104 protein-coding genes, 2 tRNA genes and 8 pseudogenes are annotated in these 105,029 nt (G+C 35.5%); 31 read left to right on the top strand and 83 right to left on the bottom strand.

Annotation, left to right across the window (positions count from 1 at the left end):
• Window positions 1-172: 172 nt before the first annotated feature.
• The gene (locus BPOF4_RS21040; protein WP_012961306.1) at window positions 173-571 is read right to left on the bottom strand and encodes a YhfM domain-containing protein; all 399 of its coding nucleotides are present in this window, start codon (window positions 569-571) and stop codon (window positions 173-175) included.
• A gap of 89 nt (window positions 572-660) precedes the next feature.
• Here BPOF4_RS21040 and BPOF4_RS21035 point away from each other — a divergent pair, with 89 nt between their 5' ends.
• A complete protein-coding gene (locus BPOF4_RS21035) occupies window positions 661-1,164 on the top strand; it encodes a zinc metalloprotease (RefSeq protein WP_012961305.1) in 504 nt (167 codons plus the stop codon).
• A 16-nt stretch (window positions 1,165-1,180) separates the two neighbouring features.
• A complete protein-coding gene (locus BPOF4_RS21030; RefSeq protein ID WP_012961304.1) occupies window positions 1,181-1,801 on the top strand; it encodes a hypothetical protein in 621 nt (206 codons plus the stop codon).
• A 390-nt stretch (window positions 1,802-2,191) separates the two neighbouring features.
• Here the strand turns inward: BPOF4_RS21030 and BPOF4_RS21025 are convergent, their stop codons facing one another.
• The 8 genes and pseudogenes from BPOF4_RS21025 to BPOF4_RS21840 form a co-directional block, all read right to left on the bottom strand.
• Entirely contained in the window at window positions 2,192-2,479 is a 288-nt protein-coding gene (locus tag BPOF4_RS21025) for a helix-turn-helix domain-containing protein (protein ID WP_012961302.1), read from the bottom strand.
• Window positions 2,480-2,534: 55 nt separating this feature from the next.
• Window positions 2,535-2,801: pseudogene (locus BPOF4_RS23010) on the bottom strand (ATP-dependent DNA ligase); the annotation flags it as partial.
• 513 nt (window positions 2,802-3,314) lie between these two features.
• Window positions 3,315-3,555: pseudogene (locus tag BPOF4_RS21845) on the bottom strand (aldo/keto reductase); the annotation flags it as partial.
• A gap of 80 nt (window positions 3,556-3,635) precedes the next feature.
• Window positions 3,636-3,707 carry a hypothetical protein gene (locus tag BPOF4_RS22750; protein ID WP_238446535.1) on the bottom strand — a complete coding sequence of 24 codons (72 nt, stop codon included), beginning with the start codon at window positions 3,705-3,707 and terminating at the stop codon, window positions 3,636-3,638.
• 258 nt (window positions 3,708-3,965) lie between these two features.
• Window positions 3,966-5,075, bottom strand: a complete 1,110-nt coding sequence (locus BPOF4_RS21020; protein WP_012961301.1) for a tetratricopeptide repeat protein — start codon at window positions 5,073-5,075, stop codon at window positions 3,966-3,968.
• Window positions 5,076-5,086: 11 nt separating this feature from the next.
• The gene (locus tag BPOF4_RS22380; RefSeq protein WP_218959113.1) at window positions 5,087-5,716 is read right to left on the bottom strand and encodes a hypothetical protein; all 630 of its coding nucleotides are present in this window, start codon (window positions 5,714-5,716) and stop codon (window positions 5,087-5,089) included.
• A gap of 155 nt (window positions 5,717-5,871) precedes the next feature.
• Complete coding sequence (locus BPOF4_RS21010; RefSeq protein WP_148229629.1) at window positions 5,872-6,549, bottom strand: ABC transporter ATP-binding protein; 678 nt, start codon at window positions 6,547-6,549, stop codon at window positions 5,872-5,874.
• A gap of 61 nt (window positions 6,550-6,610) precedes the next feature.
• A pseudogene (locus tag BPOF4_RS21840) lies at window positions 6,611-6,772 on the bottom strand (peptidoglycan-binding domain-containing protein); the annotation flags it as partial.
• A gap of 87 nt (window positions 6,773-6,859) precedes the next feature.
• Here BPOF4_RS21840 and BPOF4_RS21005 point away from each other — a divergent pair.
• Window positions 6,860-7,849: pseudogene (locus BPOF4_RS21005) on the top strand (type I restriction endonuclease subunit R, EcoR124 family); the annotation flags it as partial.
• Window positions 7,850-8,222: 373 nt separating this feature from the next.
• Here the strand turns inward: BPOF4_RS21005 and BPOF4_RS21000 are convergent.
• Window positions 8,223-8,834: a recombinase family protein gene (locus BPOF4_RS21000; protein ID WP_012961295.1), complete on the bottom strand. Its 612-nt coding sequence runs from the start codon at window positions 8,832-8,834 to the stop codon at window positions 8,223-8,225.
• 618 nt (window positions 8,835-9,452) lie between these two features.
• A complete protein-coding gene (locus tag BPOF4_RS20995) occupies window positions 9,453-10,661 on the bottom strand; it encodes a DUF3238 domain-containing protein (RefSeq protein WP_041823255.1) in 1,209 nt (402 codons plus the stop codon).
• A gap of 844 nt (window positions 10,662-11,505) precedes the next feature.
• Between BPOF4_RS20995 and BPOF4_RS23005 the strand changes: the two are divergent.
• Window positions 11,506-11,774: pseudogene (locus tag BPOF4_RS23005) on the top strand (recombinase family protein).
• A gap of 74 nt (window positions 11,775-11,848) precedes the next feature.
• Here BPOF4_RS23005 and BPOF4_RS20985 read toward each other — a convergent pair.
• The 5 genes from BPOF4_RS20985 to BPOF4_RS20965 form a co-directional block, all read right to left on the bottom strand.
• Window positions 11,849-13,297 carry an ATP-dependent nuclease gene (locus BPOF4_RS20985; RefSeq protein WP_158305598.1) on the bottom strand — a complete coding sequence of 483 codons (1,449 nt, stop codon included), beginning with the start codon at window positions 13,295-13,297 and terminating at the stop codon, window positions 11,849-11,851.
• A 122-nt stretch (window positions 13,298-13,419) separates the two neighbouring features.
• Window positions 13,420-14,112 carry a M23 family metallopeptidase gene (locus BPOF4_RS20980; RefSeq protein ID WP_238446531.1) on the bottom strand — a complete coding sequence of 231 codons (693 nt, stop codon included), beginning with the start codon at window positions 14,110-14,112 and terminating at the stop codon, window positions 13,420-13,422.
• Between the two features lie 90 nt (window positions 14,113-14,202).
• Window positions 14,203-14,640 (bottom strand): hypothetical protein, encoded by a 438-nt coding sequence (locus BPOF4_RS20975; RefSeq protein ID WP_012961290.1) that lies wholly within the window; start codon window positions 14,638-14,640, stop codon window positions 14,203-14,205.
• Window positions 14,637-15,446 (bottom strand): SAR2788 family putative toxin, encoded by an 810-nt coding sequence (locus BPOF4_RS20970; protein WP_012961289.1) that lies wholly within the window; start codon window positions 15,444-15,446, stop codon window positions 14,637-14,639. The genes BPOF4_RS20975 and BPOF4_RS20970 overlap by 4 nt, the downstream gene beginning before the upstream one ends.
• A 10-nt stretch (window positions 15,447-15,456) precedes the next feature.
• Entirely contained in the window at window positions 15,457-16,383 is a 927-nt protein-coding gene (locus BPOF4_RS20965; protein WP_012961288.1) for a S8 family peptidase, read from the bottom strand.
• 409 nt (window positions 16,384-16,792) lie between these two features.
• On the opposite strand from BPOF4_RS20965, the gene BPOF4_RS20960 reads away from it, so the two are divergent.
• Both BPOF4_RS20960 and BPOF4_RS20955 read left to right on the top strand, forming a co-directional pair.
• On the top strand, window positions 16,793-17,200 hold the full coding sequence (locus tag BPOF4_RS20960; protein ID WP_012961287.1) for a hypothetical protein: 408 nt from the start codon (window positions 16,793-16,795) through the stop codon (window positions 17,198-17,200).
• 21 nt (window positions 17,201-17,221) lie between these two features.
• Window positions 17,222-17,995, top strand: coding sequence for a hypothetical protein (locus tag BPOF4_RS20955; protein ID WP_012961286.1), 774 nt, complete (start codon window positions 17,222-17,224; stop codon window positions 17,993-17,995).
• Window positions 17,996-18,165: 170 nt separating this feature from the next.
• Here the strand turns inward: BPOF4_RS20955 and BPOF4_RS21825 are convergent.
• From BPOF4_RS21825 to BPOF4_RS20890, 14 genes and pseudogenes are all read right to left on the bottom strand, one after another.
• A pseudogene (locus tag BPOF4_RS21825) lies at window positions 18,166-18,252 on the bottom strand (transition state regulator Abh); the annotation flags it as partial.
• Between the two features lie 108 nt (window positions 18,253-18,360).
• Window positions 18,361-18,633, bottom strand: coding sequence for an AbrB/MazE/SpoVT family DNA-binding domain-containing protein (locus tag BPOF4_RS20950; RefSeq protein ID WP_012961285.1), 273 nt, complete (start codon window positions 18,631-18,633; stop codon window positions 18,361-18,363).
• Between the two features lie 25 nt (window positions 18,634-18,658).
• Window positions 18,659-19,222, bottom strand: coding sequence for a MerR family transcriptional regulator (locus tag BPOF4_RS20945; protein WP_012961284.1), 564 nt, complete (start codon window positions 19,220-19,222; stop codon window positions 18,659-18,661).
• A gap of 9 nt (window positions 19,223-19,231) precedes the next feature.
• A complete protein-coding gene (locus tag BPOF4_RS20940; protein WP_012961283.1) occupies window positions 19,232-20,314 on the bottom strand; it encodes a lysozyme family protein in 1,083 nt (360 codons plus the stop codon).
• A 13-nt stretch (window positions 20,315-20,327) separates the two neighbouring features.
• A complete protein-coding gene (locus BPOF4_RS20935; RefSeq protein ID WP_012961282.1) occupies window positions 20,328-22,421 on the bottom strand; it encodes a CD3337/EF1877 family mobilome membrane protein in 2,094 nt (697 codons plus the stop codon).
• Between the two features lie 12 nt (window positions 22,422-22,433).
• On the bottom strand, window positions 22,434-22,796 hold the full coding sequence (locus tag BPOF4_RS20930; protein ID WP_012961281.1) for a hypothetical protein: 363 nt from the start codon (window positions 22,794-22,796) through the stop codon (window positions 22,434-22,436).
• Window positions 22,797-22,812: 16 nt separating this feature from the next.
• Window positions 22,813-25,269: an ATP-binding protein gene (locus BPOF4_RS20925; protein ID WP_012961280.1), complete on the bottom strand. Its 2,457-nt coding sequence runs from the start codon at window positions 25,267-25,269 to the stop codon at window positions 22,813-22,815.
• 3 nt (window positions 25,270-25,272) lie between these two features.
• Window positions 25,273-25,683 carry a conjugal transfer protein gene (locus BPOF4_RS20920; RefSeq protein ID WP_012961279.1) on the bottom strand — a complete coding sequence of 137 codons (411 nt, stop codon included), beginning with the start codon at window positions 25,681-25,683 and terminating at the stop codon, window positions 25,273-25,275.
• Window positions 25,684-25,718: 35 nt separating this feature from the next.
• Complete coding sequence (locus tag BPOF4_RS20915; protein ID WP_012961278.1) at window positions 25,719-25,940, bottom strand: hypothetical protein; 222 nt, start codon at window positions 25,938-25,940, stop codon at window positions 25,719-25,721.
• Between the two features lie 16 nt (window positions 25,941-25,956).
• Window positions 25,957-27,012, bottom strand: a complete 1,056-nt coding sequence (locus BPOF4_RS20910) for a conjugal transfer protein (protein WP_012961277.1) — start codon at window positions 27,010-27,012, stop codon at window positions 25,957-25,959.
• Entirely contained in the window at window positions 27,009-28,937 is a 1,929-nt protein-coding gene (locus BPOF4_RS20905; protein ID WP_012961276.1) for a type IV secretory system conjugative DNA transfer family protein, read from the bottom strand. The genes BPOF4_RS20910 and BPOF4_RS20905 overlap by 4 nt, the downstream gene beginning before the upstream one ends.
• A complete protein-coding gene (locus BPOF4_RS20900) occupies window positions 28,921-29,601 on the bottom strand; it encodes a hypothetical protein (protein ID WP_012961275.1) in 681 nt (226 codons plus the stop codon). The genes BPOF4_RS20905 and BPOF4_RS20900 overlap by 17 nt, the downstream gene beginning before the upstream one ends.
• Before the next feature lie 1,727 nt (window positions 29,602-31,328).
• Complete coding sequence (locus BPOF4_RS21445; RefSeq protein WP_012961274.1) at window positions 31,329-31,982, bottom strand: hypothetical protein; 654 nt, start codon at window positions 31,980-31,982, stop codon at window positions 31,329-31,331.
• A gap of 70 nt (window positions 31,983-32,052) precedes the next feature.
• Window positions 32,053-33,252, bottom strand: a complete 1,200-nt coding sequence (locus BPOF4_RS20890; RefSeq protein ID WP_012961273.1) for a ParM/StbA family protein — start codon at window positions 33,250-33,252, stop codon at window positions 32,053-32,055.
• Window positions 33,253-33,721: 469 nt separating this feature from the next.
• On the opposite strand from BPOF4_RS20890, the gene BPOF4_RS20885 reads away from it, so the two are divergent.
• The 8 genes and pseudogenes from BPOF4_RS20885 to BPOF4_RS23050 form a co-directional block, all read left to right on the top strand.
• On the top strand, window positions 33,722-34,612 hold the full coding sequence (locus BPOF4_RS20885) for a hypothetical protein (RefSeq protein ID WP_012961272.1): 891 nt from the start codon (window positions 33,722-33,724) through the stop codon (window positions 34,610-34,612).
• Between the two features lie 248 nt (window positions 34,613-34,860).
• Window positions 34,861-35,328 (top strand): hypothetical protein, encoded by a 468-nt coding sequence (locus tag BPOF4_RS20880; protein ID WP_012961271.1) that lies wholly within the window; start codon window positions 34,861-34,863, stop codon window positions 35,326-35,328.
• Between the two features lie 356 nt (window positions 35,329-35,684).
• Window positions 35,685-35,774, top strand: coding sequence for a putative holin-like toxin (locus tag BPOF4_RS23000; protein WP_412675632.1), 90 nt, complete (start codon window positions 35,685-35,687; stop codon window positions 35,772-35,774).
• Between the two features lie 220 nt (window positions 35,775-35,994).
• Window positions 35,995-36,798: a hypothetical protein gene (locus BPOF4_RS20875; RefSeq protein WP_012961270.1), complete on the top strand. Its 804-nt coding sequence runs from the start codon at window positions 35,995-35,997 to the stop codon at window positions 36,796-36,798.
• Between the two features lie 200 nt (window positions 36,799-36,998).
• Window positions 36,999-37,310 (top strand): hypothetical protein, encoded by a 312-nt coding sequence (locus tag BPOF4_RS20870; RefSeq protein ID WP_012961269.1) that lies wholly within the window; start codon window positions 36,999-37,001, stop codon window positions 37,308-37,310.
• Window positions 37,311-37,463: 153 nt separating this feature from the next.
• Window positions 37,464-37,853: a GyrI-like domain-containing protein gene (locus BPOF4_RS20865; RefSeq protein ID WP_327870548.1), complete on the top strand. Its 390-nt coding sequence runs from the start codon at window positions 37,464-37,466 to the stop codon at window positions 37,851-37,853.
• Between the two features lie 861 nt (window positions 37,854-38,714).
• Window positions 38,715-38,885 (top strand): hypothetical protein, encoded by a 171-nt coding sequence (locus BPOF4_RS22375; protein WP_012961266.1) that lies wholly within the window; start codon window positions 38,715-38,717, stop codon window positions 38,883-38,885.
• A gap of 212 nt (window positions 38,886-39,097) precedes the next feature.
• Window positions 39,098-39,258: pseudogene (locus BPOF4_RS23050) on the top strand (C39 family peptidase); the annotation flags it as partial.
• Window positions 39,259-39,346: 88 nt separating this feature from the next.
• Here BPOF4_RS23050 and BPOF4_RS20860 read toward each other — a convergent pair.
• From BPOF4_RS20860 to cadC, 3 genes are all read right to left on the bottom strand, one after another.
• On the bottom strand, window positions 39,347-40,015 hold the full coding sequence (locus BPOF4_RS20860) for a CadD family cadmium resistance transporter (protein WP_003322298.1): 669 nt from the start codon (window positions 40,013-40,015) through the stop codon (window positions 39,347-39,349).
• Between the two features lie 116 nt (window positions 40,016-40,131).
• Window positions 40,132-42,303, bottom strand: a complete 2,172-nt coding sequence (locus BPOF4_RS20855; RefSeq protein WP_012961265.1) for a heavy metal translocating P-type ATPase — start codon at window positions 42,301-42,303, stop codon at window positions 40,132-40,134.
• The gene (gene cadC, locus BPOF4_RS20850) at window positions 42,296-42,664 is read right to left on the bottom strand and encodes a Cd(II)-sensing metalloregulatory transcriptional repressor CadC (protein ID WP_003322301.1); all 369 of its coding nucleotides are present in this window, start codon (window positions 42,662-42,664) and stop codon (window positions 42,296-42,298) included. The genes BPOF4_RS20855 and cadC overlap by 8 nt, the downstream gene beginning before the upstream one ends.
• Window positions 42,665-42,934: 270 nt before the next feature.
• Here cadC and BPOF4_RS20845 point away from each other — a divergent pair, with 270 nt between their 5' ends.
• The 4 genes from BPOF4_RS20845 to BPOF4_RS20830 all read left to right on the top strand — a co-directional run bounded on the left by BPOF4_RS20845 (window position 42,935) and on the right by BPOF4_RS20830 (window position 47,973).
• On the top strand, window positions 42,935-43,489 hold the full coding sequence (locus BPOF4_RS20845) for a recombinase family protein (protein WP_003322302.1): 555 nt from the start codon (window positions 42,935-42,937) through the stop codon (window positions 43,487-43,489).
• A 30-nt stretch (window positions 43,490-43,519) separates the two neighbouring features.
• Window positions 43,520-46,477 (top strand): Tn3 family transposase, encoded by a 2,958-nt coding sequence (locus BPOF4_RS20840; RefSeq protein ID WP_012961264.1) that lies wholly within the window; start codon window positions 43,520-43,522, stop codon window positions 46,475-46,477.
• 82 nt (window positions 46,478-46,559) lie between these two features.
• Entirely contained in the window at window positions 46,560-46,976 is a 417-nt protein-coding gene (locus tag BPOF4_RS20835) for a hypothetical protein (RefSeq protein ID WP_012961263.1), read from the top strand.
• Window positions 46,977-47,040: 64 nt separating this feature from the next.
• Window positions 47,041-47,973: a hypothetical protein gene (locus tag BPOF4_RS20830; protein ID WP_012961262.1), complete on the top strand. Its 933-nt coding sequence runs from the start codon at window positions 47,041-47,043 to the stop codon at window positions 47,971-47,973.
• Window positions 47,974-48,140: 167 nt separating this feature from the next.
• Here BPOF4_RS20830 and BPOF4_RS22370 read toward each other — a convergent pair whose 3' ends face one another.
• Window positions 48,141-48,296, bottom strand: coding sequence for a hypothetical protein (locus BPOF4_RS22370; RefSeq protein WP_012961261.1), 156 nt, complete (start codon window positions 48,294-48,296; stop codon window positions 48,141-48,143).
• A 165-nt stretch (window positions 48,297-48,461) separates the two neighbouring features.
• Here BPOF4_RS22370 and BPOF4_RS20825 point away from each other — a divergent pair, with 165 nt between their 5' ends.
• On the top strand, window positions 48,462-49,421 hold the full coding sequence (locus tag BPOF4_RS20825) for a helix-turn-helix domain-containing protein (protein WP_012961260.1): 960 nt from the start codon (window positions 48,462-48,464) through the stop codon (window positions 49,419-49,421).
• A 382-nt stretch (window positions 49,422-49,803) separates the two neighbouring features.
• On the opposite strand, the gene xerS is transcribed toward BPOF4_RS20825, so the two are convergent.
• The 6 genes from xerS to BPOF4_RS21440 form a co-directional block, all read right to left on the bottom strand.
• Window positions 49,804-50,910, bottom strand: a complete 1,107-nt coding sequence (xerS, locus tag BPOF4_RS20820) for a tyrosine recombinase XerS (RefSeq protein WP_012961259.1) — start codon at window positions 50,908-50,910, stop codon at window positions 49,804-49,806.
• A 101-nt stretch (window positions 50,911-51,011) separates the two neighbouring features.
• Window positions 51,012-51,401, bottom strand: a complete 390-nt coding sequence (locus tag BPOF4_RS20815) for a hypothetical protein (protein WP_012961258.1) — start codon at window positions 51,399-51,401, stop codon at window positions 51,012-51,014.
• Window positions 51,402-51,413: 12 nt separating this feature from the next.
• Window positions 51,414-52,199, bottom strand: a complete 786-nt coding sequence (locus tag BPOF4_RS20810) for a HipA domain-containing protein (protein ID WP_012961257.1) — start codon at window positions 52,197-52,199, stop codon at window positions 51,414-51,416.
• Window positions 52,200-52,559: 360 nt separating this feature from the next.
• Window positions 52,560-53,528: a hypothetical protein gene (locus tag BPOF4_RS20805; protein WP_012961256.1), complete on the bottom strand. Its 969-nt coding sequence runs from the start codon at window positions 53,526-53,528 to the stop codon at window positions 52,560-52,562.
• A gap of 357 nt (window positions 53,529-53,885) precedes the next feature.
• A complete protein-coding gene (locus tag BPOF4_RS20800) occupies window positions 53,886-54,098 on the bottom strand; it encodes a hypothetical protein (RefSeq protein WP_041823254.1) in 213 nt (70 codons plus the stop codon).
• Between the two features lie 683 nt (window positions 54,099-54,781).
• Entirely contained in the window at window positions 54,782-55,978 is a 1,197-nt protein-coding gene (locus tag BPOF4_RS21440) for a replication initiation protein (RefSeq protein WP_012961253.1), read from the bottom strand.
• A 992-nt stretch (window positions 55,979-56,970) separates the two neighbouring features.
• Between BPOF4_RS21440 and BPOF4_RS20790 the strand changes: the two genes are divergently transcribed.
• Entirely contained in the window at window positions 56,971-57,258 is a 288-nt protein-coding gene (locus tag BPOF4_RS20790) for a hypothetical protein (RefSeq protein ID WP_012961252.1), read from the top strand.
• A gap of 197 nt (window positions 57,259-57,455) precedes the next feature.
• Here the strand turns inward: BPOF4_RS20790 and BPOF4_RS20785 are convergent, their stop codons facing one another.
• The 3 genes from BPOF4_RS20785 to BPOF4_RS20775 all read right to left on the bottom strand — a co-directional run bounded on the left by BPOF4_RS20785 (window position 57,456) and on the right by BPOF4_RS20775 (window position 59,114).
• On the bottom strand, window positions 57,456-57,845 hold the full coding sequence (locus BPOF4_RS20785) for a hypothetical protein (protein ID WP_148229627.1): 390 nt from the start codon (window positions 57,843-57,845) through the stop codon (window positions 57,456-57,458).
• Between the two features lie 141 nt (window positions 57,846-57,986).
• Window positions 57,987-58,316 (bottom strand): single-stranded DNA-binding protein, encoded by a 330-nt coding sequence (locus BPOF4_RS20780; RefSeq protein ID WP_012961250.1) that lies wholly within the window; start codon window positions 58,314-58,316, stop codon window positions 57,987-57,989.
• Window positions 58,317-59,114 (bottom strand): hypothetical protein, encoded by a 798-nt coding sequence (locus BPOF4_RS20775; RefSeq protein WP_012961249.1) that lies wholly within the window; start codon window positions 59,112-59,114, stop codon window positions 58,317-58,319.
• Window positions 59,115-59,882: 768 nt separating this feature from the next.
• Here BPOF4_RS20775 and BPOF4_RS20770 point away from each other — a divergent pair.
• Both BPOF4_RS20770 and BPOF4_RS22365 read left to right on the top strand, forming a co-directional pair.
• Window positions 59,883-60,161, top strand: coding sequence for a hypothetical protein (locus BPOF4_RS20770; protein ID WP_012961248.1), 279 nt, complete (start codon window positions 59,883-59,885; stop codon window positions 60,159-60,161).
• Window positions 60,162-60,266: 105 nt separating this feature from the next.
• Window positions 60,267-60,413 (top strand): hypothetical protein, encoded by a 147-nt coding sequence (locus tag BPOF4_RS22365; RefSeq protein WP_012961247.1) that lies wholly within the window; start codon window positions 60,267-60,269, stop codon window positions 60,411-60,413.
• A gap of 572 nt (window positions 60,414-60,985) precedes the next feature.
• Here BPOF4_RS22365 and BPOF4_RS20760 read toward each other — a convergent pair.
• From BPOF4_RS20760 to BPOF4_RS20750, 3 genes are all read right to left on the bottom strand, one after another.
• Window positions 60,986-61,057 (bottom strand) — tRNA-Arg (locus BPOF4_RS20760).
• 52 nt (window positions 61,058-61,109) lie between these two features.
• Window positions 61,110-61,167 (bottom strand) — tRNA-Glu (locus BPOF4_RS20755).
• A 443-nt stretch (window positions 61,168-61,610) separates the two neighbouring features.
• Window positions 61,611-61,994, bottom strand: coding sequence for a hypothetical protein (locus BPOF4_RS20750; RefSeq protein ID WP_012961245.1), 384 nt, complete (start codon window positions 61,992-61,994; stop codon window positions 61,611-61,613).
• 99 nt (window positions 61,995-62,093) lie between these two features.
• On the opposite strand from BPOF4_RS20750, the gene BPOF4_RS20745 reads away from it, so the two are divergent.
• Window positions 62,094-62,666, top strand: a complete 573-nt coding sequence (locus BPOF4_RS20745; protein ID WP_012961244.1) for a hypothetical protein — start codon at window positions 62,094-62,096, stop codon at window positions 62,664-62,666.
• A 141-nt stretch (window positions 62,667-62,807) separates the two neighbouring features.
• On the opposite strand, the gene BPOF4_RS21430 is transcribed toward BPOF4_RS20745, so the two are convergent.
• Window positions 62,808-63,020 (bottom strand): hypothetical protein, encoded by a 213-nt coding sequence (locus BPOF4_RS21430; protein ID WP_012961243.1) that lies wholly within the window; start codon window positions 63,018-63,020, stop codon window positions 62,808-62,810.
• 136 nt (window positions 63,021-63,156) lie between these two features.
• Window positions 63,157-63,357, bottom strand: a complete 201-nt coding sequence (locus tag BPOF4_RS22360; RefSeq protein WP_012961242.1) for a hypothetical protein — start codon at window positions 63,355-63,357, stop codon at window positions 63,157-63,159.
• A 48-nt stretch (window positions 63,358-63,405) separates the two neighbouring features.
• On the opposite strand from BPOF4_RS22360, the gene BPOF4_RS22875 reads away from it, so the two are divergent.
• Window positions 63,406-63,540 carry a hypothetical protein gene (locus BPOF4_RS22875; protein ID WP_012961241.1) on the top strand — a complete coding sequence of 45 codons (135 nt, stop codon included), beginning with the start codon at window positions 63,406-63,408 and terminating at the stop codon, window positions 63,538-63,540.
• A 13-nt stretch (window positions 63,541-63,553) separates the two neighbouring features.
• The gene (locus BPOF4_RS22870; RefSeq protein WP_012961240.1) at window positions 63,554-63,676 is read left to right on the top strand and encodes a hypothetical protein; all 123 of its coding nucleotides are present in this window, start codon (window positions 63,554-63,556) and stop codon (window positions 63,674-63,676) included.
• Between the two features lie 217 nt (window positions 63,677-63,893).
• Here the strand turns inward: BPOF4_RS22870 and BPOF4_RS20730 are convergent, their stop codons facing one another.
• The 5 genes from BPOF4_RS20730 to BPOF4_RS22355 form a co-directional block, all read right to left on the bottom strand.
• Complete coding sequence (locus BPOF4_RS20730) at window positions 63,894-64,277, bottom strand: hypothetical protein (protein ID WP_012961239.1); 384 nt, start codon at window positions 64,275-64,277, stop codon at window positions 63,894-63,896.
• 1,641 nt (window positions 64,278-65,918) lie between these two features.
• Entirely contained in the window at window positions 65,919-66,893 is a 975-nt protein-coding gene (locus BPOF4_RS20715) for a LacI family DNA-binding transcriptional regulator (protein ID WP_012961236.1), read from the bottom strand.
• Between the two features lie 883 nt (window positions 66,894-67,776).
• Window positions 67,777-68,298, bottom strand: coding sequence for a PH domain-containing protein (locus tag BPOF4_RS20710; protein ID WP_148229626.1), 522 nt, complete (start codon window positions 68,296-68,298; stop codon window positions 67,777-67,779).
• Window positions 68,299-68,396: 98 nt separating this feature from the next.
• Window positions 68,397-68,852 (bottom strand): hypothetical protein, encoded by a 456-nt coding sequence (locus BPOF4_RS20705; protein ID WP_012961232.1) that lies wholly within the window; start codon window positions 68,850-68,852, stop codon window positions 68,397-68,399.
• 509 nt (window positions 68,853-69,361) lie between these two features.
• Window positions 69,362-69,517: a hypothetical protein gene (locus tag BPOF4_RS22355; RefSeq protein ID WP_022629624.1), complete on the bottom strand. Its 156-nt coding sequence runs from the start codon at window positions 69,515-69,517 to the stop codon at window positions 69,362-69,364.
• A 439-nt stretch (window positions 69,518-69,956) separates the two neighbouring features.
• On the opposite strand from BPOF4_RS22355, the gene BPOF4_RS20700 reads away from it, so the two are divergent.
• A complete protein-coding gene (locus BPOF4_RS20700) occupies window positions 69,957-70,805 on the top strand; it encodes an STAS domain-containing protein (protein WP_012961230.1) in 849 nt (282 codons plus the stop codon).
• A 7-nt stretch (window positions 70,806-70,812) separates the two neighbouring features.
• Here the strand turns inward: BPOF4_RS20700 and BPOF4_RS20695 are convergent, their stop codons facing one another.
• The 7 genes from BPOF4_RS20695 to BPOF4_RS20665 form a co-directional block, all read right to left on the bottom strand.
• Window positions 70,813-71,082: a hypothetical protein gene (locus BPOF4_RS20695; RefSeq protein WP_012961229.1), complete on the bottom strand. Its 270-nt coding sequence runs from the start codon at window positions 71,080-71,082 to the stop codon at window positions 70,813-70,815.
• A gap of 570 nt (window positions 71,083-71,652) precedes the next feature.
• Window positions 71,653-72,393 (bottom strand): sporulation protein YunB, encoded by a 741-nt coding sequence (gene yunB / locus BPOF4_RS20690; protein WP_012961227.1) that lies wholly within the window; start codon window positions 72,391-72,393, stop codon window positions 71,653-71,655.
• 726 nt (window positions 72,394-73,119) lie between these two features.
• On the bottom strand, window positions 73,120-73,248 hold the full coding sequence (locus BPOF4_RS22865) for a hypothetical protein (protein ID WP_012961226.1): 129 nt from the start codon (window positions 73,246-73,248) through the stop codon (window positions 73,120-73,122).
• 347 nt (window positions 73,249-73,595) lie between these two features.
• Window positions 73,596-74,045 carry a CBS domain-containing protein gene (locus BPOF4_RS20685; protein WP_012961225.1) on the bottom strand — a complete coding sequence of 150 codons (450 nt, stop codon included), beginning with the start codon at window positions 74,043-74,045 and terminating at the stop codon, window positions 73,596-73,598.
• 345 nt (window positions 74,046-74,390) lie between these two features.
• A complete protein-coding gene (locus BPOF4_RS20675; protein ID WP_012961223.1) occupies window positions 74,391-76,010 on the bottom strand; it encodes a Na/Pi cotransporter family protein in 1,620 nt (539 codons plus the stop codon).
• Between the two features lie 294 nt (window positions 76,011-76,304).
• Window positions 76,305-77,261, bottom strand: coding sequence for a calcium/sodium antiporter (locus BPOF4_RS20670; protein ID WP_012961222.1), 957 nt, complete (start codon window positions 77,259-77,261; stop codon window positions 76,305-76,307).
• A 552-nt stretch (window positions 77,262-77,813) separates the two neighbouring features.
• A complete protein-coding gene (locus tag BPOF4_RS20665) occupies window positions 77,814-78,929 on the bottom strand; it encodes an IS4 family transposase (RefSeq protein ID WP_012957436.1) in 1,116 nt (371 codons plus the stop codon).
• A gap of 205 nt (window positions 78,930-79,134) precedes the next feature.
• Here BPOF4_RS20665 and ytvI point away from each other — a divergent pair, with 205 nt between their 5' ends.
• On the top strand, window positions 79,135-80,169 hold the full coding sequence (gene ytvI / locus BPOF4_RS20660; RefSeq protein ID WP_041823252.1) for a sporulation integral membrane protein YtvI: 1,035 nt from the start codon (window positions 79,135-79,137) through the stop codon (window positions 80,167-80,169).
• Window positions 80,170-80,239: 70 nt separating this feature from the next.
• Here the strand turns inward: ytvI and BPOF4_RS20655 are convergent, their stop codons facing one another.
• The 6 genes from BPOF4_RS20655 to BPOF4_RS20630 all read right to left on the bottom strand — a co-directional run bounded on the left by BPOF4_RS20655 (window position 80,240) and on the right by BPOF4_RS20630 (window position 86,124).
• Window positions 80,240-80,608, bottom strand: coding sequence for a ComEA family DNA-binding protein (locus BPOF4_RS20655; RefSeq protein ID WP_041823251.1), 369 nt, complete (start codon window positions 80,606-80,608; stop codon window positions 80,240-80,242).
• Between the two features lie 186 nt (window positions 80,609-80,794).
• A complete protein-coding gene (locus BPOF4_RS22745; RefSeq protein ID WP_012961219.1) occupies window positions 80,795-81,295 on the bottom strand; it encodes a phosphatase PAP2 family protein in 501 nt (166 codons plus the stop codon).
• A 309-nt stretch (window positions 81,296-81,604) separates the two neighbouring features.
• Entirely contained in the window at window positions 81,605-83,071 is a 1,467-nt protein-coding gene (locus tag BPOF4_RS20645) for a potassium/proton antiporter (protein ID WP_012961218.1), read from the bottom strand.
• 18 nt (window positions 83,072-83,089) lie between these two features.
• Window positions 83,090-83,653, bottom strand: coding sequence for a tyrosine-type recombinase/integrase (locus BPOF4_RS20640; RefSeq protein WP_012961217.1), 564 nt, complete (start codon window positions 83,651-83,653; stop codon window positions 83,090-83,092).
• A gap of 581 nt (window positions 83,654-84,234) precedes the next feature.
• Window positions 84,235-84,858, bottom strand: a complete 624-nt coding sequence (locus tag BPOF4_RS20635; protein ID WP_012961216.1) for a hypothetical protein — start codon at window positions 84,856-84,858, stop codon at window positions 84,235-84,237.
• Window positions 84,859-85,593: 735 nt separating this feature from the next.
• Entirely contained in the window at window positions 85,594-86,124 is a 531-nt protein-coding gene (locus BPOF4_RS20630) for a hypothetical protein (protein WP_012961213.1), read from the bottom strand.
• 348 nt (window positions 86,125-86,472) lie between these two features.
• On the opposite strand from BPOF4_RS20630, the pseudogene BPOF4_RS20625 reads away from it, so the two are divergent.
• A pseudogene (locus BPOF4_RS20625) lies at window positions 86,473-87,099 on the top strand (IS110 family transposase); the annotation flags it as partial.
• 184 nt (window positions 87,100-87,283) lie between these two features.
• On the opposite strand, the gene BPOF4_RS20620 reads toward BPOF4_RS20625, so the two are convergent.
• From BPOF4_RS20620 to BPOF4_RS20535, 17 genes are all read right to left on the bottom strand, one after another.
• Window positions 87,284-87,487 carry a YvrJ family protein gene (locus BPOF4_RS20620; RefSeq protein WP_012961211.1) on the bottom strand — a complete coding sequence of 68 codons (204 nt, stop codon included), beginning with the start codon at window positions 87,485-87,487 and terminating at the stop codon, window positions 87,284-87,286.
• 64 nt (window positions 87,488-87,551) lie between these two features.
• Window positions 87,552-87,758 (bottom strand): DUF2922 domain-containing protein, encoded by a 207-nt coding sequence (locus BPOF4_RS20615; protein ID WP_012961210.1) that lies wholly within the window; start codon window positions 87,756-87,758, stop codon window positions 87,552-87,554.
• Window positions 87,759-87,782: 24 nt separating this feature from the next.
• Window positions 87,783-87,995 (bottom strand): DUF1659 domain-containing protein, encoded by a 213-nt coding sequence (locus tag BPOF4_RS20610; protein WP_148229624.1) that lies wholly within the window; start codon window positions 87,993-87,995, stop codon window positions 87,783-87,785.
• A 237-nt stretch (window positions 87,996-88,232) separates the two neighbouring features.
• A complete protein-coding gene (locus tag BPOF4_RS20605; RefSeq protein WP_012961208.1) occupies window positions 88,233-89,219 on the bottom strand; it encodes a 2-hydroxyacid dehydrogenase in 987 nt (328 codons plus the stop codon).
• Window positions 89,216-89,893: an RraA family protein gene (locus BPOF4_RS20600; protein WP_012961207.1), complete on the bottom strand. Its 678-nt coding sequence runs from the start codon at window positions 89,891-89,893 to the stop codon at window positions 89,216-89,218. Before BPOF4_RS20600 ends, BPOF4_RS20605 begins: the two co-directional genes overlap by 4 nt.
• A gap of 71 nt (window positions 89,894-89,964) precedes the next feature.
• Window positions 89,965-91,422 (bottom strand): aldehyde dehydrogenase family protein, encoded by a 1,458-nt coding sequence (locus tag BPOF4_RS20595; protein ID WP_012961206.1) that lies wholly within the window; start codon window positions 91,420-91,422, stop codon window positions 89,965-89,967.
• A gap of 27 nt (window positions 91,423-91,449) precedes the next feature.
• Window positions 91,450-92,610 carry an iron-containing alcohol dehydrogenase gene (locus tag BPOF4_RS20590; RefSeq protein ID WP_012961205.1) on the bottom strand — a complete coding sequence of 387 codons (1,161 nt, stop codon included), beginning with the start codon at window positions 92,608-92,610 and terminating at the stop codon, window positions 91,450-91,452.
• A 21-nt stretch (window positions 92,611-92,631) separates the two neighbouring features.
• On the bottom strand, window positions 92,632-93,693 hold the full coding sequence (locus tag BPOF4_RS20585; protein WP_012961204.1) for an Ldh family oxidoreductase: 1,062 nt from the start codon (window positions 93,691-93,693) through the stop codon (window positions 92,632-92,634).
• A gap of 90 nt (window positions 93,694-93,783) precedes the next feature.
• Complete coding sequence (locus BPOF4_RS20580; RefSeq protein WP_012961203.1) at window positions 93,784-95,055, bottom strand: TRAP transporter large permease; 1,272 nt, start codon at window positions 95,053-95,055, stop codon at window positions 93,784-93,786.
• On the bottom strand, window positions 95,052-95,609 hold the full coding sequence (locus BPOF4_RS20575) for a TRAP transporter small permease (protein WP_012961202.1): 558 nt from the start codon (window positions 95,607-95,609) through the stop codon (window positions 95,052-95,054). Before BPOF4_RS20575 ends, BPOF4_RS20580 begins: the two co-directional genes overlap by 4 nt.
• 219 nt (window positions 95,610-95,828) lie before the next feature.
• Window positions 95,829-96,887: a TRAP transporter substrate-binding protein gene (locus BPOF4_RS20570; protein WP_012961201.1), complete on the bottom strand. Its 1,059-nt coding sequence runs from the start codon at window positions 96,885-96,887 to the stop codon at window positions 95,829-95,831.
• 194 nt (window positions 96,888-97,081) lie between these two features.
• A complete protein-coding gene (locus BPOF4_RS20565) occupies window positions 97,082-98,101 on the bottom strand; it encodes a LacI family DNA-binding transcriptional regulator (protein WP_012961200.1) in 1,020 nt (339 codons plus the stop codon).
• Window positions 98,102-98,294: 193 nt separating this feature from the next.
• Window positions 98,295-98,501 (bottom strand): hypothetical protein, encoded by a 207-nt coding sequence (locus tag BPOF4_RS20560; RefSeq protein WP_012961199.1) that lies wholly within the window; start codon window positions 98,499-98,501, stop codon window positions 98,295-98,297.
• 1,306 nt (window positions 98,502-99,807) lie between these two features.
• Window positions 99,808-100,137, bottom strand: a complete 330-nt coding sequence (locus BPOF4_RS20550; RefSeq protein WP_012961196.1) for a DUF3888 domain-containing protein — start codon at window positions 100,135-100,137, stop codon at window positions 99,808-99,810.
• Between the two features lie 294 nt (window positions 100,138-100,431).
• On the bottom strand, window positions 100,432-100,614 hold the full coding sequence (locus BPOF4_RS20545; RefSeq protein ID WP_012961194.1) for a hypothetical protein: 183 nt from the start codon (window positions 100,612-100,614) through the stop codon (window positions 100,432-100,434).
• Window positions 100,611-101,084 (bottom strand): hypothetical protein, encoded by a 474-nt coding sequence (locus BPOF4_RS20540; protein WP_012961193.1) that lies wholly within the window; start codon window positions 101,082-101,084, stop codon window positions 100,611-100,613. Before BPOF4_RS20540 ends, BPOF4_RS20545 begins: the two co-directional genes overlap by 4 nt.
• A 54-nt stretch (window positions 101,085-101,138) precedes the next feature.
• On the bottom strand, window positions 101,139-101,969 hold the full coding sequence (locus tag BPOF4_RS20535; protein WP_012961192.1) for an ArdC family protein: 831 nt from the start codon (window positions 101,967-101,969) through the stop codon (window positions 101,139-101,141).
• Window positions 101,970-102,289: 320 nt separating this feature from the next.
• Between BPOF4_RS20535 and istA the strand changes: the two genes are divergently transcribed.
• The 3 genes from istA to BPOF4_RS20520 are packed head-to-tail and all read left to right on the top strand — an operon-like array spanning window position 102,290 to window position 104,788.
• Window positions 102,290-103,852 (top strand): IS21 family transposase, encoded by a 1,563-nt coding sequence (istA, locus tag BPOF4_RS20530; protein WP_012958831.1) that lies wholly within the window; start codon window positions 102,290-102,292, stop codon window positions 103,850-103,852.
• The gene (istB, locus tag BPOF4_RS20525) at window positions 103,842-104,591 is read left to right on the top strand and encodes an IS21-like element helper ATPase IstB (RefSeq protein ID WP_012958830.1); all 750 of its coding nucleotides are present in this window, start codon (window positions 103,842-103,844) and stop codon (window positions 104,589-104,591) included. The genes istA and istB overlap by 11 nt, the downstream gene beginning before the upstream one ends.
• Window positions 104,588-104,788 carry a hypothetical protein gene (locus BPOF4_RS20520; protein WP_012958829.1) on the top strand — a complete coding sequence of 67 codons (201 nt, stop codon included), beginning with the start codon at window positions 104,588-104,590 and terminating at the stop codon, window positions 104,786-104,788. The genes istB and BPOF4_RS20520 overlap by 4 nt, the downstream gene beginning before the upstream one ends.
• Window positions 104,789-105,029 lie beyond the last annotated feature (241 nt).

Raw genomic sequence — 105,029 nt, 5'->3', positions numbered from 1 at the left:
TTGACTGGCTTTTTGCTTGCATCTTACCTTGTAGCAGGAAAGGGTAGGGTGTCCTGCCTGCTACAAGGTTAGATGTCAAAAGGGTTTACTATTCGGGGGGCAAACGGAAAAATACCCCAAAATAAAAAAGCAGCCGAATGGCTGCTATCCTTTGTTTCTTTATTTGAATTTACTAACTTTTCTTTAGTTCTCTTAGAGCTTCTAAGTACCTTTTCAGTGTTTCATGATTACTTTCAAAATACAGCTCCTCATTACCGTCTTCAACTATTAAAACTGTATTTGTGTCTGTAGGAAACCAAAGTTGAAAGACATCTGTGCTCTCTTTATAAATAAACTCAGCTTTATAATCTGGTTCTCGTATATCAAGTGTTCCAACATGCCCTTCTGCTGTTTCAAAAGCTTCTTTAATAGCTTTAATATCCTCGTCTTTAACAGATACAACGTTCTCTTCATTTTCCAAATCAATAATTCTGATTTCTGTAAGGTTATTACTAATAGATAACGATTCTTCATAACCACAAGCTACTAATAAAACAAAAGTTAAAAAGATAATAATGTTAATTTTTTTCATTTTTTTGAAAACTCCTCTAGTTAATTTTTGTTTATAGTATATAATTAAAAAGGAAAATATTACAATTTAATTATTTGGAGGGTTTAATTTTGAAAAGTTTTGTTTGTTCTTTGTTTTTGGTTACTAGCTTTCTTCTTTTGAATATTGATTCCGCAGGTGCAGAACTGAAGAACGCTGATGCATTTAGTTTTAAAGGAGACCCTAATCGTCCTTTTGAAAATGCAGCAACTGTTACGGCTCATAAAAATGCCTATGAGCATGCATTTGTTACTATTAATAAAATATCTGGTATTAACCTTAAACGAGGTGGAAGTGGCAGCCGTATTTATGCTCGCTCCACTAATAGTTCTTCCTCTTGGTATGGTCTTTGGCAAGGTAATGCTAATGGAGGGACAATTCAAATAAATAGTAGAACCACACAACGTGACAATTTCACCACTAGTAACTATCGAAAACTTGCTCTCCATGAATTAGGACATGGTATGGGGATGAAACACCAATTATCTCCAACTGTAAGTGTTATGAGACAAGGGAAGATGACTTACACGGATTATACAACTCTTGATAAAAATAATTTAAGATGGCGTTATTAAAAGGAGAGAACCAATTATGACAAAAACACTATCATTATTTGCGGTTTTAGGATTATCAGTGTTTATGGTAGGGTGTGCTCAAAATTCAACGGCATTAACCCCTGAGATAGAAATTCACAAAGATGCTGACCTCCATGCAGACTATTTTATTCCAGATGATTTATCAATCTTAGAGAATCGTAGTGATGCTATCCTAAAAGTTAAATCTATTGGAAATGTGCAAGTCGGTGTAATGAAAGATATTGAAGGTGATGTTCCTGAAACCACCAATGAGTTAAAAATACTTGAAGCTTATAAAGGACCTTTTAATTCAGGTGATAGCGTGACTGTAGCTGAAGCATTCTTTTTACAAGATGACCAGTATGTTCAAATTGAAGGTTATACTCCTTTGGTAGAAGAACGTGAATATATCCTCTTTATCGAAGAAGGACTTAAAGATGAGAGTGGTAATCTAGTTTATGGTATTTCAAGCTTAGATTTCGGAAAGTATAGCCAAGAAGGAGAAGTAGCAAGTGTAGACTTTACAACGTTCAATAACGTAAATGAACTATCAAAATATGATTTTATTAAGGAAGATCCCCATCATAATGATCTATATAACGAAATCAAAAAAGATGTGTTAAGAAAATATTATTAAGAGTAAACGCTTAATTCATATCTATAAATGTCATAGATATACCTACCCTATAGCTAAGGAGCTCCTATACTCCTTAGCTTTTTATATGGGAAAATCCAATTTGTCTTTGTTTTTAATTTTATCAAATCGTTTTTAAGAACTTTCAATCTTAATGTTCTTTGGTTTCACTCTTTACCATTCGACTCAGCTTTTTCTCGATAGATTTTAATTGTTTACTTTTCTTTAGAGAGGTACTTATAAACCAAGCTATTAGAAATAAGAGAGAGATTGGAAATAATATTGCTATGACTTGATAAATTAAAGATTCCACACTAGTTCCTCCTTCCTTCCGTATTTAATAATGAACCATATACAAATTTTACCACTACGAAGCTATGAAGAAATAGTAATCTACTCTTTTTTCTTTACCTCACGTTTTATCTTATAGATCGTATTACGAGAAACATCTGTCTCCCTATGTATATTCATTACAGAGTGTCCAATAGATAACATCTTGACGATTTTGTCATAAACCAATTTATCTGCCCCTTTCGCCTCTGCATGGTAACGAACTTTACGACCTGTATATTTCCCTTGTTCTTTTGCTATCTCAATCCCTTCACGCTGAGCTGTTCGAATACGGTTGCGTTCTTCTTCCACCATCCAACTTAGCAGGGTTAAGACTAAATTAGAAATCAACTCACCCAGTTAAAAGAACAGCACTCCATAGTTATTGCTCAAGGCTTTAAAGAAGTCATTGATAATTAATCATCTTTAAACAGGAAGTACTGTGCCTTCCAATCTTATAAACTGAGTGCTGTTTATTCCGGACAATTCCTTCTAATTCCTGACCTTTTATGAAGCTGTATAGTTCATTTCCCTCTCCGATAATGTTCTTAATTTGAGTAAACAAAGAGCTATCTAGCCCCACTATGCTTGTAAGCGGCTTCTTGCGTTGTATCTGAGGGATTTTGGTAGTGCTCTTATTGTTGAATGGTAAGACATCAAAAACAATATACTGTGCCTGCTGACCATGATTACTCCTTTAAAATCGTTGCATCATGGCTTCAGCTTCAAAATCCTGTTTACCTTGTTCATCGGTAACGATTAACTCCCCATCTAATTCTGTACCTGGTTCGATTTCTATTTGCTACATCTCTACGTATGAACATTAAAGAATTAGACAAAACTAGCACAAACGACATGGTCATACTGCTAGAATTAACTATCGGTCGTTAGATATACTCCACATGAGTCACTAGGCATTAGTGGCTCAGTTAAAAAGGACAATTGCACAATGCAATTGTCCACTAAAGCCCTTCTAGCCCTGATTAGTCGTCCTCTACATACTATTCTCTACCCCTATGACTTAACTATTGCCCTCTTTGGGAGGGGTATTTACATAATTAAAGGAACAGAAATCAATTTAAAATCAACCATCATAGTAAAATGTATAGAAGGAAACACTCATTTCTATACTCTATGAACTCGGAGTTCGTGTCGATGCTTCAAGCTAAATATCATTGGAATGATAAAATGCTTGTAGCTTATTTTGAATTAATCGCGGATGGTATTCTACTTGATTGACCATCGGCTTAATTTCAGCATCCTTTATTAAGTCTTCCAAATGATGAACTTGAAATTAGTTACCCCAACTGCTTTTACTTGGCCTTCTTTATAAAGAGTTTCTAACGCTCTCCAAGATCCTAATATTTCCCTTCACCCGGCCAATGAATCAAATATTAATCTAAATACTCTAAGCCTAATTTCTTTAACATTATTTAGTTCCTTAATTCTAGGGATTTAATTGGAGATAAAGTAGCTGGTTTTTGAAAAGGTTATTGTTGAATGTTTTTCACTCTGCAGGTTCTTTAGTTAAAACCCCTCTAGATAAACCTTGGTATTTCTCCTCTAACTGGTTGTGAATTAATTCTGCGAGTTTTAAATTTTCTTCATAATCTATTAATTGTTGTTGTCGTAGCTAACCTTGAAATTGAATCTCTATGGATATCAAATAGCATTTTTAAACTGTCTGTCATGAGCCTCTATTGCTCGTTCAGTATTAGGAGTATGGTAAATATACACTTGCGGATTATCGCTCTTCAAATAGAAAATGAATAAAAAAGAAGAGTTCATATTATAGAGCAGCTAATGCGAGAACATTTAAAAGTCATTCCTCGACCCCTTAGTTATTATCTTCAGTATCTAACCACACTCTAGCTCTGTTAATACTATAAATGTAATCATCATCATATCCACTGTTATAAATATCGAAATATTCTTTTTGTTTTTTAGCATTTCCTGTTTTCTCTGCAATCAACATTGCATAATGCGATAGTATTTGTTTTGGTTGGTTTTCCTCTTGTTCAAAAATTAACTCAATTGTTTCTAGATGGTCAACTTCGGGATTATCTTTATAATCTAACAAAAAATCAATAAAATCGGATACATTTGAGTTAGTTGGCGTAAGAGTTAATAGTTGTGATAAACCCTCGAAATTTGAAATTCTATAATATAAATCTCCTAGAAGGTAATAACCATAATTATAATTAGGGAAATTAGTTATCAGTTGGTTAAAAGTAGCTATAGCATCCGCTGGTTCCTCTGTAGCTATTTCTAAGATTCCTTTTCTCGCCAATTCATTTGGATTTGCTTCCTTTATATTATTAGAATAAGCACGATCAATAGCAGCGATTTGAGTTCTTTTAGAGAAAGAATCAAATTTACTAAGTAGTAGATAGGCCTCACTGTCTTTACCCTGATTTTTCAATTCAAGAAAATCCTCTTTTAACTGATTAATGAGGGTATAGAATTTAATTACTGTTTCTTCACCTTCAGTTAATACAGCTGCTTGAAAAGCAAGTTCTAAATGATTTATAAACTCAGTTTCTTCTCCAATAATGAAATATGCTTCTGCCACATTAGTTAAAGCAATAGGATTATAATTATTAAACTTTAAAAGTTCTCCTGATAAATCAATAGCTTCCTGATAGTTACCAAGCTCAATATTAGCTATTACCATTTGATTTAACGGTATTGTATCACCTGGATCCAATTCTCTAATTACCTCTAATAAATTTAGAGCTTCTGAATAGTTATGTTGTATTAAGTATCGAAATGCAAGTTCCTTTTTTGCATCAACATCTTCTGGGTTGGAATTAATATATTCCTCAACTGCGTTGTTGGAAGTACTAGTTATTATAGTTTCTTTTCCTCTTTCATTAGACAAAAATGCACCTGCAAACAACAGTCCAGCAATTCCAACAATCATAATATATTTAATAATTTTACTCATTTTTTTCCCCTTTATACAATTTTCTTAGTTTTAAACACTAGGTTACCTACAAGACAAAATAATAAAATAAAAGCAAGTGTTGAAAATGTTATTTGTAAATTAGTGAAGAAACTTCTTTGAAAATCAATAAAGCCCGTTGTAACAGTATTCCCATTAAAAAATGTATAATTTTCAAGAAAAGAGGGTACTTTAACAATTTTAAAAAGAATAATAACCGAGAAAGAGCATAAAATAACCTTTATTCTATTTTGAATAGCACAATTTATTAATAGAGTTATTGCTCCAATCGCAATAAAATGAATTATCAAAAAGACTTGTGTGACAGTTATTATTCCGATAAATTCATACCAATAATAAAAAGTACCATTGATACCACTATTGGAATAGATAACCCCAGAACCATGAATTAAGTATAAATATAATAATAAAAAGATATTAGCTGGTATAAATATAAGTGAGAAACTTGTTGTACTTATTATAAATTTCGCGAAAAAAATAGATTCTCTTGAATAAACACTAGTAACCAAAAAGTTTATAGTTCCTTTAGTATATTCAGAACTTAGAATAGCAGAATAGTAAAGAATAGCCAAAAAAGGAAATGTTAAATATGTATTAAAGTTCAAAATTTCATGATATAACATTAGGGGGATTTTGATCTATATTATAGTTGTGAGACATAATTACAGGAATAAAAAAACACATGAGGACAACTATGCTATATCTATAAAACATTTTGGTTTTTTTAAATTTTAGATATTCTATTTTAAGTAAGGTTTTCATAAGTTTACTCCTTCCTTTATAATAATTGTTCTAGATTTTCCAACTCGTTGTTTTGAAGTATCCCTTTAATATTGCCTTTTTCTAGAACTAAAACATTGTCACACACTGTGGTTATTTCAGTAAGTGTATGACTTGTTAATATTATAGTGCTGCCTCCACTAATTAATTGTTTTAAATATTCTCTAAGCTGAATAGTACTTCTCGGATCTAAAGAGTTATGTGGCTCATCTAATATTATTAATTCTTGCTGCCCAATGGTAGCTGCTATAATCCCTAACTTTTGTTTCATCCCTTGAGAATAAGTTTTTATTTTTTTATGTCTATGTGCTTCCATAGAAAATGGCCATTCTCTTTTAAGTATACTTTTTATATCATTGATTCCCTTATAAGTAAGATATATCACGACATATTCTTCCCCAGTTAAATCATTTTCAGGAGGAAGATGATCAATAAAATAACTTATCCTACGTTGAACACTTTTATCCTCTTGTAGTACTTTTTTTTCATCAAGTGTAACAGTTCCTTGAGTAGTAGGAGTTACTGTAGCAATAATCTTTAATAAAGTACTTTTTCCAGCGCCATTATTACCAATAATACCAAAAATACTATTTTTCTTTACTGAAAAATCTACCTGATTAAGTATTTGATTTTTTTTAATTATTTTACTAACTTTATTTATACTTAAATACATCATACACACCTCGCTAATAATTAAGAACGACTTAGAAGCCCTAAGTCGTTCTTAAAATCCCAAACTACTTATGGGCCATTTTTTTCCACGTAGCTGGTCCTACATATCCATCCTGAGTAAGTGTTGCAGCTCTCTGAAAATCGATAACAGCTCCTCTTGTTGTATTTCCCCATTTTCCATCAATGTTACTAGATGGGTTAAATGAAAGTGAAGATAAAACACGTTGCGCTAACTCTACATAATATGAGCTATTTACGCATGACGAATTGCATAAGTGGGTTGTTCTATCTTGGGGGTTGAATTGAGCGTAACTAACTTAACGTATGCTAACCTAATCCAAGCTTTTTCTCGAACCAATCGGACCTACCCCGGAAAGACCAAAGGGTTGATTGTAACATACAGAAAACCTTGGACAATGGAAAAGCATGTTAAGGATGCCACAAAGTTATATTCTGAAGAACAAGAGGAATCTACACTTGTTTATCCAACTTATGAGGAATCAAAAAAACGTTTCAAAAAGGCCCATAAATCTTTGAAAAAAGCTGTGCCTAACCCCGCTGATATTAACGAGCATTCATCTTTAGAGACTCGAATCGAATTTGTAAAAGTCTTTCAGGAATTAAACAATAGCTATCAAGCTTTAGTGACCTATGATGATTACAACGATGAAATAGAGAAATCAAAAGCACTTCAAGAGCAGGTCAAGGTATTGGAAGAATACATTGGAGTATACAATACGGTTAAAGGCTCATTAGTCGAAGAAGAACCGCAAGAAGGACCTGAACCGGATTTCTCGGATATTGAGTTTTATGGAGAAAATACAATCAAGATCTATGATATTGACTCCACTTATATTGACCAACTTTTGGGAACATACTCAGCCAATAATAAGAATATCCGCGAAGAAATTGAAAAAGCACTTCAAAAATTAAAGAAGTCAGAAATGGTTAAAGACGTGTACCGTTCCATTTTAAATGCTATGGATAAGAAAGAAATCGGTACAGAAGAAGATATTTTTGTAGTGAAACGACAATTCTTCAAAGAAGCCTACAACAAAGCCATTAAAGAATTTGCAAATACTTGGTTTGTAGAAGAAGGAGAGTTACATTCGTCTGCCATACAATACGTAATAGGAGCAGACCCTTTGCCAAATATCGGAGGTATTTATAACAGCAAGCAATTTGACAAATATAAAGCTCTTCACCCAGATGCCATCTCATTTAAGTATTTACCTGAGATGAAACGTCAGTGGAGAAAGACGTTAGATGAAGTCATTATACCTTTGGATAACGAGTTACGATAAGACACAGTTTTTATAAGTGAGCAATGAACCTATATCTTCAATAGGAATACACTTAAAGCTAAGGAGAATCTAGACGCTCCTTAGCTTTTTTAAGTTGGCAATACTAATGTTCTTTCGTTTTATTTTTTACGATGTGACTTAGCTTTTGTTCAATACGTTTTAATTGTTTACTCTTCCTTATGGATGTACTTATAATCCAGACCACTAAAAAAATGATAGAAATAGGAAATAGTATAGCTAAGAATTGATAAATAAACGCATCCATGTAAGTACCTCCTTCTTTATAACGATAAACCACAACCATCATTTGTAAATTTTATCATTTAAAGGATTTGATTTCCGTACCAACTGGACATTTACATTATATTTGTACTTATCCCTTCTCTAAAGTCCTTTTAATCTTATAAATTGTATTACGAGAAACCTCTGTTTTCCTATGTACCTCCATAACAGAATGACCAATTGATAACATCTTAACAATTTGGTCATAAACCAGTTTATCTGCTCCTTTCGCTCCTTCATGATAACGAACTTTACGTCCTGTATATTTCCCTTGTTCTTTTGCTATCTCAATTCCTTCACGCTGTGCTGTGCGAATACGGTTTCGTTCTTCTTCCACCATCCAACTTAGCAGCGTTAAAACTAAATTAGAAATTAACTCACCAACACCTGGTATCTGTCCTTCATTCCTCGTATCAAGAATGGGCATATTACGAACGACAATGTCCGCTCCTTCCTCGCGAATTTCTTCCCACTCTTTCTTAATTTCTTTGGCATTGCGCCCCAACCGAGAAAGATCATGAACCACCAACACATCTTTCTCTCGAATCTTCCGTTTCATCTTCTGGAAACCTTCACGATCAAAATCTTTTCCTGATTTCGTATCCTGATAGATGATTTCACAACCAAATTCCTCTAATTCTTTAATCTGTCGAGCCATGTTTTGACCCTCAGAACTTACTCTGGCATACCCTATATACGTCATTTCTTTTCCTCATTTCAAATATGAAGTTACTGAACAACCCAAAATGAACAATCAAACCTATTGTAGCATGCAACTTTTCTAATGTTCAACTAGGGTATACCCTTTTCGAACAATAATCCACGCCCCTAGAGGCGTGGCGTGTCATTTATGGTGGTTTTTTGCGCATATTTTATGTATTTGGCAATCCTTCAATGTATAAAACGGCAGTGGGGTATATTCATATTACTGTATAATCTTTCAGACCTTGAATGCTTGACATTGAGCCTCTACGGGCATAATTTTCCGTAAAGGAACAAGCCTTAGACTTTACGAGGCATACGAGCCTATCATACCCGCCTCTCCATGTAAAGCTGAGGGTATACATTAGTTTTTGCATAATTACGATTGCCGAAACCTACATTTTACGAATGCCACTAACAACTTGAAACTACGCAATTCATTATTTTAAATAAAAAAGAAAGTAAGCTGGTGCTCTCTTTTTTAACAAACAGAAGATAAGAAGGGTATTACATACACGTTCAAATACAAATAAACTAAGTTAAATAGAAAAAACGATAAAGCCCGTCAGGTTAAACAGGTTTATCGTTTTTTCTTTGCTCTGTTCTATAATGATATTAATTAACGACTAAAAGAAGTTTGTCTAGTAATATCTGTGATCGGTCGAGTACCCTGATTGTAAGTATATAACCTACTAAATCCTACAGAGTTATTATTTCTGTATATTCCGAAAGATGGGAATAAGGTGTGGCTTCCTCTTAAAGATGTTGAATTATTTCTGTATATATCTGCTCTTAGACTGTATTTAATACTTGTAGTAATTGCATATGGATTACCCACATCTCCATACATATTAAATGCTGCATGGTTGTTAGTACGAGAGATTGTATTGTACCCCATCCCACCTGTTGAGGCTATACGACTATCTTGGAGCGTGTATACTCCATTTGAGTAAGAGTATCTGTAAGTTCTCCCCACCGATCTACTTTGAGATAAAGTCGGTAAGCCTGACATACTCCATGTTACTAGTACATCGTGCTGTAATCGAGAAGTTCCAGAGTTTGCTGTAATACTTGTAGTTTTATCCGTTGAAAACCAGCGTGAGTCAACAGGAGATTTAACATACCCTTGATTTATACTCGGGCTCCCATTATTAGCTAATAGAATTGAACGGACTCTTAAACGAGAATTAGTAGAACCGCTTTGTGTGGTAACAGATAATAAAGAGCTCCTATGATCGATAGGTGTGTGAAATATAATGGTTTCTCCACCATCTCCACCCTCGACATCCAATTCTGTATCAATGTTTGCTTGTACTGAATAGCTATCAACACTCTCAGACTTTGGGATAAAATAACTATTTTCGTCAGTTGTTGCTACTTGATTCTCATTTATGCTCACATGAAAATCTATAGCGTCTTTATGTTCATACCAAAAAATTTTCATAGCATCTAATGATTGAATGTGAGATGTTGTAAAGCTATCATTATCAGGAACTAAGATGATACTAGCTGTTAGTTGGTCAGCTACAATATTATTTTTATACCCGTTTATTACAACTTCAAAAACAGGATACTCATCCAACTCGTCAAGACCATCTAATGATATCTCATTATCATTGAAATCTATTTTTTTATCATTAAGAACCAACTCTAGTTTATCAAAATTATCTTCATGATAAAAAATCTCAAATCTATCTTCTCCATAATTTAATTCCATCTTTTCTAAATTAAATTTCACTTCGTTTGTAGCTAATACACCATTTGTACTTACTAAGAAAAAGATTAAAACAAATAAACAAAACTTAGACAAACTCAACAACCTTCTCATTTAACAACCTCCACTTTTAATTTTTATAAAAAAAGAGTAACCATAAACCCAAATGCATAAATCAGCAAAGGTACAATTAAAATTACTCTTACTTTAATAACTTTGAGAGAGTCTCTTTTTAGAAGTTTTACAATTATAAAGTCTACCAAGCTTAGTAACGCTCCAAATAAAACAAATAACAGTACATTTAACTCAATAAGAAAAAGTAAATAAAGCAACAATAAAAATACTATGTATATAATCATCGAATACAAAAGGTATATCTTTTGGCTGTACTTCTGTTCTAATCTTTCTAAAATTCCACCTACGATAATAGAGCTAATTAAGATAATGGTGCTGAAAGAAAAGAATAATATATTGAAAATATTGTAAGAGAAAAGATATAAAACCCATATAATAATAGATCCCGCAAATAAAGATAGAAAAATACGATTAGTACTCAATTGTTATCATCTCCAAAAATATAATTAAATGCTATAACACTAAAACAACAAACCAATAATACCATAAAAATCCAATTTTATAATATAAGTGTACATATAATTCTCCGTTTATTAAATTAATGTTATAAGTTTTTCTCTATTTTAAAGTGATTACTTACTATAAACGATAGTTTTTGGAATGTTAAAAGCACCATTGAAAAAATGGTGTGTTATTTACGGTGGCTTTTTGCGCATATTTTAAGCGATACATTGAACAACAAGCTAATAAATAAATGGCTATCTCTCTTTTCCTAGGAAGATTGCCATTTTCATTGTGAAATTCAATACTTAAAACTACGCAATATATTATTTTAAATAACAATCTTCAGGTTAACCCAATGGACAAATAAGGGTGTGAGAGGATTTTTCAGAAGAAAATGTCGGGAACTCACGATATGCGACCGGAACTCACAAGAGCTTTGGATACATTCCGTTCCGGTAACTCATTCATGATCTACAAACTGGACCGATTGACACAATCGGAAAGCAGCTGTTTACGTTATCGGATCAGTTGAAGGAAATGGGCGTGAAGTTAATCAGTATCCAGGACCGGATCGATACAAATACTCCGGCCGGCAAATCCATGTGCGGGATGCTGGCGGTTCGGGACGAATTTGACTCCCAAGTATAATTGACATAAGAAAACCTCGTTTTCACAGGAAAGGAAACGAGGTTTTCTTAAGATGATATATGTCTATATGATTTTTAAGTGATCTCTGAGGAAGATGCTACTTCATCATATGCGATGTCTCCGTTGAAAATCAAACGCTCTATTATAGATTTCCATTCCGGATTAATGTCTTCCCAGTTATCTCCCCATGTATCATTAATGAATTGATACGCCTTAAACGGCTTATTATTGCTTGGGGCAGTGTAACCAAGAAGGTCCTCCATACATTCTCTTAGTACAATAACCTTGGAGTTATCCCCTACAGCATCTAGAATTGGTTGGTTAAATGAGTAAGCTTTTTCTGTATCCTTATCTCGATCATGAATAACAAATGGTGTTATACCTAAAGCTCTTAGATATTTTACGAGTGATATAATCGTAGCTTTCCCCCTTGCTCTAACTACCTCCCAATTATAAGAGAACTCTTTATATAATTCGTTCGGCATCCTAGATAGCGTTTCACGTATAACTACTTCTTCTGTGTCTCCTTCAATTATTAAAACATTTCTCGAGAAAAATACTTTACTTATATCATCATCAATCTTAAGTAACATTTTGATATACGACTTATCATCATCCAATAAATTGATAAAAGCTTTACTAACATTAAATGGATTGCAAACAACTATGTCTACATTTCTTTTAGTACCATCGTGGTCTATCTCATGGTCTTCTAAATGAAAAGAATTTAAAATCTGATTCGCTTTCCTACTTAAATCTATCATGTATGGAGAATGAGTAGTACAGATTATTTGATTGTTATCTTCGAGTGAAAGGTCATAAATCGTATCTCTCATCTGTTTCGCAGCTTGTGGATGTAAATATATTTCGGGTTCTTCAAAAGCTATAAGTAATGGTCTAATGTATTCACTGGAACGTTTTTTTTTGTTGTTTTCTCTAATACTTCTATATCTAAGCATAGCGAAGACGGCAGATCGTATCACACCTGCTCCTTGATAATCTACAGTAGTATGGATATTACTTCCTAACTTAACATCAAAATTAGGAGTTATTACTTTATCAGCATTGGACAAATTTGCTTTAGCCAAAAATCCCGTTTCTGGGAAAACATCCCCAACTACTCTATTTAAATCTGATAATAAACTAGCAAATTCACTTTCATCGTCATCAGGGTTCAATTCTTTAGCAAGCTGGTCTAAATAGTGTTGTGCTTGCCGGAAATTATCTGATTCATTTCTAACATCTTCAAAAAGCTGCTTGAGGGTTTGCATTAAGGCGCCATTATTAGAAGACAGTTCTTCTCCCTTAGATTTATCAGATATCAATAGGAGTTTTGGCAACCTATGAGATACATTTGATGAAATACCCCCAAGGTTTTCAAACCATTCAGTTACGTCTGGGTTAATATCAAATAACTCTTCAACTCCAATAGCTTCAAGATCTTTCAACATTTTAGCAGTCATACTTTGATCAAATGTTTTGCTTGAGAATAATTCATTACATATTTCCTCGGGTAATTTCATCTTATCAAGCAAAAACTGTACACTTTATTCTAGCAGTCACAGTAATCCTTTATCTATGTAATCCTGGATGCTTTTACAATCCTTAAATATATCTCTTTTAACACTTTGATATTGCTTCATTTCTACTTTATATTTTTGATTAGGTAAAAATGTTTTTCTATAAAAACGCCTTGTGATCCCGAAAAGACCACATGTCCGTCTGTGACAGCATTGATAGGCGTCACATAGTTAATGCAGCCAAAGTCAATGCCATTGTGCATTCGCTGTTCTCCCGTGATCGGATGCGTTCTCATCCCAAAATCAGACGTCATACGCATACCATTTACTGGGGTCACAAACGAACCTCCACCTGCGACAATTGTTCCTTGTTCATAATTATAATAAGAGAAAACAGCATATACATAGCCAATATCGCCATAGCAAGCCCCTGTAGCTGCCGACTCAGGACGGATACATGAATAGTTCCCTGTGTATCTGACTCTCTCATATTGCTTAATAGAGAAGTCTATAGCGGTCTCTTTACTGTACCCCCCTCGATCTAACGCATAAGGGATAAAACCTAGACCAAAATTATAGCTTTGTACCGCTAATCGAACATCCCCCTCTGCGCTTTCTAGTATTTGAGCAAAGTACTTAACCCCTTGTTCAATAGAAGCTTCAGGCGATTGAATACACCCAATGGAGCCACACAAACTCTCAGACGACTGCATGGGGTCATTCCCTCTACCTCCGCTTTCCTGCATCATCATCGCAAGAATAACGCCACTGTACTCTGGAATCCCATATTCAGCTGCCAAACTCTCTACTTTTGACACCTTTTTTAGAGTTAGAAATATAGAAAAATTAAAAAGACCTTCTCATCATAGAGAAAGTCCTTTAACATAATTACAACTGTTATTAAACTATTAACCTTTTAAAATATCCAATGCTATCTCATGATTAGGGTCTATAGAAAGAATTTTTTCACTTATATCTTTAGCTTCTTCATCACTAACTACACAATCAGGAATTGTATTTAAAAATAAAATATTCTCCATATATCTTACTTCTTTAAAACCATTTAATTTAACAGCCGTTCTCGCATGGAAGACAGATGATGCATAAGCACCTTCCATATGACATAGTGGCTGTGATAATAATATATATGCCAGATCATGTAGCCGCTCGTGGTTCTCTTCTAGTAAAAGATAAACCACAAATGTATAGTTTGAGATGTTCTGATTGTTAAACGTTATATCAAGAAGGTTATCATAAAAAATCTGATACTCTGTATTTTCAAATATTTCTTTGGCTTCAGAATACTGACCTGATAAGATATAACTTTCTAACTGATCTTTCATCATTTATTCACCCATCCATTACTTATTCTCACTTGACCGTTCACTCTTGTAAAGGTTACGGTGACAGTTTGTCCACTCATAGACAATGTTTTCTTTCTTGCACTACCATAAGCAGATTCTTTACCGTATCTCATTACATGAGACATTACCTTAGATACATCAGTCCAATTATTTTTTGTTACTTTGTGCCAGTCGTGCTTATTCGCCAATATATGAGCTCTTTTATTTGCATCTATATTCTTTACAGAGGACAAGACAGTGTTAAAACTTCTACTAGAAACAGCGTTTTGAGCGGCTTTTTTCCCATATTTTTTAATTGCATATTGAATACCATGCCTAGCAACAGCTGCAACAATTACTAGGGGCAGAGCAGATGCCTCAAGTTCAGTAGTATCCATGTCATAAATTTCTCCACTTTCCTGATTGACAAAGGTAGCAATAAATACATCTTCTTCAGACTCGTGAACAATAACATCATAGATCGTATTAGTAACTATATTATCATCTTCTAATACATCACTTTCAACTGTGAATAATTCCGTTTCGAAATCCATAACTACATCAACTGAGACAGCTTCCTCTTCTAAACCTATCTCAATTACAATTTCCTCACTAGTTAACTTGATATCAGTATTGATTTCTTTTGAAATTTCTTGACCTAGCTGATATTCTAAATCTTTTTCAAACTCTTTTACCAGCTCCTGCTGATAATGATCATCAGTTTCAGTCGATGCCTTTACAACATTATAATTTGGTAGTAAAGGGAAAATCATAAAGAAAATTAATAATCTAATTATATATTTATTCATTAATAGCACCTCAATTATTTAATTTTAAAAGCCCGTAACCGTACTCGATGGAAGGAGCATTTCCTCCGTCAAGTTCTACAGTGTTTTCTATTAGCAAATCTTTAATTTCCTCATGACTCAGTTCTTTTGAATAATGTTGTAAAATTCTAGCGATGAAACCAGAAGCATAAGCTGTTGCAAAAGATGTGCCTTCAAATTGAGAATATCCACCTTCACGGTCGGTAGATAAGATATCTATTCCCGGGGCTGCAAAGTCAATCTTCCCCTTAGCAGATGAGTTAACTCTTACTAAATTTTGGTCAACTGCCGTAATAGAAAAAACATCCTCATATTTTGCGGGGAAGTCTACACCCATTCCGTATGTATTACCAGATGCGGCTACAATAATAATACCGGAACCTAAAGCATTATTAATCGCTCTTTTCAATACTAAGCTCTCAGACTGATAACCAAAACTGACATTTATTACATCTACCTCTTGAGATATACACCACTCTATTGCAGAAACTAAGTTCTCTGCATCTCCCCTTCCTGTCTCATCTAAGACTTTCACATCATAAAGTTCAACATTTGGTGTGACTCCAACAATTCCAATGTTATTGTCATTGGCCGCTATAATTCCAGCGATCGCAGTTCCATGCCCAAAATCATCTACAACTGGTTCCCCCGGATTAATAGCATTGAATTCTGCAACAACTTTCCCTGTCAAGTCTTCATGTTCCCGATAGATTCCACTGTCCAAAACGGCAACTTTAATCGTTTTCTTAGGAAGAGAATTAATTGAATCATTGACACCAATAGCTTTCAATCCCCAAGGATAAATTTGACCGTCTGTCTCTATGTTAGAAATAGCAGGAGTTTCTTCATACCCATTGTAAAACCAACTTATAAGACCAATAAATAACAAGGATAATAATACTGATATGATTATCTTCATAAAAACCAACCCCTAACTCAAATAATAGATTCCTCCTCAAATAGATTTTCAATTCGTTATAACACTAATTTAATATAATATTAAAATACATTTTTTTCAATATTTTCTAAAATAACTTTAAGCTCTCAATTAAACTACTTTCATCTATTTTCAAGGGTTTTTATTACTCATCACGAATGAATAAAAAAGATGATAGACATGGAAAACATAGACGGCACTAATATGTTGTTTTAAATAACGAGGATGTATCTAAGTTTCTAAAAAAGATATGAAGCAAAAAAAGGTGAAGGTGGGGGGGGTTTTGAAAATAAAATAAATAGAACTGTACTATTTGAAATATGGGTATAAAATCAAATAAAGTAAATAATTTCCAAAAATATTTATTTGCAAACAGAAAGGACTGAGTTAGATGAAAAAAAGTCTCATTTTTATAGGATTAGTTGGAATAATTAGTATTTCTATTGGTTTATACTTAAGCTTTTCAAACACACAACATTCCGATGAGCATTCAGATTTAACTGATGAGTCACCAGATTACCCTATTAATGAACAAGGTCAAACTTATGGGAAAGCACCATATTCAGAAGGGCCAGTTAAAGAACCTGATTTAATTATGGCAGAAGGTGAAGATGGTGTTATTGGTTATGTTCGAGCTATTGACTTAGATAATAATAACTCTACTCCTAATCAATCTATAGAAGATCAAAAAGAAATTGAAAGAGAAGGATATAGATCAATTCCATTGTTTGAATATGATGGTAAAACTGTAGTTGGTGAATTTAGAATCTACCCTTCTGGTACAGGGTTAATTCAATAGAAATTGTAGGGGGAAACACTTTTGAAAAAGAAAAAGTGTTTATTTCCTATCTTGGTGTCCATGTTTTCTATGCTGCTAATCTTCACAACTTTTTCATCCACAGTACTAGGTTCATCATCAGAGTTTTACAAGACTCCGAGAATTAACGGTTTTACCTATGAGTTTAATTCTACAGTGACAATCCGTAATCTTAGCACAATTGAAGCACGTTCTACAATCAGAGCAAATACAAATGTACCGACTGGATATATGGGTGGACAAGCACGCTTATATAATTCAGCAGGAAGTCTAAGAACATCTAGTACTATGACATATAATAGCCAAGCAATAAAAGCTTTTGTTGTGGAATCACCAAGACTTACAACAAAAGGAACATATTATGCTTATTCTAGAGCTCAATTTTATAATGGAAATGGCTATACTAGTTATAATGGTTATCGCTCCCCAATGAGAACTTTATCTACAATGAACTCAGAAAATGAGCTTTCACCAGAAATCATTGAATTAATGTTACAAACAGAATATGAAGTAAATGAAAATGGACAAACTTATGGTTCTTCATTCTCAGAGTTTACAATTGGAGATGAACCAGAACTCATTTCAGCAGTAGGTATTAATGGTATTGAAGGATATGTTAAATCAAATGATTTAGCTCCGAATCCGGTATCTATTGAAGAAGCATTAGATTATGCAGATGACAATAGTCTAGATATTTATATCCCACTATATGATGTAGACGGTTTAACTGTATTAGATCAATTTAAACTAGAAACTAGTTTTGAAATAATAGACTAAAAAGTAAGAGGGTTTTATATTTTTATTATTTAAAATAAAAAATTGCCTAGTTTCAATTATTGAATTGTACAATCAAAAAAGACGATCCTCCTAATTAAAAGAGAGATCGTCTTTTTGTAGGGGATTATTGACAGTAACATATCTTGTTTTGAATATTTGGCTATACCCTATTAAGCAAGTTCTGTTAATTTTTCTTTTAGTTGTTTCTTCCCTTCAGGACTTAATACTAGTTTGCCATCAAGGAACACTTCATTTTCTTCTGAAACTTCTTAGCGGGTAATTGTACCAATCATTAACGTAAGAACGGGAGACCCCAACACACATTGTTGGGGTCTCTTTGTCTTTCTATTGCCTTGTATGCGTTTTTAAGCAAGTCCTTTTAATTTTTCTTTAAGCTGCTTCTTCCCTTCAGGACTTAATACCAGTTTGCCATCAAGGAACACTTCATTTTCTTCTGAAACTTCACCAGTCACATCACAAGTCATGTTTGGCTTGTATTTTTGTAGAATGATCTTATCACCATCTACAAAAACCTCCATTGGATCTCTTTCGTGTATGTCAAAAACCTTTCTTAATTCTTTAGGAATCACCACACGCCCTAACTCATCTACTTTACGTACAATACCTGTACTTTTCATTTGATGCACCCCTCATCCCTTTATTCTATAGATTCTCAGCATACAATTGATCAAAGTCTGTGACAATCCAACGATCTCCTTCTTGCTGCAAGAACACTTCTACTGTAATCCGGTTATCCTCTCTCTGATTGTTATTAAGATTGACTGTAGAACCAGTCATCACAACAAAGGCACTTTCTTGTTGAAGAGAAGGATACACCTTCAGTTCGTTGATTCGATATTCCATTGAGTATTCCACTTGTCCTTCCCTTTCGGGGAAGTGTTGTTCTAACATGTCTTGAGACATGACTAACTCCGCTTCACTGCGTCTCATTTCTTCATTATCTGCTCGTACGTCGTATAGAGCTCGAACAAAAGACTCTACAGCCGACTGCATTTGAGTAGATTGATCTTCTTGTGCTTCTACATCTAGTGCTTGATTAGAGCTTTCAAGTAGCTCAATGTGGTTCGTTTGTTGTTGCACTTCCTCTTGCAGCTGTGCAATTTCGGCTAACTGCTGATCATACACACGAAATCCAATAAACACACCAATCACAACAACAAGGCCAACAAAGAGGATGATTGTCTTTAAGATAAAGTCTTGCTTCATAGTTACCTCCTACAGTCCTAAGAATGATTTAGGGTCTTGGTGTCCTCCGTTTTGTGTACTCCGAAATTCTAAATGTAAGTGGGGTCCTGTGCTTGCACCAGTGGAACCGCAAACACCAATTTGTTTCCCTGCTCTCACTTGATCCCCTGTTTTTACAGTATTTGAGCTATTATGGGCATAAGCAGTGTAAAGATCAGGAGCGTGTTTTAAGATGACAATATTCCCATAACCGCCTTGTGATCCCGAAAAGACAACATGTCCATCTGTGACAGCATTGATAGGAGTCACATAGTTAATGCAGCCAAAGTCAATGCCATTGTGCATTCGCTGTTCTCCCGTGATCGGATGCGTTCTGTATCCAAAATCAGACGTCATACGCATACCATTCACTGGGGTCACAAACGAACCTCCACCTGCGACAATTGTTCCTTGTTCATAATTATAGTAAGAGAAAACAGCATCTACGTACGATATATCGCCATAGCACGCTCCAGTAGCTGCCGATTCAGGACGGATACATGAATAGTTACCAGTGTGTCTGACTCTCTCATATTGCTTAATAGAGAAGTCTATAGCGTTCTCTTTACTGTATCCCCCTCGCTCTAACGCGTAAGGAATAAAACCGAGCCCAAAATTATAACTCTGCACGGCTAATCGAACATCTCCTTCTGCCTTTTCTAATGTCTGAGCAAAGTACTTAACTCCTTGTTCAATAGAGGCTTCAGGAGATTGAATACAACCGATGGAGCCACATAAACTCTCTGACGACTGCATGGGGTCATTCCCTCTTCCTCCACTTTCCTGCATCATCATGGCGAGAATAACGCCACTGTACTCTGGAATGCCATATTCAGCTGCCAAACTCTCTACTAACCCTTGATACTGCAATACCTCTGCACTGACTCCAATTACCGTTCCCCCACCGATGGTGTCAGGCTGTTGTTTAGAATTAAACAACGAATCGGCACTAAATAGGATGACAAACAGTAAGCCAAAGATCGCACCACTAACCACTAATGCAGGTAAACCATATTTAAGGAATAAGGCTAAAGCGGTTACTTTAGCCTTTAATTCCACTGCCTGTCTCAGCACATCACTTCACCCCTTAATCAACCTCTCGATTTAAGCGTGAAACTTTCCCTAGTCGTCCTTCCTGTTCTCTTTTAGACAATTTTTGAGTAGGTGCTCTTAGTTGTGGTTCTTCTTTTGGTTGCTGAACCTCACGCTTCGGTTGAGTTTTTGTTCTTGCACTTGAATTATTAGTTTGCTTATAGGTTTGGTTGGATTTTTGAGTTAGTTTTCCTTGTTTCTCCATTTGAGTTGATACATTATTCTCTTTCTTAGGAGTTTTTCTTGCTGGACTTTGAGAAGTTGTTTGTTGCTTCGGTTTATGTTGATTTACTTCTTTACTCGGCTTAGGAATTTTCCGCTTAGAACTTAGTTGAGAACCATTTTGGATCACTTGATTTGACGTTTGCCCAACTCGTTGATTTTCTGTAACCTGTCTTGGATTCGGTACTGAAGTACCACCTTTAGAATCTGAAGATTCTTCTCCGTTAAGGCGATTCACAACAGATTGCCTTGCTTGGCTAAAACGACTGCCACCCTCAGATGTTGCAGCCACTTCACGCATAGCTGCTCTCTCTCCTGTGTTGCCCTCATATACGTTTTGCTCGTTTGATTCCCCGCGTTGATGCTCAGCAAATCGAGCGGATGCTTGTTTCATATTTTCACCTGTAGCTTGTAACCTTCGTTTACTTAAAGAGGCGACATTCTTTGATTTCTCCCCTAAATTGGTTCCAGCTTTCTTGATCGAGTGCGTGGAAGCTTTAACGCCACCTTTCACTTTGTCTTTCATCCTACTTCCTTTATTCATTCCTGGCATCTTTCTCCGCAAGCTTTGGAATCCTCCACCACCTGCATGACTTTTTCTTACTCGTGGTAAAGCTCCACCACCCATATCATCTACACTTAGACTTGCTCCTTCAATCATGTTCATGACAGCTTGACGTTTCGTGTATAAGAAGATCGTTGCCACACTCATGATAATCTGCATGAAGATGCGATAGTAAAGATCGTCCGTTGTGTTGGTCATGTCATACCCTAATGAAATAAAGCTAACTGCCACTAAGATGAAAAACATCACCACTGCTTTGAATACGATCAATAAACCAAGTGTTCGAGCATACTTCCCAATAACGGTTTCAAAGGATGGGAAGATGGATAGAAAGATGGCAAACGGGGCAAGTAACAGCATCACCACAAAACCAAACTGCAACATGATTCGTAGCAAAGCAATAAAGAAATAAACAACCCCTTGCACTACTGTAGATAAAAACATAACGAGGATATAACCAGTTTGCTTAAATCCATTCCCCGCAAAAATGTTGTAGTTGTTATATGTTTTGTATTCTTCCTCTGCTATTTGCTGTCGTTCCTTTACCCCTTCTTCAGTTCTCGGATCAGCTTCTAAGTAAGCGGTGATCCGCTCAGAGTCTTCTGCAAGAATAGCTGATTCCTCTGTGGTTCCATATTGAAGAAGCAGATAAGGCTTATAAACCAAGGCGTCAAATACTTTATTCTCTAACGCTACTGCGGTACTGTTCATGTCGGTTGGATCAAAATCATTGTCGCCAGTTAAAGAAGGATTGACATTCATCACCATGTTCTCTAGTTCAACCGATAAGCCATGAGTAAAACTGATGTAATCAAATCCCTCTGACGCAATGGAAGATAATAAAGCTAGACTAATGACTACTAAGCTTACTAACTTAATAAACGCTTGCCAGTTTTGTTGAATGTACGCTTTTACAATGATCCCAATGGAAAAGATCGCTAAAGCGAAAGCACCAAATGTCGTAAGGAGTCCATTCGCAATGGTGGAAGCAATACTATTCACTGCATGAATAGTGACTTCTACAATATCTAAGCTAAACATCTGATAGACAATCATCATAACCACATTTGCGGTAATCAAATTGACCATCCACATAAACTCTTTGATCGAAGAAGCAATCGAGTTGGTGGTATTTTCGCCAAGCTCATACCAACTAGAATCGGAATAGCTCATTAATTCATAAGCGGATTCATCATATTGTTGAGATTCCCTGTCCTCTCCTATGTCTTGTGCAAAAGCAGAAGAAGGAGAAATAAACATCAAAGCAATCATCAATACTAGAAAGCCTGCACTTTTTTTCATAGAATCCCTCTTTTATTCTTTGAAATTATGGCAACCAATTTCTTCAAATTCCTCATAAGAATTTGCTCCAAATTCCACAATATAATCACTCTCATTAAAATGGTTGTGGTCTTGTACTTCAGTATCTTTAGTTTGCCAGAAGACTACATAATCACCTTGGTGACCATACTCTTGTTTACCTCTTGGAACAGCAGCACATACCTTAACAAGTTCTATATCTTGTTCAATGTAATCCCCTTCTTTGACATCTGCGTAAGTCATAGCTCTTTCAACTACACCTTCTTGAAGCCTTTCTTCATCTAGTCCAAGCGGATTTCCGCCACAACCTGTTAAAACCACACCAGCCAATAATAGAGTCGTTAGTAATCGTTTCATTTTGTTTCCTCCTGTTTTATCGAGCCTCTTCTAGTTGTACCGCTTCGGACTCTTTATCGGTTGTCTTAAAGGCTTCGAACCATTCTTCAAACAGCACATCATGGGCAATCGCTTGAGTACGTCCTAGATAGTCTTGGAATAAGCACATCCCCGACTTTAAATGATTCACCACATTGATATTTTGTTGGTTTTCTTCTAAATCAAAGAATCGTAAGATGGGAAGGATCGCATCATCTGATTTGGGTCTAAATGCGAATTTCACACCGATTTGTTCCTTAATTTCTTCGGTATTTACATCATTGTAAGCTTGGGTCACAAGGACAATATCGGTTCTTAATGATCGCCCAGTACGCAACATTTCATTGATTAAGGATTCACCATGTTTCGATTTTGTCAGCGTCCATGCTTCATCAAAAATAATCATGGCTTCTTCTTCTGGTGTACGACTAAAAGTGTTAACATACTTCGAGATCGACATCATCAAACAAAGCCCAATTCGTTGTTCATCAGTCATATCTTCCGTTTCAGGTAAGCTTAAACCTTGCATTCCTAGGACATTCACTTGCTGTGTAAAGTTCAACCCTGTACTCGTCTTATCACCAAAGAGCATTCGCCCTAAGCCATATCGATAACGACTGATATCCTTGGCCAACGTAGGACTACTTTCTGTTAATCGCTTTAAGGCTCCTGACATCGTCGGCTTTTTTTCTTCGTTCACTTCTTCAATCACTGCGTCAAAGATGGAGACACTTTCATCACGACCGCTAATGCTTCCAGCTAAGGTATTAAAGATCATCACAGCGGTTTGAATCGCTTTATCTCCTTCTAAGAACACCAAAGGGTCTAGTGCTCCATGGAACTCCTTTTCCTCGGATAAATGAATGAAGTTAATACGTTCATACAGTTCTCTAAATTCGTCGATATGACCGTTCTTTTTTAGAGACTGCTTATAATAACGCTGAAACTCGTTTTTCGGATCAATATACAATACCTTAGAGCCAAAAAAGGTGGACCAGGTAAAGAAATTCTTAACTAACATGGACTTACCGCTTCCCGGTGGTCCCGTGATTAAAATATTTCCGTTTGTATGAGCTGCACCTTTTATCGCTTTCTTCGTCAACAATGGGTTGAAAATTACAATGTTGTTATTGATCTCTCTTGACTGTTGTACATTCGATAATCGACGATTCGTTATGACTTTTCCTAAGTACATGCCATAGCGATTCCCAATCCGATTCGTTAAGTCCATGCCCGACTGAGCTAAATACGTTTCATCTACCACTTGTTCAAAATAACGATACGTCACATCAGATGCTGGCATGGATTGAGTAAATAAGGTGAGTTGATCGACCGCAGGTCGGACCAGTTTAAACCCTGTATTTTTAAAGATGTTTTGAAGGGATTCAACTTTTGATTCCATCCCTTCTTTTGAACGATCCGATACAACCAACGTAAACGTCATAAATAAGATTTTACGGCTATTGTCTTTTACATCATCTAGTAACTGATCTAAACGCTCTGAAGCTAATTCAACCACCACATCTTCATCAGCTGTACGAGTAGCGGCTATTTCTTCATCAAAGTTCTTGAATCGTCTTTTAAGCTTTCTTACTTCTCGAATGTTTTGGTCATTTTGCTTAAAGTCATAGCGAATTTGCATTTCCAGTGGGAAATCTAGTTGTTCATAAATGCTTTGAATGAAGCGAAACCCTTCTAAACTAACAGGCATTTCTTTAAATGGTAAGAAGCAAAGATATTCCGTATACTTGCCATGATCAACGGTCATATAACTATGAGTGTTACGGATAATCCCTTCGGTCAAATTGTACTCTCCGTCAGGGATCTCAAACCCATCACTTGTTCGGTGAAACATATAATAAATCAAGCGATCTAACTCTTCTCCTTCTACTCGCTCGATCTCTTTTGCATAAGACACCCGATCGACAAACGATTGCTCTTGTTTCTCATAGAGTTCAACATCATCTTCCACATGGACATCAGCGTTCATCACCTTTGACACATCTTCTCTCAAGCGTTTCATGAACTTCTTGAATAAATCATTCACGTCTGTCGCAACCACTTGATCGGACTTATTAATTTGGACTGAAACATACACATCATACTCATGTAAAAAGACTTCATCCCTTAGAATCTCTGAGGCTCTGGTAAAGTATCGTTCACCAATATCAGCAAATTCCCCTGATACAATGTCTTTCTTGACGACTTCCGTAAACTTTTCAAAATCAAAGCGCCTTGGAATAATGGATAGATGGTACTGGTACTCATCATTCGATAAAAAATCAATCATGTTGCGAATGTATTGCGTATACTCACTGTCACTATTTAAGCGTAGGGATTCACTTTTCATTCGGTAGAATGCCCATACCTGTTTGCTTTTGTTAAACGCCATATTCTTATGGCGAAAAGCAATGGGAAACTCTAATTGATCCACTCGCTTCTTTGCAGCTGCCATGAATTACCCCTCCTTCTTGACTCGTTCCAATGGTTCGAATGTTAAATCGACCTCGTATTGATCCAGTGGCACTTCATCAAAATGTTCGTAGGCTTTGTTTTTCATCTTATAAAACCTCAACCGATCTTTCATAAATGGAATGACTGGCTTATGATCATATTTCATACTGAAGACGACAAAGGTAATAACAGCTGGAACACAAACCAAGATAATTAACCAGTTCCCTAAAAGAAATTGAATGGCGCCTGCATGAGAAGAAGCTCCAAAGATAAAAAACATCAACACCATCATGAAAATCACAACACCTGCAACGATCATCTTCCTAACTTCCAAACCGTTGGCAAATTCAATCTGACCGATTCGATAAATTTTAATGGGATACTTATATTCTTTAGTGAAATTTTCACCTTTCATTTCAACACCCCCAATTTGTGGGAAAACCCCACCAATCAACTAAAAATTGTGTTGCCCATCGCTCTTGCCAATTGCTCTAGCTGCGGGCCGAAGAAGACTACAATTAAGCAAAACAGCCCTAACACTAATCCTGAGAAAAATTGTCCCCAATCTTCTCTTGTATAGGAAATTAAAGCGCGGATCACCATGATCAACAGGACAATAAATCCAATTTGAGAGATTAAATTCTGAGTGACATCTTGAAAATTAAAATTCATTTGTAACACTCCTTTTTTATTGAATCGATTGAACAAAAAATCGTCCGTTTTCTTCACTAATCGACATGTGGAAGCTATGAATAGCTGCTATAGAGGTCTCTTGGTCTCTATAGGTCACGTTTACTCGAACCACAAACTCTCCATTATCACTGTCTTTTACAGACTCCATGATTTGGTGTTCTTGATAGACTTTATGAGATAGTCCTCGATCCACATTTGCCATAAACGCTAAGGTTTCGTCAGAAATGCCATAAGAGGTGAAAAATTCAGTCAAAAAATCACCTAATACTTCACGCTCTTGAGAAGTCGTATCCGCACCTTCTAATGCGGATGGTTCATACTGAATCGTGGACTTCATGTGACTGTTGGCCAGACTCGGATAACCCGTAATGGCAAACCCTTCACCATCTGTTGTGAGAGGAATCACCATTTCAATATCATGGCTCGTCACACGTTCTTCCTCTTCCATGACGGTTTCTGTGACCTCTTTTTTGTCCTCGCCTTCTCCTTCTTCTTTCGTGACCTCTTTTTCCACTTCTTCGGTTTCCTTGATATCATACGCAACTAAATAATGTACATTGGCTTCGTTTTGCCCTGCTCGTTTAATGTCTAGTAGTCTGATAGATGTAACGTTTCGTGAACCTGCAAACTCTGATGTATCTTCTAAACTAGAAACATCAAAGCCACTAACAAAATAACGTTCCAGCTCATCTAATCGCTGCTCTCTTTCTTCTTCATCAGCAGAAATGTTTATATACTCACTGACAAAATCTCTTGTATAGACATTTAGCAGGGGCGATTCCAATATGTCTTCTGTTTGAACGTTGCTTACCTGTTGTTCCATCTCTTCATAGGATGCTTGAACCGTATTTCGAATCGATTGCAATTTACTAAAATGGATCACATTAAACAGTAACGAGACCATCATGACCCCAAACACGGCATAACTAGCGACTTTTCTTGTTTTCGTTTTAGAAAAGGCCACTTTTCGCTGTGATGGAGGGGTACTTGTTTTTGATACACCCTTATAACTTGTCTTCTTTTCTTTCATCGCTTTCAGTAACTTCTTCACTTCTTATCACCGTCCTTATCTAGTCCCACCAACGGATGACGAACATACACAATTTCCGGTTCTACTTTTCCCTCTTTTGCGGCTTTTCGTGTGATTAAGAACTGGCCTGAACGTAAATCACGGATTTCATCGGGACTGATCTTGTATTTGTTGACTTTACGGACCGTACCCGCATCCCTCATCATTTCCGTTCGGTTAATTGGTCCCTTTCCTTCCGTTGTAATCGTCATATCATTATCTTTAAATGTGCCCAATACGTTGGCCCATGTCTCAATTTCATCCGGAAGGTTGGTATGACCAATCGCAAAGGTATTGGTGTTTCCGATTACCCGCCTTGCTAAAGTTGGACTCACATCATCTAAATCAGCCACAAGTTGTGTCGCAATACAACAATGGAACCCTGCCGACCTTGATTTGTTAACGGTATCCACGATCTTATCGTTCGCATATACACTAAATTCATCATAGATGGCGAGCAAGGGTTGATCTTTTTGTTTTGTACGGTTTCGGTAGGATACCAAGTAATTCAAATCAAGGATCAGAAAACGAGCAATCTTCTTGATATAAGAGTCGTAAATCGTCCCATCAAAGGATACAAAGAGCGCATCTTTGTGATCACTTAAAGACAGGAGATCCAATCCATCTTCTTTTTCCTCAAATAAATGACCTAGTTCACTATCCAGCAGTAAATGGATTTGTGTTCGGACAGACGCTGCATTTTCAAACAAATACATTTCTCCTTCAACGGAGGTCTTATATCGTCCAAAAATCTTTTCATAATGTTTCTTGGAACGTTCACTAAGCTCTGTTACCACCTTTTTGGCTTGCTCTTTCCCTTTAGGTGATTCTTCTGTAAAATCATCACCGTCTAAATCCTCTAAAAAACTACCAAATTCATGTGGCTCATCAGACCCTGCTTTACTTTTTGTTTCTACTTCCACCTCAATAACATCATTGGTTAAAATTTGTTGGATATTTTTTGGTTCAAGGTAATAGGCAAAGGTTTGGAGGTCTCGTTTAAATTCATATTCGTCAATAAATTGGATAATTGCTTGAACTAAGGAGGTAGAAATTTCACTATAATATTTACTTTCGGTTTCGACTAATTCTCTTAACTTATCGGTAATTACAGTGGCATTTCCGTATTTAAGGGGGTTATACGTGAGGGATTCTTGATCGCTAAATACGTTAAGTGGTTTCCCATACGCATCACAAACAGTTTTTACTTCTTCGATGGTTTCTAATGATCCTTTTCCATCAATAAAAATCATCGGGTAATTCTTTGCTAACGCATATTCAACATAATTTAGTAGATAGATGGTTTTACCTCCACCTGTTGTCGCAACAACAAAGTGGTGTTGATTAATCTCGGAAAACGTTAAATGATAAGGTTTTCCTCTCTCTGTAATACCTAATAACACTTCATCAAACTTCCCATCTTTTCTCCATTTTTCTTGAGCTTTCGCATTAAGCTTATGTCGATTCTTTCTTACCTTATGATAGACAATCGATTCCTTAAACCGATCCCGATCATCTTCTTTAGAACCTAGCTTCTTCTTACGGTAGATATCACTATAGATGTACAGCCCATAGGAGACAGCAAGCCCTCCACTGATATACATGATATAAGATGCTCTTGACAACTCTAATGGAGAACCAGATAATTCTGCTAACCATGACATGTCCAACGGCAGCAGACTATATAAGCCAAGATAAGCACTTGGTTGGTTCATAAATCCTAAAACAACTAAACCTATCCCAACGACAGCTAAACCCAAATGGATGTTTGGCTGCTTTATCGCTCTAGCTAAGAGATACAAAGGGATAGAAAAAACCAACAAGGGAAAAATGAAAAGCACTGATACTAAAAGAGTGATACCAATCCCTAACTCTTTACCAACGTCTTTTTCATTCTTTTTTTGCAAATCGCATCAGCCTTTCAATCAACTCTAGTTGTAGGGCATCATTCCGAAACTGTTCTCCTGAGGCTACTTCGGTAACGACATTCTTAATTTGTTCTGTATCACATAAATAACGGACCTTAGCATAGCGACCCTTTAATAGTTCATTGGTATACATGTTGAATTTCTTCACATAACGCGTCCTTGATTTTTGGGTCAATTCTACTTCGTGCGCAATTCTTTGGTGATTTTCTATCACAACAAAATCGGGTATTTGATCATGAAGCTTTTTTAATTTCGTGGTATTGCGACGATCCGACTGACTAAAGTGCTGCTCGATATATAGACTCCTTAATTCTCGTTCCGTAATAAACTCAAAGGGCTTCGTTCGCTTTTCAGATAATCGTTTCATCGCTAGCAAACATTCATTCATGATCAACTGGTGGTTCAATTTACTGTAACTAATTTTGGTAAAAGCAGTCAATTGACTTCCTATATACTCAATGCCTGAAGGACGTATATAAAGTACAAGCGTACGACCAATTTTTTCTTCTGCAATGAAGCCTAACTTTAACAACTTAGGCCTTGAATTATAAATCGTGACGTGACTAAGGTGACCTTCCAAATACTCACTCAACTGCGATGAACTCACGATTCCAAAACGATCAATAGCTTTTAGAATCTTCACCTGTTTATCTCCTAATAATCTATTAATTATAAACTCCTCCTATAATCATCTCCTCATTATTTAGTAGACACCCTACTTCACCCGTATATTCTTTCTCTTATTTTAGTACTCTTTTAGTTGCTATTCTTTTCTCACTAAAGATCATCACCTTTCTCTTAACATCTTTAGGTTCTATTCCATTTTTACTCCCTCCTCCCCTCCTACCTTTAAATTCTCTTTAATCTATCTTCCTTCCGGTTACCATATCATACCAACAATTCCTTCCTCAACCATACATATTTCCTATCTTCTACCAGCCCTACAGCCCGCTGTTATCCTGACCTCCTACAAACCACTGTATAACATGTTGTTTGTGGGAGGTCAGGATATTTACATAGCGATAGCGGAGTAAAAAGCGGGCTGTAGGGCCTGTCAACAAAGGAAAAACAAATGATTTTTCTTTAAATATAAAAACACTGAAATTAAACTGAATTTAAATATAATTTAAACTATTCTAATCCTATTCAGTCATACTACCAGACTACTGAATAATACCTAGACCTTTCTATAAGGAGAGAAGACTTACTCAAGAAACAAATTAATTAGAAGAGTGAGGAGACAGCAAAAAAAGAAAAAAGAACAATCGTTCCCACACACAATCCACCTATTAGCTCCTATAGCTAGTCGTATGGATGAACTATTTTGAAGGTGAGAACTAAAACCAACCCATATTTAAACTCCGAATATAGATTGGTGTCCGAAATTAATTCTTCATTTATATATATAAATATAGATTAATATATACATATGTATTTAAATACAGATAATATATTTAAAATAAAAGTATATATACATTAATTTATACAATAGTAATGATATTTTTAGGGGGCTATCAAGAAAAAATTGAAGTTCGATCAATAAGAATAAGACATAAAACTTCAATTACATAGAAAGGCTACAATGATAAACCACAAAGCTTTAAAATAATTTTTCTCCTAAGATCATGTTGATTGGATCTTTTCTTAATAGCTAATAGATTTTAAGAGCAAATAAGAAAAATAAATGAACCAGGAACAAATAGCATCCACTGCAGTACTGGTTTTAGCTTCTGAAGTGCACGGGAGAGAATAGAGGTACAAACTGCCAACACAGAAATGATCACTCATAATACGAGGCTACATGCAAAGAATACATAGTGGTTGGTGTATCTGCACAACGAAATTGGATGTTAATGTCTGACGCAAGAATTTATCATGCTAACTACAATCTCACACCCACGATGTGATACCAGAAAATGCTGACAGGACTGGCTCATATAATTTCCAGCAGTTGAAATGTTATAAAAAAAAGGAAAACTAAAGAAACTTCACTTTCTTTCACAGACTAAGTGGGACAACCCTTGGGGCGTGACTCTCATAGATGTACTGAACAAACGATGATTATTAAAGATAAAAGAATATTGCTCCTCTCTTTCCATTAGTATAATTACAACTGTTAATGCTTATAAAGTTTGATAATTAAGAAGCTGCTAGTAGTTTAGATCTCGTAAGAATGGCTTGATATTCGATTTCGCTTAAAAGAGTGGATATCAGGGAGTAAAATAAAAAAGCCGTATCATAGACTACATAGAGATCTACGATACAACTCTCTTATTAAAGTAGAAGAACTAGATACATCTCTTTTCCACAAATAAACTTTCGGCAGATGCGAGGGAGGTAGTTTGGGGATTCTGTGATTAAATGTCTACATTAACTCCATTGATTAATATCAATACGACCTCTGTTTACCTTTTTCTTTCCCGATTCTTCTTTTTTATCTGGATTACGCACTTCCGCATTTTCCTCTTGAATGGCTGCACCTTTAACATCTTCTATCATTATTTTGTCCTCGCTACTAGGCTGTCTACTATTTTTTTCAGACAATTCATAAGGGGTATCTTGATGTGTTTGTTCAATCACTTTATTTTTATCAACCTTTGATAATTGTTTGGACACAGTCATTCTTCTACCAATTATAGGGTGAGACGATGGAGGAGATTCACGGTTTGTCCCAATAGATTCTATTGTATGTTTAGTCCCAGTCTGCTTATTTTCTGTGTCCTTATCAGGAATAGCAAGGGGGGTCTCTTCCACAACTGGCGTGTTCATTTTGTTGTTAGCTTTAACATCCGTACGATGTAGTTGATGGTGCCCCATCACACCTACTGCGGCTTTATTCAATAACTCTTCATTCACATCTCTTAATCCATTTTCTGCAACATCTTTTTCAATGAGCTGTCGAAGAGATTCACTAATGTTCGATTGAGTATTTATCCAATCCATAATGAAGTTCGGTTCATTCTTCTTCGTCCGTAATATAACGGACTCACCGCGCTTTTTGACTTTCTTTTTCCTTGAAGACATCCACTTACTCCTTTCAAACGTATTCTTTATTAAAAGGCGGGTGCAACCATATGGTTACACCCACTAGCAGTTATTTAGATGCCAATTCTTTTTCTTTTAGCTGAGGCAATACGGCCTTTAAAAAGATATTCAATCCCTCAACATTCATTAGAGGGGCAAATTGTTCAGGAACCCATAATAGTTTGGCTGGAATGTCAGGGCGGTCACATAGTTTTTTCAATGGTTTATAAAGGTGGTCTTTCATTAAAATAGACCCTCCTCCATAGACACAAATAATATCCACTTCATTAGAAGCTTTTTTTAACTCATCCACGATATGATCATGAATCGACTTCACTTCAGAACGCATTGATTGTTTGATAAGCCTTACAGCCTTATCGTGATATGGATGACCCTCTTCTTTGACATAATCAATAAATTGTTGTCTGGAGATATTCATATCAGACACTTCTTTTTTAAATAAATCAATTGCTTTATTGATGGAATGTCCAATGCCTGTAGGTATTCCATTGACGAAATCCCTGTCATATTCATATCCGATCGTAAGGGGTGTATCGCATGTACCATCACCAATATCAACATGTTTTATACGTTTATCTTGGAAGTATTCCCCATCTACATTCACTTCATATTCTTTTTTAAATTCATCAAAAATAGAATCATTTCTATAATTGCCCTCTTGATCTTCTATTAGATTAAAAAGAACAGGCGTGCCTTCGGGAATCACTTTTACATAAGTGAACTTCATACTTACTCGCACTTTCAAGTGTCCAACATACACAATCACCGTGTGCAACCCTTCCATAAATCTCTTTGAAAAGAAACTCGCCGTTTCCCTACTCCACTGATTCACAGGTAAAGCTGTGGCCATATCAACGTTTAAGCTAATCTCCTTAGGTAACTCCTTAGATTCTTTATAAGCATTTTGAACAGCAACTCCGGATAACAACCCCAATGTATTAATGATGGGTAAATCACTTTCATACTTCTTCTCGCTATCTACACTCATTGAATGAGCGGTGTATTTACTCTTAATAGCTTTTCTTCCAATAAAATAAAGTCCCCCAAAGTCAATACTATCGGACTGGATATCTACTTCTAATTCATTTAAGAGATTAGGTATAAGCGTTTCCGGTTCGCTATTATCTTCAAACGAAGGTCTTTCTGGCATTGCATATGTATTGGGTTGTCTATAAAGCACATCATTTACTTTGATAGCTTGCTCATTATTACCATTATCATTTGCCACATTCATATTCATAACGATCATATAAATCACTCTCCCTAACATTATTTATATATTTGTATTAATTATCATCATTATACAACACAAGTCCTCATACGTCTAATTAACATTACAAAAGTATTCAATTTTAGCAATACATTTATATATACAATGAAATCATTCATAAAATTGTATATACATTAATAAGCAAGATGTTCCGCTATCGTCATTAATTTAACTTAACGCCGCCGTTACCACCTCTAATCTAACGAAGCGGTAACGCTATAGCGTTAAAAAGCGCTTTAATTTATTTTAACTGACATTAATTGAATTACTTTAAATGCATAACGCTAAATAACGACAAAGTTAGTTTGGGTTGATCGACCTAACGCTATAGCTAAATTAAATTAAATACAGCAACGGAAGTGAATACTCTTGATATAACAGAGTTTTATCGTTACCATAAATAGTAGCGGAGAATAGCGCAACCTTAAACAACGGAGGTGATAAGTAAATGGTAACAACACTGGATATTATTGAAACGGACTTTAGTGAAGACCCTTTAAAAAGGCAACTTGAACTTTATGACGTTACGGCAGAAAAACTATATCCTTCTTTTCTAAATAATCTACATCCAGAAACGACATATTCAACTACGGAATCCGCTGCATATCTGCAGAAAAATGACTCCACATTAAGAAACTACCTTAGAAATGAAAACCTTATGAAATACATTCAGCCCGTAAGAAGTGGTAGATTTTATAGATTAAACTACCGAAGTATTTATAGATTGTATTTAATCTTAATGTATTTGGAACAGGGCAAAACGATCTCTGATATCGAAGTTCTTCTTGGTTACAGGTCTGAAACTGTGGATTATGATCCAACCAATCCAACTAAGGGCGTCAATACACTAAATAATGAAATGCTCGGACAAATTTTAAAAAGTACCAATAAAAGGATACATTTGTTAGAGCAAGAGAATAAACTATCCGTACAAATGCGAGAGTATGATCAGTTAGAGAGTCAAGTGAGCAAAAAAAAGATGGATCTTGAATTAATAGACCATAAAATCTCTTTATCTCGGGTGGAAGTAAGGAACCAGCAACTTCTAACACATACGTTAAAAAAAGCTACCAAACGCCCGAAATCCGGATTTTTTCAATCGTTATTCGGAAAAGAAGAGGAAGTAGATGTGGATGAGTTAATTAGTGACAGTTTATCTCAAGTTGAAAATGTATCTTCTACTAAAATAAACGATTTAGAGAATCAAAAAGAGGATATAAAGCGGGATTTAGTAGAGTTAGAAAAAGAACTCATTGAAAAGAAGGCAAGTCTTAGTAGCGCGGAACAAACATTAATGGAAGAGAAGAGAGTTTTATTACAAGAGGGGACTGAAAAATAGGTTGTTTCCATAAAAAGAGTAATAATATAGGGACCACAAGAGACAAGCAATAGGTTTTCTTGTGGTCCTTTATATCATCTTTTTGTAAACAGTTTAGGATAACATTTATATAATGTAGTAGACTAAATGCGGTGCTGCAAATGTCTTTAGTTACAGCTGATGTATGAAAAAATGTGCTCTTTAACTAACAGGGCAGAATACTTGAATAAGACTCAGTTTAATTTGTGAAACTAAACTGAGGTGATAATATGAAAAAATTGGTTACTACATTATTGTTAGCGATATGTATAGTAAGCTATAATACGCCAGTTCAATCGGTAATAGCTATGTCTGACCAAGTAAATAAGAATCTACAAGACCAAGCCAATCAAGGGAAAGACTTAATTGAATGGGTTGCATTGTGGGACGAGCCAACGACACGTGAAGGTAAGTTGGAGCGTATGCTAACTACTGAATTACAAAGAAGGACGTTATTTGCCCTCCAAGAAAAGAATTATTTGAAACTGGGTAAACAAAACGTTTATTATATCGACCCATTTAAAATAACAGATATGAGAACTATCGATGGGGGTTTTTCTGAATTAGATGTGATAGCAAGCGTTTATCGAGTGATTGGAGATACGGCAGAAAAGAAAGCGGAGAGATTCCAAATTACATTCCGTCATAATTATGAATTTGGTTTTGTTGTTACTGACTGCCAAAGAATAACAGAATGAAGTGATAGAGAGAAACTCTCTACGTTTTATATTAATCGTTTATTAAGCTAACGGGTGCATTCCTTCAATAAGGAATGCTTTTTCTATGTCAAATAAAAGGAAAATTAATGTTAAACCAAAGAAGCAGGTTAGCTAAGGATGTAACCACATTTACCTTCTTGGAGGATTAACCAGCATATGAACTGTGAAGGGACATTTTTAACCCTCCAAATTAGAACGTACGTTCTAATTATTTTAACATTGAAATGAGTAAATTATGCAACCAAATTATGCTATAATATTCAGAGATACAGCGCAAGTGCAAAGGTGGAAAGTCGTAATATACACCTTCTTCTAAAGAGAAGGGAGGTGATAGTATGACTACTTTTGAAGTTCTCACATTAATGATAGGAACAGCAATGCTGGTGATATCAATCCTGTCTTTTAATAAGAACGAAAAAAAGTAACCACCTTTGCCCGCAAAGCAAATGAGGTGGTTACTTTTTAATCCATTAAACGCTTTCCCCTTTGAGGGAGTCGCTTGTATCTAGGAACGTAAGGTATTAGCCGTACCTTGCGTTCTTTTTTATTATTATGTTTAGTTAGTAATAATATAACACGACTTTGGAAAATATTCTACTGCTGAGATTGATAATGTTATACAGAAAACAAGAGGAGGACTTTAATATGGGTGAATTAGCATATAGTGTGTTGGGAGATTTGAATATAGTAAAAATGGAACCAATCACTATAGGAGAGTTACTGACTTTTTTATCGTCAATTATATTACTCCTCATCACTTGGAAATCTGTTTCTAATGCTAAAAAGGCGAATGAAAATGCAGCAAAGGCAAATCACATTACTGAACAATCCCAGCTTCTCCAAAGAGATCAGTTTCATTTAAGTATAAAACCAGATTTAATATTCAGTATCCCACCAATTAAATATACCGAGGAAGAAAATGATAAAGATAAAGTGTTTCAACTTATTTGGCCTGATCACTCGTACGCAATTGAAAATGTCTCTTCTAATATCTGTTATAACATCACTGTAACAACAATAGTTTATATGCCAAACGATGGGTGGGAAAAGTATTATGCTTTTCCGTCCAGAAAACATAGACCTAATACAGTAAATAGCGAAAGTTTGCATTCATTATATACTGTAAACCAGTTGGATTGTAGTATCCCTTTTGTTTTCTCAACATTAAATATTATTTCTTATGATGGTACGGTCCCCCAACCCGAAATATATACTTTTATCAGATATGAAGATAAAACCCAAAAGGTTTATGAGGAATGTTTTAATTTGAAATCAAGAGGCAAGGTTTTTGGTAGAAGGAATAAACCAGATGATATAGAAATTCATTTTGATGCCAAAAAAGTAGATTTAGAAAGAACTAAGAAAAAAGTGGATGAACAAAAAAATAAATTAAATAATGACTTTCCTGATAAACATAGATTATTCTATCCTATAAAGTTTTCATCATGAGAGTATCTTTTATAAAAAAATTTATTATCAAAAAAGAGCGGCACAGTATATGTGTCGCTCTTTTCAGTATGTTATAGTTTCTTCTCTTAAATATTCCTAAGTCAAATAAAAGGAAAATAATGTTAAACTAAAGGAGCAGAATACTTTAAGAATGATTCTGGGTTTTAATGGTAGTATTTAAGAAAAGGGAGGGAAACTTTTTGGGTGTTTGGAAGATGTATGCTATTACATTTGTTGAAATAATCATTTTCTTAGTTGTGGGATTCCTTTTGACTCAAAAAGTATTAAGTAACATATACGAAAGTGCAGGTATAGCATATTTAGGGAATGTTGGTGTAGTCTGGTTTGGTTTATCTTTTTTACTATTTTGTCTATATACATTGTTTCGGACTTATATCTTATCTAAAAGAAGTCCACTATTGAACGAACGTATAACTTCTATTACTTTTTGGATAGTTTTTATTTGGTCTGCTTATTCTGTGTTCTCTCCTTTTGTAAAAGGTGAAATTTAAGATATTAAGCTAACGGGGTACGATAGCTTAATAAAGGTTATAGCCTTTATCTTGTTGAAGGAACGGGCAGAAGAGTTGAAGAAGAAGGTAATATATTTATTATGTAGAAAGAAAAATAAATAATAATATTGTGAGGCTAATCAAGTGAACCTAATGATCATCAAAAGTGTGAGAACTAATAATTTTGAAGACAAAGCTATCATGCAAAAGATCACAGAGATGTGGAAAGAGGCATCAAGTGCTTTATTAAATCAGGATGAGGTTACATATGGTTTGTACCATGAATACGAGAGTGATTATAGAGGGGATTATACAGTAAGTGTAGCAGTAGAAAGTAGTAATAACGCAAATACTATTAAAATTCCAAGCATAAGTAAATACGAGATTTTTAAAGTTGATTCATTGGATGAAAATGGAATACTTAATACTTGGAAGCAGATATGGGAACAAGAAGAGAACGGGGATTTAAAGAGAGCTTATTCATTTGATTTTGAAAAATATAATCCTAACGGTCAAATCGAGATTCACATATCTACTAAATAGCCTACTAAAATTAATAATTAACGGGCCGATAGCTGATTAAGGGTTATCGCAGCGAGGAGAGGGTAGATGTCTTTATTAAACCCTATGATCTACGTAAAAATGAAGCAATACAATATCAAGATCAATTAGAAAATTGGTCCAATTTAGAGAGAGAAAAACGATTCAAAATTGTTGCAGCTCAATCAAAAGAATTTGGCTTTGATGTAACATTATCAAAGCCACCTTTTAGCGTTAAACTTAGAAAAGAGTGCAAGGACCGGATTATCAATCTAGATAAAAGCAGTGAAGAGTTTTTGAAAACCTTTCAAGTAAAACAACCTCAAATCGAGGACATATTGCAAGAAACATTAATTAAAAAGCAATACGTACAAACAAGCTTATTTTAGCGGGCGTCATTTAAGGTTAGTTTGTTATTATTTAATGCTATGGGCTTCAGAGATCTTAAAAGGCTATAAGGAATTTTCAATGTTATTAAACGTGCTTAATTTAAAAGTAACCACCTTAAAATTTGCTATGTGTGCAAAGGTGGTTACTTTTTTTGTGAACAATCGAGACTATGCAGATATGCATTAATTTTACAATAATACATAATATTGGTGTGAGTATAGGTGGTTAGGGAAATTATTTATTCCGAAAAGACCCTTTGGTAGGTTTGTAGAGGGGTGGATAATAATATATGTTTTAGAAGAAAGGAGGGTACTTTTTAACTCTTTATCTAACTACATAATATCACCGTTAGATTAATATCAAAAATGAGTAATTATCATACTTAAGAAATAACAACATGAAAGAGTAGATACGAATCTACTTCCTAACACTAGAAATAATAGATATACAAAAAATCATATCGGAGGTTTTATTATGAAGAAAACATTATTATCTCTAATCACTGCATCTGTACTAACTACACTATTAACAATTCCGGTTGGGGCTGCCGAAGTAGGGACACTTGATGACAAGAAACATAGTGTTGAAACGGAATACTATATTGATAAATTTGGTGATGAAGTAATAGAAGAAATTTCGACATAAAATAAGCCTATGATTCCTACGCTAAGAAATCATAGGCTTATTAGTAACTATTATAGTAGTTTTATTATCTGTATAATTCCAGACATATTTCCATTTGGTTATTCATGCAATCAATCCAAACATGCTGGTACTTACCATTTTTAGGGTTCCTTTGTGGTAACTCCTCAGTTTTTTCTATTTCACCTGTGTTGCAAATTAATCTAATAGGGCTTCATAAGCTGCACTCTGTATTAGTAACAGGATATGATATGACCAATGCTATATTTACTTTAGTGATCCACTAGCAAACACAAAGAATAAAAAGGCCAAAATAGCAGACTTTGAAGCTGCATGGGTGCAACTGGGTAGACAAGCAATTACTTATATCCAATAGTTAGTTGGTTAAGGTAGGTTCCGTTATTTGTAAATAAGAAAAACAAAAATCCCAACTGTTAACTAGAGGGACTTTTGAAGATTATTTTTTAATAATTTATTAAACTCAAAAGGGCACTGAAAGTTTCGTTCTCCACCATGATATAGATTCCTAAACCAATAAAGACAATGGGTATAATCCATCTACCGTAATTCTCTAAGGTTTCAGAGACATGTTTAAAAGCTGCCAAACGATATCCAATAAAACACCAAATCGCAACCATAATAAAGAAAGTAATAACCGTTACTGCTAGTTGGTTCATGGTTAAAGTAGAGAAGAAAGGAACATATATTCCAATGTTATCTCCGCCATTAGCAAATGTTATAAATGCTACACTTAAAAAGACACTATTATACTTTCCAGAATTTAAACTTGAAAGAATTGCATTTTCATCCTCATCTTCTCCCTTTATAAACAACATAATCCCTAAATAGATTGGGATTAGTCCAAGTAATCCTACCCATTTCTCTGGAATTAACATAACTCCAAAAGTTCCTAAGAGACTAACTACTACTAACAAGGTAAAACCTAGATATTGTCCAATAATTATATCCTTAGGGGATATATGCTTATTCTCTGTCTGGTTACCTTTTAAACCTTCACTCGTTTTCACCTGTGCTTTTGCCTGTGAAAATAGCAGCATCAAAACAAAAATATCATCAATATTGGTAACTATAAATGCCCCTATTGCAGAAATAACGTTCAAAATTAAAGTCAATTACATCAACTCACTAACTGATTTTTTATTATATTTAGAAGTTATACTAATAATGAGTCCTTTTTAAAAAAGGAATTTCCATCTGTCTGGAAGAGCCCTTTTTAGCACTTTTTCCTTTATTCTTTCACTCTCATTAGTCGCAAACCATTTAGAGCTACTAGAAGGGTTGCGCCCATATCGGAAAGAATGGCAATCCAGAGCGTTAACCAACCTGGGATAACCAATAGTAAGGCAATAAATTTAATAGCAATTGCAAAAGTAATGTTAGCTTTGATGATATTAAGAGTTTTCCGGCTAAGTTTTACAGTGAATGGAAGTTTTCTTAAATCGTCTCCCATTAGAGCGACGTCTGCAGTTTCTAAGGCTGTGTCTGTACCAGCTCCACCCATTGCAATCCCAACTGTTGAGGCCGCCAATGCAGGTGCATCATTGACCCCATCTCCTACCATTGCTACGTTGCCATACTCGGATCTCAACTGTTTAATAAAGTCTAATTTGTCCTGTGGCATTAATTCTGCCTCTATATCAGATACTCCAACCTGCCCTCCGATAGCATTCGCAGTACCTTTGTTATCACCAGTAAGCATAATTGTTTTTTTGATTCCAAGTTGATGTAACTTTTGAAGAATTTCCTTACTTGACTCACGAACTTCATCAGCAACTGCAATAACTGCAAGTATTTCTTTTTCGGTTCCAATAATCATGGCTGTCTTACCTTGATTTTGAAGAGTAGTAACATTTTGCTCTAAGTCTTTATCGAAATCATTAGTCAATAATTCCTTAAAGAGTTTCGGGCTACCGATGTAATAAGTCGTCCCGTTTACGATACCCTTTATACCCTTTCCTGTGATAGAAGAGAAATCCTCTACCTGTACGTCAGAATAAGTAATGTTTTCTTCTTCTGCTTTTTTCATGATGGCTGAAGCAAGAGGATGCTGAGAACGATACTCCAATGCAGTAATAATGGATAGTAATTCTTTTTCATTTATCTGTTTGTTCAACACATTATAATCAGTTACAGCTGGGACCCCTTTTGTTAATGTTCCTGTTTTATCGAATGCAATAGCCTTTAAGGCGCCCATTTCTTCTAAATACACTCCGCCTTTTACAAGGACCCCTTTTTTCGCAGCATTTCCAATCGCTGAAACAATAGAAATAGGAGTCGATATAACCAACGCACAAGGACAACCAACAACAAGAACAGCTAATCCTTGATAAATCCATGTTTCCCAACTGCCATCAAAGAATAATGGAGGGACTATAGCAACTAATGCTGCAATGATCATAATAATCGGTGTGTAATATTTTGCGAATTTATCAACAAATGCTTGCGAAGGAGCACGTTCCCCTTGTGCTTCCTCTACAAGATGAATAATTTTAGAAATTGTTGTATCTTCTACAAGTTTCGTTATTTCTACTTCAAGTAATCCTTCTTCATTTAAGGTACCTGCAAATACTTCATTATCAACCGTTTTCTCGACAGGGACTGATTCACCTGTAATAGCTGCTTGGTTAACGGCAGAGTACCCACTTACAACTACACCATCCATCGCAATCTTTTGACCAGGTTTTACAATCATGATATCCCCAACAGCAATATCATCAACATGAATCATTATTTCTTGTCCATTACGTTTAACAAGTGCCTCTTTAGGAGCGATATCCATTAATGAACGAATCGATTGTCTTGCTCTATCCATAGAGAATCGCTCAAGTGCTTCACTGATTGCAAAGAGAATAACAACAATGGCAACTTCTGCCCATTCTCCAATAATAGCACCACCTATAACAGCCACTGTCATAAGGGTTTTCATATCAAATTCAAAACGTAGTAAGTTTTGCAAACCAACTTTAAAAAGTGATAATCCTCCGATAAACATGGATGCTAAAAACAATAAGGTAGTAACAATGTTCTCTTCTCCATTCACATACGAGGAAAGATAACCAAAGGCAATCAATAAGGAAGCATAAAGTAGAGTACTATGCTTTTTATAAAACGGCACTTTATCTTCTTTCGTATCTTCTTTTACCTCTTGTGATGCTTGGCGAGCAGATTTTTCAGGTGTCACTTTGAGATTCTCAAATGCACCTGCTTTTTCTAGTTCTTCTATCGTTGCATTACCATAAACAGCAATTTTAGATGCACCAAAATTTACTTTTGCATCCTCAACTCCAGATAGCTGTTTTACATTTTTTTCGAATTTACCCGCGCAGTTTGCGCAAGTAAAACCTTGTACACGATAGGCCTTCATTTCTTGTTCAGATGTTATTGCCTTTTGATCAGACATTGACATTCACTTCTTTCTTATGTTCTAGTACAATCATCATTATTTGTCTAATATGTTCATCGTCTAACGAATAAAACGCTAGTTTTCCTTCTTTTCTATATCTTACAATCCCCTGCTTATGAAGGGTCCTTAAATGATGAGAAGCATTTGCCACCGTAATACCAATAATATTTGCTATATCACACACACATAACTCTTCATCTTGACACAAAGCATAGGTAATCTTTGCCCTATTTTCATCCGCAATTGCTTTTAACATTTGGGCAACACTAACAATATCGATTGTTTTTAAATCACCTTGTATTCGATTGACCTTTTCCTCGTCATAACAAAAAATTTCACAAGTATCTTTCTTATTCACATTATCACCCCATTGATATTCAAGTGTTCACTTGAATATAGTATATACCTTTCCTTGGTTAATATTCAAGTGAATATTTGAATGAAAAACATAAAATGATTTTTCTAATAGTAATTCCCATTAACGAACGTTTAAGGGAAAAACTTTACCTATCTATAGTACACATGATTTTTGGCGTTTTCTAATCCCTAAACCCTTCCCGTATTCATCTTCCCTAAAATTGACTTATAATCCGAATTAGGGAACAATTATTCTTGGGGAGGGAATTTAATGGGAAAAGTTTTTGGATATGCTCGTGTTTCTACTCAAGATCAAATTTTAGATCTTCAAATTGATGTTTTAGAAAAAGCAGGCGCAGCTGTTATTTACAAAGAGAAAATAACTGGAACGAGAAAAGAACGTCCAGAATTAGAACAACTCCTAAAGGCTATAAGTAAAGGTGATTCTGTGGTCGTTTATAAGTTGGATCGTATCTCAAGGTCTACAAAACATCTAATTGAATTGGTTGAAACCTTTGAAGAAAAAGAGGTCAATTTTATTTCCATACAGGATAATATTGATACATCAACAGCTATGGGACGTTTTTTCTTCCGAACAATGGCGAGTATTGCTGAACTAGAACGAGATATTATCAGTGAGCGTACAAAATCAGGATTACAATCTGCAAGAATGAGAGGCCGAAATGGGGGGAGACCTTCCAAAGACCCCAAGTTGGTGGAACGTGCTTTAAAACTACATTCATCTAAACAATATAGCATCAAAGAAATTACGGATATGACGGGTGTTAGTAAATCAGTGTTGTATCGAGCTTTAGAAAAAAATTAAACCTTCGGGTTGGATTAGGGGGATTTTCCTGTGTATCTAAGAGCAAGAGAACTACTTACACCTGATCAAAGAAAGGATTTTTTGTTAATCCCGTCTACTTTAAGTAATTGGGAATTAGCGTATTACTATACCCTTACACAAGATGATATTGAGGTAATAAGACGTAGAAGAAGAGATCATAATCGATTGGGATTCGCTATTCAAATTTGTCTTTTTCGTTACCCTGGTTGGTCTCTTTCAGATATCAAGAATGTTCCTGATAAGGTGATAAACTATGTTGCTAATCAGTTACAAGTAGATGCAAGTGAATTTAAGCTATATTCTGAACGAGAGCAAACGAAACATGAACATATGGAGGAAATACGAAAGTATTATGGTTTTTCTAATTTTTCAGCACAGTCATATCGGATTATTTCACAGGCATTACTCCCCCATGCAATTGAAAATTCAAATGCACTGTTCCTAATAAGGATGACTTTAGAAGAAATGCGAAAGCGAAAAATCATTCTGCCTGCTATGACAACGATTGAAAGATTAGTATGGGAAACAAGGCGAAGGGCAGAGGAGAAAGTATATAATTCACTCTATAAACCGTTATCTCCATGGCAAAAACAACAATTGGAGAAATTAATTGATACCCCTTCCGATAAATCCAAAACTAAGCTTGGATGGCTAAGGGAAATACCAGGTCAGTCATCACCAGATGCTTTTTTAAAAGTAATTGAGAGATTAGAATATGTTCGTTTATTAAATCTTTCAACAGAGTCCGAAAATATTCACTCGAATAGGCTGCTTCAGCTTGCTAGGCTAGGCGCCCGATATGAACCTCATTCCTTTCGGAGGTTTAATGAGAATAAAAGGTACGCTATTCTTGTAGCTCACCTTTTAACTCTTAGTCAAGATCTAATCGATCAAGCTATCGAAATTCATGACCGCCAAATTATGATCTTACAGTCAAAGGGTAGAAAAGCACAAGAAGAACTGCAAAAGCAAAATGGAAAATCTATCAATGAAAAAGTACTGCACTTTGCGGATATTGGTGAAGCTTTAGTAAAAGCACGAAATGAAGAGCTAGATCCATTTGAAGTATTAGAGAAAATAATGCCTTGGGAAAGGATTGTTGATTCTATAGAAGAAGCAAAACGTTTAGCTCGTCCTATGGACTACGATTACTTAGATTTGTTGGTCACCCGGTTTAGTTACCTTAGAAAGTATACACCGGTACTTCTCAGTAAATTGGAGTTCCGTACGACTCAGGCTTCTGAGCCTTTATTGCGCGCTCTAAATGTCTTGCGTGAAATTAACAATAATAAGAAACGCCATATTCCCGAAGGCGCGCCATTGGATTTTGTGCCAAAGAGATGGCAGAAACATGTCTATGATGAAGATGGAAATATTAATCGAAAGTATTATGAATTAGCAGCATTAACCGAATTAAAAAACCATATCCGTTCAGGAGATATATGGGTTGCTGGAAGCAGGTTACATAAGGATTTTGAAGAATACTTAGTCACTAAAGATAATTGGGATGAAACTAAGAATACAGGCAATAGATTAGCTGTTGGTATGTCAGCTCAAGAATATATAATTGAGAGAAATACTGCTTTAAATGAAAGATTAGATTATATATTGGAAAACATAGATTCTCTTGAGGGAATAAGTATTGACAAGTCAAGGATACGACTTGACCGTTTAGAGAAAGATACACCGGAAGATGCCAAATCTCTTAGCCAAACTTTATATAACATGTTACCACGGGTAAAACTTACTGATTTATTGATTGAAGTTTCAAATTGGACAGGATTCGATGAACACCTTGCTCATGCGTCTAGTAATCGTCCACCTAAGGGAGAAGAAAAGTCTATTGTAATGGCTACGATTATGGCTATGGGAACCAATATCGGTCTTACCAAAATGGCTGAAGCAACACCAGGAATCACCTATCATCAGTTAGCTAATGCAGCCCAATGGCGATTACATGAGGATTCTTTGAGTAAAGCTCAAGCTACTTTAGTAAATTTTCAACATCATCTTTCTTTATCAAAATATTGGGGAAATGGGAGTACCTCATCTTCGGATGGCATGCGTGTACAAGTTGGCGTCTCTTCTCTTCATGCTGATGCTAACCCACACTACGGAACAGGGAAAGGAACTACTATCTATAGATTCACCAGCGATCAATTTTCTTCTTTTTATACAAAGGTTATTAACACAAACGCTAGGGATGCTGTACATGTCATCGATGGATTGCTTCATCATGAATCAGAATTATCCATTGAAGAGCATTATACGGATACGGCTGGTTACACCGATCAGGTTTTTGGATTAAGCCATATATTAGGTTTTCGCTTTGCTCCTAGAATGCGAGATCTATCTGACTCTAAACTTTATGTCATGGATAAATCCAATGTTTATTCAAAGATTGACAGCATTCTACGAGGAAAAATCAACATTAAGATTATTCAAGATAACTATGATGATGTCTTACGATTAGCACATTCCATACGGGAAGGTAGAGTATCGGCTTCACTTATTTTAGGAAAGTTAGGATCTTATTCTCGCCAAAATAAAATGGCAACAGCATTGCGAGAGATGGGTAGAATTGAAAAGACAATCTTTATATTAGACTATATTTCTAATGAAACATTACGCCGGCGTATCCAAAGAGGATTAAATAAGGGTGAAGCTATGAATGGATTGGCAAGAGCCTTATTTTTTGGTAAACGTGGAGAGTTACGGGAAAGAGGATTGCAAGATCAACTTCAACGAGCTAGTGCCTTAAATATTCTTATAAATGCTACTACAGTTTGGAATACCGTTTATCTCACAGAGGCTACAAAGATATTAAAAGAAAAGGGCTTATTAAAAGAGGAGTTATTACCTCACATTTCCCCATTGGGTTGGGAACATATAAATTTACTTGGAGAATATTTATTTGATTCGAAAAAGGTACCCAAATCAAATGAATTACGACCTTTAAAGATATAAAAATTATGCTGATATCTCCTTAGCGTTGGTGATATCAGCTTATGTTTTCCATTTATTGTCTTAACGTGGGTTTTATGACAAAATGTTGGTTATACCCCAAAAAGAAGAAACTGTATTTCCTGAACAAACCGGTGAATTTTCTATCCAGTCAGGTGTATATCATGCAGCTTCGAGAAGTTCGGTTACATCGAGAATAGAAGCTAAATGGGGTCAACTTAGAATATATGCTAATGGTTTTTCAGATTCATATACCAGCAGCAGTAAGAGCACCAAAAAGGCGATTGATAAAATTTCTGTTAATACGAGTTTAATAATGAATGGATCTGTAGAAAATCAAGCTTCCGACAATCGGACAAAATCTTCATTGGCGAATGCTTCTGCAGCGCAACAAAGATTTATGGTTCCAACGGCTCCACAATATTCGCGCAGTTCTCATTCGTATCATAACAGTGGGGCAAATAGCGTTTATCACTCTACTGAAGCTAAACGCGGATTTTAATTAGAAAACATAATTAGGTATGAAGGCTCCTTGCCTTCATGCCTAATCATATAGGAGGGATTTTTTGAAGAAGTTACATTTAGTTTGCACTCTTATTTCTTTATTGCTTATAAGCGGTTGTTCCCAAGTACAACCTACTGATGATAATTTTGATAATTTCGAAACACACGAACAGCCAATTGCAGAATACGAAGAAGTCTATACATTGGGATTATATGATGATAAAGAATTTGAATATGAGCGAACTTTTAATATAGAAGATAACTTTCAAAAAAGTGTGATACTAGGTAATAAAACCTCAACAGAGAGTTCGTTTGTCCTTTTAATTTTTAATCATGGAGAACAAATTAACTTTGAAATTGACAATTCAGTTACTGATCACTATATTTTTGATGTGGGCCCAGGTGAACATAAAGAAATGGAAGTATCTTTATCTGATCTAAATGATGGATTTCACTCTATAACTTACATACTTTTAAACAGTCCAGAGGTAATCCCCGAAGATTACCCCACTTCTATCGGACTATCTGATTTGTTTTCGATAAGAGTGAATTTATTTAAAAACATTGATAATATTCCAGAGAAAAGACCAGAATTATCCGCTGAATCAATACAGAGTGAAGAAAGAAAGATTCATGGTACGTTATTAAGTAACGGAGATAAAGATTACGAAGTTCTTTTTGAACATGAAATGGGGGAGAATAATCCTATTACATTGTTCTACGGAAATTCTAATTCTGAATCAATAGATTTCTATTTAGTTAGTTTATTAAATTTTCAACAGGTTCCTATTGGTGATGATAAGTATATATATGATGAATTAGGTCCAGATGAAGAGAAATCAATCACCATCAAACTCGAAGATGGCTTTCTAGATAACGAAAATAACGTTTACCAAACTTTAATGATTCCACCCCCTTTTGAAGCAGTTACAGAGGAAGATCCTTATTTGCTACAAGACCCCTTAGCAAGTAATAGAGCACAGTTTAAAAAGTAATTTTCTAATCACTTTGAATATAGCAGAAGGACCTACAATAAAAGGTTGTAGGTCCTTCTGCTTTTTACCAATAATAGGGTTATATGATGATAACATATATGATGACAACATTATTTGTAGGAGAAATGTTAATTTATCATAAGGACACTGATTTTGGTTTCATTTTTTTAATGCTCAAAAGGTAGATCAAAGGTTTTAACAATAGCTATAGGGGCAAATTCACCTTTTCCTGCATATATATAAGTATTTTCATTAGTTGCTGCCACAGCACTTATTACTATAAGTGTACCTAGTAGAGTTAATGTTGGTAGAATGCGTTTCACTATCTTTACACCTCCTTTTACCGTCATGTTATACCATCTTATAAATTTCTAAAAAGTGTAAATTGATTGTTGACAAAGCATCTATGTTGTTGTGATACTACTTATATCGAAATAACTTTTGAATGAACGGAAAATATGTAAATTTGCATATGTGAAGGTGTAACTATGAGGAAAATTGGAGAAGAAGTAAAACGTTTAAGAGAAATTCGGGGAATGACACAAGGGAGACTAGCTAAAGGTATTTGTAACCAATCTGAAATTGCACGGATTGAATTAGGTCGAGTTACACCTAGTTTTCACTTAATGGGTCTAATTTCTTCTAGATTAAATGTGCCTATTGAACACTTTTTAACTTTTATGTTTGTGGAAAGGGAGGCCTATTTTAATGAGGTAAGGTTGGTTATAAACGGATTTCTGGATGATAAAAACTATAATGGCTTATATGAATTTGTGAAGAAGGAATTAAATATAGCGGACAATAAAAGGGATAGCAACATATGTTACTTTTTGGAGTGGAACTTACTTGTTGCTAAACAAGAGACAAATCAAATTTCAATCGAAGAGACCATAAGTAATCTGCAGCACCTAGTAGTCTGCATAAGAAATAGTACGTTGTTAATTCATGATTGGCTATTGGAACAAAAAGTTCAAAACAGTCTAGCTATATACTTAACAAAAGACAAACAGTTTCAACGTGCATTAGATCTCTACCAGAAGATTCTTTCCTCTTCTGAATTTACTACTGAAAAGAAATTTTTGGTCAAAGTGTATTATAACTACTCTAAAACGTTATACATACTGGAGCAATATCAAAAAAGTTATGAAATTACTGTAATAGGAATAAATCTATCAATTGACATTGGGAATTTTGATTATTTAGGTCAGTTGTTTTATCAGAGGGCGCAATGTAGGGAGAAACTGGAGCATCCGCTTATAAATATCAGTGAAGATTACTTTAATGCTCTTTTTATTTTTAAACAATTGAAGAAAGAGGCGCTTCTTAAATTACTAATTGAGAAGAAAAGTGGTTTCTTTGATCCAAAGGTTATCTCAAGTATATTAGATATAGATAATTTGAAAAAGGAAATAACAAAAACCTCTAAGAACAAAAACGTTAACGGTTAAAACGAGAAATATAAAAGTTATATAAGTACCGAGGGATTAACATTAAAAAACCTATTGCGCGATTGTTGCGCAATAGGTTTATACAGAATCCTTCTTACCGTTAATTCTTAAAGTGAAATCGGGTTTCATTCGTCTTCCACAACTTACTGTATAGATTTATTAATAATATTATTGCCAAATTGAAGGTTAGAGTGACAAAACCTCTTTGGAACTACCTCAAAGAAACCAAATAAAAAATAACTGTGGTCTGCTCTAAAGCGACCACAGTTATTTTTGTGTTATATCTCTCAAGATGAAGATGTAGATTAGGGGGATCATCCCATTGATACATGTTTATGTTGATGAATAAATTTAGTAGTGGATTAGAGGGTGAGGAAACATTTTAATCACGCTTTCTCCGCTTACCCATTTCTTCAGCAGCTTTCTTCGCTTTCGCTAAACTAGTGTTAATGTAGAGAAGAGACGTTTCTGGTGAGGAATGTCCGAGCTGTGTCATCACTAGGGGAATATCACCCGTTTGTTCTGCAAGATTGGTAGCGTACGTGTGTCTCAGTTTATGAGGAGACATTCGCTTATCATAGGATTCAGTATACTTAGCAATTATTTTTTGAATAGCTCGATTAGAGAGGGGAGAATAGCCATTTTTCCCTTTAGTAATAAATACATAAGCATGTGGATCACCATCCGCATTATACCTTTCATTCCGAATCTCTAAGTAAGTTTTTAAATCATCTAAGGCTTCTGGTATTACGGTCACTGAATCCTTTTTATTTCCCTTGCGTATGACTCGTATGACCTTCTGAGTAAAGTCTACATCACCCAATTTAAGATTAGATAGCTCATTCAAGCGAATGCCTGACCCTAAAAATAAAGAGAGGATAGCAAAGTCGCGCTCTTTATCTCGTTTGAAATAACGCATTTGCCCCTTCGTAAGCGTCAGTTCATATTCCTTCTGAACATAATGTAAGAAGTCAGCATCCGCATTTTCGATAAATATTTTCTCAGTCATATTCGCTGCGCGTTCGCTACGCGATTCTGAGACCTTATGGACTGGAATCTTTTGCATGACATTCCGATGAAAGTAGGGTTCATGATTTTCAGCTTCAGCTTCGACTGTTAAATACTTAAAAAGACTTCTAAGAGCCGATTTCATTCGATTAACCGTCTTTTCCTGTACCTGTTTATATTCCTCAGATTTCTTTGAAACTAAATATTTTCTTCGCAGCATGGTCTTAAAGAAGGCTTGCGCTTCCTGCAAGGAGAGGTTAGCAAGGGTATCCACTGAGACCTCTTTTATATCGTTTGCATCGGATATCCCTTCACTAATCAACCATTTCAAAAACTCTTGATAATCACGAGCATAGTTAAAAAGGGTAAGAGAGGAGCGATAGTCCAATCGAGAATCTAAGTATTCAATGATGTAAGGGGGCATTTTATCCATTAAATCTAGTAATCTTTTTTCGTAGTATTCATGTTGTTTAGAGGACATAAGCTACCTCCTTGTCGTTTTTTGTTGAATTGTTCGTATAAGACAATTAATACGAATATATGTTCGTATATAACAAATTCAAATCATTTAACAGGTAATGACTATATCGAATGCGAATCTGGATAATAAAGAGATTTGCGCAGGGTCACATCCCGATGCTTCAATGTTTCACCTTTAAAACGTAACCAGATCTCATCATCAGCCATTACACCATGTGTTTTACGAATAATAGCCCAACGATTATAGCTATTTAAGCCAAGTGCAGCTAGTAATTCATCCGAATTAAACCTTGTTTCAGGAAACACGCGCCACTTTAGCCATTTTTCTAACTCATCTTTTGTAATGTATCCTTCAGGGTTTGGTGAAAATTGTTTATTAAATCCTTCAATATAGTTAATAACATAAGGTTTTTCACTTCCAGAAGGTTTTAAATCTACACAGGCAATGACATCGTCAAATAACATTACATCGAACTTCATATAGTCAATCATTTAGACACCTCTCTAATTAATAATTAGTTGTTGCAACCGGACATCTTTTAATTGTGAGAGAACAACGTCTTTTGTTCTGCCTATATCATAGGGACTTTCCTCTAATTTAGTAAGAAGTAAATCACTTTGGATAAAAGGTCCTTTGAATAAAGCTAACTGCTTAGTAAAAGAAGAGTTAAAAGGTTTAGCTTTTAATTTTCTTTTCAGGACACTTATAGATTTATCCATAGGGTAATCCTTCAAATCGGAAAGTAAACTTAAACCATGATCAAAAATTGGAGCTAACTGCCAACCTTCTGTCTTTGGATTAAATAGGAACAAAATATTATTTGTGTGACGATCCTCATTAAGAATAAATGCATCGAAAGCTAGCATTTGTGCCATTTCGTAGGTAACATCGAGCCCGGTAAAATGGTGTACTTTTTCCATAATAGCGTTAAATTTATCTACTGTGGAGTAACGTGTATTGTTTAAAACCTCATCAGTTGTTTCAAAGTGTGCTTCAAACAAACGTTCAAGTGTTACTTCTTGCAAAGGTCCACGAAAATCCAATGAATAACAGCCCTCTTTTACCGTACCATCAGCCTTCTCAATCAAACATGGGGTATAAGATATGTAAGATTCTTGCGGCAAAGTTGAACTTTGTAATATGAGGGAAGCTACATATTCTGCCATATTTTCATAGCCCCGGGTATTTTCTTTAATCCATTTACCTCCCACTAACCACTTTGATTGATCACCTTTACTTGATGTACTGACAATTGTTTTAGCATCTTGAGGGATAAAAACCTTTTCCATAATATCCACCTCCGTTTTAATGATATAGTTGTGCTTTTTCCACCGTTAGGGTAAGTATTTTCAATTAAGCATTCGCTGATTACATGTCTCAAAGTGTAAACCTTAAAGTAATAGATAATCTAATTGTACCAAATTTAACCTTATGATGTATAGTTCATAAAATAAGTATTATACGAATAATTATATCAGTCTTCCATGACATGTAATGTCTCCACTCTTTTTTTTAAAGCCACCATCGTAAATTATAATTTTAACGAAGGAAGATAAGCATACGCTTTTTCTGATAATTAACGAGCCTGCAAGATCGTTGCTGTGCAGCTACAAACTATCTATAAAGTTAGATAGGGTTTATAAGATCCATTAAGTATCTTCACCGGTTAGATCTTTATATGAGTACCCTCTTAACATCAAAGTCGCTTTCAATAATTGGATTAGCTTTAGATATTCAAATTTGCTTATTGATTCATAATCATGGTACCCATGAAGACTGCTGTTTCTATGAAGTCCACCAGCGAATTTATTTATATTTGTAAAAAAGATTTTTTCATATCCTCTTAAGACGGAAATGGCAAAAATCCTCTCGATAGTTTCTATTTCTTTTTCGCTGCTATTATATTTTTTCATCATATTTCCTACACGGCTTTTCACACCACGTTTGGGATGAGACATTGGGTCAACATGTCCATCTGTACTATGTATCCAGTTCGTAATAAAATGTTCTATTACAGCGTAAATAGGCAATGCTGCAACAATAAAGTCTTCTTTTAAATAGCACTTATAGGTTTGAGTTAACAATTTTTTATGTATAGAGAATTCTGGTTCATTTATTAATTTTTGGATAGTGTCTTCTAAATTATCTTCAATAATGCTTAATAGGTAATCTTTATTCATCTGTTCTTCAAGTTCAACGAAATTCATTTTATCCAGTAACTCTATGTCAACATAAATGTCCTCTTTATTTAATTCATCTAAGGAGTCTTTGGTCCATTGTAGTAAATCACGTAAACTATCTGAAATTTGATCAAAATCAATACTGTTAAGACTATTGTTAACCATTTCTCCTAATTGTTCGATATTTCTTAACGGTTCTGTCATCTTGTCAATCATAGAGTAAAATGGTTCTGAAAAAGTAGTCAAAGGACGAGTTAGTTCACTAACATATTCAGCCATTCTTAAACTATGTTGAGATAGGAAATCTTGGTGATTAATTACTCTCCAATCTCTATTATTTTCTTTTATACTGTCTTTCTCATTCCGATCTTCGTTATTATTAGAATCATTTACCCTGTCATTCTGTTCTCCGTTTTTATCAAAATCTTCTTCCTTCACTGTACTCCCTCATTTCTTTCACTATAATTTATAGTTAATCTAAATTTACACTATTTCCTTTATACATAAGTAGCTTTTAAGATTAAGTATGAACTGAACGACAGCACTTAAGGTCTGATCAAAAAGTAAAGAACGCTTTTACGTAAGTGTCGCTGTGGCATTAAATAGCTTGATAATCACGGGCTTTACGGCTTGCGCCTACAGTCCGTAGATTCTTGATGCCTTTGCTTCGACCCCCAAGCGAAACCAGCAATTCAACCTCTTAAAACCCAATCGGAAACTAGCATGAAGAAGATTACTATTGAAGAACAATTGCCCTTTTGCCTTGTTGGCCATCCCTATGACAAGAACATTATCCTAATGTTCGCTAATATATTTTCCGGCATTATAAAAAGCTTCTTCAGTAGACTGTTCAAAAGATAGATAATTAACGCTTGTTGCTTTGTCCATTAAGTATTCATCCCTTTTTAAATCTACTCCTATAGCTAAAGATGTATAAGCTATTTCAACGGAATGACCGAGAAGAATTTTCTCTATAGCTAAGTTCAAATTTTGGGTTGAACGAACCATCGTTAAGTCTTGACTTGATGACCAAGACGTTACTTTCTGTTGTTATTTCGATTATTCCATTCATCCAATTCTAATTCCTCATTTCATTTCAAGAACCCTTGATATTGTGATAAAAAATAAAGCAACAATTTGTTACGATGCTTCAAACAAAAATAAAAAGCTCTTTAATAATAAAAATAAGCAAATTTTTTTCACATATACTTACTAGTAAAATCAATGGTGAGAATAGGATAATGAGGTTTAATGCTATCAGGGCTTGTATAAACACTAAGATAGCGATTACAACATGCACTGATTGATTAAGCATTAATTGAATTGTCTCCCTTATGATATTACTAATTTATTTTCGCTTAATAAATCCCGATTGCAGCGTCGTTCTCAGAAATAATTCTGCTAATGAAATCAACCCCCCATCCTGATATAAACTTGTTGCTTTAATTTCTTATACTGCTTCTTAATTACTTTAAGATCTTCTAACAGCATTTCGGCCTCACAAATTCGAAATGTGATTTTGCTACCTCGTACCTGTTTCTTGTATCTGCAAATAATAGCTTTAACTCATCAAGGTCTTAATTATCTAATTTAAGTTGTGGATTTCATCAAGACTTCATCCTCTCTATTTAAATACAGAAAAGCCCCCGAATACACCTACTATGTAGACGGTATCCGGAGCTCCCTCCATATCATTTATTTTTTCTTTTACTCTTATTGTTTCTATTGTGTTGCACGATTTCCTTAACTTTTAAATTGATCTCTTCACAATTCTCATTCCAATATTCCTGTGCTTCTTTCTCATTCAACCCCTCTTGTTTTAGGAAATTTATAACGTGATCTTCTAAAAGAAGTTTTGTCACTACACTAGTAGTACCTCTATATTTTTTTAACAACCAGCTGTTCAGTGTTTCGATTGAAAAAGACTTTGTGCTAGAATCAGACAGTAGTTCATCATCACTTCCAGCATAGCCACCTTCGATCGCAGCTATAATATATCCACTTATGTTATCAATATCGTCATGCTCTTTATTTTCTAGTATATACGTGATATTTCTTTTGATCTGATCCTCCTGGTATTGATCGACCATACTTTTAGCTTTATCTGGTCTAACCCCAAAGCGAATCAAAAGCTCATAAGGCGTGGAATCCGGCGCTTCATTCGAAAGCACTTCTTTTAATAAAGTACGGTTCTTTTTGATATAAAAAGCAACCCCGACGACTTTACGACCTTCCTTCTGTTCTTGGAATTCAAAGATTAAATCCGTCTTTTCTTTAAGCTCTTCTTGAGCTCTTAAGATAATACGGTTTTTCAAATGAGCGTACTGCTTGTACTTATCTGGAGGAATATTTAAATGATATCTTAGCTCTTCTAGAGAAAATACTCTCTTTTTCACTTTCTCATATTGTTTAAGTAATTCATAAATTCTTATGTAATATTCACTTCGTAATCTTAAAACGTTTCGTAGTTTAAATGGCGTATAATTCTGCTTCAATTCAAGTAAAAAAGGACGCAATTTTTCCGAGAATTCTAACTCTACATACCCCTGGCCTTTAAAATACTCACTTGAAGAAAGCCAGTGCATATTTAATTTGGATCGCTCCGTTTCGATCGTGACCATTTTATTTTGTAATTTTTCTATAACATTCTCAACTTTGGTATAAAAGTTTTTTTCTTTAATACCAATAATATCAGCAAGATCTTTCACTTTAATTCGATGGATACGAAAATTATCATCACCGGGTTGGACAAGGGAAGCTAGGGTGAGAATAATTCGTTTTTCTTGCAGCGTCAAATCCTGTGGCGTCTCTATTAAACTGTTGGACTGGGTCACTAAATATTCAGGCGAAACCTTCGAATCAGATAAAATAAGTTGTTCCGCTTTCATTGCATATCACCTCTACTTCACCTTGGACCATTTTCTTCTACTATAGTAGAAGAAAATATAAAAATCTACTCCTCTATGTGTGATAGTTCGTTGAAAAAGTGGCTCAACCTGATCATTCACGTTACAACCAGTCCTAAAAAAATAACACATCATGTTACCCTCACACTTTAGGGAGTTATCTAGATCAACTATCACACGTTGGGGAGTCATGCAATCGTTATTATCACACATTGAGGTGTCAAAACGATTTAAGTATCACGGTTTAGGGTGAATTAAAGCGATCATTTGATCAATCTACAGAATAATTATCCTATAATTGGAGGGTATGGATGATTTATGTATAAAAACAACAGTGCTACGTAGGTTTATACTCCCCAATGTGTGAGAGTTCACTCCTCTATGTGTGAGCTTACTCCCTTATGTGTGATAATTCGCTCCGTTAAGTTTAAATTGACTCCTCTATGTGTGAGCTTACTCCCCTATCTGTGAGAGTCACTCCCATATGTGTGAGCTTACTCCCCTATCTGTGAGAGTCACTCCTCTATGTGTGAGCTCACTCCCCTATCTGTGAGAGTTCACTCCTCTATGTGTGATAATTATACTCCCTTATGTGTGAGAGTTCACTCCTCTATCTGTGATAGTTTACTCCTCTATGTGTGAGAGTTCACTCCTCTATGTGTGAGAGTTCACTCCTCTATGTGTGATAATTTACTCCCCTATGTGTGATAATAAAGTGCTAGATTGCTAGTATTAGCAAGGGTTTCGCGTTCCGAAAACAACAAAACAAATAAATCTATTAAAATCACTTATAAACAATTAAATCATTTGTAAAACAAACAATAGTAATGTCTATTATTAATTTATTTTGTTTATCTAGGATAGAAAAGCTACTATTATATCAAAAATCTTTGCACGCAGGTAATTATAAATTTCCGCATAGATATACTCGGAAGGATGGAGTAAGAAGTCGACATTAAGAAAGGGTGATATGGATGGATGATAAAGTAAACTTTGGAGACGTTCCCGCAGGCAAGAGCATAAGTTACCAACAATTATTATATTATTTGGAACAGGGGAGAGAAATAGAATTCACTTATAAGGGAAAAGAATATCTCATTTCTAATTCTTCAGAGGGAAGAGCTATATGGAGCGGTCAAACACTGGTAAGCAATTCATCAAGTGACGACTCTATATCATTAATTCAATCTACCAAAATAGAAGGGATTCCCTTAATCGACTTATTTAAACAAGGGTTAATTAAGATTACTACTGTTTTTTAAAAAGAAAAGTAGAAGAGCTCTAAAAACGTATTCACCCATTCAGGATCGCATAAGAGGAAAGCTGTACAGCTTTCCTCTTATTATTCCGCTAATAATTCTTTCCAACGTTACTCCTGTTTTCTGAGTACGGTAACTCTGTTAAATATCTACTGCCTCATTTGATATAATGTACACTGGAAATAGCTTCCCTTAAACTTTTACTTTTTAAAATGTTTTGGGATGTGATCGATACAATAATCAAACTTAATCTTTAAACGATTAAGTTCTTTTCGATCATCATCAGATAATGAGATATTACACTTTATACAGGTGCGATTTTCAAACAATGTTTCATGTTCCTCTACATCTGGTGCTTTGTTTATTTTAACAGTATCGTTAAATGACTTACCTATTCCAAAGTAAGATATAGCATCTCGTACCCCATCTTTTGTAGCTGATCGAATCGCATAATGACGGTTAATGATCCTTCCCTGATCATCTACTTGAAATTTAGAGAATCCTTCCCCCATATGGCTTCTATTTAAAATTGATACTTTAACCACGGTATGTACCAGCCTGTCTTCCATATAAAAGAGGGGTTCTCCCACACGTTCATGACTCCAGTGTTCACCGGCTACTTCATTCAACCGTGCAGGTACACATGGATGGGAATATAGGTGCCATGACCATCAAACCGAGGTTCATGGACTTCTTTTGGAAACGGTTCGCATAGTTTACCCATCAATTCCTTAAACGTGATCATGATTTACGCCTGCCTTGTTTCCGTATTTTACCTCATTGGCATGAAGCTCTATAAAAGTTCTTCCGGTTTTAGCGTCATGACGACTATAGATGCTGCCACTTATAATGACCTCTTGGCCCTTCTCAATATAGTTTGCAACGGATTCTCCATAATTTCTCCATACGATGACAGGAATAAAGCTTGTCCGTCCATATTTATCTTCTGAAGCGATACTAAAGTTACAAACAGGGACTTGTTCATTCCCTTTCTTTACGTAATGAAGCTTCGGGTCTGCTGTGAGTCTGCCAGAGAGCACGACCGTATTAATATCGCTCATCTATTCCCCTCCCCTTTCTTTTTGTAAGATAGTTAATAATTGTTTCGTGAAGGTCAACGCTTCTTGGATACTAGCAGCTGCATCGCGGCCATAGATTTCCTTCCATGATTCGGCAGCAACCGGATCGATCAGAGAATACTCTCTGGTATATCGCCTATTGGCTTTTCCCCCGTATTGGGATTTTAACAAAATAACCGGGGCTTCAAGGGGTTCATTATCAATATCTACCCCTTCACACATTTCATTACGGCCAATTAATAAAAAATAGGAGTGACTAGATGTCCATCCGTATTGGGTTAACATCTTATGTTGCAGGTTGGTAAGGGTATCAGGTGCTCCCTTTTGCAGCGCATCAATAAGATAAAAACGAATGACGTCTTTTACGGTAATCAGAGAGCGAACAAATTCCCGATCTTCTTTAGGAACGAGGACGGTATCAAGAGGATCCTGCCCCCTCATCAACCGCAAGAGTGATTGTAGCGATTGATGGATCAGATCCATGCGTCTCACTAAGTTTTGCCTGCGCTCTTTCTCTTCTGCATATCCCTTTTTGGTAATGGAGTAACTAGTAACCCCAGCATCCTTAACGGATATGATGGCTCCTGCGGAATCTAGCTCCTTCAAATAAGCTCGTACCTTATCCTTGGAATAGCGTCTCTTAGGACTTCCAGGCTGTGGTGGTGGTGGGAGCATTTCATTTAATTTCTCATAGCACTCATCGGCTGTGAGGGGCTGCTGCTTTAATAAAAAGAGAGACAACCATTGAAGACTATGTTTAAGGGACAATTTTTCGGTCATCTGTACGCTCACCCTTTCGTTGTATAGTCGATAATAAAGAAGAGATAAGGTATTTAACTCTTCAAACGGACGAGGACCCGTTTAGATCCATGGCCTAGAAGGTTCCTATCAAAGAGGATCCTTTTTTCAACCATGGGAGAAAGACCTTATCCTCCATAGTGGCTTTTGAGTAGAGCCTGCTGCGTTGTTTGTGAACGGATCGAATAAAATCCTGATTAGATGAAAAGGAAAGACCCTTTTTTTATTTTACCATACTATATAACACAATAGGGGAATTGTTAAATGCATCCTTCCCCCTCTCATCTACCTTCCTCTCCTTATTATTAGCGTTATATTTCATGCGGCGTATGTGCAGTCCTTTCTTTTGATTTCCCCTCCTTTCTCTGGCATCCGGTTTTATTCTTGCTACTATTTTCTACGAACTTAGTCACTTTTTACGTCGTAATGGGTTTTGAACGTACAAATGGGATGTATGGATGGGGGGTGGGAACTTGCGCGCACAAGGCGCACGTGGCGAATGAGAATAGGAGCGGGAGTAAGACCATAGGGGAATGCTGTGTATGAGGGGTGCGGGTAGGTGGAGGGGGTGTAATCCCCTATTGTGATGTGTAGTGTGGGGGTGAGGTGTCTTTCTTACTAACAAGATTGTACCGAATCTCTAGGACTAGAACCTTCGGTTTGTTTTCAATTTTTTCTTTCACTCTCATTTATAAATAGTAACAACTTTACTAGAATTGCCAATGACTTACATACAAGGAGTGGATATACATGAAAAAATTTCTAATCTCATCTGTGGCAGCTTCTCTTTTGGTTACCACTGTCGCAACACCTATCGGAGCTATTTCTGTGACTCCTATTACTGATCAACAAGAAGAATTAATCATTCATGAGGATCAATTATTTGTTGATATAGACGTTGAAGCATTTGAGAAACTAGAAGACTATGTAACACTTGATGGTAACACCCTAGCTATCAATGAAAGTGATGTTCCCCTAGACAATTTACATATCCCTAACGATACTTTTTCAGGAATTCTAGATGTGTAAGAGTTTACTAACGAACAGGTTAAACTGGGATTTTTTAACGTAGAAGAAACAAATGAGGGTTTATTTATTTCGATTAATGAACAAAAAGCTCAAGAAGAATGGAAAATGATCGCAGCTGAAGCTGAACAAGGAAGCGTAGCACCTCGAGACGATATGATTACCCCTATGCTTGACCATTCCATTCACTGGTGGGGCCATAGCCTTAGATTAACTGCAGATGAAGCGGAAGATCTTGCTGTTGCCATCGGTTGAGGCGGTCTAGCTCTTACTGAAGCCAAAACGAAACACCAAGAGCAATAACAATTAGTGAAAGGGTGATCACGATTTATATCTGTGATCGCCCTTTCTATATTTAATTTAATAGTTAAGAAGGCTCCAGAATCATGCTGATGCTTTTACCGTGATCCTAGAATAAATTGAAGGAATGCACCCGTAACTTGAATTAGACTTAAGGAAAAAAAATCTATGATAAAATAATAAATAAACATAATACGAAAATAAAACCCGATAATGGCGACTAGGGGTTAACCTTGTCATTTTCTGCTTCTTTGTTTTGAACTCTCTCAAGCTGATATGGTGACCTTTCACATCTTTAACTTTCAAATGAAGAATATACTTAATTCTTAATCCAGTGTTAATACCTAGAAAAACAAGCATATGATCCCGCTTATTCTCTTTCTTTAAGTAACTTAGGATATCTGCAAGCTTTCGTTTATCCCTGATAGGCTGCACGAAGTTCATTTCACATCAACTCACTCCCAGTCTTTTTTATAAAAGAAAAGAGACACCATTATGTGCCTCAACATGTATGTATGCAGTTTATAAGCCCTTAGCAGGAATCGAACCCACATTGGCGCGGTAGAAGCACGCTGTCTTATCCATTAAACGATAAGGGCATATAAAAAGCTATGCATTACCACTATGTATAGCTCATGAGAGGGGTCTTCTCACGGGACTCGAACCTGTATTTCTACCATGAAAGGGCAGCGTCTTATCCATTAGACCAGTGTAGCAAAATATAAATAGATTTTCTGACATATAAAATCACCCGGGAGGTTGCTGGGATTCGTAAGTCAGCAGGCCATTAAAGCACCATATCTTGTGTTGGATTCTCACCTTTACAGCCCCGTAGCTTTCGTGCGCAATTAATGCATAGGCTCACGTTACTCCCCCCGATAAAGCAGTAACGATCATAGCCATTCGAGACACCCGAGTACGCCATTGATAATGGAGATAGGCGTCATCTCCATTATCAATGGCGTACAGAACTTCCAACAAAAAAAAGGTACCCAATTTGTACCCCTTTGTCCGGTTTTTGTCCAGTCTTTCATCCAATTAGATTATTAATCATTAATACAAAAAAACCTATACCACTTTTTAGCGATATAGGGTAGCTTTAAATTATTCGATTACAAATACCTCTATTTATTGTATATCCTGTATTTTTTTCTATTCCGCATAAATATGATCAACTTTTCGCGATTTCTTATATTGGTTAAATAATGTACCTAGAGATAATATAAACAAGATCCACATAACTGGATTATCTAAACCAATCCCAACTGTTGAAGACCCACCCAGCATCATCAAAGTCCCTATAAGAAGGAAAACTACTAAATGCCCAATTAAGCTCCAGGTAAAACTAAATGCTCTTTCCCCTTTAAACTTACCTCTAAAAATAATTGATACAACTAAGGCAATTAAAATAAACGCTATAAACAAACCACTATTAAAGATATCAAATAAAGCTAGACCCGGGAAAAAATCATGAATTATTAGCAATATAAACGCTGAGTAAGCTACTAAAACTAAAGTCTTGTGTAATTTTTCCATAAAATACCTCCGAAGAACTAGATAATAGTGTACAAATTCTGAATTTTATTATAGCATATTAATTGTGTGAATATTATACCAAATTTAGGAGGGACTGGATTGTTAAAAAAGTCATGTTTTTTAGTTTTTACAGTAACATTATTAGCATTATTAGGTAGCATTAACCCTGCATTCGCAAACGAAATTATTGAGGAAGAAGATGTTTATCAATATGAGTACGAGTACAAAGGTATTACATTCACAGGAACCACTCCTCTATCTGATGAACATTTAGAATCATTATATCAATCTACTAAAGTAGCAGAAGAGCAAATGCAAGTAGAAGATGGTTTTGGTGTTATGAGTATTCCAGGTGGTGGTAATGGCGGTACAATTACTCATGGTCCTGTAAGAAGAACTTTTACTAATGCTACCAAGGGTGAAGTGATAGATGTGATGATCGCTTACATAGCTTCAAGAGTACCAGCTACTATCTCTAAAAATTTTTGGTATAACTGGGCTTTTAACAGGTTCACTGGTTGGGCACGCCCTGGTACTACCTATATCTCATACTGGAACTGGAGAGTACGTGACTCTTACCCTGCACGAGGATACTACGACTACTCAACTATAGCTCACCATAATAGCACATACACTCAAACATTAGCTGTAGATTATTTCCGTGTTAATTAGTATACGTGGAGTTAATTCAAAAGGTTGCAAAAAAAGACACCTAGTTTGGTGTCTTTTTTATATTATTCCTAATGATTTTGCCAAATTTAATAGCGCTTGTTTTTTTAATGCGTAGTATTTATTCTTTTTAATTCCAAGTTCTTAACATATCTCTAAGTCTGTTATTTTATTAGGTGAAAAATACCTTATTTCGATTATTGAACTCTCTAAATTACTTATACCCTCTGTTAACGCTAAATTCATTTGCTTTACTTTTAGTTCTTCTATTTCTTCTATTGGTCGGTCAGATAATTTTGGAGTGATTTTTTCGAATAAAAGAACCCCTTGTTCTTGTCTTTCTTGTAAGTTTTTCATTTTAACCTTAAGAGCTTTATAGTTATGTAGCTCCTTTTCGACTGCTTTTATAACTTTTTTTCATCCTCAATTTTAAAATATCTATATATTCTAAATACTTGGCTGCCATAAGCATCCCCGCCTTATTATTCTTTTTTTATCGTTGTCTGAGCGCCCCACCACGTCGTGAATAAGCTGATCTTCTCTTATCCATGAGCTCTTCTATATCAAAAACGTCAAGTCTTTCTTGATCTTTATAAATCCCTTCCATGTATCGAAACCCTCGAAAGGCACGAATATCTAAATCTACCTGCTCTGGTCTTCTATCTGATGAAGCGGAAGATCTTGCTGTTGCCATCGGTGGAGGCTGTCTAGCTCTTACTGGTATGCATATCAGCTATATAAGATGGTTCCTAAAGGCTGGGTTACGATTTTAATGGGCAATTCAGCTGTTGCTCTCCGTACAGCAAGCAGAACAAGCGATCCAGGTGTAACGATTGAGTTCCGTTACATTGGTCCAACCATTACTATTAAGCCTTAGAGGATGTGATTTCATGTTTCAAGAACGTCCTACTGGCCCTGGATATAAGGTATCCTTACTTATTTCAGCGGTGTTGGTTGTGCTTCTGCTCACCCTTCACTTCACTGGTGTAAAAGGGCTTGTAAAGGGATTGTAAAGGGCTTGGCCTTTTATGGAGTAATCATCATGCTTTTTGTAGTATCCTACTTCGCCTTCAAAGGTCAAGTCAAAACGAAAAACCAAGAGCAATAACAATTAGTGAAAGGGTGATCACCCTTTCTATATTTCATTTAATAGTTAAGAAAGCTCCAAAATCATGCTGATGCTTTTACCGTGATCCTAAAATAACTTGAATTAGACTTAAGGAAAAAAATCTATAATAAAATAATAAATAAACATAATACGAAAATAAAACCCGATAATGGCGACATAATAAGTTTTTCTTTTTTACTCCTAGATAATAGGTTTGCTATTGTATTTAAGCCCAAGAAGATTGTAATAACCCATACTAATATATTTGTAGATAAAAAACCTAAACCATTTAAGACCTTGGTATGTTGCAGAAAAATAAAGCCCATAAATAAGAGAATCAAAGCATTCACTGCACTCACAATTCGTAATTTTTTAGGTAAAACCTTATAATATCCTCCCATAGCAAATTCACCCAAAGGATAGCCAAGTGAAAGCAGCACTTGAAAAACTGCAACGAAAACACAAAAAATCGCCACAATGACTGATGATATGTAGATAAGATCCACTTCTATCACCTCCTAATTTTAGTTTATTCTTAGAAATTGGTAGTTACTTCAACAAGAAGAAACGATTTACCCTTATTGAGCAATCGCACCCAGTAACTTAATATCTTAAATTTCACCTTTTACAAAAGGAGAGAACACAGAATAAGCAGACCAAATAAAAACTATCCAAAAAGTAATAGAAGTTATACGTTCGTTCAATAATGGACTTCTTTTAGATAAGATATAAGTCCGAAACAATGTATATAGACAAAATAGTAAAAAAGATAAACCAAACCAGACTACACCAACATTCCCTAAATAAGCTATACCTGCACTCTCGTATATGTTACTTAATACTTTTTGAGTCAAAAGGAATCCCACAACTAAGAAAATGATTATTTCAACAAATGTAATAGCATACATCTTCCAAATACCCAAAAAGTTCAACTTCCTTTCTTAAATGCTACCAATACTACCATTAAAACCCACAATCATTCTTAAAGTATTCTGCTCCGTTACTTAAACAAGGGAAGGCGATAACCTTTTATTCAACTATCGCTCCCGTTAATTGAAGAATGACTACCATAACGGTTCATCTTTATCGCTTAATTTGATGAAGAAGGGAAGGATTGGAACAAATATCAGACTTAGATATCCTAATGTAAATATCCGTTGCGTCTCTGCCTGTTTGTGGCATTCGTAAAATGTAGGTTTCGGCAATCGTAATTATGCAAAAACTAATGTATACCCTCAGCTTTACATGGAGAGGCGGGTATGATAGGCTCGTATGCCTCGTAAAGTCTAAGGCTTGTTCCTTTGCGGAAAATTATGCCCGTAGAGGCTCCATGTCAAGCGTTCAAGGTCTGAAAGATTATACAGTAATATGAATATACCCCACTGCCGTTTTATACATTGAAGGATTGCCAAATACACTGCCGAAATATATTGTTTATGCCCACAGTTTGAACAGTCTTTCCCCTTTTTTGAAAATCCGAGTGACCAATTCTCTTTGGCTTTCCATTTATAATTACATTTTGTACATTTTGCCATCTAACCATCTCCCTTCAATTCATCTTCAACAAAACTGCTCCGTTACTTTCTGTAGTGCTTTTAAAGGAAAACTGGCTAAATAAAAGCTTTCTATGTATAAAACTAACATTGATAGAGACCTGCACTTGAATTGGAGTGGCGGGCATGATAGCCTAGTTTGGCTGAGCCAGAAACCTTTGTTTCATCTGGCTCCCTGGCTCCATAGTCATGCCCGCAGAGGCTCCAAATCAAGTGACAAAGTGCTTGTATCACCTTTTAGAAAGGGCACGAAATTTATATGAAAATAATTTTAAAATGTAATTTAAATAATTCAAAGCACTACACTACATTTAAGTACATTATTTCACAAAGCCTTTAATCATTATAAAATCTAACTATGCTTGTATTAAGAATTAAAAAAGCACCCAATTTCTGCACTAGCTCCTTTTATAACTATATTAGTTTACCAACTAACTCCCTAAGTATTTTGGAATTGTTCAGCTAAATGGGGGTGTTCAGTAAGACTAAAAGCATCTATTCTTGACTTAACAAACATTCATAGGCTTTATTTTAAAGTCTGATAAAGGATAGTTATGTTATTTTAGACAAAGGCAGTCTTCGAGTCGAGTTGTTTCAAACTGACTTTCTTTCGACCAATTCTAATTCCAATTTTGTATCAGCATGAATTCCCTCTCCATTCACAAGTCTGTATAGTAAATTGGCAGCTACCTCACCTAATTCTATGATGGGTTGGTTTATTGTAGTTAGATCTAAAACCTTTGCTATGGGCTGATCATCAAACCCTATTAATGCTAGGTCTTCTGGAATCCGTATCCCTCGCCGCTTAACCTCATACAATATACCAGCTGCCACTTGATCACTACCTACCACCACCGCAGTTGGACGTACAGGGTTATCTAACAATTTACTTGCCACTTTTATGCCATCATAAATGGTATATCTTTCATCAAAGTACCAGTCATTGTTCCAAGTTAATTGATATTCCCGTAATAAGTTAAAAAAAGATTTCTTTCTAGTTATCCCTACTCCACTTTTAGGGTTACCTAAACATAAACCGATTTTCTGATGCCCCTTCGACTTTAAATGATCTACGGCCAATTTAAAACCTGATTCATGATCCACAAAGACTCTTGGAAATTTTTCACTAGCAGAATACTCACAAGAAATGATCTTACCAGAAGAGGAAAGATCATTAATTTTATTAGTGGGTATAATGCTTGAACCTACTATCATGCCGTCAATTACCTTGTTTTTAAGCATATCAAAATACTTCAGCTCTTTTTTTATATCGTAATTAGATTGAAGCACTAGTAAGCTATAATTATGTTTATTGCATTCTTTGCCAATTCCTTCGATCAAATTGCTAAAGAATGAGTGATTTATCTGAGGCACTATTACCCCAAAGACATTGGTTTTTCCCTTTGATAGGTTTATTGCACTCATATTAGGGACATAATTTAATTCCTCTATCGCTCTTAAAACTGACTCCCTTTTTTCTTTCTTTACATAAGGGTGATTATTTAAGACTCGAGACACAGTAGTGCGAGAGACTTTTGCTCTTTTGGCTATCTCTGTTATATTACTCAATATTAATCTCTCCCTGCTTATGAGCGTGATTGTTTAACATAAAAATCCGTATCACATAAAATTACTTTCGCTACCAGTTAGCGAAACAATCTTTAGGATTGATATCTTAAAATTATGTGAAGAGACACTCTGACGACAAGTGGATATATCATAAAACATAAATTAAGCCTTACATTCATTTTAGAACAACCTAGTCGTTGTACTATTCTTTTTCCAATAAAACCAAACGGGTGAATCTCTCGGTGAATCCTCTACCAATGTTGATAAATGAGCTACAAAAGGCATAGAAAGGAAATTTTCTATATCAAAACCCCTACCTGTATCTCTAATAAATCTCATCATACCCTCCTAATTAACTAATTTTTTATAACTTCTTTATCAACAATCCTGCTCCTTTAGTTTAACATTAATTTCCTTTTCTTCGTTATAGAAAAAGCATTCCTTGTTGAAGGAATGCACCCGTTAGTTGAAGTTTATTATTTCACAAAGTCTTGGTTTTTTTAAAATTTAATTTTTAATAAAAATTGGATCTGTTAAAGTTAGTTGTTGTTTAAATGGAATAACAAATAAGCCTCCTGTTTGAACTTCGAGAGGCTTAAAAATATGAGCATTAATAAGGTGTAAATGTACCTTTTAGTTTATTTTTATATCGTTCAAGTCTTGCAATCTTTTTAAACGTAATAAAGGAACAAATTACAGAAATTATAAGCATCACTTCATGTTCTTCTCCTCGATTGTCAATAATATTACTTTTGGAAAATTCTTGAAAATCAAACACCTCCTAGGGTACATTACTCCCCGTTAGCACCATAACAGTCCTGGCAGCTCTTTAAGTAAAGCTCTCCGTTAATGCAGTAAGTTGATTTATGAAAAAGAGATTCTTTTAGTGGTTCTTAATTTGAATACGAGAATTTTTTTTTTGTAATTCATCTACAAATAAATTTAATTCTTTAGGGGAGACCTGAATTGTGTCATATTTTCCGTAATTAATTTCGATCCTATACATAGAAAGTGCAGGAGCTGTAAATGGATTTTTAGTTTTCCTAATACTGTTAATTTCATCAATCCTTATATACTTTTTAAAAGGACCGTATTTTATTTTAATAAAGTTGTTTTCGATGGTATATCCAGTCTTAAACCAAACCCACATTAGACAGAACCCAATTGGAAATAAGACAACAATTTTAATCCATTGCTTGTTTAAGAGTTCAGGGGTCATCCAAACTCCAAAATCAGGATAGAAAACTGGTGGAACAATTAAAAGAAATGCGGACAACCAAATTATAATTGACATCCATAAGTCTGTTTTTGAAGAAAAATACATTTTATCACCTCTAGATAATGATACGATCAATATATTATTTGGTTTCAAAAGTATATTTGGCTTATTCCACTCTACTGCCACGTTACTTCAACAAGAGAAAGTCCTTTATTAAGTACCGCCTCTTTAGTATAAGAAAGAACAGTAACATGGTTTTATAATGCTCCCATATTAAAGATATTTCACTCTGAGTGATTTAAAGTTAAAATTCTCCCTATAGAAAACATATACTCTTCATTTACCTCTTCTAAGTAACCCTTTAACATAACACTTGGATCATCCAAAGCTAATGTTTGATTTTCAGACATTCCCTCAAAAGGGGCAAATACATAAAGCATTACCTCTTCGTCAGGCTGTATATTAAGTCTGTTATTGGTTGCTTCAATCTTGTATTTATTTTCTTTTATCCCGTTATCTAATTTAATTGGATATTCGAAGTGAACAATATTTTGTTTAATTACATAGTCACTTTCGTTTAAAAGTTTAATGTGATATCCAGTTCCATCATCCATATTTTGGATTTCCACTAAATCTAATTGTATTTTTTCAATATCCTCAATTCTAATTTCTGATTTATTACTACACCCAACAATAACTATTAATAAAATCATAAATAAATTAATTAATTTTTTATTCATACTTCCCCTCCACACTTCCAAATTATAGCATCATCTAATTCAGTAGTTACCGCTTTTTCTTTTTCATTAATTGTTAATTCCCATATACCTTGTATAATTTTATTATTATTCCATTATTTTACTTTCGTTCGTAGCTCGGTTACTTTATTTATTTATTTATTCAAATTAAAATGTTCCTTGCTTGAACTCCCGTATTTCACATTAAATGTTTTATCACTATTCGTCACGAAAAAAGCGTTTCTAATTAAAGAAACGCACCCGTTACTTCAGTAAATTAATCCCTGTCGTTAGTTCCAAAATATTTAATTTTGAAAAAACAAAGGACCAAATCCATCACCTTCAACTGAGAAATATGCGAAGATTGAAAAAAGCAATATTATAATAGCTACGATACAATCAAGACAGATAAAATAGTTAGGTAACAGAATGTACATGACCAACTTTAACTGAATATATACCAGCTATTAAAGTAATAACCCCCAAAAAGACAAGTAAAAAACCCAACAATATTATTCATTTCCGATAAAAACGAACCGAAAAACAATATTAAGAACACTACTTGGAGTAAAGTTCCCAGTGCAAACGACAAAAAAGTACGCAACAACAAATAGTTCTAGTGCTAGTAAACGGTGCCCAACTTGCTCCACCACTTGAAAAGCTAACATTTACCCCCAGCTCAGGTGATCAAGAACCATGTTCGTGAATCTAATGCCCATGTGAGGTTGGGGAGGAGGAGAATTTGCCGTTATTATGCAAGCTACCCCTTTGGAAGAAGGAAAAGAAGTAGCCGAAAGAGTACGTACTGAGATTGAACAAACCCCATATTTATATGGCAGCTCTCCATAACTTGACCGTCAACATTGGACTCTCCGCTTTTTTCGATGATGAAAAAGAAACCTTAATTGAACAAGCTGATTATTAAAAGGTTTAAGTCCTCTGAAGCTTGGTAGCGCTACCAGTTTAATGCTGAGAACATTTAAACTTAAATCAATAAACCGTCTCTGCTGCATTGGACAATAAAAAATCTCAAAAAAAGAAAATAGATAAAAATATGATATTCAGTGATAAAATTCACTTAGGGTAAATAAGTTGCGGGTGGGCATCATGAATACACAATCATTATTCGAATTAGCCGATCAAATCATTCTCCAAGCTTCTAGTATTGTAGAACACGCTTTACACCTTCGGTCTCTAGAAGATCCTGAGTATACAGAAAGAGCCGCGGAACAACAAACAGAAGCGATAAACACTTCTGCCGACTTTGTCAAACTATTGGGAGAAGGATTAAAAACACAAGATGACAAGTTCAAAATCAACATCATACAATGGGGGAAACAGGTAGGAGAAGTAGCGATCAAACATGGACGTTCCCTTGAACAAGTCTTATCAGGAACTCATTTCTTTCGGACGGCTATATGGTCATTTATTGAGGATCAGACAAAAACAAAGCAGTTGTCCGCAGGTCAAATTTTCACAATCACAAAATCCCTTGATCCTTTATTAGATCAAGCGGTTTACGGGTTCAGTCAATCGTATGTAGAAAATTATCGGAAAATATCTGAGGTCTTCACTATGGCTTTAGATGAACTATCTGTTCTGAATGTTCCTGTATTTGATTGTGTCGCCCTCCTTCCACTCGTGGGTGATATCGATACAAATCGAGCTCAGATGATTATCAATCAAACCATGCAGCGTGCCACAGAATTAGAAATATCCAAACTGATTTTGGATTTATCCGGAGTTAGTTTTGGGGATACGATGGTGGCAAATCATATTTTTAAATTAGCGGATGGTCTATCGTTATTAGGCGTGAAAACCATCATCACAGGGATTAGTCCGGCCATCGCCCAAACTAGTGTGCAGTTAGACATAAAACTGGAAAGGCTTGTTACCTGCGCCACGTTAAAGCAGGCGCTTGCAAATATAGGATACGGATTACTACAGGAAACCTGATAACCTGCTAAATAGTATGCAAGAATACATTTAAAAGCGTTCTCCCCTTTCCTAAAGGGAGAACGCTTTTATAGAGGTTGCGAGTCGATGAAATTTTCCGAAATAAAGCTAGAACTGTTTGGTTTTTCTTTTCCCATCCTTCATCGCAAAAAATCGGTATATGATAAAAGATCTCCATATTGGTCATTAATTTGCCTAACAGCAAGGACCTCATATCATCTTCCTCTTCAGAATGAAGAATCTCTTCATATTTATTTTGAATCGCAGATATTTTCATCTAGCATCCTCGTATGACGTAACATATGGGCAGTGAAAGTAATCCCTGTTGGTTTTGCCAATTTCCTTATCAAGCCTAACACACTTTGATATTTTAAGGGATGCCCAAATAGGAGTCTATATTTAATCATGCTTTAAACCTTCCCCATATTCATGAACTGATAATCGGTATATAAAGGGCTGTAAACATACACGTTATAAAACATTTTAGAGACATACATGCCCATACAAAACAGCCTCTAATAGCGGTAAGATATATGCCAACCTTTTTAAAAATAAGGCTTCTCAACACTCTGAGACAACCATTAATGGTTGTCTCATTCTTTGTCTAAATAACCCTATAATTATTTGTACCATGACACCAAATGTTCCTTAAAATCTTCTATACTTGGAGTACTTGTTGTTATATATACACCAATAATAGAAATAGTTAACACTACAATCATTAAGCCTATAAAAATTAGATTCATTTTCATTTTATTACGCAACCCTCCTCATTTAATTTAAACTTATCATACTTACGATAGTATTTATATCCCATACAAGCAGTGAAAAAGTAGATATATAAAAACTAATTCCCACTAGAACCTGCTGGCAAAATCATCCCCCCACCTTCTGAATAGTATTCGGGTACTTCTCCTTGTATAGTTATTAACCCTATAGGAACCGTTGTTTTAACAGCTTCGGTTTGAGTCGCAAAAGGGATTACTATTTTAGCATCTACTATAACATCAAAATTTACCGACAGTGTGGTGTTGTTTATTCCCGTATTTATTACACCATAATTAAGATCTGTCTTAACGTCTCCAATTGCAGAGAATCTAACAGGTATCTTTGGACCTAAATGAGCTAACAATGCATTATTAGTTGCTTGACCTAAAGGAATGACATAAATAATACCTCCGTCTGATGTACTAATCGCTTCAGCGTCTTCCAATTCAATTTCTACGTCAAACACCCTACCCTCCTCTATCGCTTTCAAATGTCTTTGTACACGGTTGGTCGCTTCCGATACTACCTTATTATAAACTTGGGTATTAAATTGGATCTTATTTTCAGAGTTTGTAATAAATAACTTATCCTGATGGAGATCAGACACAATTTTCTTTGAGACGGCATCATTAATTGCTTTAGTTGCAATGACCCTTGCCTCAGTTCTCGCGATTTCCATCAAAGTTGGACGAATCCCCTTTTCGATGATCCATAAACCTTGTAAAGTTAAAGCAATAAAAATAACAAAAGAAAGTAACAGAACATAACGAAATGGGAACAGGCCTGTTTTTCGAGGTCTGAATCTTCTCATAGCTCTCATGCTGAACTCTCCCTTCAGTACATTTATATGTCACCTGAGAGAGAACTTGACCGTAAACTATGTGCGAGCCTGAAAAACAAAACTCCCTCAAGTTAACCTTAGAAATTATAGTGTTAAGGTCAAATCACCTTTTAGTATTTACTATCTTAATGTCAATTCAATAATGACCAATAAGCTCCTAGTTTCCTGCACTATTATTCCATCGACACCAGCGGCACCTGTCTCGTAAAGTCGGTACTATCTTTCCGCTCGATGCCAGTGATCTATTTCCGCTTCCAACCGAGATTTTATAACGTTGAAATTGTTCAGCCCTTCCCTCCTTCTAATTTTCATTAGAAATCTTTACTACTACGGCTTCTGCTGACTTCTCACGATCCAGTCTTGTATTGTATCCCTAAAAGGTTTTGGTGTAGAGAGGCCTCCCCAGTTAAAGTGCGAACTTTCCCCTCCATCTATCTGCCACATATACACCTTATGATTGTTGGAGCTATCGGATTTTAACTTCTTTGACAATCTTGTCTTTATACGTTGCTTCTTATATGCTTTCTGTTTGTCATACCGGAGATTTGCCTCGAGCTTCCTTCAGATTCCATGTCGCCATGGACACCCTTGCTTTCGGCTATATGCTTACAGCTACCTCTTTGCACTCCTGACTTTCACCCGTTAGAGTTCGCGCATGCTGGGCGAACCAAAAAAGCCCTTACTGAACGTAAGGACATTTCTTTTTTATGAAAAAGGTACTAAATCAAAAACGTAATAGGCAACCAAAAATGCAACGATCATCATAAAAATCCCTACCACTAAACCTATCAATGGCTCAGTTAATCCACTCTTCGTCGTTTTCTTTTTCGACACTAATATCATCTCCTCTAATTTTTTAATTATTCAAAACAAAAAAAGAGAAAAATGTACTTTGAAACTTAATTGTTAAAAGATTAAGCTTAATCTTTATTAGAGGCACAGATGAACGTAAGAACTCCATAATAAACTTTGAATATTGGTTCCTACTTAATGAATAAGTTATCCATAAGACCGCTGCTTTTACAGATAGTAAGAAAGTAGACGAACTTAAACCACCAACAATAACTGATGACTTCAAATCACCCGAATGAAATTTTTCATACCCTTCGTCAATAGACACATTATCAATGTGAATATAAGATTTCAAGAAAAAAGTAAGTAATAATACAAGGACCATTAACCTATTTTAGTATCTTATCATTTATTTCTCGTAATAATTCGAATACGTTTAAGTCACCAATTACGGAATTTGCCTCATCCACTACAGGAAGTTCTTGAAGATCATGTATCAGCATTAATTCAAACGCTTCCTCTAATGTGTCCGTTAGTTTAACAGAAATGGGTGAACACATTATGTCTTCTGCCTTTGTATCTTCTGAAATAAAAGTAAATAACCTGTTTATAGACATTGCTTTAGGGGTAGTAATTCCTTTTCGTACAGCAATTATTTTCATTAATTCATTAAGTGTGATAATCCCAATTAATTTTTTCTGTTTATCTAACACATATACAGAACGGTGTATAGGATCTTTATTTATCAGTTTATTTTGAACGTCCACTATTAATTCTTTCGAGTGTACCGTAATAGGTTCTTTTGTAAGCTTTCGATAACACTTAGCTACTGGCGACATTCGAAACACTCCCCTTTTTGTTCCTTCTTTCAATATAGAAGATAACAAATCCAAAGGTAAACAAGATAACCTTTATTACGAATGTCTTATACATAACCGCTTCGGAAAACATTTGTATACCAGTGAATTGATAATAACCAAAAGCAAAAAACCTTATTAAAGCAACAATTGCACCTATAGAAATGATCAGTAGTCCCTTTGGTATCATCTTTTTCATCCTTTTTGACAGATTTTTTCTGTACTTAACTTGTATATTAAGATAAGTACATTTATATAGAGAATGGTTAAAATTGTTTTATTGGATAATCAAATAAGCGACTAAATAAGTCGCTTTTCCGTTAACTATTATTCCCCTATAACTTCTTCGGCAATATTAACAGCATGATCTCCTACACGCTCTAAATTACTAACAATATCTACATAAACAATTCCAGCTGTCCCTGTACATTTGTTTTCATTTACACGAATAATATGTTTCTTTCGAAGATCTCTCTCCATTTTATCAATCTTCTCTTCTTTTTCAAGAACAGATCTAGCTTCTTCAATTTCATCTAAGTCCAGAGCTTTTATTGCTTGTCTGAGTGTAGAAACAGTCAATTCAAACATTTCATCTAAATCTGCAATTGCCGATTCAGAGAACGTTACCTTATTCGTAATTTGATACTCAACAAGCTCCATAATATTTTCCATATGGTCTCCAATACGCTCAAGGTCTCTAACCGTATTCATAAGAGTATGGTGCACCTTTGAATCTTGACCGGATAAAGAATGAGAAGAAACCTGTACAAGATAATCAGTAATTTTATTATCCAAGTTATTAATTGCATTTTCGTACTGTGGAACAAGTTCTCTGTGTTTCTTCCCTTGTGTTTTAAAATATAGACTAACTTCTTGAATTCCCTTTTCTGTTAAATCTGCCATACGCATTACTTCCTTTTTTCCTTGACCAAGTGCTATAGCAGGAGATTTTCTAATGAATTTTTCATCTAAATGGACGGCCTTATATGGAATTGCCGTATCTTGACCTGGAATTAACTTGACCACAATCCAAGCAAGCACTGCTATGAATGGTAATTGAATAATTGCATTTGATACATTGAAAATCCCATGCGCAAACGCAATGGTCATTTCTGGGTTTAACCCCAAACTATCACGAATGTATTCTATTAGAGTTGTAAAGGGTCTTAAAACGATTAATACAATAGTTGTCCCAACAAGGTTAAAAATAACATGTGTTAAAGCCGCACGCCTTGCTGCAATAGAAGCACCAATTGATGCTAATACTGCTGTAATTGTGGTACCTATATTATCTCCAAAAAGAACTGGTAATGCTGCATCCAAATCCATTAATCCTTGACCAAATAAAGTTTGAAGTAACCCGATCGCAGCTGATGAACTTTGAACAGCAACCGTAAATAGTGTACCAATAAGAACACCTAATAGCGGATTTTCACTCATGCTCACTGTTAAATCTGCAAATGCCTGTACATCCCGAAGTGGTTTAAGACCATCTCCCATTAAATTAAGACCTAAAAACAAAGAACCAAATCCAAATATAACTTGTCCATAGTTGTTAATCTTATGGTTTTTAAAGAAGAAAATAAAAAAAGTCCCTACTGCCATAATGGGCAATGCATATGTTGAAATTTTAATACCAATTATAAAGGCTGTTACAGTTGTACCTATATTAGCCCCAATAATAACACCAATTGCTTGCTTTAATGTCATGAATCCGGCGTTTACTAACCCAATTGTCAACACCGTTGTTCCCGTACTGGTTTGAAGTAAAATGGTTACAAAAATCCCGGCAAGCACACCCATTATCGGGTTGGTTGTAAAACGGTCAAGTAGATCTCTCAGTCCATCACCTGCAACCTTTTGAAGACCATCCCCTAAGTATTTAATCCCAAATAAAAAGATGCCAAGTCCTCCAAAAAACATAAAAAGAAGTGCTTGCAAATCCATATTCATCATCCCTTTAATAAAATTCGACATTTCCTATCAAGGGTATAGATGTTTTTAACTATTGTAAATAGTTGTAACGTAAAGGTTTTGTAAAGATTTCGTAAATGGATTTGAACTCAAGCTCAAACAGTTTTGATTTTGATCCTTTTTAAGCGTTATTTTACTCTTTATTAGCTGTACTATATTGAATATTTTGGGGAGGAAGTCTATCTACTCATTTCCCTACCGCTTCCCGGAGGAGTCAAGTACCTCCCTCGCCATTTCTTCTTTTTCATATTATGATAAGAGCCTTTTTTAATTTCTAATAAAAATATAGGTCATATATAAAACATATGCTAGAACAAGAACAATTCCTTCTATCTTACCTATTTTAAAGTTTGTTCTTGAGAAAACAAGTAAAACTCCAGTTAAAACAATCATAAGGATAACATCTATATATATTTTACTTTCTACAGCTAGCGGGGAAATGACCGAGGCTGCTCCAAGTACGAATAAGATATTAAAGATATTACTTCCTACAATGTTTCCTAACGCAATTTCACTTTCTTTTTTAAGAGCAGCTGTAATAGATGTGATTAGTTCTGGCAAAGAAGTACCGACCGCTACAATTGTTAAACCAACCAATGTTTCACTCATCCCAAATGAATACGCAATGGTTGTCGCGTTATTAACTACAAGGTCACCACCAAATATAATTGCTGCAAGTCCACCGATGGTTAATACAATGTTTTTCTTCCATGATACTATTTCTGATTCTGTGTTATCTTGTTTCCCCTTTTCACGACTATTTCTTGCTACCTCAAAGATATAATATAAAAAAATAGCGAAAAACAATAAAAATATTAAGCCATCACTTCTAGTTATAAGATTTTGACTTACGGTTTGAAGAGTTACATCGCTAATTAGGATTAATAAGGAAATACTTGCTAGTAAGGTAAAAGGAATTTCTTTTCTTATTGTTTCACTTTCTACTTTAAGCGGAGTAATAAACGCAGCTATCCCCACTACAAAAGTAATGTTAAATATATTACTACCAACCACATTTCCTATTGCAACGCCCGCATTTTCCTGAAGAGCCGCGACAATACTAACCGTTGCCTCGGGAGAACTAGTACCAAATGCAACAATGGTAAGGCCAATGAGTAAAGGTGAAACATGTAAAGCTCTCGCCATACTCGATGCACCATCCACAAAAAAATCAGCACCTTTTATAAGTAGCATAAAGCCAATCAATAATAAAATATATGACATTCTACCTACCTCTCTTCTAAGGGTTTTTCCTAAAATTTATTTTGAGTATTTTTACAGTGAGGTTTCTAGAGATTATATATCTCCATTTACCTTTGCTGCAAAAGAAATAAAAGAGCAGGATGACTTGTAATATAAGTGAACCTGTTAGATACGAAAACAGCCTTTTATTAACAATTCATAATACCCCACATTTTCATATTCAATTATTTCACTCAGTATCTGGCTTTCCAATATAAACTCACTAAGGTTAATGATTGAAATACAACTTTTAATAGTAGCCACTAAAGTACATGAAACTAATACGATTTATCTATAAGCACCTCTAAGATAATAAATTTTATCCTTTATAAGCGTTATGTTTAGTATGATAAAATTAAATAAATATAAAAGAGAACACTAGTGTTGCATAAAACCCTATAATTATAGTAAGAATATTCTGTCTATATTTCACTCTGGTAAATGAGCTAAAAAGACAATCCAAAGCGAGAGGTGGCACTGACCATTTGGTAAAAATATACATTTAATACTTAAGCAACATCGACTAGTACATGTTTACGGACTTCCTCTTTGCTCAATGAACCTGAACCATGTTCTTGCTGGTCTCCACATAGTTGCCTTGAGCCATCGGGTAATCCGTAATAATGTAGGTTTTCCTTTGGCTTCAAGTTGAACGAGTACATTGAGGCAATACGTAATTAACGCAAGGAAAATTTGATTGTGTACAGCTTGTTCGCTGTATCCAAAAAATGTTTTGATTTCGACGTGCTGCTTTAACCATTTGAAAAATAACTCTATTGCCCATCTTGAACGGTATAGATCGCCTATTTCTTCCGCTTTTAAGTCAAAGCGATTCGTGATTAAACGTATTGGATTCCCTTTGGAATCAACTGTTTCAAGGATTCGAAATACATTTTCAGTACGCTTTTGTGTTGTACCGATGTACGCTATTTTATCCGTTGTAATCGGACTTCCTTCAGGTAAAGAATAGGATTCAACCTCTCTTATGACGGCATTCTTTTTCAGTCTTGAGAGAAAAAAGATTCCTTCATCAAAGTAGCGATCAAACCGTTGATAGTCGATATATCCACGATCAAACACATACATGGCATCTTTGTCATCAACGAGAATCTCCAATTGATTCCGATCGTGTTCAACGGCATTTGTGATAACCGCTTTATCAGGATAGACCGTATCTTGATCGACAAAAACTAATCTAAGATGAAGTTTGACACCACCCTTGCTCTTCCGAAATGTAGCCCAGTTACAACGGGTGAGATTTAGCGGCAGGGTGCTTGAATCAATAATTTTTAAAGGAAATGGTGACTGATATTGGTTGGTTTTCATCTGAATCTGCCGAACTAATTCAAGAAAGACGATGGAAAACAGCGATGAATCTATAGCCCTGTTTTTACGAGAAAGCTGAGAAACACTGATTGATTTGATCCCCAGTTCTTTCTGTAAGTTTTCATCGGCTAGTTCTGCATTCAACGCATGAAGGCTTTCCACTTGTTTCAAGTGTGCATAGAGAAATAGTTTTGTAAAAGAGGACGTTGATAATTTCTTCTTATACTTATCTAGTCCATCTTTTTTTACTTGTTCATCAAAAAGTTTCATATTTATGGGTGCAACCCATTTACCAAATGAAGATAATCGTGTATTCTTGTCCATAGCGGATATCCTTTACGTTGGATTTGGGCAGGAACCACCTGTACTTCCATTGTAAAGGATTTTTTTGTGCGCTCATGAACTGAAATTTGAATATTGGGTGTATTTTGAATCTTGAAATAATATTAATGCAACACTAGTGAAAAGAGAAGCATTTTCATTTAAAAAATACTTTGATGAGAGGTAGACTTTCTTGAAAGAGTAGTTAATTAAACATAAATTTCTGTTAGTCCTTGTTATTTGTTCTATTATTGGATATTTTGTCCTTCCATTGGCTTTGCCACTTGTTTTTGCTTGGTTATCTGCAGTTTTACTATCTCCTATTGTGAGACTATTAGAAAAGAGAAGGATAAAACACGATGTAGCCGTAGTCATTATCTTTACTTCATTTCTAACCTTTATAAGTTTAATTGGAGTTTTAGTAATAACAAAAATTTTTATGCATATTAATGAATTCGTACAAAATGCTCCAACTTATTTAAACCATGTCACGAATGCGTGGGTCGTCATTCAATATGACTTTGAACGTAAATTTGAAGATTTGCCGCCTGACTTTGTTAATGAAATAAACTTCCATGTTATTAATACATTAGAATCTACGCGAATCCACTTGAGTAATATTGACTTTATTGGTGGTGTTTCCAATTTCATTGTAGGGATTCCCAGTTACTTAGTTTCATTCTTAGTTTATTTAATAGCTCTATTTTTATTTTTATTAGATTTACCAACATTAAAAAGCAAATTTTATTCGTTTTTGACTGCTGACACTTCAAATAAGCTTACTTATATGCTTTCACGCTTAAGGAAGGTTCTTATTGGCTTTTTTAAGGCACAATTCATTGTCAGTATTCCAATCTTTATCTTGTCTTATATAGGATTATTATTTATTTACCCTGATATCGCTCTAATTATGGCACTCGTTATTTGGTTTATTGATCTAGTACCTCTAATAGGATCAATTATTATATTAGGACCATGGGCATTCTATCAATTTATAATTGGCGATACTGAATTAGCAATAAAGCTTACTATCTTAGCCGTTGTTTTACTTGTTATTCGACGAACAGTTGAACCAAAGATAATGGGAAATCAGATTGGATTATCTCCATTAGCAACCTTAATAGCACTTTACCTTGGATTAGTCCTATTTGGAGCAATCGGACTAATTTTGGGGCCATTACTTGTAATTACTTTTAAATCAACTAGAGAAGCAGGAATAATAAAATGGAAATTCACTATATAAAAAAGGATCAAAGAACACGTGTTAAAAAAATGAAAAAATCAGTCACAGATAGTGTATGACTGATTTTTCATTATTCTCTTTCTACACAAGCGAGTCCCTGTCTTCTAATGTCATTAAGTTTTTCTCCATAAATACCTCTTACTAAAGCAATACTATCAACCACAATATACGGTCTATTTTCAATTAATTCTAAAGCTTTTTTTTCATCAATATGAATAATGTTTGTTAAATCGTCTGCACTAGCACTATTTAAATCGATCTTATTATTACAACGCTTATTTTCAGTGGATTCAATATTTGTTCTATATATTGACGGAATATCTATGTGTTGGGTGTTGCTGTCGTTACCCTCTAACTCCCCTATAATTGAACTGTTACATCCAAATAAGATCACTAAAGGTATACATAACATTATCAATCTCAAAACCATCACATCCATAGCAAATTTCTTAATTCTTCATTAGTTTTATAATTTAGATTATCATCTAAGTTTCATGGGGGAAAATTTTTTCTCAAAGAGAAATAAACAACCATAAAACCAACTTATTGAAATCAGAATAGCGGCAACAATATCTGAAGTATAATGAACATCTAATACGACTCTACTTAAAGGAATACTAATGATTTAAAAAATTGAAATGATAAAAACCACTTTTGCTATCCATCTCTTGGTGAGACTTTTTGTAATATAAATAACGAATAATAAAAGGATTACACTTCTCATTGTGTGCCCACTTGGGAAGCTATAGGAAATTAGATCAAGGGAACTTCCAAATACTTCAATTTCCCTTTCTTCTCCTGGACGCTCTCGTTGATAAAACAGTTTGAGTCCAAGGTTTAGAAGGACTCCCCCCACTGACAAGAAAGAAAAGAACCAAAATAGCGTACTCTCACTCTTCAGCCATAGCAATACAAGTAATAAAGTTGTTAACAATAAAATAGATTCACTGGAACCTATCTCTGTCATAACTTTCATAAAACCCAAAAATAAACCCGCGTCCTGAATTAGTTCTCGTATAAATAAATCAATACTAAATGTGTGTCCCCATCTAACCAATTCTGCAATGGTGATAAATGAGATTAAACATATTAAGTTAATAATCAAATAACGATATTTTATCCACATAAAAACACTCCCTTACTCTACAACTGAGCAAATTTATATTATAACGTTACCAACTGTCTTTTTAACAGAGCGAAATCCCTGTTTAAATCTGAATTCGTTTCGAGGGAAATGCATAAAAAAAGTAAAAGGACGTATGGACGAAAGCATCCTCGTCTGCGTTTAGGGAGTTAGATACTGACTTTATTTAATGGTGCTTTTAATCTATGAAAGCCCAAAAAAACATCATCATACCGCTCTACATGAAATGATGGTAATAAACCTTAACATTTAATAGTTCCCCACTTCATGATGAAATGGAGAACTATTATTTTATTTTTGCTGCAACATTTTCTTTAACTCTTTTTTACTTTCTCTACTAACTAAAATGTATAAAATATCTCCAACCTTAATTTCTGTTTCCCCATATGGCGTAATGAGTTCATCTGTCCTAATAATTGCATTAATTAGGACATCTTTTGGGAAGTCTATGGCTGCTAGTCGCTTATTTGTAATGTTCGATTCTTCGCTTACTTCAAATTCAAGAATTTCGGCGTTTGCTTTACCAATTGAAACAAGTTCTAAAGAGTGAGGAGGTTCGATCTTAGTTGGACCAATAAGCCCAAGTTTTTCTGCAAAAATGGCAATAGTTGAACCTTGAACTAAGGCAGAAATTAATACAACGAAAAAGACGACATTAAAGAACAATTGACTATTCTCTAAACCAGCGAGCAACGGGAACGTTGCTAAAACAATCGGTACGGCACCTCTTAATCCAGCCCAAGAGAGGAAAATTCGTTCTTTTAGATCATAACCCATTTTCATTGTGGAAAGAAAAACGGCTACCGGTCGTGCAATTAATACCAAAGTAATCGATAGTAATAAACCCTTGATTATGACATCTAACGTGATTAATTGAGATGGGAATACTAGAAGACCTAAAATCGTAAACATTAAAATTTGCGCCATCCAAGCAAAGCCTTCGTTAAACCTAAAGATTGATTGACGATACGTCAAATCTGAGTTACCAATTACCAATGCTGCAACATATACTGCCAATAATCCACTCGCTCCAATAATATCCGTTAGACTATAGGTTAATAAAGCAAAGGCAAGAGCGAACACAGGATATAATCCACTTGAATCTAGGTTAATCTGGTTAATAGCAAAAGTCGCTAATCTTCCTAAGAGAATCCCTACTATTAAACCAATTCCCATTTGCCAAAAGAATGATCCAACAAGTAATAGATACGATGGACTTTCTGTGAGGATTAATTCAATGAAGAAAATTGTCAGAAACATTGCCATAGGATCGTTGGATCCTGATTCAGCTTCAAGTGTCGCACCTAACCTCGCCCGAATATTTTGACCTTTCAAAACAGCAAAAACCGCCGCTGCATCTGTCGAACCGACAATTGCACCAAACAAAAATCCTTCAAGCCACGAAACCCCTAATATTAATTTTGCAGCTAACGCAACTATAACTGTTGTTAAAATCACACCTAATGTAGCAAGAGAAAGTGCGGGTTTGGTCACGGATTTCACCGTTGACCATTTCGTCTGTAGTCCACCTTCAAAAAGAATGATAATTAAGGCAAATATACCGATCAATTGGGCCAATTGAGGATTATCAAAATGAATAAGACCTAAACCGTCACTACCTGTAAGCATTCCTACAAGAATAAAAAGAATAAGAGCTGGTACGCCCACACGTGATGAGAATTTTGTTGTTAGAACCCCTATGATTAAAAGGAGAGCACTTAATAGAATAAAATAATCGTTATAAGACTGATCAAACAAAATAGAGACTCCTTTCTTTTATAAATTCACATCTATTTTAATATGATGTTCTTCATTTTTATCTATACCAATATAGCGTAGCGTTTCAGCTGGAGTAGTATGATTATAAATCGACTTTAATAAGGAAATCGCAATTCCTTTTCGATATGCATGATAACCAAACGTTTTTCTAAGAGTGTGAGTTCCAATGTTTCCTGAGATTCCTACTTCCTTAGCAGCATTATTAATAATTCGATAAGCTTGCTGACGTGTGATCGGCTGGTTTTGCTTTTTAGATCTAAACAGAAAATCATCGAGTTGATATTCTAGATTAAATAAGTAATTGTTTAATGCTATTTTCACTTTTGTATTTAGATAATAAGCTTTCCTTTCAAAATTTTTATCATCCAAAATACAAAGAAATTCTTTGGGGTTTCCTTCATCCCATACATCCCCTACTTTGAGTTTTAGTAAATCGCTTACTCTTATTCCTGTATTAATCCCAAGTACAAAGAGAAGTAGGTCTCTATCTGATTTATCTTCTAATTTCTTTTTTATTTCATTTATCTTTTCGATATCTTTTATGGGGTCAACATATTCCAATGAAATTTTCTCCTTTCTAAAATGTTACTTAACATCGATTATATCATATAATAAGTAACTTTAAACTGTCAAAAGATTAGAAAGCATTGGATTCATAACTTCTTAACCTATTTCGTTTAAAACTATCAACTAAGAAGTCAAAATGTACTGGTAGCGATGCTAACTTTGTTCAATACAAAGTGCTATAACCGACCAATCTTCAATCTTCCTTAAAATACCGAGCCTGCAAATGTCACCAAATTTGAACTTTAAAACTCTGGCGCACATAAGGAAGTTGCCCCAATGGGGGGTAAACTATGTCCTATAGGTTGAAGTCTATTTGAACGAAATATTACGACCAAAGTAGGCTTCATACATCAGATTGTAAAAGAATTGTTCATACCCATACTACCAAGAAAGAACTTCCCCTATTAGTGAACCTAAAACAGAAGAAGCACCTGAACTGGAAATAGAAATAAAAAAGAAATAAAAAAGAAACAAAAGAGAATCCTAAAAAGAAAATGCCTAGCTTTTTTTCAACCCATCAATGCAACAACTTTTAGATCGAGAAAACAAATAAAAGCTCTCGTACGAGAGCTTTTTCATTTGACCTTATTCTGATCAACCCAATCGCTTAATTTTCCAGTGCCATTCTTCAACTCAAATAGCAACCATGAGACAAAATCACCCCATGTAAATTCTTCATATGGATTGTTTTGGCTAATAAATCTCATAATTTTTTTAAGTTCTACTAATCGCCTTTTATCTAATTTTGCTCGTATCGTTCTCTGGAGGTAACGATCTATGAAATTACTATTACGAATACTGGCATCTATGATAATGGCGGTTGCTCTTGATGGGGTTACATCTAAGGCAAAGGCTAATTGTTTGATGGATTCAAAGTCATGCTGCTGAAAGCGAATGGAAAGACGCCCCTTAACTCCTGATAGTTGATCTTTCTGTTTTGAGTCACGTTCCAGATCACCAACATATAAAGTACGACCTTGCAAAAAATCTCTTCGAAAATCCTTAGACAAATATTCGATTACTTTTTTCGATTCCAATCCTGATACCACGATAGCTTCCGCAACATCTTTCACTGGCTGATCAGTGATATAAGAAAGGGCATAAATAGCATCTTTTAAACTATGATGAATGGTTGGTTTGATCTCCATTTTTTTATCTGATCTCACTTTTCTTTTCTTCTTTTCTTCTATCTTCCCCATCGCTTTCAACCTCCATTTTTGAACTTTACGTCTGCGACACTGTCATTTTGTATTAGACTTAATTTCATTTATATGGAGTGGGGGAGAACCTTATGTATAAAATCTCTAAGTCTAGGACACAATGATTCTATAGATTAAATTGAGAGAGGAAGATGATTAAAAATGACTAAAGAGGAAGCTAAAAAAATTGCAGCTAATATTTTAAAAAGACGAGATCAACATTTTTCTGCAAAACAAAAACCTAAAAAGAAATCTGTTAAATAAAATAGCTTAAGCTAAAAAGACAACCGTTTAAGGTTGTCTCTTTTACTTGGTGTTGAATACAATTGATTTTGAAACTCGTTACTGATTAATTATCTTCCCTTTATAAAAAATAACTACATTTCTATAATCGTTCTTTAACAAAAGCACCCGTTAGTTGAGGAACTTATTAGGTTAATCCCTGTTAGAAATTTTTTCATTTATTTCTTCTAACTTCTTATCTATTTCATTTAACCTATTTTTCGTATCATTAAAATAGTGGAAGACTCTTGATATTAAATAAATCACCAATAAAAAAAATATAATGTTTAATATAGCTCCAAAAACATCCATACTCATCATCCCTTTTAATTATTTTTCTTTCACTAAACTGCCCTATAGTTGAAGAAGCGTCAGCCCTGTTTCGCTAACGCACCCGTTAGTTGAATAAGAAAATGAAGCTTTTATCACAGCTTCATTTCACCTTTAATTAGTTCACCTTATGGACTCTGCAATTTGAATGAAAGAATCCAAATCAATATTGTCTGGATTCGAACCAAAATGATATCCTAATTTATTTCCTGTAAATGCCAGAGAGTGAAAGTGCTTGTGTTGCTGTCTATAATAAGCCTTTTCTCCACTCTTCAGTGTATATACTTTATCGCTTGCATTAATAAACAAATCTAAGTCTATCTCAGGCATTACATAAAAAACAAAATCAAGAGTTGGATATTTATCAATTTTTCCTGGTCTCATAAAATGCAATTTCAAACGTCCTTCTTCATCAATGTTTCCGAACCGATGCGATGGTTCAAATGGTAACTTTTTTGGGAGGTTTACTTTTCCCCCATATTTTTCTTCAAATTCAACAATCGCTTTCTCTGCGGGAATATAGTCATTACCTTTTATAAATTCTTCAAGTTGTCTTTCTTCATGAGATTTTCCGTGGGCTTCATTCGAATTAATAACAATAGTAAAACTTAAAATAAGCATAATTATCACAAAACTAAACTTGTAAAATCTCATAAAAATCCCTCCATTTATACATTAGATTTAATATGTGCAATTTAACCTAATATATCCAATGGGAGAATGAACAGTATTGTACTAAACTGCCCGTTCGTATTATAAGGTCAGCCAGATAAGAAAATATTTCTGGTTGACCATTTGTTATATGGTTTTATTATAACGGTAGCCGGGGTAAAACGTAACTGCTCGTGGGACTTGATCCCGTCAACTAAACAGTTTGCCCCCTACTTGTAGAAACATGATTGAGGCTGGTTGGGACATAGATCTCGTATAACAAGCGAAGCTGTGATACTGCAAGAAGGATTAGGGGTACCGGTTAATATTAATATTTGGAGGGGATTGAGAATGAATCCAGTCATTGGTCTGGATGTGTCAAAAGGAGAAAGTCAGGTACAAGCATTCATAGATAAAGGGAAACCATACCGTAAGAGCTTTAAGGTATCACATATTAACGAAGGGCTTGAGTCCCTTGTACAATTCATTGAAGGTTTGACAGCTGAGACAGGGAAGAAACCTCCGGTTATTCTGGAAGCAACAGGACACTATCAAGCTCCTATTGTTCATTATCTTGAGGAACGGGGCTATCTCTTGATTGTTATTAACCCATTGATTTCTTACAAAGCCAAAAGTTCCAGCCTGCGAAAGGTTAAGACGGACGCAGCCGATGCTTATCTTCTGTGTGAACTGTACTATAAAGAGGAACTTGAACCCTATAAAAAGCGCGGTGTTCAACTCCTAAACTTACGTAATCTTACGAGACAACATGAGAATATTACTGGTACTTTAATTCAGACAAAGTTACAATTTCAAGCGATTCTAGATCAGGTATTCCCTGAATTTAGAGGAGTGTTTGGAGATTTATATTCCGTTGTGTCCCTGCTAACTTTAAAGGAATTTCCCTCGTCTGAAGATATTCTAAATGCCAGTGATGAGGTCTTGACCGAAAAGATCCACGGGAATTGTAAGAGTCGCTTTTAATGGCAAGCTATGATCTCAAACTTGTCCAGAGTGGCTCTAAAATATGACATAGCTGGCTCTATCTCATGGCTGTAGTCACTCCTCCTTTCTAACTTAGATAACTATATTCTACATGTTTCTCGTATCTCCTTTTTAATTCGCCAAAAAAAAGCACCAATTTTGAAATATTAATTGGCGCTTAAGATGTTTTCTTCTTTTGTACGAAATCAACTAATTGATTTATTTGCCCTTGAGTAACTTCATTTTGTTTTGCAATCACCATTGTTAATCCTGAGATCGATTGCTGCAGTTCTTTAATTACTGGTTCTAACCGGATGAGTAAATAGGAGGCAACAGCAATTGGGAAACCAACGTTTGAAATAAGCATGATAAATTCGTCCATTTAATATTTCTCCTTTCGTAAGTTTATTTTAAAGAAGCAGCCAAAAAATATGGCTGCATTCGATTTAAATATCTATTTTAGTTGTAGCTCTGGATACAATACGAGCACTTTCCTTCTCGTTAACATGAATTCCAACAACATTTTTATCTGCAATTAAGTCCATTACCGCTACAACCTCAGCTGCTGTTAGACCCTCTTTAGGATTTGGTACCCGATAGGTCCTTACTGCTTTCGTAGCGTCTCGAAACTTCATTTCTAGATTTTTCTCCATTCTTTATCCCTCCATTCAATATTTTTATGAAATAGGCATTGTTGAAACTTTATAAGTACCAGACAGATCCCATGCTGATAACGCTGCTAAAGCTTCTCCAATCTCTTTAATGTCATCATCGGTTGCATAGGGGTAAATAGGATACGTAACATCTTTAAGTAATGGCTTTCCAAAAATATCTTCACCCGTATAAAAACGAACAATTAATCTAACTTGCATCATTTGTCCTCCTTTCATTTTTTATTTCAAATGCAAAAAGGGTAGCCACGGCCGGTGGACTACCCCCATTTTGCTATATATTAAAAATAGCCGGATGGATGTCCCACCGGCTGATTTAAATGTACTATTTAATTTTAAGGAAAACAAGAGTTTTTGAAAATATTACCATTGATAATATGATATCTATTTAATAATAGACTCTGTTAAATCTTTGGTAGAGACATTTAATCTAGCTTAAAAAAAGATTTCCGGCTCTTACAAGGCTTCACTAAAAACTTTTGGATTTACAATATGATCGGGTTTCTCCTTATTTAAAGCTTGTAGTAAATGGTCTGCTGCCATATCAGCCATTTTTAACCTCGTTTTTCGGCTCGCACTTCCGATATGAGGTGTTGCGACTAAGTTTGGCAAAGTAAGAAGAGGGTGATTTAAAGAAATCGGCTCTTCTTCAAATACATCTAAACCCGCAGCATAAATTTCATTTTCTTTTAATGCCTTATATAGGGCCTTTTCGTTTACAATGCCGCCTCTTGACGTATTAATTAGAATTGCGGATTTTTTCATCATCTCTAGCTCTGGCCCGGAAATTAAATTGTGCGTTTCTGGGCTATAAGGGGTTAAAACGACGACATAATCAGATTCTTTTAAAAGGGTCTCTTTATCTGTATAAGTAATGCCTAACTCTTTTTCTGTTTCATTTTTCTGGCTTCGATTGTAATAAAGAACGTTCATACCAAAACCGTTTGCTCTTCTAGCCATTGCTTTACCAATTCTTCCGAGTCCGATAATTCCTATTGTGGCTCCAAAAATATCTTGCCCAGTTAGCTGCATCGGAGACCAAGTCTTCCACTTTCCTTCTCGTAAATAATCAGAAGCTTCCACTAGCCTTCTCGCTGTTGCCATAAGTAAAGCAAAAGTTATGTCTGCTGTAGTCTCTGTTAATACATCAGGGGTATTACTTACAATAATCCCTTTGTTTGTTGCTGCTTCAACATCAATATTATTGTAGCCAACAGCCATGTTGCTGATGACTTTTAAGTTGTTCGCTTTATTAAGCAATTCTTCATCGAGGCTTTCTGTTAATAAGCAATATAGGCCATCCACCTCTGTAATTTCTTTTTCCAGCACGTCACGAGGTACAGGGACATCTTCTTTATCCCACATCCTCACTTCACAAGATTGTTTAATTTTTTCTACAGCTTCGCTAGGTAGTTTACGTGTTATATAAACTTTAGGTTTCAAACTCCTTCACACCCTTTTTTTCTTAACATTTCATCTACCCATGTACGGTCGATTGTCCGAGCTTCGATTTGTTCCATCTGATTTTTTTCCATTTCCATTGTTATGCGAACCTTATCGGCAATGGGACCTACATGATCAAATGGAACGATCACAATCCCATCCATATCTGCGACAACGAGGTCACCTGGGTTTACAACCACTCCACCAAGTTGGATCGGAACATTAATTTCTCCTGGCCCATCCTTATATGGTCCTCGGTGAATAACTCCTTTAGCATACATCGGATAATTCATTTCTCTAATTTCTTTAGAGTCACGAATTGCGCCATTGATAACAAATCCTTCAATTCCATTCTTTCTCGCAATTCTAACCATAATTTCTCCCATAATCGCGTTCGTTAATTCGCCCCCTGCATCCACAACGATTACATCCCCAGGCTGAGCCATATCAATTGCTTTATGTACCATTAAATTATCGCCAGGCCTTGTTTTCACTGTAAATGCTGAGCCAACCATTGTACCATGAGTATGTATTGGACGGAGCGATGCATCTACCCCATTTATACGGTTCATGTTATCAGAAATATTAGGAGTTACAAACTCTCTATATTCATCAATCATTTCATTTGACACTCTATTTTCTAATGGTAAAATTCGAAATCCTACATTCGTCATTAAGTTCCGTCTCCTTTAAATCACTTCTAAAACCGATTTCTAAAACCGGTTTTAGAAGTTATAAATTTTTTTTACTTATATTGAATGTACGCTACTTTTAATTCTGTATAGAAGTCTTTGTTCGTTCCTCCAATTGAGTAAGCTCCTACACCAGAATTTTTCACTCCACCAAATGGCATGTGTCCTTCACTTACAGTTCCGTTGTTAATATGCACCATACCAGACTCAATGTCTTCCATATAACGGTACCCAAGGTTCATATCATCAGTAAATACAGATGCAGTTAATCCATACTCAGTATTATTACTTACTTCGATCGCTTCTTCGAATGAAGATACTCTAATGACGATTAGTACTGGGCCAAAAATTTCTTCTTTAGCTACTTTCATATCACCAGTTACACCAGATATTACAGTTGGTTCAAAATAATAACCATTTTCATATTTTCCTTCTTTTAGGCTACGTCCACCTATAAGGATGGTTGCTCCTTCTTCTTTAGCTGTTTCCATGTAGCCTTCTAGTTCCTGACGAGCACCTTCACTAATTACTGGTCCAATTGTCGTGCCTTCTTCCATTCCATTTCCTACTTTATAAGCTTTAACTTTTTCAACGATGAGCTTTTCAAGTTCATCAGCATGCTTGTCAAGTACAATGAGACGGCCTATTGCTGTACAGCGCTGACCTGCATTACCATAACATCCAGCAACGATTTGTGTTGCAGCCCCTTCTAAATCTCCATATTCTGCAACAACCGCTGGGTTATTCCCGCCAAGCTCTAACTGAACTTTTGTAAAGTTTTTCGCAGCCGTTTCATAAATTTTACGTCCAACTTGAGTTGAACCAGTAAATGAAACTCCTTTTACTAGAGGATGACCGACTAAAGCTTCTCCTACTTTTCTTCCTCTTCCCATCACTAAGCTCACAGTTCCTGCTGGGAATCCTGCCTCTTCTAAAAGTTGAGTAATAATTAAAGAAGTTAGTGGTGTATCAGTTGCTGGCTTTAAAACCACAGTACAACCACACACTAATGCAGGCATCACTTTTCTCAATGGTGTTAATACCGGGAAGTTCCATGGTGTAATTGCTGCAACGACTCCAATAGGAACTCGAACAGACATGTTAATGACTCCTCTACGGTCACTTGGCAATGTCGTGCCATCAAGACGAACAGCTTCCCCTGCTACAAAGCGCATTTCACTTACTCCGCGAGTTACTTCAGTCACTGCCTCTTGTAAAGGTTTACCTTGCTCCTTACATAATGCTTCTCCTAGACGCTCTTTATTTTGATCTAATAAGTCAATAAAGCGATATACATATGTTGCTCTTTCAGATGCTGGAACTTTTCTCCAACTCAAGAACGCTTCATTTGCACTTTTTACAGCACGGTCTACATCCTCTTCAGTTGATAACGGAAACTTTCCTACTACCTCATTTGTATCCGCTGGGTTTGTTACTTCATATACTTCTTTTGTTTCTTCCCATTCACCATTAATAAAATTTTTGAATACGTCTGTTTTTGTAATTGTCATTGATTTCCACTCCTCTTTAAAATTTTTTTATAATGATTTTCTTACAATTTCTTTCAAGTCTTCTAAAGATGGTTTTCTAGGATTCACCAGAACATTATCGCTACCAATTGCACCTTCAGCGATATAATCTAGGTCATCTTCTTTAACATCAAATACACTTAATCCTACTGGAATACCTGCATCTTTATTTAACTTCTTAACAGCTTCAACAGCCAGGGATGCAGCATCGTATAGGGATAACCCATCAGTATTTTCACCGAAAATCTCTGCAATTTCTTTAAACTTTTCAGGGTTTCCGATTAAATTAAATTCCATCACTTGTGGAAGTAAGATAGCGTTTGCAATCCCGTGTGGAACATTGTACTTTCCTCCTAATGGCATACATAAGGCGTGAGCCAAACCTAACCGTGTAGAGTTAAATGCTGTAGCTGCAATTGTACTGCCTAGTAACATATCATAACGTGCCTCTAGATTATCTCCTTGATGAACCGCTTTACGAAGGTTTTTTGAAATTAAACGCATACTTTCTCTAGAAAGTGCCTCTGAAATTGGCTGTGTCGCTTTATTAACAAAAGATTCTAGTGCATGAGTCAGTGCATCAATACCAGTAGAAGCAGTCATAGGAGCAGGTAGAGACAATGTAAGCGTTGGGTCGCATAATGCAATCGTCGGTGCTACCGTACTACCGCCAATACCAAACTTTCTATTATTCTCTTTATCCGAAATAACTGTCCAGATCGTTACTTCACTACCCGTACCTGATGTCGTAGGAATACAAATAGTCGGTGCGCTCGGGTTAGGAACTTTATTTAAACCAGCATAATCGATGATATCTCCATCGTTTGCTACCATAACAGCCACAGCCTTTGCTGCATCAAGTGCACTTCCACCTCCGACTCCGATGATTAAATCGGCATCAAAGTCCTTTGCTTTTTCAGTAGCCTTGCGAATCGTTTTTACATCCGGTTCTCTTTCAATGTCCCAAAATGTTTCATAAGTTAAAGAAGAACCTAATTGCTCGGTCACTTTGTCTAAAATCCCTGCTTCTTTTACACCAGGGTCAGTAATTACAAATACTCTCATACCATTTAAATGAGTAACTTTTTCAGTTAGCTGCTCGATTGAGTAATTTCCAAATACTATTTCTGTAGGTAGTTCATAGCTAAATACTCGACTTAACAAATTCATCCGAATCTCTCCTGTTTTGAGTTAGTTTTGAGTTACTTTTTGATAATCTTCAATATTAACTCTTGCTTCTTTTCCTACAAGCTTAATTGACTCGTACACTTCCTTTCCAAGGTTAATGCCTCTTGATAAGCGCTCTTTTTCAGTATTAAATTCAATCTCTCCAGGTAAGAAGATTTCTTCTACGCCTTCTGCTTTTGGAGAAGTCTTAATTTCGTCAATCATCTGATCGACTCGATTCTTAAAGCTCTCTGCAGGCATAAATCGATTAACATCGATTAATTGAAAGAAATGACCGACGTTTTGTGATTTATCAAAATCACCATAAATATTGTTAATATGTGGTCCAAAGCCAGCGCCAGTTAAAACGCCACTCATGATGTCCACCATTAAGGAAATCGCGTATCCTTTTGGACCTGCAAAAGGAAGAACCGTTCCTTCTAGTGCTTCTTTTGCGTTTGTTGTTGAGCGGCCTTTACTATCAATTGCCCATCCTTCAGGGATATCATCTCCTCTTTGCTCTGCCGAAATGATTTTCCCGCGTGCGACAACACTAGTTGCCATATCAAAGATGATCGGCTCATGCTTCCCTGCTGGAACACCGAAAGCAAATGGATTTGTCCCTAAGTATGGCTTAATGCCACCAAAAGGGGCCATTGTCGAGGGAGCGTTAGACATTGCATAAGCGATTAAATCATGTTTTACAGCTTGTTGGATGAAATATGCTCCTATTCCAAAGTGGGAGGAACGTTTAACACCTATATAGACAGCACCATTTTTCTTCGCTTTTTCTATACCTAGTTCAATCGTCTTTTTGCCAACGATTTGTCCCATACCGTCATCCCCGTCAATTAAGAGCGTACTATCGCTTTCTTCAATAACTTTCACATCAGGATTTGGCGTAACAGCGCCAGATCGAATTCTTTGAACGTATATCGGAAGACGTGTTACCCCATGGGAATCTACCCCCCGTAAGTTAGCAGAAACTAAACTCTCGGCAACAATATCTCCATTTTCTTTCTTTAAACCAACTGCTTGTAAAACATCACTAACATACGACTCTAAATAATTTGCTTGAAATTCCATCTTCTAACCTTCCTCCCTACCTAAATGCAAAACATATAGTCTTCTATTCTAGAAAAACCTATAGGAAATGCTCATTTATGTCTTCACATGTTAGTTAATTAAAAATAATGAAAGCTGCGGGACAAACACAATGATTAGTAAAGCAAGAACCATTACTAGGAAAAACGGTATAATAGCTCTGGATAATGATTCGATCGATACTCCCGAAATTCCTGACGCAACAAAAAGATTTACTCCGAGTGGAGGTGTAATGAATCCAATTGCTAAACCAACTATCATAAACATACCGAAATGGATAGGGTCATAACCTAAATTAACTCCTATCGGTAAAAGAATTGGCGTAAGAATAATAATTGCTGCGATTGTTTCCATAAAACAACCGACAATAAGAAGTAGTAACATAATTAAGAGGATGATAATAATTTGGTTTTCTGATAATGCAAGAAGTCCATCTGCGATCCTTGCAGGTATTTGTTCTAAATTCAATATACGACCAAAGCCAGTTGCTGACCCTACAATAATCAAAACAGTCGCCGTCGTTAACGATGCATCTGCTAGCACTTTCGGCATTTCTGTAATCTTTAGTTCACGGTAAATAAATATCCCAGCAATTACTCCATAAACAACCGCAATAACCGCTGCTTCTGTAGGAGTAAAAACTCCCCCGTAAATCCCGCCTAAAATAATGACCGGAATTAATAAGGCCCATTTTGCTTCCCAAACTTCTTTTGCAATGTTTGAAAGGCTAATCTTTGTGCCCGTTCCTTTGTAACCTTTTTTCTTTGAGTAATAATAGGCATAAATAATTAACACTAAGCCAACTAGAATTCCAGGAAGGATCCCTGCGATAAACATACTTCCAATTGACACACTGCCTGTGACACCGTAAATGACCATTGGGATACTTGGTGGAATAATAACACCGATAGAACCCGCCGAAGCAACAACAGCCGTTGAAAACTTTATATCATACCCTTGGCGGACCATTGCCGGAATCATAATTCCTCCAACTGCTGCTACAGTTGCTGGTCCTGAACCAGAGATCGCTGCAAAAAACATACATGTAATAATCGTTGCAATCGCAAAACCTCCAGTTACATTACCTACAATAGAGTTTGCTACTCTAAACAGACGATCTGATATTCCACCTTTCCCCATGATCTCACCTGCAAGGATAAAGAAAGGGACGGCCATAAGCGGGAATGAGTCTACAGATGTTACTAACCCCTGTACTAAAAAGTCTAACGGGATGATACCAGAATATAGAATTGTAAATAGAGTGGCTAACCCGATTGCGATACCAATCGGTACACTCATTAACAAAAACAAAGCGAGGCTTCCAAAAAGGACTAAAGAAGTCATTTTCCTTCTCCTTTGCTATCAGGTTCTTGTGATCCTTCGAGAATTAATTCTTGTTCCGTTTTCACTTTATAATTCCCGTCTCCAAATAACGTTTTAAATTGTTTCACCAGTTGTTGAAGAAGTCGAATAGCTGTTAAACCCATTCCTACTGGCGTGGCCAAATATATAAACCCCATCGGAATATTTACTGACGTAGCTGTTTGCCCGAATTGTAATAGTCTTTGTGAAAGATCATAACCGTATATGACCACGAAAATGGCAAACCCCAAAAACAAAATATTAGCCATAATTCCTAATAGAACCTTCGCTTTGTCTTTAAGCAACAGTAAAACAACATCCACTTTAATATGACGCTGTCTTTTTACACCATAACTAATTCCTATATATACCAGCCAAATGAAACAATATCTTGCAAGCTCTTCAGACCAAGGTAATGATGAACTCATGATATACCTCATAAAAACTTGCATACCAATTAAAGTAACCATGACAATTGATAATACGACTAATAGAAACTCTTCTATATAATCATCCACCCATTTAAATACTTTCATATGGAAAACCTCTCTTTTAATTAAATTTCATTCTTCTAAAAGTGCAAAAAAATAATTAGAAGACTCTCCAAAACTTAATTTTCACTTATAATCTTTTAAATGAAGTGGAGACTAATAAAAGAATGAAACCATTAGTTAGCGGGGTTAAAAGTTTCACCCACCGCCAAATGCATGCCATAAGAAAATATAAGGGAGGGGGAACATACCCGCCCCTCACCGCTACTTTTCATTTACAGCTTCTATTACTCTTTTATAGAAGTCATCACCAAACTCATTTTCAAAATTCTTATAAACTTCTTTTGTCTCTTCAATAAAGGGATCAAGGTTTGGTTCAGTTATAGTAACTCCCTCTTCTTTTACTTTCTCAATATACTCTTCCTCTTGCTCCTGACTTAAATTTCTTTCATAATCTCTTGCTTCTTTGGAAGCTTCCACAATTGCATCTTGAATTTCTGGTGATAAACTTGCCCATTTTTGTTCACTAATTGCTAACAGCATTGGAGAATACATGTGACGAGTTAAAGCAAGGTGATCTTGGATTTCATAAAATCCTGATGTATAGAATAATGAAACCGGGTTTTCTTGCCCATCAACAGTACCTTGTTGAAGACCCGTATATAGTTCACCAAAAGACATTGGCGTTGGGTTTGCGCCGAAAGCTCTAAAAATAGCTAACGATACTGGGCTTTCAGGAGTACGGATAGCTAAACCTCTTAAATCACTAACATCATTAATTTCACCTTGAGAATTTGAAACATGTCTGAAACCGTTATCAAAATAGCCTAAAATACGAATCCCGCTTTTTTCTGGAAGATGTTCAACCATTTCCGAACCAATTTCACCATCTAAAACAGAATAAGCTGTATCACGATCCGTAAAGACATAAGGTAAATTTACAACTTGTAACTTCGGAGCTAATGTAGTGACTGGCTCAACACCAACCATTCCCATCTCAATTGTACCGATTCCCATGCCATCAACGATTTCTCTATCATGACCTAATTGGCCGTCTGAATGAATTTCAACGGTTACTTTACCATCTGTTTTTTCCTCAATAAGCTCTTTAAACTTTTCTGATCCTGCATGGTACAGTGAGTTAGTTGCAGTTCCGTGAGCTAAACGTAAAACAACATCCGCAGCTGGATCTCCTTGTACAACTTCACCATCACCGTTACCATCTTTATTACCTTCTTCTGTAGACGCACTTTGAGAACAAGCTGCAAGCACCAGTAAAATGAACAATCCAAACAGTAGTAATGCTATTTTCGACCTTTGCATATTAGTGCCTCCTAGTGTAAAGTTCATAATAAGTATTATTTCTTTGGGCTTGTTTCAGGAGGTTTTAGCGAGCATCCTGTACAAGCTTTTTTTACATAAAACAAACTGAAAGCATACAACAGTTTCTTTACCACCTCCTAAAATTAATTAAGTGAACTGAAAACATACAACAGTTTCTTTACCACCTCCTCTAATTAGTCAAGTTGTTTTGGTGGTAAACATGAGCTACGAATCTTCAACTCTGGTTCAAGTTGTGCAATGACCGGCTTTCTTTCCTTCTTCTCTTCCATTCTCATAAATAATAACGTAATCGCTTTAACCCCCATTTCATAAGCTGGCTGAGAAACTGTACTTAACGGTGGGTCCAATAGCGGAACCCATGGATAGTCATCGTACCCAAACACAGAAACATCTTCAGGAATCTTCATTCCAAGCTTCCTTGTCCCAGTTAAAACTTCTAGGTTTAATATTGTATTAGTAGAAAATATAGCTGTTGCTCTATCTTCCAATTTCAATACCTCTTGCGTTGCTTTGATACCACTTTCACTTTTATGTTCACAAATTTTAATGAGATCCTTATCAATAGGAATGTTATTTTCTTTTAGTGCCTGTTTATAACCTTCTAAACGATCAATTCGAGGACTTCTATTTTCTAGCGGGTATAGTAAAATCGCTATCCGCTTATGCCCTTGGTCTATTAAATATTCTGTACTTTTTTTCGCCCCCGATATATTATTCACAATAACTGTATCCGCTTTCAAATCTTCACTAAGACGGTCTAGGAATACAAATGGATAACTTTCTTTTATTAAATCATCAAACAACTCTAGGTTTTTCCCAGCCGTGTTAATAATCATTCCATCTACTTGTTTATTTTTTAAGTTTAAAATATTTGAAGCTTCAATACTTGGATCTTCGCTTGAGCTACTTACCATTAATTCATATTCGTTTCGCATGCACTCGCTTTGAACACCTTTTAAGACCCCTGACCAAAATGGGTTTGAGATATCCGACAAAATGATTCCGATCGTTTTTGTCGTCTTTTTCTTTAAGCTTTGTGCAAGAGAGTTCGGTGTGTAGTTTAACTCGTCCATGGCCTTCAATATTTTGTTTTTCATTTGATCACTCATATATTCAAAGTTCTCATTTAACACTCTAGATACCGAACTTTTTGAGACACCGGCTCGCTCAGCTACATCTTTAATCGTCGCCATAATCTTCACCCTTCACTCTTCAGGTCTGTTTCTAAAACCGGTTTCTGAAATCGGTTTTAGAAATCGCTTACACCAATAGTAACACAAGTCTGAAAATTTTCAATAATAAATATTAAAATTCTTATATTTGTTAAAAATATACCGGTATACATGGATTTCGGTTAGTCAGGTGGATTATTTTTATAATAATTATCTAGATCATCCCGAGCTCCAGAACCTCGCTATGAAGTCCTTTTACTTCTTTAAGCATTGTTTTCATTTTCCATTTGGGGTTAACTGCTTTCTCTGGGTGCTGGAACTCGAGTTGAACAGGATACGCTATTTTTTCCTGAGAGGTTAGAATTAAGTTATCCACCCCATGGAAGTGTTGATCAATGGCTGTAAGAATCCACCGATCCATTCTTGCTACAAGAACAATTCTACAGTAATCCGTTCATCCTCCCTTTCAGAAGGTTTTTGATAAAAAACTTCTAATAAATAGTACTGGAGGTGATTCTGTTGGATAAATTTTATGACCAACAACTAAACGATGATGAATTAGGAAGAAACAATTGATGATTTGGAACGTATGAATGCATTGTATTATTTATCTCCGCTTCTGAAATCAGCACTGCAGGAAGTGACTAGAGTAGAGCTCGAAAAGATTAATGGCTATGTTGATCCAAATATATCATCATTTAAAATATGTGCTCTACGCTTGAAAGTGAGCGAATTAAATTTCAAGGAATTAATCTGTGAAGCTCAGAAAGATTTAGAGAATTTATTACGTATCACTACATAAAATAAATTCCCCATTTCCAATTTTAAACTTAAATTTTATAAAAGCAGGTGTACATATATATCAGGTTCGGTTGATAGTTTTTCATCAAATGTATATTTATCCATAGATAAAAACTGCACCTCCAATTGTTAGTGGTATCTAACAATTGGGGCGCAGTTCAATTTCTAAGCGTTTTTTGATGTAGCTTTTTACTATATTTCTTCAACTAACGTACCCCGTTAGTTTAATAAAAAATATAATTAATTGAGGAACTTATTTTCTTTGTAGAATTAGACTCTCTTCATAATCTTCCCATTCACCAATAATGAACTTTATTTCTTCTTTCTTATCTAAATACTTACATCCATAGGACTACCTTCTCTCACTATGAAATACTTTTGAATTTTTTAATGAAAATGTTCCACCCAAGTAACTATCTTTATCACCGATTGAGTAATGTAAAGAAGAGAGGTTTTTTAATTTAACATTGCTGCCCTTATACCTAATTTTGTGTTGTATTCTATTTCTATCCCAACTAGATACATTTTGTGTACAACAAGCCAATTTTGATTTTCCCCTTTAAAAGTTATTGATTCTTGTCGTCCAAAAAATTTGTTTCATCCGCACTTGTATATGTAGCACCTAAAAATAAAACCACTATAAATACAAATAATAAATTTAATTTCGTATTCATAAGAAACTTCTCCTATTTTAGGCTTTATTTTTTAGAATAATCAATAGAGAAATATTCTTACATTTTTTTATGACTTCAACAGGAAAAGGCGAATACCCCTATTAAGCATTCGCTACCCGTTAACTCAACAAATTATAAAGGTTCTCTATTTATGGCCTTCCAGTGCTCTGGCAATTTGTTAGTCTCTAAGTGTTTATAGTTTATCTTCTTGACGGTAGGTCCCGCAGACACTTCAAAAGTAATACGGTCCTTTCAGACAGTAATATGCGGTCCAACTGTTGGGGTTACATCCAGTGTAATTTGCAAGATAAAACCGCGAAATCCGTTCATCCGTTGTGACTCTATCACATCAACGAAATAAGGATAAACCGTCGGACATTCTGTTAATATTTGTTTGTAATAATTACAAACAGCATCATCAATATGAGGATTCAAGAAATTTATTAGCATATCCTGCATCCTAAGCTCTGGCGAGTCTCCTTGTTCACTTAAAACAGGATATTCTTTAGGTTGTACGTGAACTTCAAATGACCCAAAGGTAAAAAAGGATATGGTAAATAGCAGTAGACCCAATGTTTTCATAATAAATTCACCTCTTTTCTAATTTTCCCCAAATAGAAAAGAGTTATCAATCCTGCTTATTGAAGTAACCTGCCCTTTAGTTTAAGTTTATATTTTCACAAACTACGAGGTTTTCTATGAATCCAGTGTACAAGTAACTACTAAATTATGTAAGTCCTTTTTTAACGAGGAACCCCCCTCTAGATAAATCCAAAGGGGCAAAATGGTTTAACTTTTTATAAACGGTCCCACTTTTGTTTAAAGCTACATTAAATTTATTTCTCAGAATCATTCTTTGGTACATCCAACTACACTTTAAATAATTCTATAGCCATTCCAATTGATTAACACAATGTGTACCATGATTCCAACTGCAACAAGCTTCAATGGATTTCTAAAGAGAATAAAGATAATCGTACGGGCCAGATTCCATGCACAGATAAATAGCACGAGTGATAGCACACATGATACTACAAATGAAATGAACACATTCATCATTCCCCCTTCTTATAGATTTTCATAGGCTTCACTTCGGATCGCTCGATCCGTTCCAGATAGCTTGCTAGAAATTGTTCCGTAATCTTTTGCGGATAATAGCCAATACGATCTTTAATTATATTTTCAATCGCCCACACTTTACGAGTAGCTTGTTCATATTCCTTGTAGGAGACTTGGTCATATTCATTCATATCATTACCTTCAGCAGCTGCTTTATTAACGTTAATTCTCATGTGATAAACCATAGAACGGTGTTCTCGTGCGTAGCGTAATAAATACAACAATTCAATGGTTTCTAGGGTCAGCAATTCTCGTGTGCTCTTAAACAGCATGGACTCTTCAGGATAGGCTTCAATACGATTTGATACTCTTTTACCATCTTCATTTATATATTTCTCTGATAGCACTAACTCACAATAAGAACAATAAGAACCTTCTATTTCTGAACCGCAATACGCACATGTTTTCATGATATAACCTCCAATGAGTGGAATTTAGGGAGATAGGCTGCAAAAGCAGCCTATCTATTTCGTATTGAATGTAATCCCTTGAATATGGTCACATGCTTTTTGAGCTTGTTGACTAGCTTTCACAATCAAGGTTGGATCATCTTTTAATTGTTTCATCCATGAATTAATATAAGAAACATTATTTTCAATCGTCTGATTGACGATGCCAGTCACTCCACATAGCATAGAAGCTCCTAACTCGGCTACTAGTTCTTCTTTGCTGTACGATTCACTACCAAACCCATTATGTTTGATAATTCCTTCTCGCTTCAATCGGCTGGAGTGTCCTGTACTATGAATCATTTCATGATAGAAAACGGAGTAATAGTCGTGGATCTGTTCAAAATCCTCTTTCGGTGGGACGTTGATATGATCTTCAAATGGCTTGTACCAAGCTCCTCCTGAACGAAAACTATACGTAGGACTATTCATATATTCCCTGATGATCTTTTCGGCTTCTTCGATTGGATCATGCTCAAAGGTTTCTAGCTCTCGTTTCGGGTTGATCCCCTCTGTCTGTTCGCCTACTTTAAATACCTTGTAATAACGTAACATAGGAACCTTTTTTAATTGGTCTGAATCTTCTTCTTCGACCTCAAGCATTTTCCAAAAGACAACGATTTGACTTTTCGCTCCCTTTTTCACTTTTCCTCCTGCTTCTTGAATTTGCTTAAATGTCGCATATTCACCGCCATCTAAAAGAAAGGTATTAATCCCACGATAAGGCTTTTGTGTTTTCCAATTAACCGCTAATCCGTTTTTAAAAGGTTGTCTCCAGGGAATCGTACCTTCTTTCAGTTTTTCAATGATTTGGTCTGTGATCATTTCATAGATTTTTTTACTCATCCTTGAACAGTCCTTTCACTTTTTATTTTTGGGTTTGTCCCCCGAAAGGTGATGGTCCCAAAGGGGAGGATTTTTCCCGTTTGCTGAGGAGAATAAAAACCCTTGCGAAAAACTGTCCATAAAACATGGAATACCGAAACGTAGTGAAGGATATGCCGTGAAAGTTTATTGACTGATTACAGCCATCCGATTGAACCAGTTGTGCCATCTTTTTGATCCGCCTCGGACATGAATTTGATCCAATTAAGACATGACTGACCCACCCTCCTATATAATGAAGGAGCACATTTGTGCAAATTTATTATATAGGAGGTTTTTTTGTGGTTAAGTATCGAGAAATCTTAAGGCTTCATGCGCAGGAAGTCACACAAAGGGGGATAGCTTCGAGCTGTGGCCATTCTAGAAACACAATTAGAGAAGTAATTCGGCGAGCGGAAGAGAAGAACATTCAGTGGCCAATAGAAAAGGACATGACAGATCAAGACCTACAAATGATTTTATTCCCTGAGAAAAAGGTGCCGTCAGACCATCGTCGAAAGCCTGATGGCGAGTATATTCATAAGGAATTGGCTAAAACTGGGGTAACACTCTCCCTTTTATGGGACGAGTACTCTTTACAGTGCAGGGCAAACGATGAAATTCCGTACAGTTATCGTCAGTTTTGTAGATTTTACAACGACTATGCAAGGAAAACCAAAGCAACAATGCGCATCAAAAGAAAGCCTGGGGAACAAATGGAAGTGGACTGGGCAGGTCAAACTATGCATATCACGAACAATCTAACAGGAGAAGAAGCTCCTGTTTATATTTTTGTTTCTGCATTGCCATGTAGTCAATATGCGTATGTAGAAGGATTCTTATCCATGGATGTAGAGAGTTGGATTACAGCCCATATTCATGCTTTTGAATTTTATGGGGGAGTCACGAGGATTATTGTTCCCGATAACTTAAAGACAGGAGTGACAAAGTCTTCCCGTACCGATCCTATTATTAATCAAAGCTATCAGGAAATGGCTGAGTTTTACCAGACTACTATTATCCCAGCACGTGTACGTCATCCCAAGGACAAACCAAGTGTAGAAGGTAATGTTGGTCATATCTCAACTTGGATCATCGCTTCTCTTCGCAATGAAAAGTTCTTTTCTTTGATTGAACTAAACAAAGCGATAAAAGAAAAACTAGATGTAGTGAATACAAAACCTTTCCAAAAGAGAAAAGGGAATAGGCAGGAAGCATTTTTAGAGGAAGAAAGATTTGCATTGATTCCCCTGCCTCATTCACCTTATGAGATCGCAAGCTGGGCAAAGACCGTTGTCCAGCCTGACTATCATATAAAAGTGGATCATAACTATTACTCTGTTCCCTATGATTATATCAAATATGTGGTAGACGTTCGAGTAACGAGGAATATCATTGAAGTATTTTATAAGAATATACGAATTGCTTCGCATAAAAGATCAAATAAGTCAGGTGGAGATTTCAGTACTATTCCTGATCATATGCCTAGAGACCATAGAAAGTATGCATCATTTGATAAGGAATTTATATTAGAGTGGGGTGCTACAACTGGCCCTGCCACCTTATTAACCATTGAAAGAATCTTAGAATCTTATCCGACTGAAAAGCAGGGCCTGAAATCTGCCTATGCATTAATGAAACTAGCAGATAAATACTCTATCGAACGCATAGAGAAGGCATGTGAAAGAGTGTTGTCCTATACGCCAAGACCCAAACTAAAAAGCATTCAAACCATCCTAAAAACAGGACATGACAAATTACCAGTAGAGGATACAAGCAAACAGTTGAGCACACAAAAAAATGATAACGTTTACGGGTTTACTCGTGGCGCTGATTATTACGGAGGGAATAATAATGACAATTGATAACACTTTAACAAAATTAAATGAAATGAGAATGACTGCAATGGCAGAAACATTAAGAGAACAATTGAGAAATTCAGAATACCAAGAACTATCTTTCGAGGAACGATTTGGGTTACTCGTTGATATCGAATGGTCCAGAAGACAAAACAATAAACTTGATCGCCTGATCAAGTCGGCTGAATTACGTGATACACAGGCATGTATCGAGGATATTGAATATCATCCGGATAGAAAGCTTGATAAAGCGCAAATTTTACGATTAGCAACCTGTAATTATATTGAAGAACATCACAATATTATATTAATGGGTGCTTCTGGAAATGGAAAAACCTATTTATCTTGTGCATTTGGCATAGCTGCATGTCGTCAGTTGTATAAAGTGAAATATATTCGATTACCAGACCTCTTGGATGAATTAGCAATCGCAAGAGGAGAAGGAACTTATAGAAAGGTGATGAAAAAATACAAGAATGTAAACCTACTCATCTTAGATGAGTGGCTATTAACTCCGTTAAAAGAGACTGAGGCAAGAGATCTTCTTGAAATCGTAGAAGCACGCCACCAGCAAGGATCAACTATCTTTTGTTCTCAATTTGATCCTAGAGGATGGCACGATAAAATTGGTGAAGGTACACTGGCAGATGCCATTCTAGACAGAATTGTGCACGATTCCTACACCATACTTATTGACGGTGAAGTCTCCATGAGAGAACGTCACGGATTGGCGGTATCAAAATGATCCCAGAAGAAGTTGAAATCCGTATAGCGAAGTATTTTTTACACATGTATTTACCTGATGAAGTAATGCGGAAAGTGGAAGAAAAACTCCTACCTCCATGTATTTGGAAAGGTGAAGAGGAATTAGACTACGATGAACTCGTTCGTTGGTCTCTTGAGATAATTAATCAAGAACTAGACGGTAAAAGCTTTAAATAAGTCAAACAGCCATTGGAATGTTTCAGGTTTCAATGGCTTTATATCAATCTACTATTGTCTCTCTCCCCGGCACTTACTGGCTCATTCTGGCTCAATACTCATACGGAAAGATTACACCAATAATACTTTTGGATTCACTATTTATATGGTTGTGGATCACTTCTGTCATAAGTGGATCAATATCTTGTCCGGAGTGGGTCAAAAAGATGGCAGAGATGGGGCTAACCTATGTCCTTCTTCA

The sequence above is a fragment of the Alkalihalophilus pseudofirmus OF4 genome, from assembly GCF_000005825.2.
GTDB classification, from domain to species: Bacteria; Bacillota; Bacilli; order Bacillales; family Bacillaceae_D; genus Alkalihalophilus; species Alkalihalophilus pseudofirmus.
Note: the sequence above shows the minus strand (reverse complement) of the source record. Positions and strands in the feature narration are given on the sequence as shown.

Excerpts from the sequence above, each read along its gene's own strand:
- BPOF4_RS21040 (WP_012961306.1), bottom strand. The coding sequence starts at position 571 with ATGAAAAAAATTAACATTATTATCTTTTTAACTTTTGTTTTATTAGTA.
- BPOF4_RS21030 (WP_012961304.1), top strand. The coding sequence starts at position 1,181 with ATGACAAAAACACTATCATTATTTGCGGTTTTAGGATTATCAGTGTTT.
- BPOF4_RS21020 (WP_012961301.1), bottom strand. The coding sequence starts at position 5,075 with ATGAGTAAAATTATTAAATATATTATGATTGTTGGAATTGCTGGACTG.
- BPOF4_RS22380 (WP_218959113.1), bottom strand. The coding sequence starts at position 5,716 with ATGTTATATCATGAAATTTTGAACTTTAATACATATTTAACATTTCCT.
- BPOF4_RS21010 (WP_148229629.1), bottom strand. The coding sequence starts at position 6,549 with ATGATGTATTTAAGTATAAATAAAGTTAGTAAAATAATTAAAAAAAAT.
- BPOF4_RS21000 (WP_012961295.1), bottom strand. The coding sequence starts at position 8,834 with ATGACGTATATAGGGTATGCCAGAGTAAGTTCTGAGGGTCAAAACATG.
- BPOF4_RS20995 (WP_041823255.1), bottom strand. The coding sequence starts at position 10,661 with ATGAGAAGGTTGTTGAGTTTGTCTAAGTTTTGTTTATTTGTTTTAATC.
- BPOF4_RS20985 (WP_158305598.1), bottom strand. The coding sequence starts at position 13,297 with ATGAAATTACCCGAGGAAATATGTAATGAATTATTCTCAAGCAAAACA.
- BPOF4_RS20975 (WP_012961290.1), bottom strand. The coding sequence starts at position 14,640 with ATGATGAAAGATCAGTTAGAAAGTTATATCTTATCAGGTCAGTATTCT.
- BPOF4_RS20970 (WP_012961289.1), bottom strand. The coding sequence starts at position 15,446 with ATGAATAAATATATAATTAGATTATTAATTTTCTTTATGATTTTCCCT.
- BPOF4_RS20965 (WP_012961288.1), bottom strand. The coding sequence starts at position 16,383 with ATGAAGATAATCATATCAGTATTATTATCCTTGTTATTTATTGGTCTT.
- BPOF4_RS20960 (WP_012961287.1), top strand. The coding sequence starts at position 16,793 with ATGAAAAAAAGTCTCATTTTTATAGGATTAGTTGGAATAATTAGTATT.
- BPOF4_RS20950 (WP_012961285.1), bottom strand. The coding sequence starts at position 18,633 with ATGAAAAGTACAGGTATTGTACGTAAAGTAGATGAGTTAGGGCGTGTG.
- BPOF4_RS20945 (WP_012961284.1), bottom strand. The coding sequence starts at position 19,222 with ATGAAGCAAGACTTTATCTTAAAGACAATCATCCTCTTTGTTGGCCTT.
- BPOF4_RS20935 (WP_012961282.1), bottom strand. The coding sequence starts at position 22,421 with ATGAAAAAAAGTGCAGGCTTTCTAGTATTGATGATTGCTTTGATGTTT.
- BPOF4_RS20930 (WP_012961281.1), bottom strand. The coding sequence starts at position 22,796 with ATGAAACGATTACTAACGACTCTATTATTGGCTGGTGTGGTTTTAACA.
- BPOF4_RS20925 (WP_012961280.1), bottom strand. The coding sequence starts at position 25,269 with ATGGCAGCTGCAAAGAAGCGAGTGGATCAATTAGAGTTTCCCATTGCT.
- BPOF4_RS20920 (WP_012961279.1), bottom strand. The coding sequence starts at position 25,683 with ATGAAAGGTGAAAATTTCACTAAAGAATATAAGTATCCCATTAAAATT.
- BPOF4_RS20915 (WP_012961278.1), bottom strand. The coding sequence starts at position 25,940 with ATGAATTTTAATTTTCAAGATGTCACTCAGAATTTAATCTCTCAAATT.
- BPOF4_RS21445 (WP_012961274.1), bottom strand. The coding sequence starts at position 31,982 with ATGTCTTCAAGGAAAAAGAAAGTCAAAAAGCGCGGTGAGTCCGTTATA.
- BPOF4_RS20890 (WP_012961273.1), bottom strand. The coding sequence starts at position 33,252 with ATGATCGTTATGAATATGAATGTGGCAAATGATAATGGTAATAATGAG.
- BPOF4_RS20885 (WP_012961272.1), top strand. The coding sequence starts at position 33,722 with ATGGTAACAACACTGGATATTATTGAAACGGACTTTAGTGAAGACCCT.
- BPOF4_RS20880 (WP_012961271.1), top strand. The coding sequence starts at position 34,861 with ATGAAAAAATTGGTTACTACATTATTGTTAGCGATATGTATAGTAAGC.
- BPOF4_RS23000 (WP_412675632.1), top strand. The coding sequence starts at position 35,685 with ATGACTACTTTTGAAGTTCTCACATTAATGATAGGAACAGCAATGCTG.
- BPOF4_RS20875 (WP_012961270.1), top strand. The coding sequence starts at position 35,995 with ATGGGTGAATTAGCATATAGTGTGTTGGGAGATTTGAATATAGTAAAA.
- BPOF4_RS20865 (WP_327870548.1), top strand. The coding sequence starts at position 37,464 with ATGATCATCAAAAGTGTGAGAACTAATAATTTTGAAGACAAAGCTATC.
- BPOF4_RS22375 (WP_012961266.1), top strand. The coding sequence starts at position 38,715 with ATGAAGAAAACATTATTATCTCTAATCACTGCATCTGTACTAACTACA.
- BPOF4_RS20855 (WP_012961265.1), bottom strand. The coding sequence starts at position 42,303 with ATGTCTGATCAAAAGGCAATAACATCTGAACAAGAAATGAAGGCCTAT.
- BPOF4_RS20845 (WP_003322302.1), top strand. The coding sequence starts at position 42,935 with ATGGGAAAAGTTTTTGGATATGCTCGTGTTTCTACTCAAGATCAAATT.
- BPOF4_RS20835 (WP_012961263.1), top strand. The coding sequence starts at position 46,560 with ATGTTGGTTATACCCCAAAAAGAAGAAACTGTATTTCCTGAACAAACC.
- BPOF4_RS20825 (WP_012961260.1), top strand. The coding sequence starts at position 48,462 with ATGAGGAAAATTGGAGAAGAAGTAAAACGTTTAAGAGAAATTCGGGGA.
- xerS (WP_012961259.1), bottom strand. The coding sequence starts at position 50,910 with ATGTCCTCTAAACAACATGAATACTACGAAAAAAGATTACTAGATTTA.
- BPOF4_RS20815 (WP_012961258.1), bottom strand. The coding sequence starts at position 51,401 with ATGATTGACTATATGAAGTTCGATGTAATGTTATTTGACGATGTCATT.
- BPOF4_RS20810 (WP_012961257.1), bottom strand. The coding sequence starts at position 52,199 with ATGGAAAAGGTTTTTATCCCTCAAGATGCTAAAACAATTGTCAGTACA.
- BPOF4_RS20800 (WP_041823254.1), bottom strand. The coding sequence starts at position 54,098 with ATGGTTCGTTCAACCCAAAATTTGAACTTAGCTATAGAGAAAATTCTT.
- BPOF4_RS21440 (WP_012961253.1), bottom strand. The coding sequence starts at position 55,978 with ATGAAAGCGGAACAACTTATTTTATCTGATTCGAAGGTTTCGCCTGAA.
- BPOF4_RS20790 (WP_012961252.1), top strand. The coding sequence starts at position 56,971 with ATGGATGATAAAGTAAACTTTGGAGACGTTCCCGCAGGCAAGAGCATA.
- BPOF4_RS20780 (WP_012961250.1), bottom strand. The coding sequence starts at position 58,316 with ATGAGCGATATTAATACGGTCGTGCTCTCTGGCAGACTCACAGCAGAC.
- BPOF4_RS20775 (WP_012961249.1), bottom strand. The coding sequence starts at position 59,114 with ATGACCGAAAAATTGTCCCTTAAACATAGTCTTCAATGGTTGTCTCTC.
- BPOF4_RS20770 (WP_012961248.1), top strand. The coding sequence starts at position 59,883 with ATGAAAAAATTTCTAATCTCATCTGTGGCAGCTTCTCTTTTGGTTACC.
- BPOF4_RS22365 (WP_012961247.1), top strand. The coding sequence starts at position 60,267 with ATGATCGCAGCTGAAGCTGAACAAGGAAGCGTAGCACCTCGAGACGAT.
- BPOF4_RS20750 (WP_012961245.1), bottom strand. The coding sequence starts at position 61,994 with ATGGAAAAATTACACAAGACTTTAGTTTTAGTAGCTTACTCAGCGTTT.
- BPOF4_RS21430 (WP_012961243.1), bottom strand. The coding sequence starts at position 63,020 with ATGAAAAACTTACAAGAAAGACAAGAACAAGGGGTTCTTTTATTCGAA.
- BPOF4_RS22360 (WP_012961242.1), bottom strand. The coding sequence starts at position 63,357 with ATGGCAACAGCAAGATCTTCCGCTTCATCAGATAGAAGACCAGAGCAG.
- BPOF4_RS22875 (WP_012961241.1), top strand. The coding sequence starts at position 63,406 with ATGGTTCCTAAAGGCTGGGTTACGATTTTAATGGGCAATTCAGCTGTT.
- BPOF4_RS22870 (WP_012961240.1), top strand. The coding sequence starts at position 63,554 with ATGTTTCAAGAACGTCCTACTGGCCCTGGATATAAGGTATCCTTACTT.
- BPOF4_RS20705 (WP_012961232.1), bottom strand. The coding sequence starts at position 68,852 with ATGAATAAAAAATTAATTAATTTATTTATGATTTTATTAATAGTTATT.
- BPOF4_RS22355 (WP_022629624.1), bottom strand. The coding sequence starts at position 69,517 with ATGTTAGCTTTTCAAGTGGTGGAGCAAGTTGGGCACCGTTTACTAGCA.
- BPOF4_RS20700 (WP_012961230.1), top strand. The coding sequence starts at position 69,957 with ATGAATACACAATCATTATTCGAATTAGCCGATCAAATCATTCTCCAA.
- BPOF4_RS20695 (WP_012961229.1), bottom strand. The coding sequence starts at position 71,082 with ATGAAAATATCTGCGATTCAAAATAAATATGAAGAGATTCTTCATTCT.
- yunB (WP_012961227.1), bottom strand. The coding sequence starts at position 72,393 with ATGAGAGCTATGAGAAGATTCAGACCTCGAAAAACAGGCCTGTTCCCA.
- BPOF4_RS20685 (WP_012961225.1), bottom strand. The coding sequence starts at position 74,045 with ATGTCGCCAGTAGCTAAGTGTTATCGAAAGCTTACAAAAGAACCTATT.
- BPOF4_RS20675 (WP_012961223.1), bottom strand. The coding sequence starts at position 76,010 with ATGGATTTGCAAGCACTTCTTTTTATGTTTTTTGGAGGACTTGGCATC.
- BPOF4_RS20670 (WP_012961222.1), bottom strand. The coding sequence starts at position 77,261 with ATGTCATATATTTTATTATTGATTGGCTTTATGCTACTTATAAAAGGT.
- BPOF4_RS20665 (WP_012957436.1), bottom strand. The coding sequence starts at position 78,929 with ATGGACAAGAATACACGATTATCTTCATTTGGTAAATGGGTTGCACCC.
- BPOF4_RS20655 (WP_041823251.1), bottom strand. The coding sequence starts at position 80,608 with ATGGATGTGATGGTTTTGAGATTGATAATGTTATGTATACCTTTAGTG.
- BPOF4_RS22745 (WP_012961219.1), bottom strand. The coding sequence starts at position 81,295 with ATGTGGATAAAATATCGTTATTTGATTATTAACTTAATATGTTTAATC.
- BPOF4_RS20635 (WP_012961216.1), bottom strand. The coding sequence starts at position 84,858 with ATGGGGAAGATAGAAGAAAAGAAGAAAAGAAAAGTGAGATCAGATAAA.
- BPOF4_RS20630 (WP_012961213.1), bottom strand. The coding sequence starts at position 86,124 with ATGAGATTTTACAAGTTTAGTTTTGTGATAATTATGCTTATTTTAAGT.
- BPOF4_RS20620 (WP_012961211.1), bottom strand. The coding sequence starts at position 87,487 with ATGGACGAATTTATCATGCTTATTTCAAACGTTGGTTTCCCAATTGCT.
- BPOF4_RS20615 (WP_012961210.1), bottom strand. The coding sequence starts at position 87,758 with ATGGAGAAAAATCTAGAAATGAAGTTTCGAGACGCTACGAAAGCAGTA.
- BPOF4_RS20610 (WP_148229624.1), bottom strand. The coding sequence starts at position 87,995 with ATGAAAGGAGGACAAATGATGCAAGTTAGATTAATTGTTCGTTTTTAT.
- BPOF4_RS20600 (WP_012961207.1), bottom strand. The coding sequence starts at position 89,893 with ATGACGAATGTAGGATTTCGAATTTTACCATTAGAAAATAGAGTGTCA.
- BPOF4_RS20595 (WP_012961206.1), bottom strand. The coding sequence starts at position 91,422 with ATGACAATTACAAAAACAGACGTATTCAAAAATTTTATTAATGGTGAA.
- BPOF4_RS20590 (WP_012961205.1), bottom strand. The coding sequence starts at position 92,610 with ATGAATTTGTTAAGTCGAGTATTTAGCTATGAACTACCTACAGAAATA.
- BPOF4_RS20585 (WP_012961204.1), bottom strand. The coding sequence starts at position 93,693 with ATGGAATTTCAAGCAAATTATTTAGAGTCGTATGTTAGTGATGTTTTA.
- BPOF4_RS20580 (WP_012961203.1), bottom strand. The coding sequence starts at position 95,055 with ATGACTTCTTTAGTCCTTTTTGGAAGCCTCGCTTTGTTTTTGTTAATG.
- BPOF4_RS20575 (WP_012961202.1), bottom strand. The coding sequence starts at position 95,609 with ATGAAAGTATTTAAATGGGTGGATGATTATATAGAAGAGTTTCTATTA.
- BPOF4_RS20570 (WP_012961201.1), bottom strand. The coding sequence starts at position 96,887 with ATGCAAAGGTCGAAAATAGCATTACTACTGTTTGGATTGTTCATTTTA.
- BPOF4_RS20565 (WP_012961200.1), bottom strand. The coding sequence starts at position 98,101 with ATGGCGACGATTAAAGATGTAGCTGAGCGAGCCGGTGTCTCAAAAAGT.
- BPOF4_RS20560 (WP_012961199.1), bottom strand. The coding sequence starts at position 98,501 with ATGGATCGGTGGATTCTTACAGCCATTGATCAACACTTCCATGGGGTG.
- BPOF4_RS20550 (WP_012961196.1), bottom strand. The coding sequence starts at position 100,137 with ATGAAAACATTGGGTCTACTGCTATTTACCATATCCTTTTTTACCTTT.
- BPOF4_RS20545 (WP_012961194.1), bottom strand. The coding sequence starts at position 100,614 with ATGATGAATGTGTTCATTTCATTTGTAGTATCATGTGTGCTATCACTC.
- BPOF4_RS20540 (WP_012961193.1), bottom strand. The coding sequence starts at position 101,084 with ATGAAAACATGTGCGTATTGCGGTTCAGAAATAGAAGGTTCTTATTGT.
- BPOF4_RS20535 (WP_012961192.1), bottom strand. The coding sequence starts at position 101,969 with ATGAGTAAAAAAATCTATGAAATGATCACAGACCAAATCATTGAAAAA.
- istB (WP_012958830.1), top strand. The coding sequence starts at position 103,842 with ATGACAATTGATAACACTTTAACAAAATTAAATGAAATGAGAATGACT.
- BPOF4_RS20520 (WP_012958829.1), top strand. The coding sequence starts at position 104,588 with ATGATCCCAGAAGAAGTTGAAATCCGTATAGCGAAGTATTTTTTACAC.